Here is a 115,343-nt window from a genome sequence, read left to right on the forward strand (position 1 = left end):
TTTAGGGTTGCGAATTACAACCTTCCAAGCCTGTGTATGGTGCAAATACACAAGCTGGGAGGTTTTTTATTATGCTTAGAAAGAGGGAGCGAAGAGTACCAAGCGGGTAGCGTTTTAGCTTAGGAAGTGAATCACATTTTATCAAAGTTAATTTACTTGTTGAGATCACCACACAATAATATAATTGTGTGAAAAAAGGATGTGAGTAAGATGCCTGTAAATTCATTTGAAAATTATCCGATGAGCTGGGAGCCTACCATAGATAGAACACTGAAACCGCTATATCTAACGTTAGCTAATCAACTTGAAGAAGACATTATAACTGGTTCTTTACTTCCAGGAACAAAATTACCGCCGCAAAGAGAACTAGCGGATTTTTTGGATATCAATGTGAGCACTGTATCGAAGGCTATCAAAGTATGTGAATTGAAAGGTTTATTAAGTGCAACAGTAGGCAGTGGCACGTTCGTTTCCTTTGATGCATTATCCAATTCTTATTTGCTAAGCACCGACAAGCAAAATAATGTCATTGAAATGGGGGCAACCCTTCCTGAGTCTAATTCCTATGAGCCGCTGATGTTGCAACTTAAAAACATGGTGAATGAATCGGATTTTGCAAAATGGTTCTGTTTTAGTAGATCGGATGACGTGCTGTGGCAGAAGGACGCAGCATTAAGATTTATGAGTAGGGGCGGTTATCATGCGGATGCCGATAGCATCTTGTTTGCTAATGGTGGGCAAAACGCTATAACAGCAGTTCTAGCCAGCCTTTGCAAACATGGTGATAAAATTGGTACGAATCCACATACTTACCCTGGTATAAAAACGACAGCCGCTATGTTAGGCATTCAATTAGTACCAATCAAAAACAAAGACGGGGAAATGAGTGAAGAAGCTCTTACTTATGCTTGTAAAAATGAGAATTTAAAAGGTATATATCTTATACCGGATTACCATAATCCAACTACCGACAGAATGTCGCTTGATCGCAGGAAAGCTATTGCACAAGCAGCAAAAGAACATAATATTTTCATCATTGAGGATGCTACTTATCATCTATTGTGTAAGGAGTCTGTACAGGCAATTGCCACATTTGCCCCAGAACAAACAATTTATATAGCCAGCTTGTCAAAAACCGTTGCGCCGGGACTTAGAATTGCTTATGTTTCTGCTCCTGAACAATATAGAAAGTCGCTTTCCAACGCACTTTACAACTTGAATATTTCCGTTTCGCCGTTGTTAGCAGAACTTGCTGCCCGACTCATTGTTTCCAATAATCTCGATGCGATAATTGAAAACAACCGAAAAAACACAATGTATCGAAACCAATTAGTAAGTAAATTCTTATCAGACTATGTTTGTCATGGAGGTGGAACAGGTATTTTTCGCTGGTTACAGCTACCAAACAATATGACCGGAGCAGATTTTGAAGCTCTTGCCTTAGAGCATGGTGTCCAGGTATATGCTGCCGAGCGATTTACGGTTGGGAACAGCATTCCTGAAAAAGCAGTTCGTCTATCCATTTGTGCTCCAAAAACGGTTGAAGAATTAGAGAAAGGCTTAATGATATTACAACAACTTTTAAGATCACTTCAATAAATTGTTCGCCACACAATTATTTTATTGTGTGGTTTTTTGATGGGTGATAAGATAATACCAATCGATTTTTAGGAGAATAGACGATGCAAAAGCAATTTCTGGATAACGAAAAAATTTTAATCGGAGGTCATGCCGTAATTTGTATCGAAGGTACACTAAAATTATAGTGGACAATTAATTGAGACCATTAAACTAGTAACATGGGTGTACTATTTTTCATTATCAATTATCAAATTACTTTTAGGAGGATTTCTTTATGGATTTTTTTATAGTTGATGTATTCGCAGAACAAAAATACGAAGGCAATCAATTGGCTGTCTTTATTCCTGATAAACCTTTATCAACAGAAGAAATGCAAAAGATCGCAAGAGAGATGAATTTTAGCGAAACAACATTTATTTTATCCGATAGGCACAGCAATGGAGGGTACGATGTTCGGATATTTACTCCTGATATAGAAATCCCTTTTGCTGGTCATCCAACATTAGGAACAGCTTTTGTTATTCAAAAGCAATTAGAAAATAACGAAAGTAATCAAGTAATCTTAAACCTTCAAGTTGGACAAATACCGGTAAATTTCGAAGGTGAACAACTTATAATGAAGCAAAATCAACCCTCTTTTGGAAGGATTATCTCCGAGGTTGATAAAGTCGCTGACATTCTACAGATTTCGAAAGAGGATATTGATTCGCGCTTCCCCATTCAAATTGTTTCAACTGGGCTACCAGCTGTAATCGTTCCTCTTCGTTCGTTGGATGCTGTAAACCGTTGTAAAATTAACCATACTCATTTTCAAAATTTCATAAATGACGTGATAAAGGCTAATCTTCTTGTTTTTGCACATGAAGCCATTCATAAAGAAAATGATTTGAATGTAAGGGTATTTATGAATGATACGGGGTTTTTAGAAGACCCTGCTACTGGTAGTGCTAATGGGAATTTGGCGGGCTACATAATTTCACATAATTTATTTGAAAGCAATAATATTAATTATCGAGTTGAGCAGGGGTTTCAAATGGGGCGCCCATCCATATTAACTGTTCAAGCTAAACAGCTTTTAGATTCCATCCAAATCAAAGTAGGCGGTAAAGTTTTCTTAATTGCTAAAGGAGAATGGTATTGAAACTGGTCCCGTGCCATCCTTAGGTTTTTTGACTCTATCTGACATACATTTATTAAGAACACCGTCACGATCCAAGAATACTGCTTTATTCATGCATCCTCCTAATAATGCTGGCATCACCTTATATTAGTTTAAACCATCTGCTTCTTTTATTGGTGGTGGGAATTTTTAATAGCAGAAACTAGGCGCTCCTAACGGTTTTGTTCGTTAAGGGTGCTTTTTTTTCTATAAATGAGTTTGGATTTGCATTTGGAGCTAAACTTCTCTATAATATAGGAACAAATGTTCTTATTTAGAGGTGAAGTCATGGAAGCAAAGCATCTATCCCTCAAGCCCGTTGAGACTACATACATAAAGAAAACAGATACAAGACCGCGGCCCGAGAAAGACGAACAAGCTATGGAAGCGCTCATACGCACGCTCGCGGTTGCTATTTTTACGGAGAGGGAAACGATCATTACAGTATGGAGCGAGTATGAAGAACAGTCGTTTCGCGGCATTATAACCGAGCTCGACAAAGTACATAGAACGATCCGTATCGAGAATAACGAGGAGTACTCCTGGATTCCGTTGGAGGATGTGCTTGATATGGTGATTATTACGGATGATCTGGCACCGGCATTTCCCGATACGAATCGGGTTGCTGGCATGCGGAAGGAGTCGCTTTTTCCCTTATGAACGGAGTTCCGGTCATGCTTTGGAGCGTTGCAGAAAACAATACAAAATTTTTAGTTTTTGACTTCAAATTTCGAGCACCTTTTTAGAAAAGATCCTTTATAATCCAACGTAACAGATATAAATACTATTGAAATCCATCAGGAATAGGGAGATGCGGATGACCCATATCAATCATATTAATCTAGCCAATACGACGGGAAACGTGTATTGCTGCCTGCGCAATAAAATTGTGAGATTGAATGAATCTCAGATTACGGATTATTGCAGCGGCTGCAAGATGAATAGAGGAGCGGAGTCTGGGAAGAGCGTTCAATGCTACTGGAATGACGTACGGGATGTGACCGATCCTTATATTGTGGTTGACCCTCAATTGGAGTTTATTAGTATGCAAAATAGAAAGCTAATGATAGAGCTTCCTTGGGGTCATGCCGGAAATGCGCTAGCATAATGAATGATGCAGCATAGAAGAGGGCAGTCTTTCTGATAAGGAAAGACTGCTTTTTTTGTTTTTTAATTAATTTTTTTTATCAGGCCGAGGGCGGATAACCTGTGTATAACCTTGTCCACATTATTCACCCCATAAACATACAAAAAATTACACTTATTAACAGCGTACGCACAGGTTATGCACAAAAAGCTGTGGATAACAGAACGCTTGTTCTATTTTTCTGGACATGTTACTATAATTTTACTTTAAGCGAAGTTAGGTGATCTAAATGAGATTGATGAGCAATGAGATTTTAATCGATTCGTACTTCAAGGCTTTGAACCTCAAGTTGGAGCAGGAATTTGTCGAATTGTTGTTAGAAGAGATCAGACGTCGTCAGCTTAATTTGGAATACTATTATAGCGAAGCCAAGGTCAATTGACCTTGGCTCTTTTTTTGATAAATTCCGAAGCCGGCAAAGCATCTATTGGCGAAATCTGCCGATTCTTTTCAACTCTTGAAAGGCATCCTGGTTCAACAACACATCCCCTGCGGCGCAAGTATCATTCAACTGGTCTAGGGTTCTGCAGCCGGATATCGGGAGCACGGGAAAAGGGTGGGCAAGGAGATACCCTAGAGCCACTTGGCTCATAGACAGGTGCAGCCGTTCCGCTAGGGTCTCGACCGCTTTAAGCTTACGGAGATTGTCCTCGTTACACAGCTTCCATACTTTTCGGTTATCCGGGGTTGGCTCCTGCAGCTGATCCACCGTATAGCGGCCGCTGAAAAAGCCGTTCGCCTGCGCGTTATAAGGAATAACGGGCAGGCCTGTGCGCTCATAATAGGCAAGCTCTTTCTCATCCATCGAGACCATGGTGGGATCGTTGCCCTGCGGGTAGGACGCCAGGCTCCATTTGATTTGGCTGGCTGCGAAGCTCTGCAAGCCTTTGGCTTCGGCATACTGACGAGCGGCCTCAATGCGCTCCGACCTCCAGTTAGAGCAGCCGAAATACCGGATTTTCCCTTGGCTGACATACTCATTCAGCATGTCTATTATTTCTTCGACCGGCCGGCTCGGATCATCCCGGTGAAGCCAGTACAGATCGATATAATCGGTCTGCAAATTCAGCAGGCTTTGCTCCAGATCATGACGGATATCCTCCTCGGTCAAACGAGGGATATGCATAGTGTCCAGGTCAGGATGAGCGCCTTTGGTCGCCAGAATCACCTGACAGCGGCTGCCGCGCAGCTTCATCCATTGACCTATCGCCTTCTCGCTCCGGCTTCTTTCCCCGGGAACCCAGTCGCTGTATACCTTAGCCGTATCCAGAAAGCTGCCGCCATGGGAAAGGAAGCGGTCCATCAGGGCAAAGGATTCCTCAAGTGTAATCGATTCTCCAAAGCCGGACGTTCCCAAGCAAATGACGGAAGGAAACAATGCCGTTCCGGGTATCTGTCTAGTCTTCATAGGGATTGAGCCTCCAAATGGGAATGGTTATGTATAGGAAGATAATATCTACCCAAATTATAAGGAAACCGCTTCCGTAATGTAAGAGGTTACATGAACGTGGATTAGTATACGGAAGGTAAGGGGGGGATCCCTGGGCTCGACAAAGTTACTGCTGCCAGCCGAAACGGTTCCAGCAGAAAAAAAGACGCTTCTATATGTTGAAGTATCAACAACTTTTCATGCTGCTGCTGTGGCCGGGGGACAATTTGGCTTTCGGATCAATGTATACCTTCGCATTGTTAATAGCCGTCGGGGCTTCGCCAAAGCCTACGGCAATGAGCTTGAGCTTCCCGGGGTAGGTCGTAATGTCGCCGGCTGCGAAAATCCCCGGAATACTTGTTTCCATTCGGGAATCAACGACGATAGAGCCGTTATCGATGTCGAAGCCCCAGTCGGCAATCGGTCCGAGAGAGGAAATAAAGCCGAAGCTCACGATCACCGCATCCACATCCACGTCGAATGTTTCCCCAGATTTGCAATCCTTAAGCGTAGCCTTCGTGATAGAATCTTCGCCGTGAAGAGCTGAAATTTCTTTGGGCGTGAGCACCTCAACCCTGGAGTTCATCAAATTCTCCACGCTGTGCTCATGGGCGCGGAATCTGTCCCGGCGGTGAATCAAGGTTACTTTCTCTGCGATCGGCTCCAGCATGAGCGCCCAGTCGACGGCGGAATCGCCGCCTCCGCTGATGAGCACCTTCCGGCCGGCGAACCTGCTGAGGTCGTTGACGAAGTAGTGGAGGTTCTTCTTCTCATACCTCCCGGCTTCAGGCAGCTCTAGACGCCTTGGCTCGAAGGCGCCGACGCCTCCGGTAATAATGACGGTTTTGGAATGATGAACGCCTTTGTCGGTGGTTACTTCAAACAAGCGCTCGTCCTTCTTCTCTACCTTCAGCACTTTTTCCTCCAATAAAATATCGACGGGAAAATGCTTCATTTGCTGCTCCAGATTATGGACCAGCTCCATGGCGGTCACTTTAGGAAATCCGGCCACGTCGTAGATATGCTTTTCCGGGTACAGAGCGGCCAGCTGGCCGCCCAATTGAGGCATGCTTTCAATAATTTTGACCGATGCCTGGCGCATGCCGCCGTAGAATGCGGCAAACATACCGGCCGGACCGCCGCCAACGATGAGAATATCGACAACTTCATTTGGCATTGCTCGTTAACACCTCCGGGACTTGATCACCAAGGATGGAATGATAGATGAAAAAGACAACCGTTCCATCCATATCGGAAAAATACGGGTTGGCAAAAACGTAAGTTTGAGCATGTAAAACAAGCGGGTCAAAGGGGCAAACTCCTTGCACTGTCTCGATTTATTCCGGCGGGAGGAAGCAAAATAATACTTGCTATTTAGTCATATAAATTATATTATGTCATGAGAACTGATTATAAGCTGACTGCAAATAAAGAACAAAAATGTTTTTTATTTTTAAAGATTTCATTAAAATCGATGGGCTTGAATCCGATTTTTAAATAACTTTGTGTAATTTTTCACAAACGTTTTTGTACTATCATACAATATAGAAAATAACGTGATGGAAGGGATTAAACCATGAGTCGAATACCAAGAATAGTCATTTTGGGAGCGGGATACGGCGGCATTGTAACGGCTATTCGTTTACAGAAGGAATTGAACTACAACGAAGCGGATGTTACGCTGGTGAACAAACATGACTACCATTACATTACGACCCACCTGCATATGCCGGCGGCAGGAACGGATAACCCGGAAAACGCGCGGGTCAATATACTTAAGCTGATTGATGAGTTCAAAATCGATTTCGTCAAATCGACCGTCGTACAAATCCGACCGCATGATAAGAAGGTTATTTTGGAAGAAGGAACGCTGTCTTATGATTACCTGGTTATAGGTCTGGGCGGAGAGCCGGAGACATTCGGTATCCCGGGATTGAAAGAATATGCGCTTAGCATTCGCAGCATTAACAGCGTTCGTTTTATCCGTGAACATATCGAATACCAGTTTGCGAAGTTCAAGCGGGAGCCTTCCCGTACGGACTACTTGACCTTTGTAGTCGGCGGCGCAGGGTTTACCGGCATCGAATTCGTAGGCGAGCTCGCAGACCGTCTTCCGAAGCTCTGCAAGGAGTTCGACGTGGACCCGGCTCTGGTCAAAATTTATAACATTGAGGCAGCGCCTACCGCGCTTCCGGGGTTTGATCCCGAGCTGGTAGAATATGCGATGAATGTGCTTGAGAACAAGGGAGTAACCTTCAAAATTGCCACAGCCATCAAAGAATGTACGCCAGAGGGAGTTCTGCTTGCTACCGGCGAAGAGATCAAATCGGCGACCGTAGTATGGACAGGAGGCGTTCGCGGCAATCACATGCTTGAGGAAGCCGGCTTTGAGACAATGCGGGGACGCATTAAGGTCGATGACTATCTCCGTGCTCCGGGCTACGACCATATCTATGTTTTAGGAGACTGTTCGATTGTGATGAATCCGGAAGGACGTCCTTATCCTCCTACGGCGCAAATTTCCATGCAGCAAGCGGACGTTTGCGCGCATAATCTGGTGGCTTCCATCCGGGGCGAGCAGCTCAAAAACTTTGTCTACCAAAGCAAAGGAACGGTTGCATCGCTGGGACGCGGCGAGGCTATCGGTATTGTAGGCTCGCGCAAAATTAAAGGCGGTACGGCAGCAGTAATGAAAAAGATCGTTGATTTGCGCTACCTGTATATTATTGGCGGCATTCCATTAGTATTGAAGAAAGGTCGATTCTAACTCATGAGACATTGCAGCGTACAAGTACGCGGTTTGCTGACTCGGGAAGAGCTGGACCGTTACAATGCTCTCATGGAAGTCGGTCATTTTCTTGAAACCCAGAACCGTTACGATCTGGTCTATACCGTGCAAAAAGAAATCGATACGTTAATTCTTCCCGCTATCGAGCGTCTGAAGGAGAAATCCCGCCAGCGCGACCGGGATACGGAGGCTTACTTGGCAAGCAAGGCTGATGCAAGCCGGGATGCCCGATTCGAAGACGATGACGAAGATGAATAAATAGTTGTGCTGAATACCCTATGTTTCCGCTGATTTTGGCGGCGGCATAGGGTATTTTTATTGTGTTTACAGGAACGGTGGAGGTGAAAGGCTTCCTTCGAGGGGCCAGAAGAACAGGTAAAAACAGGATTGACACCAAAGGCATACTAGTGTACTATTTCGTTAGTACACTTTTGTGGATGATTTTACCTTTTTTAAAAGGAGGCTGCTCTTTGAAGGTTTGGTGGGTTTTGTTCAAAAAGGAATTGGCCTTCGGGGCAAAATGGTCCGGTCCATTATGGATTTATTTGCTGATCGTGCTGGTCCTTGGAGGGGCGTCCATTTTTTTGTCTTACCGGTTTCAGTCGGGCGCAATGAGCAGCTTATGGCTGATGATCATCTATCTTCATTTTTTTGCCCCGTCCTTATATATGCTCATGAGCTTGAAGAAGGAATGGGAGCTTAGACCTTTGTGGCTGCAGCTGCCCGTTCCGGGATGGAAGCTGCTTAGCGCCAAATATGCCGCAAGTTTACTGGAGTTTGCCATGGGGCTCTTGGTATCGGCCGGGATGTTCTGCTTTACCTATCGTTTGGAGGCTGGAGGGGAAAGCATCAGCGTCAGTCAGCCGTATCTGGCTGAAGCGTTCCATCGAATAACAGGGTTCTTGCAGGGGGCGCATCTTGCTGACCTACTGGAATTTCTCTCCAACGCCATTGGCCTGGCCATCCTACTGGTGTTGATCTATTTGACTGCGGCCTCCTTAACCAGCCAGTTCGGTCCATGGAGATGGCCAATAGCGATCGGTCTGATTGGAGCTGTAATCGGTATAGAGGGGTTATTCGAGCAAACCTCCGTATTCCGGTTCATATTTCAGACAGGGCAAATTACGGTAGAATATGACGCTTCCCTGGGGAGCTATATCTGGATGTGGATCCATTTTGGAATCGGCTTGTTCGTGTCCGTCTGGCTGCTGGACCGTAAAGTGGAGGTGTAGCGGTGGTCGAATCATTTTCCAATACGCATCCGATTTATTTGCAGCTGGTACACCGGATATGCAGGCAAATTGTTCGCCGGGAGGTATTACCGGGAGAGAAGATGCCTTCTGTTCGCGATCTCGCGGTGAAGTACGGCGTGAATCCGAATACGATGCAAAGAGTGAATATGGAGCTGGAGCGAATGGGTATAGTAGAGAGCCGAAGAGGCCAAGGAATGTATGTTACGGAGGATAGCTCGAGAATTGACTTGATTCGGGATCAGCTGATGGAGGAGCTCATCACCCGGTTTGCTGAAGAGATGAAGGAGCTGGGCTGTACGGAGCAGGAAATCGTATCCTGCGTCAAGAGCTTTTTGAAGGCTTCTGATAAGACGGAAGCTTCCGAATCGGCAGTTCAAACGACAAAGGCGGATAAGGAGGAGTAACGGGATGGAGCTGCGGCAAGACCCCATTGTGGTGTTCGAGCAAGTACGGAAGCATTTTTATGGAAGTCCGGCGATCCAGGATATCAGCTTTACGATTCCGAGAGGACAAATTGTCGGGATCATGGGGACCAATGGCAGCGGTAAATCAACAATTCTCCGGCTGATGACCGGATTGCAGAGGCCCAGTTCAGGGCGTGTGCTTCTAAACGGGTCGGAGGCTAAGAGATTAAGCGCTCGGCAAGTCGCCTTCCTGCCGGATCGCGATGTGTTCTATCCTATGCATACCGTGGAGAAGTCGCTGCGCTTTTATAACGAGCTTTTCCCGGATTTTCGGCTTGCCAGGGCATTCTCCATGATTGAGACATTCGAATTGGAGCTCGGCAAGAAGCTGGTTCATTTGTCCAAGGGCAGCCTTGCCCGTCTGAAAATGGTGCTGGCCCTCTCGCGCCAAGTTCCGCTTGTAGTGATGGATGAACCGCTGTCAGGGCTTGACCCTCTGATCCGGGAGTCCATTATTCGAAGTGTCATTGCTTCTATCGACATGGGGGAGCAGACGATAGTGATGACGACACATGAGGTGGAGGAAGTGGAGCCGCTGCTTGACAAGGCGATGCTCATTAAGGAGGGACGCTTGCTTGGATATGAGGATGTGGAGCACATTCGTCAGAACTATGGCGTCGGCCTTGTAGAATGGATGAGACATTCCGCATTTCAGGGGCTGGAGTCCAGCACCATGTAAGAATACTAGAGACATAATCAAAGACGGGAGTAGAGAGAGATGGGGAGAAAAGGTTGGGCGTGGACGATCCTAGGCGTGTTGTTCGCCGCATTCATTGTCATTATGATCATCAAAGCCGATTCCGCGTTTCCGGATACGGGATCGTCAGGGAAAAACAAATGGAATGAGGAGACTGTGCAGGGAAAGGGCAAGGAAAAGATTGTCCAGCTGACTGTCGATGGGGTCATTGCGGAGAAAAGCAGCGGGTTCTCGGGAGGTCTTAGCGCAGGCAGCTTCATCTCGCAGCTCGAGCAAATTCGCAAGGACGATAACGTGAAGGCGGTAGTCATCCGGGTTAATAGTCCGGGAGGCGAGGTCGTGGCTTCCGATGAGATTCATTCGAAGCTGGTCGAGCTTAAGAAGACCGGAAAGCCTATCATCGTCAGCATGGGCTCCATGGCGGCTTCAGGAGGATATTATATCTCGGTGCCGGCTGATTATATATTTGCCAATCCGGCTACGCTGACGGGCAGCCTGGGCGTTATTTTCTCCATACCGAATTATGAGAAGGCGGCGAACTGGCTCGGGTATAAGGAAAATACCGTCAAGAGCGGCGAATTTAAGGATATTGGTTCCCCTCTTCGCGAGATGACGCCGAAGGAAAAGGAAATATTCGAGAAGCTGGTCGATGAAAGCTATCAACGGTTCGTAACCGTCATCGAGCAGGGACGCAAGCTCCCGCGTGAGAAGGTGCTGGAGATCGCGGACGGGCGGGTTTACTCCGGGCAGCAGGCTAAAGCGCTCGGATTGATTGATGATTTCGGCACGCTGGAGGATGCCGTCGCCTATGCGGTCGACCGAACGGGTCTGACGGATCCCAAGATCGTACGCTATGTGAAAGAGCCATCCTTGTCGGAGCTGTTCGGAGGAGCGATGTTCAAGACTTCCTCTCCGGCAGCTCAAGTATTGAAGGAGATCCTGCCGGAAATTTCAGTTGGACCAAGGATGATGTACTTATTGGAAATGTGATGCTAGAAGGCTGTTGATCAAATGAAGGGGGAAAAGGGATGGAATCGCCGACCAATTCGGATTGGACTTGGAACGAAGGGAATAACGCAGCTGCACGGCCTTTGGAAGGGAGGCAATATGCAGGCTTTTGGATTCGCTTTGCAGCTGTTATCATCGACGGGATTGCACTGCAAATTGTATTCAGCATCCTGAACGTCATGTTAGGCTACAGCGCGATGGAGCCCCCGCGTGCCGTATCCGCGCTGGAATCTTTATTATCCTGCATCTATTATGTGGCCATGACAGTCGCTTGGGGGCAGACGCTGGGGAAAATGGCGGTAGGTATCGAGGTGGTCCGCGAGGACGGCCGGCCGAACGGCGTCGGCTGGATCATCCTAAGAGAGGTGATCGGCAAGTTCGTCTCCGGACTGATCCTGTGCATCGGGTTCATGATGGCAGGCTGGGACCGGGAGAAGCGTGCGCTGCACGATAGGATGGCAGGCACACGGGTCGTAAAGGCGGCCAAACGGTGAGATACACCATCGCTTGAGCCTCCGCAGAGTATAGAAAAACGGGCACCAGGAGCTAGCCTCCTGTGCCCGTTTTTCTCGTAACAATCATTATTCGGGGCTCCATGCTGCGAAACTGAATGGGGTGCGAAGTGCGCGGTCGCTCCTCCTTGAAGGCCTCGAGAGAGGTCTTCTTACAGCTTCAGCATAGCTTCCATTTTGGAACGGTCCAGCAAATTGCCGACATAGAAGTCGCCGAATTCGCCGAAGCGGGCGCTGGTTTCGTCAAAGCGCATTTCATGCACGATTTTCTTGAATTGCAGCGCGTCGTCGGCGAACAGGGTAACGCCCCATTCCCAATCGTCTAAGCCGATGGAGCCGGAGATGATTTGCTTGATTTTGCCAGCGTAATTGCGTCCGATCATTCCGTGGGCACGCATGAAGTTGCGGCGCTCCTCGGCGGACAGCATGTACCAGTTATCGTTGCCTTCACGGCGTTTGTCCATCGGATAGAAGCACACATGCTTTGCCTTAGGCAGGATAGGCTTCAGACGGGCCAAAATTTCCGGATCCTGCATCGGGTCTACGCCCGGCTTAGCCATGTAGCCGCCCAGCTCAACGATAGATACATAGGAATAGGTCGGTACCGTAACTTGAGCAAACAAGGATTTATTGAACTGCGTTTCCAGCTCGTTCAGCTCCTCCAGCGTTTCACGAAGGTGCATGAACATGAAATCGGCCTTTTGTCCGACGATGCTATAGAAGGCGGTGCTGCCGAGCTTCTGGTCTTCCGTGCTTTGATATTGTGCCAGCAGGCTGTACAATTCGTCCTCCGCACGGTTTCTCTCCTGGTTCGTCAAGCTTTTCCAGGCCGTCCAGTCAATGGCACGGAAATCGTGAAGCACGTACCAGCCTTCCAATGTGTTTACCAAATCGCTCATGGGGTTACACTCCTTTATATGGAAAATATTCGTTTACAACTTGTTTCATTGTATCGAAATCAAACCCAAAGGGCAAATGAATGCGGCCTTTTTGAGCAGATTGCGCGGGAAAAAAACGTTTCTCTCGTTCAAGAAGCGTTCACTTTACCGGACGAGCAAATTTATATAAAATAAACATAACTATATCTAATGTTTTCGATTAAAAGGAGTTGAACGGCTTGCTGCAGTTGATCATCGTAACGGTACTGTTGTTCGTGTTGTTTTTCGGACTCGGTTTCATATTGAACATGCTGATGAAGACAACCTGGTTCCCTATTTACGGATATATCGCTCTTGTTATCGGGCTTGTCATTTATTGGGGCTGGGAGACAGGGTCGCTTGCATCCAATCTGTCCGAATATTCCTTTGCAGATTACATTCCGGCCATCGGAGGCCTGATCGGGGCTATCATGAGCGGGTCGACCATCAAGTCGCTGCGTCAAAAAGGCTTCAAAATGTTCTAGCCCATTTCATCTTGGAAAGGAAGTGCTGCTGATGAACGGTCAGCTTCGCAAAGACGTGACTCCAGGCATCAAGGTTCAAATCGTTCAGAAGCAGGATCAGCGTACGGGTAAGCTCACACCGGGCATCGTGAAGGATATTTTGACGAATTCGCCAAGCCATCCTCACGGAATTAAGGTTCGCCTCACGGACGGGACCGTAGGCAGGGTGAAGGAAATTATAGCGGAGTAGGTTCAAGCGAAACATGGTGGCGGAGGCATTCCGTTTACCATGTTTTTTTCTTGGGCGCCCCTCTACCAGCTGTCGATTTCTGTGGTAAAATGGAGGTTAATACGTTAGACCAAAGATGGGATTGAGTACATGCGGATTACGAATTTGCTGCATTTTTCGGAATATCATCGTTATTATGTGATGCGCGATTTTTCATTAAGCAGTCTGGATCTGAAAATGCTGTCGACGATTTACCAGCCGATGATCGGTGCTTTTGCTATCAGTCTGTACCATACGCTGTTTCAGCAGCTGCCTGCGGATAAGGTCGGGTGCTCCTTGATGGAGCAGCAGCGCAAGCTGTTCCTCGCTTTGGAGCTGGAAGGCGGGGAAAGGGGACGCAAGTTTTTCATCGAGCAGACATCAAGGCTGGAGGCGATTGGACTGCTCAGAACGAACCGGAGGTTTGCGGAGTCATCGGACGATTATGTCTACGAATACACGCTGTATCCTCCGCTTTCGCCGAACGAGTTTTTCAAGAACCAGCATCTGACGCTGCTGCTGCGTGACAAGGTCGGCAAATATATGGTCTTCTCCTTAAGAGATGAGCTGGTGCTGCCCGAGCTCGATGAGCTTGCGCAGGCCAACTCGGAAAATTTGTCGGTTCCATTCTATGAGCTGTTCCGCTTGAATACCCAGGTCGTCGATTACGAGCTTGAGCAGGCATTATTCGAATCGGCCGCATCCAAGCCTGCGGAGAGGCCGGAGGTCGTGATCAAGGGCTTCCAATACTCGGATATTATTATGCATTTTCCAAGAGAGTCCGTTAACCGCGCTTATGTGGAACGGCTTAAGTATGAGCCTGAGCAAATGGCCAAAATTAATTTTGTCGCCAAGAAATACGGCTTGTACTTGACCGATATGTGCCGCTTGCTTGATGAGGAGGGCGTTTTTGAACCGGATGGTGAAATTGCGCTGGAGGTGCTCCAGCACAAGGCGAATGCCGTGTTCCGTCAGGACAAGAAGCGCAGCGAGGAACGGACGCGCTATATGGCGCGAGTTGAGCAGGGCAGGTCTACGGGGGCATCGGAGACAGCGGGAGCGGTTATCGAGTCTCAAGACAAGGCAGTGGAAATGGAGTATTATCTGGAGGTACCTGATATTTTCCAAGGGGAATGCAACCAGCATCAATATAACTACATTTTGCGCAATGAGCCTTATACGTTTCTTCTGGAAAAGATTTTTTCGAAGGGCACGGTACCGGACGGGCTGCTGGACACGCTGTCCAAAGTCGACTTGAACTATCGCCTGAGCGAAGAAGTCATCAATGTCCTTATTCATTATTTGTACGTGAACAAGCGTTCCTGGTCCAAGGCTTCCATAGAATTCAGCGTCACGGATATGCTGGCCAAGCAGGTCAGTACATACGAACAGGCCGTACAGTATATTCGTGAGCAGACGAAGTATAAGGATGCCAAGGCCTCGCGCGGGGGAAGCCGTGCTCCGGCTGCCGCAGGGAGTCAGCGCGGCGGTACGCGGGGCAAGCAGAAGCCGCAGCTTCCGGTTGTGGGAGACAAGCCGGTCGCTTCCAGAGAACGTACGGCTGAGGAGCGGGAAGCGATGCGCCGCAGAGCGCAGATGCTCGACGGCAAGCTATAAGACGGGGAAGGAGAGCTGCATGCCATGGAATCACTCGGTGAAGTGCTGAAGTCTTTGCCTAATCAGAAATACCGGCAGCAGGCGGAGCAGAGGATGAAGCAGATTATGGCCGATCCGCTGGTGCTCAAGCTGAGAGCCAAATATCCGATGCTTGACGATTATACGATGAAGATCAATATGAACCGGCTGTATCAATACGTGACCGAGCATACGACATGCTCCAACTGCCCCGGATTGGACAAATGTCCGAACGATTTTCAAGGGCATTATACGATGCTATCGGTAGAGGAGTCCGATAAAGGTCCGCGGCTGTATGACTACAAGGTGTCGTGCAAAAAGTTCGTCGCCCAGCAGACGCAGGAAGCGGTCCGCAGCCGGATCCGCAGCTTCTATGTGGATGAGCGGGCGCTGTCCCAGGGATATTCCTCTACCGAAATTTTCGATAAAGATCCGAACCGCGAGGAAGCGGTAGACCGGATCATCAGCTATATTCTGCAAACGAAGCAGGAGGGTCTTCAGAAGCAGGGTCTGTATCTCGCAGGCAGCTTCGGCACCGGCAAAACGTTTCTTATGTGCTACATGCTTCATGAGCTGGCTAAGAGCGGGTATACGGGTGCTATCGTCTACATGCCTGATTTTGCCGAGGATTTAAAGGCCATGTTCCAGGATCCGTTGAAGCTGAAGGAAACGATCGATGTGCTGAAGGAAACCGATCTGCTCGTGTTTGACGATATCGGCGCGGAGAATTTGAATCCGTGGCTGCGCGATCATGTGATGGGCTCCATTCTGAATTACCGGATGAACCGGAAGCCTACGTTCTTTACCTCTAACCATGATTTGGAGGCACTGGAGCAGCATTTCAGCTTCACGAGCAAGGATGGGGATGAGGAGTTCAAGGGAAGAAGAATCATGGATCGTATCCGTCCTTTTGTCGATGTCGTGCTGGTTAACGGATACAACAAGCGTGGCAGTTAATATCGAAATACGGGCAGGTCATGTCGGCGTAAGCTGCCGATTGGTTGTTCGGAGAAAATGAAGTCATGGATCAGATCTGTCGATCCTGCGCTAATATAAAAAAAGAAGCAGTTGCCCTAGAGCAGCTGCTTCTTTTTTTATAGTATAGAATTTTTATACCTGAATCAGCTTCGAGGCCAAGGCCCCACTTTGTGGGGTTATTTTATATTTGTCTACAACGGATTTGGGTTAGGCGGCGATTTGTAGGCATAACCGTTTATCGGTTGTCAAGGACGATTTCCGCGGTGAGTTGGATATGAGCTTTAAAGATCTCGACGGCAAGATCGCTGTCGCGGTTAAGAACGGCATCTGTTAACGCCTTATGTTCGGCGCGGCCATCACGAACGGACTGCTGCGGGACCGAACAATGCCGATAAAATTCGCTTAATTCCCAGAGGCGTCTGCAAATATCCAGAAGAACCGGATTTGGACATGCCGCGATGAGTTCGTAATGAAATTGACGGTGGAGATCAGACCATTCTTCGCTAACGGCAAGCTTTTGATTCACTTCCTTGTACTCTGGCGTTTGCGATAATTTGTGGTGAACGGCGATTACACCGGATTCCCATGTGAGATCGCCATGGGCGATAGACAGGCGTAATGCTGCGGATTCATTGATCAACCGCGCCTCTATGATGCTTTTCAGTTCTTCTTCTGACACCGTTTTCACTGAAAATCCATGATTCGGGTTTTGCAGGACGAGGCCTTGGGTCGCCAACCGGGTTAGTGCTTCTCGAACGACTGCAACCGAGACAGCGAAGCCCTTGGCTAATTCTGAAACGGTTAATGGAGAGCCCGGTTCATATTGTCCGGTCAGAATATCGGACTGCAGCTTCTTCGTGACATTTTCGCTTAAAGTGGACGAACCGTTTCTTTTGGCCATTAAGCCGACACCATCCTTCATGCACATCGAGATTATACACGTTTAAATAATTTACACCGAAATCTATAAAAAAACAAGAGTGAAATTCGATAATTAAATAATTAATCGATTTGTATTTACAGAATCGATTCTTGTGAATATAATCGAATTGTATTTAAAAAAAAGGAGGTAATTTTACAGTGAGTAACAACCCATTTGCCAAATTTCCGGAAGTCGCCGTTTTTCAGGTGACGAGCAACGACATTGCGGAGGGCCTTCCTTTATCGCCTCAGCAATATTCGGCGATGTCAGGAGTGGAGGGCGGACAAGATCTTTCGCCCCATTTGAAATGGTCGGGTGCGCCCGAAGGGACGAAGAGTTTTGCCGTCACCGCGTATGACCCGGACGCACCGACCGGATCGGGCCTCTGGCACTGGGCCGTCATCAACATCCCTGCCAGCGTCACCGAACTGCCAACCGGCGCAGGCGACGAGCAAGGCAGCGGCTTACCGCAAGGCGCCTTGCAGCTGCCGAACGATTTGCGGCTCGAACGGTTTATCGGTGCGGCGCCTCCAGCGGGACACGGTACCCATCGGTATTATTTTGTCGTTCATGCGCTGGATGTTGAGAATGTCGGCGTCGACTCTAACTCCACGCCGGCTCTCTTAGGATTCACCATGCAGAGCCATACGCTGGGAAGAGCCGTTCTCGTGGCAACAGGAGAAGTCAAGTAACCCAAGATATTGGGGTCATAGGAGACAATGACATGAATAAAAATTGGTTGTGGTATGCGTGCTTGTGTTGATGCCTACATACAGCAACGGAGCGGGAATCCCCAATGCTCCAAGCGAAACAACGTCAAGTACGGAGGAAGCAGTGAAACTGAACGATCCGATTCATCAAAGTGTGTGCCCCATGTGCCAGCAGCCAATTAAAATTTTGAAGCATACGATCATTTGCGGCTGTGGGAGCAAAATCAAAAACAAAATCAAAATCAATTTCAAATTACCCTGAAATAACCCGCCGGAACTTTGGAAGCATTTCTTTGCCGTTGCGGCAAAGAAATGCTTCCAGTTTCACAGCGTGATAAATTTGTCAATCAAAGGAAAAACAGAAGCGCTGCTTCAGCAGGGCTGTTTTGTCCTATAGAAAAGAGGCATTCCAATGCAAACCAATCATAGTATTCAAAAGAATGCAGGAGAGTTGTTACTTGGTATTCTTGTCTTTACGCTCATTATCTCCGTCATGAATGCAACCATGTTTAATGTTGCACTTCCGATTATCAATAATCAGTTTCAGCTCTCGCCGTCACAAGGGAGCTGGATCATTACGGGCTATATGATTGTATATGCAATTGGCTCGGTAACTTACGGAAAATTGACAGACAGATACAGCTTGAAGAATTTGCTGACATTTGGTCTGCTATTTTTTGCTATGGGGTCTGTTGTAGGTCTCGTCGCTACTCAATATTGGATGGTCATTGTGGGACGAATTGTGCAGGCAGCGGGTGCAGCGGTCATTCCAGCGGTTACAATGATCGTGCCAGTCCGTTACTTTTCACCTGAAAGGCGCGGTCGTGCACTGGGTACCGTCGCAATCGGATATGCACTAGGTTTGGCACTCGGTCCAATCATTGCCGGGGTGGTGAGCAGTACGTGGAACTGGCGGGTTTTATTTGTGATTTCGCTTTTATCGCTGTTTACGCTGCCGATGTATCGGAAATATTTAGAGGATGAAAAGGGAGTCGCCAGCAAAATGGATTTTATTGGCGGATCACTTTTGGCGGGCACAGTAGCCCTTCTACTACTGGCATTAACTCAAGAAAATATTTGGGTTGCTGCAGCGGGTGCTATTTCTTTCATTCTTTTCTTATTACGTATACACTTTGCCACAGCGCCGTTTATAGACCCGGCTATTTTTCGAAACAAACCGTTTTCATTCGGTCTGATTATTACTTTCGTCATGATCGGGATTAGCTTTGCTATTCCATTCGTCACACCTCAGCTGCTTTCTTCTGTAAACCATTTGTCACCGGTTTTCATTGGAATGGTTATGTTACCGTCAGCCATAATGGCAGCGATTTTGGGTCGGCGAGGCGGCAAGTTAGCTGATGAAAAGGGAAATCCGTTTCTTGTGTATACAGCAGCAGCACTTCTTATTATCGGTTTCGTTTGTTTGTCTTCCGTCGTAGGCATGTCGCCAGTCTTTATTGCGATCTTTCTCATTTTCGGTGTCCTTGGTCAATCGTTCATGCAAATTGCGATGTCGAACACCGTTTCACGAGCGCTGCCCAAAGAGCATATAGGAGTAGGAATGGGATTGTTCTCCATGATCACTTTTATTTCTTCGGCTGCATCTACCGCTGCCATCGGCAAGGTACTGGATTTCGGCACTTCGACCGTTCACTTCAATCCGATACCTCAAAACAGCACTACATTCGTATATAGCGACATTTTTCTGGTACTGGCTATTCTGGTCGTTATGATGGTTGCATTGTATTATGTACAATTTGGGCGTGCAGCTAAAATGGCTAAGGACAGAGTAATGGACAGCAAATCCTTTACTTAGTGACATTGGTGATATAAGGTTCGTCATTGATTTGCATTCGCCAGCCGTTCTTGCAAAATAAAAAAGCCTGCCCCGCTTGTGTCAGCTGGACAGACCTTTGATAACCTATTAGCGAGTCATAACCTGAACAACGGTTGCGACTACAGCAATCAGCAGAAGAACACCGAAGAATACGCCGAAGCCGATTGCAACGTCCAAAAAGTCGTTGGTTGGTTCTTCCATCACATGAAGTTCAGGATGCTTTGGATCGCTCATTATTGATTTCCTCCTTAAGAATTTCCGTAGGAAAGTCTTGTGCATAGTCCTAATTACGAATAGTATACCCAAATACGAAGATAATTGTAAAGCAGGGGAAAGTGACAATTATGCGACGTTTTTCAAAATGAGTACAGGGTAAAGCCGCTCATGGATGGCAACAGATGGACGAGTCGGGCGGCGGTTGAAAATAGGGGGTATTGTGGTATACTTTACTTGTTGACAACATTTTATTTTATCCGGTGGAAGGAGAAGACATACGATGGCTATCGTTAATGTTACGGACCAATCCTTCAAGAATGAAGTTGAAGGATCCGGTACGGTTCTTGTTGATTTCTGGGCGCCTTGGTGCGGACCTTGCAAAATGATCGCTCCTGTATTGGAAGAGCTTGATCAAGAATTGGGGGACAGCGTGAAAATCGCTAAAGTGAACGTGGATGACAATCCTGAGTCCGCATCCCGTTTTGGAGTTATGAGCATCCCTACATTGATCGTGTTCAAAGACGGACAACCGGTTGATAAAGTGGTAGGCTTCCAATCGAAGGACGCTTTGAAAAACGTTGTAACCCGCAATCAATAATGTTTTCTAACGAAAACTGTTAATGAGAAAAAGCTCTTTTTCTGCTATGCTGGAAAAGAGCTTTTTTTGTTGCATAAGACAATGCCAAGCAGGCTTCCACCGCATCCTTGGAGGATTGCTTATGCCTAAGAAAGAAGCAACGTCATGTTCATGGGATGGTTGTGAGAAAGGAGATAGGTCGCAATGACGATGCACGAGGAGGAACAGGAACGCAAGCGGCGAAATGAAGCGATCCGTAACAAGCTGGCTCTGCTGCCGGAGAAGCCAGGCTGTTACTTGATGAAGAATAAAGACGACAAGGTGATTTATGTCGGTAAGGCCAAGGTGCTGCGCAACCGGGTCCGCTCCTATTTTACGGGAAGCCACAGCGCCAAGACGCAGGCTCTGGTCAATGAGATCGCCGACTTTGAATATATAGTAACGGCCAGCAACGTAGAGGCATTAATACTTGAGTGTAACCTGATCAAGCAGTATTATCCCCGCTATAACGTGCTGCTTAAGGATGACAAGTCGTTCCCGTACATCAAGATAACGAATGAGAAGCATCCGCGGCTCGAGGTGACCCGCAAGGTGTATAAGGACAAGGGCAAATATTTCGGCCCTTACCCGAATGCCTTTGCTGCACAGCAGACGAAGAAGCTGTTAGACCGGCTGTATCCGCTCCGCAAATGCAAGACGCTGCCGGAGCGCGTCTGTCTGTATTACCATCTGGGGCAATGCGTTGCCCCGTGCGAGTACGAGGTCGCTCAGGAAGAATATGACCGGATGGTGCAGGAGATTACCCGGTTCTTGAACGGGGGGCACGATGAAATTAAGCAGGATTTGACCCGCAAAATGCATGAGGCGGCGGAGGAACTTAATTTCGAACGGGCCAAGGAGCTGCGCGATCATATTGTTCATATCGACGCGGTCATGGAGAAGCAGAAGATCACAACCCACGATATTGTGGACCGGGATGTATTCGGCTACGCGGTGGATAAGGGCTGGATGTGCGTCCAAATCCTGTACATGCGCCAAGGGAAGCTGATCGAGCGGCGCGCCTCGATGTTCCCGTATTACGGCGAGGAATACGAGGATTTCGTTTCCTTCGTCACGCAGTATTACAGTGATAACCCCGCCCTGCCGAGGGAGGTCTTCTTGCCTGCGGAGCCGGAGCAAGAGCAGGAAGCGGGCGCAGCGGTTGCCGAAGCTCCGGAATCCGCAAGCGAAGAGGAACCTGCGGGGCTCGCCGAAGAAATGAAGACTGACGTCAAGGAAGCGCTGGAGAGCTGGCTTAAGGTGAAGGTCCATATCCCGCGACGCGGCTTGAAAAAAAATATGGTTCATATGGCGTGCGATAACGCCCGCGTCGGGCTGGAGGAGAAATTCCGGCTTATTGAGAGAGACGAACAGCGTACGGTCAAAGCGGTGGAAAATTTGGGCGAATGGCTCGGTACCGGGATGATTCACCGTATCGAGGCCTTCGATAACTCCAACATCCAGGGCTCCGATCCCGTATCGGCCATGGTCGTGTTTACGGACGGCAAGCCGGACCGCAAGGAATACCGCAAATACAAGATTCGCACGGTGCAAGGGCCGGACGACTACGAAACGATGCGTGAGGTTATTCGCCGGAGATACGAACGGGTACTTAAAGAAAACCTGCCAATGCCGGATCTTATCGTCGTGGACGGCGGCAAAGGGCAGATTTCAGCGGCCGTCGATGTGCTTGAAAATGAGCTGGGACTCTATATCCCGGTCTGCGGCCTTGTTAAGGATGCCAAGCATAAAACGGCGGAGCTGATGACGGGAGATCCCCCTGAGGTCGTTCCGCTTCCCAGGGACAGCCAGGAATTTTATTTGCTCCAGCGGATTCAAGATGAGGTCCACCGCTTTGCGATCACCTTCCATCGGGAGACGCGCACGAAGTCGATGGTCGTATCGACTCTGGATTCCATTCCAGGCATCGGCGAGAAACGGCGCAAGGCGCTATTGAAGCACTTCGGCTCTCTTAAAAAAATAAAAGAAGCCGGCATTGAGGATTTCCGGCCTCTTGGAATCGGGGAAAAGCTGGCTTCGCAAATTTTGCGGTCGCTGAACGGCGAAACGGAAGAGACGCTTCAAGAAGATGAGAGCGGTGAAGAAAATCAGCAGGAAGCCAACGCCATCGAATAGGTTGGCGGAAGCTTCCAGCTTTTTGACATTATAACCGGGAGGAATCTAATGACTCGTACGGAGGGTCGGAGGGTTCCTCTTTGCTTTGGCATGGAGCCAAGCGACGGCCAGGCCCACCAGCCCGGGGAAGAGGATATAGAAGATGCCGGTGATGAGAAACGGCGTGCCCTTCAAGTCCAATAGCGACAAGCCCATCAGGATGCTGTCCATCGTTGCGTGAGCGAAGAGTACGGTCATCAAGCCGTATTTCAAAAAGGCATAGCCAAAAATGATTCCGATGATCGTTACCTCAATAAAACGCGTATAGACCGGGTAGATAGGGTACTGCGTATGACTGAGCGCCCAAATCATGCTCGGCAGCAGCACTGCGAGGAACCGGTTGCGTACGAGCTTCATGAAGAAGGCGATGCCGAACAGCCGGTAGATGGCTTCCTCGGATATCGCTGCCGCCCATGCCATCAGAGGAAAAGCTGCGGGCCATGACATGTTCAGGACGGAATCGGCGGGGTCGTTCACAGACCAGACATCAAAATATTCGCCCGCTATGAAAAATAACGTTTGCTGCACGGCCAGGATGAAAATGCAGAGCAAATACCCCCGAATCATTGAGCTGCGGATATCCCCCCCAAAGGATTCGTCCCTCCAAACAGGCCAGGTAATCCAGCCCTGCCTCTGCCACAGCTGACGTCCCGCCTGAAACGAAAAATAGACGCTGACAGCCATGATGGCAGTAACAATATTAATAAACCAAAGGTTAAACATAGCGCCCCAATCGGAAGGCCCATTGGAATGCATGGTCCGGAATGCCGGAAGCATGTTGAAATTGTTGAAGATATAGATGGCAACAAAAATGAAGGTTAAAAAGATCCCGCGCCGAAAGGTCCATTCTTTGCGGTATCGAATCATAAGGAATACAGCCGCAGCCGCCATGATGAGAGAAGCTCCGAGACTAATCCGGGTCATCAAGGAAGCATTGTCATTCTGCTGTTCCTTCCATTCGGCAAAGGACTCAGGTATGGAAAACGCCGTATGGAAGGCCGTGACCTTTCCGCCGTCTACCGACAAGCTTAACCTAAGCTTGGCTTCTCCTATTTGTTTGTCTTTACTTTCGAACAGGTAAGGCGTACCGCGACCGTTCGTTACAGGCGGTTCCGGCTCGGTTACCGGATGGCTTCTCGTGAAATCGGATAGCGTGTAGCCCTGGTCCTTCAATGCTTGCTCCGCTATCGCCAATGAGTCTCCCAATGAGGCAACAGTCTGCTTTTTGCTCGAGGGAGCGTAGTACGCGTTCCAGCCTATTATATTTAAGTTGGTAAAGTTAACCTCTACGTAATAGGTAGCAAGGTTCGAATTGTCGTTAATTTCCACCTCAAAATAATCGATAGGATAGGCGGCAAAGCGCTTGACATATTCATCGAGCAGCTCCGCTTTTTGCAGATAGCCGCTTCGATCGGAATGAGACTGAAACAAGGTGCCGGTACGATAATCGGCCGAGAGCCCGAAGCGCTCCTGAACGAACCGGACGGCCGCCTCTGCTGCCTGCTGCTTCGTAACCGTTGGGAGGGAGGCCTCCTGTACTTGCTCAACCGATTCATCCTGGAGCCAGGAAGAGATGGCGGCAATCGATACATACAAAATAATTCCAAAAAGTGCCAAAATGAGAAGAGGGAAGTCGGTTTGACGTTTTACCATGCCATGTCTCCTTACTTAGAATTAGAAGCTTACATTATGCTTATAAAATGGTGAGGATATGTCATTGTATTCATTAAACTTAGCACACATGCCCGGCCAAAATCCAATGAAATTCAGAGCAAGAAGGGGAAAATCGTTGAAAAGCGAAGCGCCGGCTCTATCAGCTTCATACTAAGTATTCTAATAATCCGAATATTACCCGTTTTCGAGTAAAAGCGACTTTGTGATTACAAGCAAAGCACATTATAATTCATATCAATTGAATAAAAAGCCGAATTTCTTTTTGAAAACGGGGGAACCATGAGTAATAAGGGGTGAATTCGATTCCATTTCGCGAGATGGAATTGATAGGGTACCTGTGCGTCCGAATCCGTCAGCTAACCTCGTAGGCTTTGTTGCAGGAACCTGTATAGGCATTGGGTTTCCAGTGTCTTTTTTATTGCCTGAAAACCGAAATTGAGGTGAACGATGAAGCCCGTAACCAAAAAAATTCAACTCACACCGCCGCAAATATTAGTTATCGGCTTTGCATTGATTATTCTTGCCGGAGCCATGCTCCTGTCCCTCCCGGTCGCCTCGGCTACAGGCAAGCCCTTGCGCTTTCTGGATGCGTTGTTTACCGCGACATCGGCCACCTGTGTGACAGGGCTCGTCGTTGTGGATACGGGAACGTTTTTTTCGAAATTCGGGCAAATTGTCATCATCTTGCTGATCCAGGTCGGCGGTCTGGGCTTTATGACGATGGCGACCCTGTTTGCTTTTGCGCTAAAAAAGCGAATTTCCTTGAAAGAACGGTTAATCCTGCAGGAAGCGATGAATCAGGGAAGCATGGAAGGGATCGTCAGGTTGATCCGCCGGGTCATTCGATACTCACTCACAATTGAACTCGCTGCGGCAGTGATTTTCTCGATTCGATGGTCGTTGGAGCTGGGACCGGCCAAAGGGATTTATTTTGGCTTCTGGCATGCGATCTCCTTCTTCAACAATGCCGGCTTTGACCTGTTCGGATCGGTCTATGGTCCGTTCACGAGTCTTACCTCATATGTCAATGACCCCGTCGTCAATATCGTTTCAATGGGGCTTATCATTCTGGGAGGTCTTGGGTTTGTAGTCATGTCGGACGTGATGGACTACAGGAACCACCGGCGGCTGTCGCTGCATTCCAAGGTGGTCTTGAGCGCGACAAGCTTGCTTATTCTTATTGGTGCACTCGTCATCTTTATATTTGAATTTACGAATGCCAAAACCTTAGGCTCACTGACGTGGGGAGGCAAGATCTGGGCAGCCTTCTTCCAATCGGTAACTCCGCGCACGGCGGGAGCCAATACGGTAGATTTGGGAAGCCTGCGCCAGGCGACGCAGTTTTTCATGATCATCCTGATGTTTATAGGCGCCTCTCCTGGCTCCACCGGGGGCGGGATCAAGACGACCACCTTCACGACGCTGATTGGCGCCATGATAGCTATGGTCCGGGGGAAGGAAGACATTGTCCTGTTTCATTACCGTTTGGGTAAGGACCGTATTTTGAAAGCTATTACGCTTACGATGATCGCCTTGTTTATGGTCATCTTCGTTGCGATGATTTTGTCCACGACGGAAAACCATCCATTCCTGATGATTTTGTTCGAGGTGACCTCCGCCTTCGGCACGGTTGGCTTGACGATGGGAATGACGACGGATTTGACCGATGTCGGCAAAATATTGATTTGCCTGATGATGTTTGCAGGCCGTCTCGGTCCTTTGACGCTGGCATATGCGCTTGGGCCAAAAACGGAAAAAGAATTATACAGATACCCGGAAGGGAAAATAACCATCGGATAGGGGAAAAGTTAAGACAATGAAACGTAGTCAGTATGCAGTGATTGGGCTGGGGAGATTCGGATCGAGTTTGGCCAGGGAGCTGGTGGATCTCGGATACGAGGTTTTGGGCATCGATAAGGATGAGGAAGCCGTAGAGGAGATGAGCGATGTCTTGACGCATGTCGTCGTCGCGGATTCTACGGATGAAGATGTGTTGAAGTCGCTAGGCATGCGTAATTTTGATTGTGCGGTCGTCTCCATCGGGGATGATATTCAGGCAAGCATTTTGACAGCGATCCTGCTCAAGGACCTTGGTGTCAAGATGGTGGTCACGAAGGCGCTCTCCGAGCTTCACGGGAAGGTGCTGAACAAGATCGGCGTTGACCGAGTGATCTTCCCGGAGAGGGATATGGGGATTCGCGTAGCGCATCAGCTGGTTTCACCGAACCTGCTCGATTATATCGAGCTGTCCAAAGATTATACCATCGCAGAGCTGTCGGTACCTAAGCGCTTATCCGGCCGGACGCTCAAGGAGCTGGACCCTCGAGCCAAATACGGGTGCAGTGTCGTCGCTATCAATAAGAAGCACGGCGTCATTATTGCTCCGACCGCTGTAGATACGCTGGATGAACAGGACATTATGGTCATCATAGGAACGAACGAGCAGATTGATTTGTTTGAGAGCGAAGTAATCCGTTAGCAAATAATCAGCCGTCACAAGAAATAGAGACGCTGCACATCTGGGACAATGGAGTGACAAAAGAGCATGGCCAACGACGTTTCGGAAATAGTCCATCATATCTTGCTATTATTGGTGCTCATTCTTGGTCTGGGGATGGTTTTCGGACGCTTGGCCGGCAAATTGAAGCTGCCTGATGTCGCTTTATTCCTGATCGCGGGCATGATTGTAGGGCAGGGACTGCACTGGGTCTCAGAGACCAGCAGCTCACTGACCAATCAATTCATCTTGACTATCGGCTCCGTGCTCATTTTGTTCGATGGAGGGCGTAACATCCGGCTGTCCGGCCTGAAGAAGGTATGGCTTTCCGTCGCGCTATTGAGCGTGCCGGGCGTGTTGATAACCTGCGGAGTCGTTGCTATGGCGGCTCATTGGCTGCTGGGCATTCCGCTTCTGTATGCCGTATTGCTCGGAGCCATCATTTCGTCCACGGACCCGGCTACGCTTATCCCCGTGTTCAAGCAGGTGACAATCCGTACGAAGGTCCGTGAGACCGTCGAGAGTGAATCGGCCTTCAACGATGCGACAGGCTCCATTCTCACCTTCACGGTGCTGGCTGTCGTTACTGGAAGCCATTCATTCTCTATTGCCGCGAGCATTAAGGAATTTGTGTTTACGGCTGCAGGCGGTATCCTGGTCGGGGGTGTCATTGGCATGGCGTTAGCCTTCGTGACGGCTCATTTGAAGCTGGGCTGGTTCCGCGATTATGCGACTATCGCTCTGGTTGTAACCGCTATAGGCTCCTACTGGATCGGGGATACGCTTCATGTCAGCGGATTTATGGCGACCTTTACGGCAGGACTTGTATGGGGGAATACGGATGTATTCAAGCTCGACATGAACGACAAGCTTCATGAAATGGGGCATTTTAGCGATAATATGACGGTCATTATGAGGATGCTGATCTTTATCCTGCTCGGCAGCCAGGTCAATTTCCAGGTGATCTGGGCCCACTTGTGGCCAAGTCTGGGCGTCATTGCCGTATTCATGCTGATTGCCAGACCCCTTGCGGTGCTGATCTGTACGCTGCCTGACCGGAGGGCTCAATGGAGCTGGAACGAAATCGTCTTTATGTTCTGGGTCCGCGAAACGGGCGTCATACCGGCGGCGTTGTCAGGCATGGTTGCAGGGCTTGGGGTGCAGCATGCCGACGTCATTGCTTCCGTGACCTTTCTTGCGGTTCTTCTGACTATATTGCTGCAGGCAGGGACGACCGCCTATGTCGCCAAAAGGCTCGGTATCGAGGAGAAAAAGGAGACGGCCGGGGACCGGCTGCAATCCAATCCTAAACCGGCTGTTTGAAAAACTCCTTGGCCTTCTCAATAAAGCGCTGCGCCGAAGGATGATGGACGACCTCTTCTGTAAACAACAGGGAGGTCGTTCTTGTCATTTGCTCCAAAGCGGGGATGAAACGCACGACCAGCTCATTATCCTTGACCAGATTGCTTCGCAGATACGATTCCGGCAGCAGCGTCGCTGTTTTGCAGGTGGAGACCAGGCGGATGATGGCCTCGAAGGAGTCGATCTCCATTTTGACGTCCGGCTGAATCGCGTAGCGATGGAACATTTCATCCATTAGGATGCGGTACCAGGTGCCCCGGGAGAATAAGATCATAGGCAGCTCATGCAGGTCGCCTATTTCAATAGAAGCTTTATCTACGAACGGATGCCCGAGCGGCAGGACCAGGCATAAATGATCGTCGAACAGCGGCACGCATTTGAGGCCCGGATGCTCGATTTTGGAAGCGACGAGACCGATGTCGACCTTCCTCTCCTTGACCATGGGAACGATCTCATGCGTTTTGCCGGTAACGGCTTTAATGTCGGTATTCGGGTAGTTCTTCGTATAGATGGTGATAAGGTCAGGCAAGGTAGACTGCAGTGTCGTCAGGCTTGCCCCTATAATGATGCTCGCGGGCTTGACGGTCGTCTTGAATTCCTCGATCGAGCGCATCAGCTTCCTTTCCAGATGACGCTGCTCAATGGCGTGCTCATAGACAATTTGGCCTGCACGGGTAATCTCAAGCCGCTTTCCTTTGCGGATAAAGAGGTCCACGCCCAGCTCCTCCTCAAGCCTCATGATTTTACGGGAAAGGGCGGGCTGAGAAATGTTGAGCACCTGAGATGCTTTATTCAAGCTTTCCAGCTCCACGACCTTAGCAAAAATATCGATATTTTCCAGCAAAATAGTCCCTTCTTTCAAATAAAATGTCCCTTTTGTGATTAAGCTCATTGTATATGTCAAAACTGAATAAGAGTTTATAAAAAATCGGCACTTCCATTATAAGCGATAATGGAGTACTATGGTGTGTGTCACGTATTGTTCACATTTTTTCGGCTGGACTGCATAAAAATTTGTCGATACATGGAAAATAGGCGTAGCGATTCATGTTGACGCTTGTTTCCTGCGGGAGTACAATGAAAAATGGTTTGTCAAGATGTGAACAACTACATACTTTTGAGGGGGGAATGGATTTCAATGTTTCGTAATTCGTATTTTTCACGCAAGCTGCATTCCTTGCTAGGTGTTATCCCGGTCGGCTTCTTCCTGATCGAGCACCTGCTGACGAACTACTCCGCGACCCATGGTCCGGCGAAGTTCATGGAACATGTGAATTGGCTGCATGAATTACCTTTAGTACTGCTTTTGGAAATTGTAGGGATATGGCTTCCGCTGTTGTACCATGCGGTGTACGGCTTGTACGTCGCTTACACGGCGAAAAACAACGTATCCAACTACGGTTACTTCCGTAACCAAATGTTTTTCTTGCAAAGGGTAACCGGTGTTATTACGTTCTTGTTCGTAGCGTTCCACTTTTTCCAAACACGCTTCCAAATCACATTAGGCTTGCCGCAAGAAGAAATCGGAATTCAAATGCATAACATCGCATCGAACTCTGTGTTTTTCGTACTGTACTGTATCGGGATTGTGTCCGCGGTATTCCACTTCAGCAACGGAATGTGGTCTTTCCTCGTTAGCTGGGGTATTACAATCGGCCCGCGTGCACAACGGGTATCCTCCGTTATCTGGATGGTAGTATTCGTAATTATGTCGATCTTGTTTATCATGTCTCTGAGCGCGTTTGTTAATCCGGAATTCCAAAGCGTGCCGCAGATGACTAAAGGTTAAGGAGGAGTGAACAACAATGGCTAATCAAAAAGTTATCGTAGTCGGTGGAGGTTTGGCCGGGTTAATGGCTACCATTAAAGCCGCAGAAGCCGGGGTTCACGTAAGCCTGTTCTCTTTGGTTCCTGTGAAACGTTCCCACTCGGTATGTGCGCAAGGCGGTATTAACGGAGCGGTGAATACAAAAGGTGAAGGCGACTCCACTTGGGAGCACTTTGACGATACCGTGTACGGCGGCGACTTCCTCGCGAACCAACCGCCTGTAAAAGCGATGTGTGACGCTGCGCCGGGCATCATTCACTTGATGGACCGTATGGGCGTTATGTTTAACCGTACGCCGGAGGGCTTGCTTGACTTCCGCCGTTTCGGGGGAACCCAGTATCACCGTACAGCGTTTGCCGGAGCAACCACTGGCCAGCAGCTGCTGTATGCATTGGATGAGCAAGTGCGTCGTTGGGAGACGGCGGGTCTTGTTACGAAGTACGAGCATTTCGAATTTCTCGGCGCAGTGCTTGACGACGACGGCGTATGCCGCGGCGTAGCTGCTCAGGATCTTCGCAGCATGGAAGTGCTGACGTTCGGAGCCGATGCTGTTATTCTGGCAACCGGCGGCCCTGGCATCATCTTTGGTAAAACGACGAACTCCGTCATTAACACGGGGACGGCTGCAAGTGCGGTTTATCAGCAAGGCGTTCACTATGCTAACGGTGAGTTTATCCAAATCCACCCAACGGCGATTCCTGGAGATGACAAGCTTCGCTTGATGTCCGAGTCGGCCCGCGGTGAAGGCGGACGGATCTGGACCTATAAAGACGGTAAGCCTTGGTACTTCCTTGAAGAAAAATACCCTGCTTACGGTAACCTGGTTCCTCGTGATATCGCGACACGTGAAATTTTCGCAGTCTGCGTAGACATGAAGCTGGGTATCAACGGCGAGAACATGGTTTACCTGGATCTCTCGCATAAGGATCCGCATGAGCTGGACGTTAAGCTGGGCGGTATTATCGAGATCTATGAGAAGTTCATGGGTGACGATCCTCGTAAAATCCCTATGAAAATTTTCCCTGCCGTTCACTATTCGATGGGCGGAATGTGGGTTGACTTTAACCAAATGACCAACATCCCTGGCTTGTTCGCCTGTGGTGAGTGCGAGTATCAATACCATGGCGCTAACCGTCTCGGTGCGAACTCGCTGTTGTCCGCTATCTACGGCGGTATGGTTACAGGCCCTAAAGCTATTGAGTATATCAAAGGCTTGAACAAGCATGTAGACGATATCTCCTCTTCCATCTTTGATCGTGAGAAGAAGAAGCATACCGATAAGTATGAAAGCCTGCTGAAAATGGAAGGCAAAGAAAATGCTTATGTGCTTCACAAAGAGCTTGGCGAATGGATGACCAACAATATGACGGTTGTTCGCTACAATAAGAAGCTGGAAGAGACCATTGCCAAAATCAATGAATTGAAGGAGCGTTACCGCAATATCAGCATGACGGATACGGCTCGCTGGAACAACCAAGGACTAGCGTTCACACGTCAGCTGTGGAACATGCTGGAGTTGTCCCACGCGATGACTTTGGGTGCTTTGCTGCGTAACGAAAGCCGCGGTGCACACTACAAACCGGAATTCCCTGAACGTAATGACGAGGAATTCCTGAAAACAACGAAAGCTACATGGACTCCGGACGGCCCGACTATCAGCTGGGAGGATGTAGACACATCGTTGATCAAGCCGCGTAAACGCGACTACTCGACTGACAAGAAGGGAGGACATTAATCATGGCAGAAACGAATACGACCAACAAAAAGGTTAAATTGATCGTTACCCGTCAAGATTCGCCAGAAAGCAAGCCTTATACCGAGGAGTTTGAAGTTCCGTACCGCCCTAACATGAACGTTATCAGCGCTTTGATGGAAGTGCAGCGGAACCCTGTTAATGCGAACGGCGGCAAAACGACGCCGGTATGCTGGGAATCCAACTGCTTGGAGGAAGTATGTGGAGCATGCTCCATGGTCATTAATGGCAAGCCGCGCCAAGCTTGTTCCGCGCTTATCGATAAGCTGGAGCAGCCGGTACGTATCGCGCCAATGAGTACTTTCCCTGTCGTTCGTGACTTGGTTATTAATCGTGAGCGCATGTTCTCCGCATTGAAACGCGTGAAAGCCTGGATTCCTATTGACGGCACGTACGATTTGGGTCCGGGACCGCGGATGGCGGAATCCAAGCGTCAATGGGCATACGAGCTGTCCAAATGCATGACCTGTGGCGTATGTCTGGAATCTTGCCCTAACGTGAACGAGAAAACAACGTTTATCGGTCCTGCAGCGATCTCTCAAGTTCGTCTGTTCAACGCTCACCCAACAGGTGAAATGAACGCGGCTGAGCGTCTTCAAGCCTTGATGGAAGACGGCGGTATCGAAGGCTGCGGTAACTCGCAAAACTGCGTCCGCTCCTGCCCTAAAGGTATTCCATTGACGACTTCGATTGCTGCAATGAACCTGGATACGACGAAGCAATTGTTCAAAAACTGGCTTGGTATGTAGTCTTATCGAATCATTCATCCAAAGTCCTCTTCACAAGCTCTGTGCTTGCAAGAGGGCTTTTTTCTTGGGGAAAAGGAGGGAGTCAAAAAAAGAATTGACGAGCAGGCGATAATGAAATAAAATTTATTTAAACGTTTTAATTGAAACGTTTAAATAACAATTAAAGGAAGTAAGGTATGAGCAAACACCGTTCCGTTACGATTGTAGACATAGCCGAGGCAGTCGGTGTCTCCATAGCCACTGTATCCAATGTATTGAACCGACGGAAGGTTCCCATGTCGGAGGAGACGATTCGCAAGGTGGAGAAAGCCGCTGAGGAGCTTGGGTACCGTCGCAATGTAATGGCGGCGAGCTTAAGCCGCAAGAAGTCCTATGAGCTTGGATTAATCGTTCCCGGCTTCATTGGGTATTACGGGGTTTTCGCAGAGGAAATGGAACGTACGGCGCACCGCTTCGGTTATCATATGTCGGTCTTTTCCGCAGGGGGCTATGACCCCGATATGGAGAAGCGTCACTTGGATGTGCTTTTGCAGCGCAGGGTAGACGGCTTGTTCTGCCACGGCCTTGCCATGTCGACGGAAACGACGCGGCAGATCGTGAGCGACGGTACGCCGCTCGTATTGTTCAACGGCTGGAATTGGCCGGAGGACATTGCGGTCGGTGCGGTCAATCTCGACTTCGCCGATGGCTGCAGGAAAGCGGTCAAGCATTTGGTGGAGCAGGGCTGCCGTTCGTTATTTTATCTGGAAAGGGCAAGAGCCCATGAGACGAACAAGCAGAGGCTGCTGGGCTTCCATGACGGAGTTAAGCAGTGGGCACCGGATATCCCCTCCTTTGTCCTTGATGGCGATACCCGCCCTTTACAGGAGCTTGTTCGTATGACGAAGGAAATGAGCGGAGGCAGGGGGCCCGTCGGTATTCTGGCATTCGATGATTTGGTGGCGCTTCGTTTCATGTCCGCCGTGCTCGAGGAGGGAATGAAGGTTCCGGAGGATTACAAAATACACGGGATCAACAACGATGTCATTTCTTCCTCCTGCTACCCGCAGCTGACGACCCTGGATATTCCCTACAGCCAGCAGGCTCAGCTGGCGATTCGCCTCATGCTTGCGGAGCTCGGGGAAGAAGAGAAGCTTGCTCGGGCATCGCAGCTGCCTCCGCTGCCGGCTCGTGAAGGGAATGAAATCCGAATTCCATTAACTCCTATGCTTCGAAAATCAACACAATAGTCCGAACTAGCGATGTACAGCAGCTTTTCCAATGATGATGAATATGAGGAGAGATCACGATGAGCATGTGGAAGCAAGCCATTGAAGACGCAGTACAAAAAACAAAAGCGAATATCGAGAAGTATAACGGTCAATTCCCTCATGTCAGCAAGGACGGTCATTACTTGCTCAATGACAATACGGACTGGACCGACGGATTCTGGTCGGGCATTTTGTGGCTCTGCTATGAATATTCCGGAGACCCGGTATTTAAAGAAGCGGCAGAGAAAACCGTTGCCAGCTTCCGCAAACGGATGGATGCCAAAAGCCATATCGATCATCACGATATCGGCTTCCTGTACTCTCTATCCTCGAAAGCGCAGTGGATTATTGAACGCGATGAAGCAGCCAAGCAGCTTACTCTCGAGGCAGCCGACTGGCTGATGACCCGGTGGAGAGAGAAGGGGCAGTATATTCAAGCCTGGGGACCCAAAGATGATCCGGAGAACGGCGGACGCATCATTATCGATTGCATGATGAATTTGCCGCTGCTGTATTGGGCTTATGAGCAGACCGGGGACGAGAAATATAAAGACGTAGCTATCAAGCATGCGGATAAATCCCGCAGGTTTTTAGTGCGCGGCGATGACTCCTCTTATCATACGTTTTACTTTAACCCGGAAAATGGCGAAGCGATTCGCGGCGGAACTCATCAAGGCTACCAGGACGGCTCGACATGGACGCGTGGACAAGCATGGGGAATCTACGGCTTTGCTTTGTCCTATCACTACACCAAGAACCCTCTGTACCTTGAAACCTCCAAAAGAATGGCGCGTTACTTCCTGGAAAGACTTCCGGAAGACGACGTGGTGTATTGGGACTTCAACGTTCCGGTACAAGAGGGAACATACCGGGACAGCTCCGCATCCGCCATTACGGCTGCCGGCTTGATTGAGCTCTTGTCTCATTTGGATGCGAACGATGCCGACCGCAAGTTCCTGGAGGAAGGATTGGAACGCTCCTTGAAAGGGCTTATTAAGGGGTATGCTACGATCGGTCAACCGGATGCCGAAGGGTTCCTGGAGCATGGATCGTACCATGTTCGCGGCGACAATGCGCCGGATGATTATATGATCTGGGGCGACTATTATTATCTGGAAGCTCTGGTTCGCCTGGAGAATGGAATCAAGGGATACTGGTACGAAAGATAAAAATAAGACGCTGCCATATCACCAATGCCTTTCATGGCTCGAGGTAAGAAATAGCACCCTCACCTGTGTAAGAAGACTCTTCTCACAGGTTGGAGGGTGCTTTTGCATATCGGAGGAATGCACTATACGGTAACAAGCTTGGATTGTTCTTCTTCCTGATGCCGTAAAAATTCTTTGCCGTATTCTCCGTGCGGGTGAATATGGGCATTCTCCATTTGAATGGTCGAATGCTCGATCCCGTATTTTTCTTTTAAAGTTTCGTTAATCGCCAATATAATGCAGAAGGGCTGCACTTTATTATTGATGAAGACGTGAGCGGTCAAGGAATAATGATCGAACGAAATAGCCCAGAAATGCATTTCATGCACATCCTCGACGCCTTCGACCTTTGCAATGTCGCTGCGGATTTCATCAAGGTTGAACCGTTCGGGAACGGATTCCATCAGAATCAGATACGATTCCTTGATAATTTTCCAGCCGCCGATAAAGATGATGCCGCCGATGACCATGCTGATCAAAGGGTCAAACCACTGCAAGCCGGTAAAATAAATCAGCGTGGCGGAGATGATAACGCCGACCGAGCTGAGTAAATCGCCGATAAAGTGCCACAGCGCGCTTTGAACGTTCAAATTCTCTTCTTCCTTCATGCTGCGGCTTAATACCAGGGTCAGGACCACGTTGACCACAAGTCCGATGGAAGAGATAATGAGCATAAGCTTAAAATCGATTGGCTCCGGATGCAGGAAACGGCGAACCCCTTCGACGAAAATTCCGACAGCGATAATAGCGAGTGCCAGTCCGTTCAAGAAGGATGCTATAATTTCAAAGCGTAAATAGCCGAAGGTAAACCGGGCGTTAGGAGGGCGAGTGGCCATATAAATGGCTACCATACTGAGCCCCAGCGCCAGAACGTCGGAAATCATATGGGCCGAATCGGATAAGAGAGCAAGCGAGTTGGACAAGATCCCCCCGATAATTTCTACAATCGTAAAAAACAAAGTCAACAGAAGGGTAACCCACAGCGTCTTCTTCGATTTGGATTGCTCTTTCACATGATGTAGATGATGATAATCGTACTCTTTCATCTATGTTCACCTGCCTTGATGGAATATTTGCTATGTTCGGATTATACGTCAAGTCCGGAATTTTGGCAAATACTTTAATTGAGAGCGTTTATCGTTGATTTGAGACCTATTATCAATGATTTGAGAAGTTTTTTCATCGTTTTGATAGCTTTTCTCATTTATAGATAACATATGATAGTAAGCGTTTTCTTATTTGTTACATAACTGAAATATTTCTGTTATCGTTTTAACATGTTTCTTGTGTAATATAATAACCAAGACCCCCTTTTTAATATAAACACTTCAAGACCTGGCCCCGTTGGCCGGGTCTCTTTTTTTGTACACCATTCCTAATCCGGGCAAAAGATAATCATTTGTTCAGCATCTCCGTTAAATCCCCCATTTCATGATAAATATTCCATATATGTAACCTAATGATTATTCGGGATGTAGTAGCATTTAGTTGGAAAGTGACGTTGGCATGAATGATGCGCCTAGGAGGTGAACGGGTGTCCGCTGAAAAAGTCCATCGAGGCGGAAGGACATGCTTGCAGCAACAGCAGGTAAGACAGCATCGCTCTGAAATCATTAATACTTTATGGGGGTAGAGGATGAAAGCTAAGCGATTATTAAGCGTAGTGTTAAGTGCTGCGATGGCTTTGAACGTATTGCAGTTAAGCTCCTTAGCGTTGATGAATCCTTCGTTTGCCGCGGACGGAGATTTTATAGCGACGACAATCGTCAACGATGATTACGAAACGGGCTCGGGAAGGGCGGATCTGGAAGCAGCGGGGTATACGATCAGCCCCAATCCAGGAACGGCTTCCAACGATGTAGGCATTCTCGGGGCCGGTGACATCGCTAATGGAACGGTTAATAACGATAAGACCGGGAAGCTGATGCATGTGCTGGATTCGGGCTCGGGAACGACTCGCTTCCTTCGGACGTTTCCATCGAAGGCGACCGGATTGGTGACGGTGGAATTCGACTGGCGTGCGGATAAGTCCGGAACGGATGCGACGAACTATCGGGTGATGAGAGTGGAAAACCAGGCCGGTCAAGCCCTGGTCGAGCTCCGCCTGAGCGATTCCGGGGTTAACGTATCTCAATACGTAAGCGGTTCCAATAAAAAGGTTGTTCCCAATTTTGAAAAGGACAAATGGTATCATTTCAAAATCGAAATAGATACGAATGCGCAAAAAGCGGAATCCTTCGTACGAACAAGCCCGACAGGCGCCTATACTTCCGCAGGACAATGGGGCTTTACGGAAGCGGCATCCCCCGCGGAAGCAGCGCAGCTGCAAGCCTATACGGCCGGCTCCCAAACGGCCAGCATGTATTATGACAATTTGCAGGTGTACACCAAAGTGGCAAAGCCTTCTGCTCCGACAGGAGTCACTGCGGCTGCCGGTAACGGTCTGGTCCAATTGACATGGACGGCGGTCAACGGGATGACCTACACGGTCAAGCGGTCTAATATGACCGGCGGACCTTATACGGAGATTGCCGCCGGTTTAAGCGCTGCGTCTTTCGAGGACAAGGGGCTTACTAACGGCACAACTTACTATTATGTTGTTACCGCTGCAATGAATGGGCTCGAAAGCAGCCTTTCGAACGAAGCTTCAGCCACTCCGCAAGCTCCGCAAATCCCTTCTGCGCCAGCCGGTCTGACTGCGGCATCTGGGAACGGGGAAGTGAGCTTGACCTGGACTCCTGTCTCCGGGGCGGAAAGCTACATTATCAAATATGCTGAGATAAGCGGAGGCCCTTATACCGAGATAGCGGGAATCGAGACGAATGCCTATATTGTCAAAGGATTGACGAACAACAAGCCTTATTATTTTGTCGCAGCCGCCGTAAATGAAGCGGGACAAAGCGGCAATTCGACAGAAGCGACGGCCATTCCGGTGCAATCGCCTCCGCCGTCGGCTCCAGCTGGATTAAAAGCGACAGCGGGCCAAGGCCAAGTGGCCTTATCCTGGAATCCGGTCAGCGGCGCTCAGAGCTACAATGTGAAACGCAGTACGGATGGGCTGAACTACGAGACGGTCGCTTCGGCCATTCCATCGACCAGCTACGTGAACACGGGTCTGACGAACCATACGACCTACTATTTCACCGTGACGGCTGTAAACAGCAATGGGGAAAGCGTACCGTCTGCAGCGGTAACCGCAACGCCGGTTGAGGCGCCGCCTGTGGAACAGTATAATCTAACGGGCTTTGCAAACGGGAATCCAGGCGGAGGCAGCATTCCGGAGACGGATGCCAAATACATCAAAGTGTACAACGCTCTTGATTTCGCTAAAGCCATTAACCGTAAGAACGGATACAAAGTCGTCGAGATTATGAACGATCTGGACCTGGGCTGGAACGAGATTCCGGCGGAAGCCAAGACGGCGGCAGGCTCCCTATTCGTTGCTAATATCGCACCGAAGACGCATCCGGTTCTTCTGGAGACCGGTGTCAGCAAAATCTATATCGATACCGTCAATAACATGACGATCTTCTCGGCTAACGGGGCCAAAATCAAGCATGCCGGCTTCACGGTCAAGCACAGCTCCAATCTGATCTTCCGCAACCTGGAATTCGATGAGCTGTGGGAGTGGGATGAGCTTTCCAAGGGCGATTACGATAAGAACGATTGGGATTTCATGACGGTAGAGGACGACTCCAAGGTATGGATCGACCACTGCACCTTCAACAAATCCTATGACGGCGGCATCGACGTCAAGCAGGGCTCGTCTGGCGTAACGATTTCCTGGTCACTGTTTAGAGGCGATGACCGAAGCGAGAACAGCTGGGTTACCCGGCAAATCAACTATCTGGAGCAGAACCCGTCAAATTATGCGATGTACAAATTTTTACGGGATCAAGGGCTGAGCACCGATGATATTATCGCCGTATCGGCCGGCCAAAAGAAGCAGCATCTGGTAGGCGCGACGGAATTTGATTCCAAGAACCCCAACCTCCAGGTAACCTTGCACCATAACTATTACAAAGATATGCAGGATCGGATGCCTCGTCTTAGAGGCGGTAATGTACACGCTTACAATATCGTAATGGACAGTGCAGGCAACTGGGAGGCCAAAAAACGGATTTCCGATGCCCAGGCGGCCGCAATTTCATCCAAAGGATATCATTTCGGCATCACTAGTAATGGGGCTATTTCTACGGAAGGAGGAGCTGTACTCGTTGAGAATTCCCATATTATCGACGTGTTCTATCCGATCCGAAACAACCAGGTGGATGCCGCGAAGACGCAGTATACCGGCAAAATTTTAGCGAAAAATACGATCTATTCAATGGACGGCAAAGTATTCCAAGGTGACAGCAATACAATGGACAGTCCGTTAGCTCCGGTACCGGCCCCTCCGCTGGAGTTTGCATGGAGCGGGATGACGGAGCTTCCTTACAGCTATACCGCAGACGATCCGTCCACTCTGATCTCCCGTCTGACAGGGCCGGAGGGAGCGGGTGCGGGCCAGCTGCATTGGGCTAAGGAAAATTGGCTGTTTACCTCGGGTTATTCAACCGGTGGGGGAAGCGTGGAGGTCCCTGCCGCGGTAGAAGGCGTCAAAGCAGCTGCGACGAAAAACGGTCAAATTGCGCTCCAATGGAACGCCGCCAGCGGCGCGACCAGCTATCATATCAAGCGCAGCACGGTGAACGGAAGCGGTTATCAGACCGTTGCTACAACGACTGGGCTCAGTTATACGGATACGTCGGTAACGGTCGGAACGACCTATTACTACGTGATTACCGCTGTCAATGCAGCGGGAGAAGGGGCCGGCTCCGTTCAAGTGAGTGCAACGCCGGCCATTGTGGTGGATCCACCGGTAGTACCGGCGGCTCCAACGGGCTTCACCGCAAGTGCAGGCGATTCGAAGGTACAGCTGTCGTGGGGGGCGGTCTCGGGGGCAGACTCCTACCGTGTTAAGCGCAGCACGAGTGCAGCCGGTCCTTTCAGTGAGCTGGCTTCCAATATAGTTGCTGCCACTCACACGGATACCGCTGTGATGAACGGAACGACCTATTATTATGTGGTCACAGCTCTTAATGCAGCGGGCGAAAGCGCAAGCTCGGCTGTCGTAAGTGCTACTCCGGCACAAGTAACGACACCTAATCCGGTAGAAGGCGACATTATCGTGTCTCCAGACGGTTTGGATTCCAATGCGGGAACGATGGCAAGTCCGATGTCGTTAACGGCAGCTTTGACAAAAATCGGCGCAGGAAAAACGATCTACATGCGCGGCGGCACTTACAGCTACTCCTCACCTGTGACTATCGAGCGCAATAACAGCGGTACTGCGGATGCCCGGAAAAAGCTGGCTGCCTACGGCTCGGAGAAGCCGGTCATGGACTTCTCGGCAGAAGCGTTTGACTCTACGATGAGAGGCCTGCAAATCTTCGGCAGCTACTGGTTTGTGTATGGGCTGGAGGTGAAAGGCGCGGGTGACAACGGAATCTTTATCGGGGGCAATTATAACCGTATCGAGAACGTAGAGACGCATCATAACAAAGATACCGGCTTACAAATCAGCCGTTACAGCTCCACTGCCTCCCGGGAAGAGTGGCCGAGCTACAACGAAATCATCAATGTGTATTCCCACGATAATTTTGATCCGGATAATGGGGAGGATGCGGACGGCTTTGCCGCCAAGCTTACGATCGGTCCGGGCAACATGTTCGACGGCTGCATCGCCGCCTATAATACCGATGACGGCTGGGATCTGTATACGAAGACGGATACGGGAGCTACCTATCCGGTTATTATCCGCAACAGCATTTCCCATCATAATGGTCAAACGTCGGAAGGGAACACGACCACGAACAGCGACGGCAACGGCTTCAAGCTCGGAGGCGAGAAGATTAAAGTAGATCACATCGTACAAAATAGCATCGCCTTCCAGAACAAAAAGCACGGATTTACGTATAACAGCAATCCCGGGTCTATCCAAATGACCAACAACACTTCATGGGCCAATGGGGAATCCAACTTTGCCTTTGATTCGGGAACGCATATTTTTACGAATAACCTGTCGTACCAGGGGACGGCGAGTGATAAAACGTCCGGAACGGATATGGACAGCTCGAACGTATGGTGGAAGAACAAGAAAAGCACTAATGCCAAAGGGCTAGCTGCAAGCAACGACGATTTCGTCAGCCTGACCCCGGCAATTGCACGTAATGCGGACGGTTCCCCTAACGTAGGGAGCTTCCTGAAGCTGGCGGCGAACAGTGATATGAGAGGGGCCGGTACGCCTAAGGGAACGGACATCGGTGCCAACGGCAATACTTCTGCGCCGTCTCAAGTACCTGCTGCTCCAACCGGCTTGACGGCTGCAGCAGGAAACAAGCAAATCGTCTTAAGCTGGAATGCGGTGAACGGTGCGGTCAGCTACTCAGTCAAGCGAAGCCAGTCGAGCAGCGGCAGCTACTCCACTATTGCCGATTCGCTGGCCGGAACCTCCTATACGGATTCGAATGTAGAGAACGGGACCACATACTACTATATCATTACGGCTAGCAACGAGGCCGGTGAGAGCGGTCCTTCGAACCAAGCGGCTGCTGCCCCAAGCTCATTATCTCTGCCGATAGCGAAGCTGAGCGGTTCCGGGCAAGTCGATTACGGCAAGCCGCTTGCGGTTCAATTCGAGCTGGCTAATATGGGTGCATCGAATGCTATATTTGCCCAGGATATTACATTGCAATACGATGCGGCTGTTCTTGAGTTCGTGTCAGCAGAATCCCTCGTTGACGGACTGTATGTCATGGAGAAGAAGAACACGCCTGGAGAGCTTCGCCTGATTGCGGTTAGCATGGGGCAAGCCGGTGCGGTTGCCGCAGACTGCCCTGTCATTCAATTGAATTGGAAGGCCAAGACTTTAAGTCAGCCTGCATCTACGGTGATATCGACCAAGTCCGTCCAATTGGCAGATAAGAACGGAGGCGTTGTACAGCCAAGCGGAGCATCGATCAGCATCCAGGTGGGCGGGGTAGACGCAGCCGCTCTGCAGAAGGCTATTGAGCACGCGGAAGCGGTATATGCCTCCGCATTGGAAGGCATGCATGCAGGGCATTACCCGGCGGGGGACAAGGCGGAGCTGAAAGCCGCTATCGACAAAGCCAGGACCACGCTGAGTAACCCGGAAGCAGCACAGCAGCAGCTTGATAGCGCAGCCAGCGAGCTGTACGCTGCGGTTGCGGCGTTTGAAGCGAAGAAATACGCCCCGGTTGATGGCGATCTCAATGACGACTTGCTCGTCACTATCGCAGATTTAGGCATGATTGCATCGTACTACGGATTCACGAACTCCACTCCAAATTGGGAGCAAGTCAAGCCTATGGACTTCAATCATGATGGAATCATTAATATTACGGATCTCGTTCATATTGCGAATTTGATCGAATAGGAGCTGGGACGGAAAGGGGAAGGGCGCGAATCTAGTCCGAACCAATAGGATGGGTCATGCGCCTTCCCCTGATTTTCAGAAAGAAAGGATGGGCTCGGTGAAGAGACTGCAGCGCTGCTTGATTTTTCTTATGATGCTTGTATGGGTGTGGCCGATCCTGCCGCAAGGGATCCGTGCGGAGACCCCTCCTGTGTTTTCGCTGGAGGCAAGCACAAGCACGACGGAACTGGACCGCGAATTTACAGTGACGTTAAAAGGAAGCGGCCAAAAGGATCTGTACGGATATGAGGCTATCATTGAATATGATGCGTCCAAACTGAATTTTATTGAGCAAAAGAATGGGATGAACGGCAGCGGCTTTTCCATGGGGCCGATTCACAAGGACAATGTATTGACCTTCGCTTATACAAAGGTAGGCAAGGGAGTGGCTGGTGAAAGCGGAGATGTCACCCTTAGCCGCCTGACCTTCAAGACGAAGGCTGCCGGAACGGCTTCGGTCAAGCTGGTGAAAGTAACCACTGTGTCCTCCAAAGAGACGGAAAGCATCTGGACCGGCGCAAGCTCAGTGTCTGTTGTCATCGGAGGGGACGGAGGCAATCCTTCGAATCCCGGAACGGGGGGCAGACGCGGAGGAGGTTCAGTGGCTGTCGCGCAGCCTCAAATGCAAAGCGATGGAGACGGAGTCCGCATTGTGGTAAACCCCATGTCCCAGACGGTCAAAGCGGACGGAAAGTCCGTCGCTGTCGCTGCTTTAACCGACGAGATCTTGGCTAATGCTGTAGAAGCGTTAAAAGCGAATCCTGCAGCCATGAATACTATCCATATTGACGCCAGCAATCCGTTGACAGCGGTTCGAGTTGACATTCCAGGAACGGCCTTAGCGGAGCTTATTCATCAAACCGGCGGCGTCATCCTATCCATTCAATACAATGAAGCAAGGTATGATTTGCCAGTAAGGGCTTTGAAGCTGGACCAATGGGTGGCTTCGCTTCAAGCGGAGCTGAAGGATGTGAAGGTCAGCATTCTTATCGAGAAAATAAGCGGAGCGGCCGGACAGCCATTTTCCGTTAAAGCCGGAGAGAACGATCTTAAGCTTGTAACCGAAGTGTATGACTTTACTATTACGGCGGAGAGCGGCGGCAAGACAATCACGGCAGAAGATTTCGGCGATACGTATGTATCCCGCCTTATCGAGGTCGCTTCCCCGGTGAATTATGGGAAAACAACAGGCGTATGGTTCGACCCGTCCACCGGGGAGCTGAAGTTTGTTCCCACCTTCTTTCATACCGACGGCAGCCATACGACTGCAACGATCAAAAGGCCCGGGAACAGCATGTATGCGCTGGTCGAGCACAGCAGAGCCTTTGCAGATCTGAGCGGCCATTGGGCACGGCAGGACATAGAGATGCTCGCGTCCAAGCTGGTCGTATCGGGACGGACGGATCAGGCTTTCGTGCCTGAGGAGCGCATTACGAGAGCGGAGTTCGCTGCACTTCTGGTACGCGGTCTCGGGTTGTCCGAGAGGGAAGTCTCCTCCTTCCATGACGTTACCTCCAAGGATTGGTTTGCAGGGTCGGTAGGAGCGGCGAATAAAGCGGGGCTTGTCGACGGAATCGCGGGCGATAGATTTGCTCCCAATGACCATATCACCCGTGAGCAAATGGCTGCGATGATGAGCCGTGCCTTGAAGCTGGCAGGCAAAGCAACCCAAGCGGATCTCAAGTCACTGGAGATGTTTCATGATGAGGCTGCTATCAGCAGCTGGGCTCGTGAAGCGGCGGCTCTGTCCGTGACGGCAGGATTTATGAATGGGCAATCCCCGTCTTCATTTGCTCCGAATGCTGCTGCCACCCGTGCAGAGGCGACCGTCGTACTGAAACGGATGCTCCAATATATCGAATTTATCAATTAGAGTGAAGTTTGTCGCCCGTATTCGGCCGAAGCGGGCGGCAGACGGCACATTGCCGGCAGGGGGAATGGAATGGTATGAAGGGCCTATTCAACAAGAGGCTGCTTAGATTAATCGTTTCCTTTTTATGGATGCTGCAGCTTGGCGCTTTAGCGGTTGTGCCGATGGCGTTCGCCAATACGCTGCCTATCGATTGGTCGGCTTCTACAATGAATGGAAGCGTTAGCCCCACATCGACTGCATATGTCAGTCAAGAAAGCGTAACTTATGGCCAGGGAATCTTCGATATGGCAGCCCGAAGAGGGAAAATGCAAAGCACAGTGTCGGGAGGCGATACGGTATATTTTGTTTATACGCCTGTGGAGGGGGACTTTACCATAACCGCTCGGGTCGTATCGGTCGGGATTGAGCCAGGTTCCTCGGCCATGAATGCGGAAAACCGTGCGATGCTGATGGTTAAAGACGGGGTGTCCAACGACTCGAATTCATTCTCGGTCATTTATAAGCCGACGACATTGTCTCCGGCCGTTACCGGCACTGTGACTTCCTATAAGCGTTTCGGCTCCTCGTCGGGTGCTGGCTCCAGCGTGAGCGGTTCTTTTAACACGCCGATCTATTTGAAGCTGGAGAAGTCGGGCAACGTTTATAAAGGCTCTTATTCTTCAGATGGCTTGAACTACACTACGTATTACTCGCAGACCGATACAGCCAATACGATGAACTCCACATCCCTTTATGTTGGCTTGGCGGTAACGGCAGCGACGGTTCAATTCGACAATGTGTCGATTATCAAAACCTCATCGAGCGCTTTGAACGCTCCTGTGAACTTATTGGCGCAGCCGGGAGACGGAAAGGTTGAATTATCCTGGGATACGGTAACTGGAGCAACTTATTATAATGTGAAGCGGGCGAGCCAATCGGGAGGACCTTATACTACAGTCTCTGGCAATGTGTATGCTTCTTCCTACACGGATGCAGGTGTCGTTAACGGTATTAACTATCATTATGTCGTCACCGCAGCGAATGAGAAAGCCGAAAGTCTTCCTTCCGTTGAGGTAACCGCTAAGCCTGCGGCGGCAGCTATTCCTGTAAGCTCGATTACCGTGAGATCAACGAACGGTGAAGCAACGATTACGGCGCCTGGCGGAACCCTGCAAATGCAGGCGGTTGTTTTGCCCAATAACGCTGCAAACCGTTCGGTCTCTTGGAGCGTCTATGAATCGGATGGAATAACCATCACAGATAGAGCGACGATCAGCAGCACAGGCTTGCTGCAAGGCATGATCAACGGAAAGGTGAAGGTCATCGCCAAAGCCTTGGATGGTTCTCATGTGCAAGGAAGTGCCGTGGTGACTATCGCTATCGCGGGGGCAGACACAACTTTGCTGCAAAATACAGTAGAGGCTGCGCAGACCTTATACAATGCGGCAGAGGAAGGCTCGAACCCGGGACAGTATCCGATAGGAGCTAAAGAGGCGCTGCTTTTGGAGATCAACAGGGCAAAGTCTGTAGTAGCGAATGCTCTAGCCACACAAGAGCAAATGAATGAGGCTGTCGATAGGCTGAATAAAGCGATTCAGACATTCCGAGCAACGGTTATACAATTCCATGCTGGAGATGTAGATGGCAACGGTATCGTCAATGTCGGTGACCTGGGTATCGTCGGAGGAGCGTATGAAAGGAGCTCAAGCAGTCCCGGCTGGGAGGCTGTCCAACATGCGGATGTCAATCAGGATGGGAACATTGACCTTGATGATATTATCTATCTAGTCCATATTATTCCATGAAAGGACTAAAACGAGGAAGGGCTTTGGGGCCCTTCTTTTTTTCGATTTAATTATAACGTTACATCTAGGTTTCGATTAATTGCAGTGTTGTTTGATTGCTCTGGTTATCGTTAGTGAATATTTTGGAAGACCGCAGGACTGCACCCTCAGGGGTAAAAGTCGCGTCAGGATCCCCTTGAATCCATAGGGATATATCCAGGTATTGCACCACTTTTCCATCATGAACAAAGACAAGAAGACTGCTGCTCTCGTCGGATAAACGCAATGTATTTTTTGTCCACTCGTACCCGAGGCGTTCGTTAATTTGGGTATGCGTGGTATAGGGGCCGAACAGATACAGCTTATCCCATACAAAATCGGTCAATTCTCGTACATATAACGGAGCGGTCTCACCATTGCTTTGAGCGGTAAGAGAGTATGCACGGAATTGTTCCTCGAGTGTTTTGTGCTGATTAAGATCGACAGCATTCATCTGCTGGTCAAATAGTTTGATTAATGACAAAGTGGCAGGAACTGCCAAAATGATAGAGAGAAAGATCCACAGCGGTTTATGCCAATGCCTAATCTCAAGTAGATGAGTAAGCATATAGGTGATGAGCAGGCCAACGACAAAAGGAAGCAGGCAAATCGTGAGGTTCATCGGGCCAAACCCATTCTCATTAATATCTAAAACCGTATTTACAATCCCATATCCGAAAAAGTAAATGACAGTTAGTCCAATCCATGCAATCCCAATGATTAACTTCCTCACGTGCATAATCGCTTAACCTCGACTTTTGAATGTAATAATATATAACTATTATACTTGAAGGGAGGATATTTTTGCCAAAGGTTCTGGTAAAATGGAATAAATAGCATTAATAATGGGAGCTTGATCCTATGGGAATCAATGAAGCAGGAGGCTGCAATGTTACTGAAGGATACAGATCAACTGGATGATCTAAAGTATTTTTTAATCAACTGGTACGGAAGATACGACAGCTCCTGCGGTGTACCGGCGGACGAAATTCCACCATATCTGCCAAAGGCGTTACATGAACTATATGCATTTGCAGGACGCTGGAAAAAGGGGTCGGACGATCACCTCGAGAACTCTCCGGAGATTTTTCAACAGCAGGATTGTCTTTACTCGGTGGAGCGTCTAAAGAAGGACCAGGATAAGGTTACCTTTCTTGAGGAGAATCAAGCCAACTGGACTTGCCAAGTGGAAGCAGGTCAGAAAAATTCGCCTGTCTACTGTGACGAGTGCTTGCTTTGGGATGATAATGCCGAGGGGCATATCATTGTAAATGACTCTTTATATCATTTTCTGAAAAGCTTTTGTTTACAGGAGGTTGTTTTTGGCTGCAAACATCTTTATACGATAGAAGGAAAAATAGATAATATACAAATGTTGTTTAATAAACCTATTGAAGATGTGTGGCTTAATGGGTACTATATTAGCCCGAAAGAAGAGGGACCTACCCATGCATTTTACCGGTGTGGGGACGTGCTGGTCATGGAGCGCTATGGTGACCTTTGGTTATCTAACAATGATTTGCATGCACACTTGAATGGTGATATCTTGTCCTCCATCAAACTGAGGAAGATTGAAACTGTTTGAAATAATCTAAGAGTCATAACAGATCTAGATTAAACCGTGCTATTGATTTTGAAATAAGCGGTTTTTTGACGCCCTAATTTTACGGAAAAGGAAATAGTAGATAGGTATGAATCTAAAAGCAAGGTACAGTTTGCTTTTGGCGGTATTGATAGTAAGTGTTATGACGATTTTGTTTCTACCGATGTTGTCAAACAGTATCTTGGATTCTAAGAATTCCGCCGCCTCTATATCCGACAGTTCAGGAGCAGAAATTTCAACAGATCCTCTATCATCCGAGATGATTCATATAACCGGGCCGATCACGTTGTCCAGAAATGATCTATTTGACCTTACAAATAAAAAAGAATATTTGAATGTTATACAAACAGACGGAGAGTATTTCGAAGATTGGACCCCGGGCCCATTCATGGGTCGTACTTGGCGGGGGAATTTTCAAATTCAGCTTTCCAATGAGCAGGGTGAGGTGAAGAGTTCCGTTAATTTGAACAGCTTTTTCGATGGTGATGTGGTTTTTAACTCATTTTTTAATTTGGAATTTGACGATTATAACGGGGACGGGAATTTGGATTTTACGATCGGGCAATATGCATCGAGTAATGGAAACGTGTTTAAACTGTGTACGCTAAGCAATTCAGGAGACATTAAAGAGCTGCAGGTCAAAGATCATAACGGAATTTTCATAAGTGATAAGATGCGTTACTCCACGAAGCTCTCGAAAACAAGCGCGGATGGGTTTTCTGTCGAGTTTTATGACAACAGTATCGGGAACATCGTCCAAAAAACGTTTGCATGGAAAGAAACTGAATTCGTTTCTACAACTCCAAAATGATGCAGCAGTCAGTCCGCTGCGACACGCCTTTTTCCCCCAACTTGCTGCAGGCGCCTTAGAGGAGCAATGTTTGTAACAGACTCTTCTAAGGCTGCTGAAGCCGCTGGCTAGGCCGATGATAATAACTAATCGAAGCCAATTACTCCACCTTCGCACCATAAGATCTTAAAAACGCGATGGCCTGTCCCGCATCCATGCGGACTCCCTTGACATCGAACGACTTGAAATTCACTCCGTCCAGTACAGCCCCTCTTAAATCCGCCCCTTGCAGACGTACCTTGGCCAGTTGGGCTCTAGATAGATCGGCCTCCCGAAGATCGCATTTTTCCAGATTGCTCTCGTACAAATCGGCTTCCACCAGCCGTATGCCTCGAAGGGATTGCTTGCTTAAATTGCAATGCTTCAGATTCGTATAGGACCAATCCCCACCAAGGATTGTAATGCCATCCAGATTGCATTCGGAGAAGTCCGACCCGACCATCTTGCATTCTTCGAACTTGGCAACGAACAAGGAAGCTCCTTTGAACCGGCAGTTGGTAAAAGCGGAGCCTATATGTACCGAGGCATTAAGCAGGGAGCCGGTGAAATCGCAATCCGTAAATTGGCACCCGTAGCTCCACATTTCCTCCAATTGTGAGCTTCTAAATCGGCAGTGATCAAACGTACAGCTGCGGAGCTCGCCTTCCCGCAAATCTTTGTAGCTAAAGTCTACTTCCTTATAATGCTGGTCTATGTAGGAATACATCTTTTGTCCCCCGTTGGCACAGATTCTTCGTTCCTTATTCTGTTTGAATCCTGATCCTAACCTTTATTATGAATCCTTCATCATAAATTCCGCAAGTGTGAAGGAGCGGGCGGTGCCCTTTTCCATGCGTTAGGGCTTCCGAAGGAGGACAATAAGGCGGTTTATGCATATTTTGTACTATAGAGATATGCTGCTCATGCAGCTTGAGAGGAGAAGATACGCTATGGCCAAAGGTTTCGATTGCGCTACACCGCTGACGGACAGTACAGCCGCGGCCTTTAAAAAGGACGGTTATGTATTTGTGGCTCGCTATCTGGTTCCAAGCAGCTGGAAGGCATTATCGGTAAAAGAGGTTCAATCGATTTGCAACGCCGGACTGCAGATCGTTTCCGTATTTGAGACGACGGCGGATCGGGCACTTGGAGGGAGAAGCGCGGGCTTGAAGGATGGCGCTATTGCATTGGATCTGGCAGCGCAGATGGGCCAGCCGCCTGGAAGTACGATTTATTTTGCCGTAGATTTTGATGCAACGCCAGCCCAGATGTCAACGGTGATTGCCTATATTAAAGGGGCAAGCGAGGCTACACCGGGGTATAATACGGGGGTTTACGGGTCCTATGCTGTCGTCGAGGCGGTCTATGCCGCGGGAGCCTGTTCGCGCTTTTGGCAAACCTACGCCTGGAGCGGGGGAAAAAAATCATCTGTCGCCAACATTTATCAATATTTGAACGATATCGTCGTGAACGGAATTGGAATCGACTTGAACGAATCCTATGGACAAGAAGGCTGGTGGAGTACGATACCGGCTGATTATATGCTGAATCCTGAGGACGCCAATAAGCTGATTGGCTTCATGAAGGCGGGGTACGAGGCAGCCAACGATGCGGCGGGGAAGGAGGACTTCCACCGGCTGGCAAATGAATTACGCAAAGCGTCGGGGCAACCGGAACAGTGACGTTCAAATGTGCAAATAAAACCGTCCAGGCAGTTGGGAAGCCTAGTATTGGCAAATAGCAGTCTCCATAGGTTTCTCAGCAACCAGTTCATAAATTGTATAAATAAAAAAATCCCCGCGGTGCGAGGACTGCCGGGAAACGTCTGGATTACAGCGGGGGCTTCCGGAAACGGGCGCTTCCTTCGGTCCGCAATTGCTTTTTTGCCACAAACATCATAACCGTAACGGAAAACAGAATCAGGAAGCAGCTTTCAATAAAAGAAATATGGCCGTCGTTCGCCCATAATAAGGTCAAAAATAATAAGATCCACATGTTGACATAAATATACTCGTATAGCAATCTTGGCATAAAAATCCACCCTCTTTTCCTAGATTACTCCATTATCTGCTGACGAGTGGGTATAGTTTGTTCATCTTAATTTTATAGGAAACCGTCGTAAAATAAAAGTTTGAGTCATTATTTGTCATTCGTTGTCTAAATGCACCCGTCGGAAACTTGATCACTTTATACTATGAAGCGATTTCACAGATGGGAACTGCCATCTATACGGGAGTCTGTACGGAAATCTCTTACGGGTTTACAGAAGCATATCCGGGTGTTACGATGAACTTTGTAAAGAAATGATTAACAAGGTCATCAACTGCGGAGGCTATTATGGTAACTTGGAAACGAAATTTATGGCTCCTGTGGGTAGGATGCTTTATTACGTCAGCAAGCTTTTCGATGGTCGTTCCTTTTTTGCCGCTGTTTTTGCTGCATATCGGCGTTAGCCAGCATATTGAATTATGGTCGGGGCTGTTATTCAGCTCCGCCTTTTTTGCAGGGGCGATTTCGGCACCCTATTGGGGTGCTCTTGGGGATAAATATGGGCGGAAGCCTATGATTATTCGCGCGGGCTTTGTCCTTTTTGTCATATACATCCTGACATCTCTGGTGACAAGCCCTTATCAGCTGCTGATTCTGCGGTTGCTGCAAGGGCTGCTGAGCGGTTTTATTCCCGGCTCTATCGCTCTCGTCGGTACCAATACGCCGGAGAAGCATGTAGGCTATGCGCTCTCCCTGATGTCGACGTCTACCGCTACCGGAAGCATTATGGGTCCGCTGCTTGGCGGGATCATTTCCAAAATTTTTGACAGCAGGGTCGCTTTTGCAAGTGCAGGGGTCTTCGTTTTGCTGAGCACGCTGCTTGTTTTGTTCTGGGTAACGGAGGAGAAATTCGTTCCAAGCAAGGACCGAACCTCTATATTGTCCTCCATGAAGCTCGCGGCTAGCAACCGGCCGTTCGTAACCGTGCTGCTTCTGACACTGCTTACGCAATTCTCGGTTATGACTATTGAACCGGTGTTGCCGCTGTACATCGTGCAGATCGGCGGATCGGCCAAAGACGCATCGCTCCTTGCGGGAATCGTATTCTCTCTTGTAGGGATCGCAAGCATCCTGTTTGCTCCGCGCTGGGGCAAGCTGGCGGATAAAATCGGCTTTCATAAAATTTTGATTATCGGCTTGGTTGTCGGAGGACTCGGGAATTTGGCGCAGCTATTGTTTCACGGCGTTTGGGGCTTCTCCATCGTGCGGTTTATATATGGAGCCTTCTTCTGTGCGGTGTTCCCGGCTTTGAACGGACTGGTGGTCCGGTCCACACCGGCGGATTTCCGCGGTAGAGCCTTTGGTCTTAACCAGACGGCGAATCAGCTCGGAGGCATGCTGGGACCGCTGGTCGGCGGTGCCATAAGCGGTGTATTCTCGATTCACAGTGTCTTCTGGGTGACGGGAATATTGCTATTGTGCTCCGGTGCTCTGGCTTACATGTCGGTGAATCACAAGCCTTCCGCTCAGCAGGGGTAGTATAAGATTGAGAGTTGAATATTGTCAAATGGACCGTTCGGATATCCGGACGGTTCTTTTTATTCGTAGGACTTAATCCTCAACTTTGTCACTATTTAAATGAAGTCGGCGTTTAAAACAAGGATGGAGTCCCTCGTAATACATTCGCCATGTTCAAGAAGATGAAGCTGTGCGAGAATGAAGTTAAAGATCATGGTGCAAGTTGTTTGGAAATGTTTACTTTATACGAGGAGTGAGTAACAAAATGGCATATCAAACGATAAATGGAGTACGGGTATGGGGGAATCCAGAGGCTGGAGCTTTGGTGCAGGCCCAAACATGTGCCGAACATGGAAATGTTGTTCAAGCGCTGTTGATGGCGGATCATCATAAAGGCTACAGTCAGCCTATCGGAGGCGTCATTGCTTATGACGGTCAAATATCGCCTTCCGGCGTCGGTTATGATATCGGCTGCGGTAACAAAGCGGTCAGAACGAATCTGATGGCTGCCGATATTCGTCCTCGGCTGAAATCGCTGATGGATGAGATTGCACGGAAAATATCTTTTGGCATGGGACGATTCAACAACGAAAGAGTCGATCACGAGCTGTTCGATGATCCGGATTGGTCCGTGTATTCCGCGGTTGGGCGTCAGGTGCATGATAAGCTGAAGGCATTAGCACGGGAACAGCTGGGGACGGTCGGCAGCGGGAATCATTACGTCGATTTGTTCGAGGATACGGTGACAGGCCAACTGTGGATCGGCAATCATTTTGGCAGCCGGGGCTTCGGACATAAAACAGCCAGCGGCTTTATGAATCTGTCGGCAGGGCGTGAATTTCTTGGCAAGGCACCTGGAGAATCGATGGATCAACCTCCAATCCTGCTTGATATGAATAGCGAGCTGGGCGATATGTACTACCGTGCCATGAAGCTGGCAGGGCGGTATGCATATGCCGGGCGGGATTATATGATCCATCAACTATTATCTATTGTGGGGGCCGAGGCGGAATTTGAGGTCCACAATCATCATAATTTTGCTTGGAAAGAACAGCATGAGGGGAAAGATACGATCGTCGTACGTAAAGGAGCAACGCCATCGGCTCCAGGACAGCTTGGGTTTATCGGGGGAAGCATGGGAGACATCTCTGTCATTGTTCGCGGCAAAGACACGCAGGAGAACAAGGAGTCTTTTTACAGCACAGTTCACGGAGCGGGAAGAATTATGAGCCGTACGCAAGCCGCAGGCAAAATGAATTGGAAAACGAAATGCCGGACCGGGGGGCAAATTTCTGCTGCACAGATGCAGGAAGCTGTAAAGAGCTTTGGTGTCGAGCTGCGCGGCGCAGGGACAGATGAAAGTCCATTCGTGTATCGAAAGCTGCAGGATGTGCTGGATGCGCATTCGGAAACGATTGACGTACTGCATGTGCTGAAGCCGATCGGCGTTTGCATGGCGGGAGCCGATGAATTCGACCCGTACAAGGATTGATTGGTAGTATATAATGTGCTCGGTGATCTATTGCTCCTCCAATATCCCTTTAAACGGAGAAAAGACGAATTTAAGAAAGGTAGAAGGACCTGGCGTATGGGGCAGGTCCAGCATGGAGAGTAGCCATCCGATGAGGAGCAGCAACAGGAACATGAGCCGGTCTTTTTTCGGCTTTGTCTTTACCCGGCGCCACTCGAGTCCTAAAATGAACAATATGGCAATCGTTACGGTCCAAAACAAACTCCATCTCATTTTTCCTTCACCTCTTCTAGGGGTAAACCACCCGGCGCATTGAGATTTCCGGTTCTGGTAATATTGGTGTTCACTTCAATGTTAACTTTTAGCTTAGGGAATATTTCATCCCAGCGGTCTTTCGACGCCTCCCATTGTTTGGGATATTTCCGGTGAAATTCTCTGGCAAAATGAAATACATCCGTTTTTAGACGATGCTGTACTTCATCCAATGCTCGTTGGATGCGCTTTGTAACGTCTTTTTGATATGCCAGATTCATTTGGTCTAATAATTCCGGATCCATCGGATTCAAAACGGTACCGTTCTGAATGATATCCCCTTCGGTGATAACCTTGATCGTCATGCTCCATTGCTTGCCTTGAATATTCGGAATTAACTTAACGCTGGCCCGAATCGGCTTAAGGGATACATTGCCGCTGTCCTCTTTCCCTGTCCGGCCAGCTCCTTTCATCTTGAAGGTTACCGTGTACTCGCGAATTTCATTATTTATCCATAACACACCTCTTGTTAAATCCTCCGAAATAGTGCCAATCATTCTATCCTTTTTGAAGACGGCGGTTCCGAAAATATAAGGAATCGTTTGGTACGGATCCGCCGATTTCGTTGTTGGAAGAATGTAGAGCAGAGGCAGAGCGGCCGCCTTGGATTCCCCCTTCAGCATGATACTTAGCTGCTCCATTGTGACCTGCATGCCTATTTTAAGGTCGCTCAGCTTCCGAATCGCTTCAGCCGACGAACGTTCTATCGGAGGGAACAATTCGAGCGCATCCCCAGCCTTTCCTTTGCTTACAAACATCAGGCCTCTTTCCCTCGGCTGCGGGTGCCGTAACAGAAAATCCAATTGCTCTTGGATCCCGGATTTCGCCAAATCCTCCCCGAAAATAAATACTTTGCATTGTCCCCAAAATTGTTTTCGGGGAATCACCCGTTGAAGCTTGGACAACGCGTCGGCAGTATCGATCCCTTCAGCCCTGCGAATGGTTGTCCGTTTCATTGCCCCGCCTCCTACGCCTCCACCCCCACCTCCTGACGCAATACCCCCGCTCTGGTTTTGAGGAATGACGATTTGTACCGATACTAGAACGTTGTTGTTCTTGCCCTTATCGAGGGCAAATGCGGTAATCAGCCCCAGGTCGTTCAGCTCCGTCCGGTCCCAGCAGCCTTCAAGCAGCAAAATCAAGGGCAAAGCGCAAATAAGTTTCTTGAATGGTTTCACGGGCCCGAGCCTCCTTTACCGGCCGCGATCTTATTGCGGATCGTGGCGACAATAAGCAAAACCAAAGGGATAAGCACAAACATAGTGATAAGATAAAATGGGATAAGGACCCTTAAGAAATAGGCGAGTCCGGAAAAGTTGGGAATATCCCAAAAGCCAAAAATGATAGAAAGGATGCCAATAGGAAAAATAACGGTCCGATAATCCGTCAATTTAAAAGTGAATGTGAAGGAAAGGGCGGCCGAATAGAAAAATAAACTAAGTTTAACGAAATTTCCGACTATCCACATAGCGAGAAGCAGCACTTCTAAATTCTCGAAAATTTCGCCAATCCGAATGTAACGGAAAACGATCAGTATGGGATAAACTTTGTCACCAATGTCGATCCCGAGAATAAATAAAGAGATCAGATTAACATAAGTCATGCTTACGATGATACAAATCAGTGTGAGCAGGGCCATTTTCTTTCCTTTGTCAGGGTTGCTCAGAATAGGGAGAAAAAACGTCATCATAAAAAATTCGCTCAGCCAAGCTTGCGGAGTGGCAGATCCTTTGAGGACGGGAACAAAGCCACGGCTCAGGACAGGAAATAGGTTCCTGGGGTCCAGATCCGGGATCAGCAGCAGTAGAAAAAATAAAGGAATGATGAAGATCGGCGTGAAAATCACAGCGCACCTCGCTATCATTTCCGCTCCTCCACGTGCGGCAAAAGCGGCAAGGAGCACGATGGAGGAAAGTACCAATAAAATCGGAGTTTTAATTAGAAAGTTGCCGGTAACAAATTCGGCGTACTCTCTGCTGACGACGCCCACGAAGTGTGCAAAAACAAGAAAGTAAATCACACCGATGATTTTTCCGGGAATGCTGCCGATGATCTTGACGCTGTATTCAACCACGGTTTGCTTGGGATAAAGCTCATGCAGGCGTATGGACAAATAGATCGAAAATAAGCCGGTAACCGTTGAGAGGATAACCGCTAGCCAAAGATCATTCTGTGCATAGATTGCCGTTATGACCGGCAACGAAATAAAACCGGTAGCCAGTATACCTGGGTACATGATAAGGGCTAGCTGAAGGGCTGAAATTTTCCCTTGCTCCATCTTGAGATTCACCACGCTTTGTATTGATGATGTCGAAAAACAAGGTAATGAGCCCGATAGAAATCAGGCTCAGTAAGACTGTGGCGAGCAATAAGCTCTAAATTAGACAGCATTATTTTTCATCCTCGCGCTCAGGACCCGGTTTTTGATGGGGAGCCTGACGGTACTGATCGTACATTCCCGCAAAGTGAGGACGTTCATTTAGCATCCACCGAGGTGCTCGGATAAGGACATCCTTTAGCTGGTTCAAATTAGGATTCGAAACTCCGGATAAGTAAGGAACACCGAAAGAGCGCAGGCTGCATAGATGGAGGACGATGGCAATAACCCCCATCATAATGCCCAGCAGGCCCAGCGTCCCGGCAAGAAATATTAGCGGAAATCGCAGCAGCCTGATAGTGATCCCCATAATGTAACGAGGAACCATGAAGGACGAGATGCCTGTAATCGCAACGACGATAACCATCGGTGCGGAAACAAGCCCCGCTTGAACCGCGGATTGCCCGATAACCAGGGCTCCTACGATGCTGATAGCGGCACCGATTTGTTTGGGCAGCCTTATACCTGCCTCGCGAAGTGCTTCAAAAGTAATTTCCATCAGCAATGCTTCAATAAGAGCAGGGAAAGGAACCGCTTCCCGCGAGCTGGCCATACTGATCAGGAGGGAGCCGGGCACCATCTCTTGATGGAATGTAAGCACCGCCACATAAAGTGACGGAAACAAAAGGGAGATCAGAGTAAAGGAGTAACGCAGCCAGCGGGTGGCGGTTCCAATCCAGAATCGCTGGTAATAATCCTCAGCCGCCTGTAATAATGAAAAAAGAGTGACAGGAGCGACCAAAACAAATGGAGTTCCCTCCACCAGGATAGCTGCTCGTCCTTCCAGCAGGCATCCGCACACCACATCTGGGCGTTCGGTGCTTAGCAGCTGAGGGAAAGGGGAGTAGGGGTTATCCTCGATCATTTCCTCGATATATCCGCTCTCCAGGACTCCATCGATCTGGATCCGATTCAGCCGAGTTTTGATTTCCTCCACCAGCGTCATGTCTACAAGCCCGGCAACATAAGCAATAACAACATTTGTTTGGGTGTAATTCCCTATTTTCATGGCTTCCATTTTAAGCTGCGGACTTTTAATAATTCGTCGTAATTGGGATGTGCTTGTTCGCAGCGTTTCGGTAAAACCTTCGCGGGGGCCGCGGATGAGCGATTCTGCTGCAGGCTCTTCAATGCTGCGCTTCTCCCACTTGGATAGACCCAGTGCCAGACCGCTTACTTCGTGGTCGAACAGCAGAACGGGATAGCCGCCGGAAAGATATTCGATGCACTCTGGAATGGTGCTGAATTCGTTCACCTGCGAAACGCTTATTTTTCGTTCTACAAACGGCTTGATGCCTGTGCCGTCCCCTGTTGTGTCGTTCATCAGCGGAGCAATCACATAGTCCTCCAAGCCTTGGGAGTCGGTCAGCCCGTCAATATAAACTAACATTGCTTTTGTTCGGCCAGCGATTAAAAAAGAACGATAAATCACATCAGAGCAGTTGGCATAAATCGTGCGAAGCGTCTGATCATTTTGCTGCAAATGTAAAGACAGCTTTTGCTCCCCGGAATGACCTGCAGCATTCGGAATAAGACTGGCCGGCTTTATCCGATTCTTGGATGATTTAAATAATGTAAACAGTCTATTGAGCAAACGCTGGCCCCTCATATGGGATAAAGCCCCTTTGTAAAGATCATTTTCTATATTTTGGTTCGTGCTTCCATTTATTATGCAAATAGTTGGCATGATTATCTCATCGTGCAGCTTTCTCAACGACTTGGGATACGTGCGGCAAAGCCTCCTGCGGGAGGCCGGGGGACGCTTCATTGGACTAATCGGGCCGGGGAATCAGGAGATCGAAGCCGTATGCGGTCCGCTGCTGCAGCAAAGATTCAAGATCATCTTAAGCTTGCACCTGCGGGAGCAAATCGGTATTGTGAAGGTAGAGGAGGGGATACGGCCTATGCAGGAGCCTAGGAAAACATACAATACATCGGTGGAAGTGACACTGGAAGTGATGGGGGGCAAATGGAAGCCGGTGATTTTGTTCCATCTGACATTTGGAGAAAAGCGTAACGGCGAGCTCATGAGCTTAATGCCTGCTATTACCCAAAAGGTTCTGACAGAGCAATTGCGCGAGCTGGAGAAGGATGGAGTCATTGAACGGATCTCCTATAACCAGGTGCCTCCCAAAGTCGAATATAAATTGACAGAGTATGGCTGGACCTTGAAAGATATCCTTCATTCCATGTGCCGGTGGGGGGATGTACACCTGGAACGGGTCTATGGGGACAATAGCTCGATTCTGACTGCCGCTCCAAGCTCAGGAGAGATGGAATAATTATGAGCAGAACCGGTGACTGGACTCCAGTACCGGTTTTTTTATAAGAAGTTGTGTCATGGGATTACTTTGCGGCGGCGCAATTCGTCAAAGATATTTATGAACATAGACTCCGTATCGATGAATTCGTGGAAGCCGAAACGGCGCGCCTTTGTGCCGTCAGCAAAGAAATCATAGTCCCAGGAAAACACGAAATCGCCGAATCGCCAAGAAGAAACATCCTGATAACGGTTGTTCATCAATCCGTGCTTCTCGATCATGGAATTCCACAACGGTTCTTTATCCGCCATTACAACCTCAAGTGACATCTGCAGGGGAGGCGCTGTCTCCATACCGAAATAGGCGGCGATCTTCGGCCACATCTCATTCCATCGGAACAAATCCCCGTTAGTAATGTTGAACGCTTGATTCGCGCAGCGCTCATCGGTAGCTGCCCAGACGGTAGCTCGGGCTAAAAGCCCGGCATCGGTCATCTCGAGCAGGCTGTTGTAGGCTCCGGGCTTTCCGGGAAAACGCAATGGCAGCCCCAGCTCCTTGGACATGGAAGCATAAACCGCTATGACCATAGCTAAATTCATGGGATTGCCAAGAGCAAATCCGCTCACAACGGACGGCCGCATTGCCGACCAAGTCCATTTGCGTCCGAGCTGACGTTTCTCGAGAAATTGCTGCTGATCCACGTTAAATTCAGGAGGCATATGGTAAGCATCGGTCTCCCGGGCAGGCGTTTTGAAAGGACCCAGGTGAGCGCCATATACCTTGTAGCCCTGCATGAGGCTTATATGCTGCAGGCCAGGAGCTATCGGCTCAATCGCATTGACGACATTAACGAGCATAGCCAGGTTAGGCGCTACCAGCTCTGCCCAGGTCGGGCGGTCCTGATAAGCAGCATAAAAGATATGGGTAACTTGGGACAGTTCACTTAGTTTATCAAGAGTATCTGCTTCATCGAGCAGATCGACAGCCACATATCGAACCTTTCCCGAGGATTCACCTCCGCGTCTCGATAAACCGATGATGTCCCAGTCCGGGAGCTCCGTCAAATGGTCGATCAGATTTCTGCCTATGACGCCATTGGCGCCGACAACAAGTGCGGTTTTATGCTGCGCATTATGATTATAATCCATCATTAATATTCCCCTCTCCATTTGGATTACATTGTCATTGTGCACCATAAAGAATCGGGTGAAAAGTACGCACTTTGAAGTCATATAGGTACTTTGAGGTTACGTTAGACAAGAACGGTCCGTTGCAAGGTTTCAACTTGTACTGTCTAATATTACGGAGAAGTTTTCTCTCTAGAGAAAAAGCAAAAAAATAAAAATCTAGTGAACCATTTCTAATTAGGGAGCCAATACATCGTGTATACAATTTCAGGGGGCCTCCAATGAATGAACAAAACTTAGAACACTGGTTAGACCGATTGATGACCGGAGATGAAGAAGCTCTGGAAGTGATCTATGGTATGACCCGAAAAAAGGTCTATGGAACGGTCGCCATGCTTGTTCGCAATAAACAGGATGTCAACGATATTGTCAATGAGATCTACTATCAGCTGTGGCGGGCGTTACCTAGCTATGATCGCAGGCGCCCATTTCTTTTCTGGTTGAATGGCATAGTGATCCGGCAAGTGAACCATTGGCGAAGACAAATTTGGAGAAGATTCCGGTTGATAGAGAAGCATTCCCGTCTAGGTGAAGAGCCGCAAGTGGAACTGCCTGGCGAAGCCTTAATCGAAAGCGAATTCCAAAGAGAGCTGCAGGGGACGATCAATCAACTGCCTTACAAGCTTAGGATCGTGGTGATTTACCGCTTTTACTACGACTATACTTATGAGCAAATTGCAGAGCTGCTGCAGATTCCGACAGGCACAGCCAAATCAAGAGTCCATCTGGCCTTGAAGCAATTACGGAAACGGTTCGATACGGAACTGGACGGGGAGGAATATCAACATGTCTTTTTCAAAAAAAATTGAGCAGGCGTTAGAACGACAAATCGAAGAAACGGTGGTTCCCGATGAAGTCGATGGGCGTGTCAGACAATCGTTTAGGGAGTTTCACCGTAAAAAGGAGACAAAGAAAATGAAGAAAAAATGGATAGCATTCAGCATTGCGGCAGCCATTTTGATACCAACCAGCGTATTTGCTTCGTTGGGCGGAACCTCTTATTTTTTCAACAGTGAAGCCAATATGAACGGTCTTGTCGATGATGAAGTAAAACGTGCTGTATCTAGTGGATTATCCATTACTATGAACCAAAAAATAACCGATCAAGGCATCACGGTTCATTTTAAAGAAATGGTGGTCAAGGATAAAAAAATTCTCGTTCATTACAGCATTACAAAGGCGGATGGAAGTCTGGTTCCCTATGAATTTGATACCAAAGGACGGAATGTCCTTAATGATGGGAAGAAAAATGGAATTCAAGTTGAAAATCCAACCTACCAGGAGCCCGGAGTCGAAGGCTTTAGCGTACTGAGCTTCATCGGCACGAGCAAACCGGATAGACTGCCTTTTTACTTAACGGATACTCAAGGGAAGGAACTGGATGTGGGTATCGCGGAAAAGGACCGGCCGGAAGGTGTGCTTGCCTTCGTCACAAGCGGTTCGAAGCTGCCTCCCTTCATGTATCTGAATGTGAGCATTGATCGAATCGGGACGACAAAGGGAAGCTGGAAGGGACAATTTCCGATTGATCAAAGTAACATGACTGAGGCAAAATGAGTCTTCTATAACATAAAAATGAAGAAGCCCTGACAGCGATTCTCTCTGCTTGCAGAAGAGGGAGGTCGACGGTCAGGGCTTTGTACTGCGGCTTCGGCTGTTAAAATTGCCGCGCCTGAAAATTATTGATATTTCCGGTAAGCGGAATGCATGGTAGGACCGACAAAGGAGTTGATCGGGAAGCCATGCTGGATTGCACTCATAATGAATGCTTTGGCTGTGGAGACGGCTTGCTTCACGTCGCTGCCTTTGGCGAGCTCAGCGGTAATTGCCGCGGAATAAGTGCATCCTGCTCCATGGGTATAGGTCGTTGCAATTTTTTCGGACTCGTACAGCTCGAATGTTTTTCCATCATACAGCAGATCGACAGCCGTCGGGTGATCGAGCTTCGCTCCGCCTTTGATGAGAACGTATTTGGCGCCGGAATCGTGGATGATTTGTGCGGCTTCCTTCATATCGTCCAATGTTTTGATAGGAGCACGGTTCGCCAGCTGTGCGGCCTCGAACAGGTTCGGTGTGACCACATCCGCAACCGGAACCAGCAGCTCACGCAGCGCAACGGTAGTTTCAGGATGAAGCGCTTCGTCATTTCCTTTGCAGACCATAACCGGGTCGATGACGATGCGGCTTAAGCCTTGCTTCTTGATGGTGTCGGTAACCAGCTCGATAATCTCTACAGAACCGAGCATGCCGGTTTTCAGCGCGTCGACGCCGATGCCGCCGAGCACGGTTTGAAGCTGCGCTTCAATCGTAGGCAGCGCTACCGGATGAACGCCGTGGTGCCAGTTGTTGGCCGGGTCCATCGTTACGATCGTCGTCAGTACGGTCATGCCGTACACGTCTCTTTCCTGGAAGGTCTTCAAATCGGCTTGAATCCCAGCGCCCCCGCTTGTATCCGAACCGGCAATCGTTAAAGCTTTGTTCATACTCATACTGCTTCTCTCCTTAGTTCTGTCTCAACATGAAAATGGTTGCAAGCGCTCCTCGGAGGCTCGCTTTATAATTGCTTGGTAATCTTTATCCTATCACTTTACGCGGAATTTTCAATGGAAAAAAGCGAATATTCATTTTATTGGATTCATCCTCAATGTTTCCTCTACCCTGATTCCTGAGGTAAAACCGGAAAAAGCGGCGATAGGCTAAGCCCGATTCATTCGTTATGATAGCGGAGAAAGGATGGGAGCAGGCCGGACCTGGATTTCTAAAGCCAAGCCGTACCGTTCTATAAAGAACCGAAAACAGGAGAGGGGAATTTGAAATGTCATCAGGTAAAAAAATCAAGTTTGCCATTATCGGGGCAGGAGTCATCGCACCGCTGCATGCCAGAGCGATTCAGCAGCATCCGGAGGCGGAGCTGGTCGCCGTTGTGGATAGTGTACCGGGCAAAGCGCAGCAGTTGGCAGAAGAATACGGTATTCCTCACGTATATGAACAGATCGGGCAGCTGCTGAAGCAGTGCGAGGTCGATGTCGTCTGCATCTGCCTGCCTAGCGGCATGCACAGCGCAGCGGCGATTGCGGCAGCCGAGGCCGGAAAGCACGTTCTATGCGAGAAGCCGCTCGACATTACACTCAAGTCCATGGACGCGATGATTGCCGCATGCCGCAGCCATAACGTCAAGCTGGCTACGGTGTTTCAGAAGAGAACGACAGAGCTGGCGCTGATGACGCGCCGGGCCGTTCAGGAAGGCAAGCTGGGCAAGCTTGTACTGGGCGACGCCTATTTGAAATATTACCGGAGCCCGGAATATTACCGGAGCGCCGACTGGCGCGGGACTTGGGAGGTAGACGGCGGAGGGGCGCTGATGAACCAGGGGGTTCACGGCGTGGACATTATCCGGTGGATCATGGGAGATGTAGATAGCGTATTCGCTTATGCGGCCCCGCTGGTTCGGGATATCGAGGTCGAGGATACGGCGGTTGCGGTCGTGAAGTATAAGAACGGCGCATTCGGCGTCATTCAGGGAGCGACCTCGGTCAACCCGGGTCAAGAGCCACGGTTTGAAATTCATGGCGAGCACGGCTCGATCATTTATGCGGACAGCGGCATTAAGCTGTGGAAGACAGTGGACGGGGAAGAGCCCCCGGTTTCTCTTTCCGAACGCAATGCCGAGGGCAGCGATAATCCGTTGGCGATTTCCGGGGACGGCCATTATATACTGATCGATGATCTGATCCATGCGATCCGTGAAGACCGGGAGCCGTTAATTTCCGGGGAAGAAGCGCGCAAATCGGTGGAGCTGATCCTGGCGATCTATGAATCGGCGAGGACGGGCAAGGAAGTTAAGCTTTGAGTGAGGGTCTGGCCAAAGGGGAGAGGTTGGTAGGGCAACCTTGGACACGAATAATACTAGAAAAAAATGGGAGAGGGGCTTCTATGAATACTGCAAAAACACTAAACATCGGAATGATCGGATTGGATACGAGTCATGCGCCTGCCTTTGCAGAGCTGCTTAACGATCCGAAGCATCCGTATCATATTCCCGGAGCTCAAGTAACTGTCGCTTATCCAGGGGGATCCCCGGATTTCGAGCTGAGCTATTCCCGCGTGGAGGGGTTCACGGCCAAGCTGCGGGACAGCTTGGGCGTCGAGATCGTTGAGACGATCGAGGAGGTCGCCGAGCGCTGCGACGCCATCCTGCTTCTATCGGTGGACGGGCGCGTCCATCTCGAGCAGCTAAAGAAAACGGCAGCGTTTAACAAGCCGGTGTTCATCGACAAGCCGTTTGCCGTAAGCAGTGCGGATGCGGAAGCCATGGCCCGGATTGTGGAAGAGCGGGGCATTCCACTGATGAGCTGCTCGTCCGTCCGTTACGCTCAGGGGCTGAGCGAAGCGATCGCAGACGAAGAGAAGGGCCGCATCATCGGGGTTGATTGCTACGGCCCAATGGAGCTGCAGCCGACGCAGCCGGGACTGTTCTGGTACGGTATCCATACAGTCGATATGCTGTATGCGGCGATGGGGCGAGGCTGTAAAGAGGTTACAGCGTTCATGAATGAAGATTATGATGAAGTCGTCGGCGTATGGGAAGACGGCAGAATAGGCACGATCCGCGGCAACCGCAAAGGCAACCGGACGTTCGGGGCGCTCGTCCATCGGGAGCAAGCGAGCCGGTTCGTCGATGTGTATGCACATCCGAAGCCTTATTATGCGAGCATGCTGGAGGCGGTACTGGAGATGTTCCGTACGGGATCGGTTCCTATCGACATGAAGGAAACACTGGAGGTCATCCGTTTCATTGAGGCGGCCAACGAGAGCAGGAGAACGGGCAGCGCCGTGCAGCTGTGAAGAGCTGCAGATAGCCAAACTATGCAGAAGGAGCTGAACCGATATGGAATTTCCGTTTCAGTTAGGCATTATTACCGATGAAGTGTCGCAGCAGATCGAAGACGCTATCGCTTTGGCCAAGGAGTTCGGCCTTACGGCGCTGGAGCTTCGCTCCGTAGACGGCGTGCAGCTTCATCAGCTTATACAGCAGCGGCTGGAAGAGCTGCACAGCATCATCCGGGCAGCGGGGCTGCATGTATGTGCACTCTCCACTCCCGTATTCAAATGCGATCTCGATAATCCCGAAGAGATATCGCAAAGCAGAGCGATACTGGTCCGGGATTTGGAGATTGCGCAGCTGTTCGGAGCGCAAAAGCTCCGGGGCTTCAGCTTCTGGGCGAAGGAACCTTTCGATACGGCGTTCCCGGCGATAGTCCGGGAGCTTGGAAGCATTGTGCCGCTGCTGGAGCAAGCGGGCGTCACCTTCATGCTGGAATTCGACCCGGCAGTCTACGCGTCCAACGGGGCCAAAGTAGCCCGCCTGGTGGAGGCCGTGGGCTCTCCCTACATCAAGGCGCTGTATGATCCCGGCAATGACCTGTGGGATCCGGACGGCGAAATTCCGTATCCTGACGGTTATCATCTGCTCAAGGGCCATCTAGGCCACATTCATCTGAAGGACGCCGTTCGGAATGGAGATAAGATTGAGGGGGTTGCCATCGGCACGGGGCAGGTCGACTATAGAGGGCTGTTTACCCGGCTGCTGGAGGACGGATATGACGGCTATATGATGGTAGAGACTCATTACCGATTGCAGTCCGAGTTAACGGAGGAGCAGCTGAAGCGTCCTTCCGGCTACGCCTTCTCCGAGGGAGGGGAAGAAGCGTCCAGACAATGCCTGGAGCATTTGTTCAGGCTGCTTAAGGAAGTGCTTTCGGAGAGGTCGAGCAGCCTCACCTATAGAGGAGGAGATCGCGTATGAACAGCTTGCAGCTGCCAGAAAGCAGCTTTACTGTCGATCAGTTGAAGGTGGAGGTGTACCGGAATCGCGGCGAGCTTGGGGAAGCTGCCGCCGCCGCAGCGGCCGAAGCGATACGCGCAAGGCTGCGCGGCCAGCCGAGTGTCCGCATCGTGTTTGCAGCCGCACCGTCGCAGAACGAGTTTCTGGACCGGCTTTCCAAGGAACCGGAGATCGATTGGAGCCGGGTGACGGCGTTTCATATGGATGAATACATGGGACTTCCTTCCGGCGCTCCCGAACGCTTCTCTCACTATTTGAAGCAGCGCTTCTTCAGCAAGGTTGGCTTGGGACAAGTTCATTATATCGACGGGAGCAAGGGAGCCGAGGAGGAGTGTGTTCGCTATTCGGCTCTGCTGAAGGAGGCACCGATCGATCTTGTATGTCTCGGGATCGGCGAGAACGGGCATATCGCCTTTAACGATCCGCCGGTGGCGGACTTCGAGGATCCGCTCACCGTCAAATGCGTGGAGCTGGACGAAGCATGCAGACAGCAGCAGGTGCATGACGGCTGCTTCCCCGATCTGGCATCCGTTCCGACCCATGCGCTGACCATGACGATCCCGGCCTTGCTCGCCGGAGCGCAGCTGTTCTGCATGGTCCCCGGTCCAACCAAGCGGGCGGCCGTACGGGCAGCGCTGACCGGGCCGATCTCAACGGCTTGCCCGGCATCTATTCTTCGCAGGCATCCAAGCTGCGTCCTGTATGTCGACAGCGACTCGTATGGAGGGTAAGCCGATGACGAAGCGGATAGAACGCCTGGAAGGTATTCATTACCGGACGGGAGAGCGAATCGCAGTAGAGATAAGCGAAGGCCGGATTACGGCGGTTACGCCAGCCGGAGCTGGCGGCGAAATGTCTCAGGAGCTCCCGTGGATCGCCCCGGGGCTCGTTGATTTGCAGGTCAACGGCTGGACCGGCTTCGACCTGAACACGCTGCCGCTGTCGGTGGAGACGGTCGCCCGGTTGACCGAAGCGCTGTGGCAGGTCGGGGTCACGGCGTATTACCCGACCCTCATTACGAACAGCGACGAAGCGATTGCGTCGTCGCTGCGCACGATTGCCTCAGCCTGCAGCGGCAGCGCCAGGCTGAACGCATCCATCCCGGGCCTGCATCTCGAAGGCCCGTTCATCTCGCCGCAGGACGGCTCCCGCGGCGCGCACGACCAGCGCTTCGTCAAAGCCCCGGATTGGGCTTTGTTCGAGCGCTGGCAGGATGCGGCAGCCGGCCGCATCAAGATCATTACCCTGTCGCCGGAATGGGACGGCGCCGCGGATTTCATCGCCCGCTGCGTGGACAGCGGCGTGAAGGTGTCGATCGGGCATACGTCGGCGACGCCCGAGCAGATCCGCGATGCGGCGGCAGCGGGAGCGAGCCTGTCGACGCATCTGGGCAACGGCGCCCATCCGATGCTGCCGCGCCACCCGAACTATCTGTGGGAGCAGCTGGCCGACGACCGGCTGTGGGGCTGTGTTATCGCGGACGGCTTCCATCTGCCTTCCTCCGTGCTGAAGGTGGCGCTTAGAGCGAAGGGCGCCAAGCTGCTGATGGTCAGCGACGCCGTAGCTTTGGGCGGGATGGCGCCGGGAGAGTACGAGACGCATATCGGAGGCAGGGTGACGCTGACTCCGGAGGGGCGGCTGCATCTGACCGGGGAGCCGAAGCTGCTGGCCGGCTCGGTTTTGCCGCTGACGGCGGGGATTCAGCATATGCAGGCTGAAGGCCTATGCAGCTTCGCCGAGGCTTGGGAGCTGGCCTCGCTCAGGCCCTCGGCCTGCATGGGGCTCCCAACGGAGGAGGGCCTTGCAGTCGGCGCTCCAGGCAATGTAGTCTTGTTCAGCCGCAGCGATGACGGGATTCGAATCGAGCGAACCTATCAATATGGCGAGCTGGTCTACGAATGCACACACAGTTCCGGCGATTATGCTGCCTCTGCTGTTGAAAGCAGCTGAGACAATCGCATGTTTATAAGCATGAAGAAATCCAGTTAAAGCGAAACTCCGTATCCCATCCAGCTGTTCCGGCTGTATGGGATACGGAGTTTTTAAATCGATCGCTCCATTTTCTGTACCATTCCTCGGCTTATTCCACCGATAAACGCGAAGCATATTTCTTGCGGTATTCCCCCGGCGTAATCCCCGAATACCGTTTAAACATACGAATGAAGGAATTGGCATTCTGATAACCGACATGGGCGGCGACATCCTGGATCTTGAGCTCCAGATTATCCAGCAGCAGCTTCGCCCTCTGGATGCGGAGATCGTTCAAATAATCGCTGAAGTTCATTCCAGTCTTTTCCTTGAAGTAGGTCGACAAATAACCTGACGTAATGTTCAGCTTATCCGCCATGAAGTCGAGAGTGATATCCTCATGCAAATGGGCGTCCAGGTAGTCGATAACGAAGCGGGTGATCGGGTCTTGATCCTCCGTATGCTCACGGATCAGCTGCACGACCGGATGCAGCAGCGCCTCGAACCATTGCTGGAACTGCTCCGTACTGTAAAATCCGCTCAGCGCATGGAGGGAAGGCTTCATCAGGCTGCCGCTGCCGGACTGGCTATGAAGATTCAGCTTTTGCAGCGTCTTATCCGTCTGCAGCGAGATTTCCTTGGCGAACTGCCAATACGTTTCCGCAGAGGAACCGCGCCGGACGAGCTGGTCCAAATGCTTGGCGATCCATTCGTCAACAGCCGCTGCTTTGCCGCTCATCAGCCTTGTATGAAGCTCCTCCTCCATCAGCACGGTGAAGGGATAGGCTTCGGGAGCGGGCTGCAAGCCGCGGATCACTTGAGTTTCGTTCAGCAGCTTCCGCTGCCTGATCGCCTGCGTCATTTCCTCATAGGCGGCCGTAAAGGCTGAGGCCGCGGGGTACAGCGGGCTGACGGCAATCGTGACCAAATACAGATCGTGCTCGATATCGAACATGTTCTTCAAATATTCGATCGGCTTATTCACGCCGTCCGGTCCGGTATCCGCCGTAAAAATAAGCGACAGCACCAGATTGCGCTCCATCTGAAACGTCACCGATTCCTCGTACGATCTAAGCAGCACGCTGTCGATGAATTCGCGAATGTAATAGGTCCCTTTTTCCCGGTCGATGCTCAGCTCCGTATATTTCTCCTTAAAATGAATTTCAAACAGAACCATCATGAACGGCATACCGGTATCGGCCATTTCCCGAAGCTCCGACAGGTTCATATGGATGTTCTTAAGCTTGTTGGTCAGCGCGTATTTACGGAGAAGCGACGATTTTTGAGCTAAATCCTGTGTCATGCTTTGATTGGTCTGCATCATTTGATGAACCTTATGGCTGATCAGATCGAATTCGCGAATCGGTCCATGCTTCGGCTGCTGTTCGCCGGTATCCCATGCCTGCATGGAATCAATGATTTTACGCAACGGTGTTTGCAGGCTTCTGCTGAACAGGATGGAAGCGACGATGCTGATAAGAGCAACAGCTACCAGCAGCGTGATGAGGATCGTATTCAGCCGGATCAGCTGCAGGGAAATCGATTCGTTCGGCACCATGCTAACATAGGTGAAGCCGGTTTCCTGCCCTTTTCGGAAGAAGTAATAGTAATTTCCCTTCACGAAAGGATGCCCGGAAGCGTTAAACGCTGATAAAGGCTCGGTCTGCATATTCGGAGTTGAGGTATAAATAGGGCGTCCGTCCGGGTCCAGGATGTAGAAATGCTGATCGGACGAAATATTATGGGTTTGAAACAGCTTCTGCGCATCAAGCATCACGATCAAGTACATATCGTTGTACGGGAGCGGCTTTAGCAGCATCGGGAGCAGGAGTCCTTTGCCCGTCTCAATCCCGGCCGAGGTTTCGGTAAACCGGGAAGCGGGGAGCACACGTAAGCCTATCCGTTCGTCGAATTGCCGATTCCAGAACGCGAGTGGATAATCGGGACTGCGGTAAAATTTGCCGAACATGTCCTCGGCCCTGCTGGTGCCGTCTTTTTCCACGACATAGGCGTCGTTCTTAAAATAAATGATCACGTTTTCAAATTGCAGGAACGGGTTGGCGTAGAGCGTCTTCAGCTCAGCCTTGATATCCTCGATGCTGGCGTAGCCGTTATTCTCCTTGACCTTCCTTAAGATGTTCAAATTCGTGATCCAACGGTCGTTCTGATTTAAGCCGAGCACCATATTTTTCGATAAGCGAAAATGATTCTCGTACCCTTCCACCGTATGGTTAATGCTCAGCTCGTTGTATTTCACGATCTCGTCGTGAATTTTATTTTTCAAATAAACGGAAGTGACGAAATTAAAGGCTACGAGAAGAACGATGACGGCCAGAAAGCCGGTCAATAGTTTGCTAAAGAGGGATTTCGGTTTGATCGATCGGGGAACAAATTCGGCCATCCTGCTTCCTACCCTTCGTCGCTGTAGTCACCTTATATATTAATGTAGTCTTCAGGTGCGAGTACCTCTATCATACGTTGTTTTTTCGGTTCTGAACAATATACACTTTTTCCACTTCATGCACAGGGCTCCATCTTATCAATAAAAAGCGGATCGGTTCAAGAACATGCAGATATCCATGCCGCCTGAGATTCGATTATGATAGCCCTACAAGCAGGATAGACTGCCAACGACGAAATGCCTAGGGGGTGTATGAATGCAGGCGGCGTCCTTATCCAAAACATGGCGCAAAAGCAAATATCTCTGGCTGCTGTTCCTGCCGTGTCTCGTGTATTTTATTGTGTTCCGGTATGTCCCGATGTTCGGGCTGGTCATTACGTTCAAAAACTATAATACGTTTAAGGGCATAATGGCGAGCGAATGGGTCGGGCTCAAGTATTACCGGATGTTTCTGGAAAACCCGGATTTTTTCCTGCTGATGCGCAATACGTTCCTGCTCGGGGCATACAAGCTGCTGTTCAGCTTTCCGGCTCCGATTGTGCTGGCGCTGCTGCTTAACGAAGTACGAACCGTGCTGTTCAAAAAATTCGTACAAACGGTCAGCTATTTGCCGCATTTCATCTCGAATGTGATCGTGGCGAGCATGGTGATTATGTTCCTGTCGCCTACCGGCGGACTGATCAATCAGATCATTAAATCTCTCGGCTTTCAACCGGTCAATTTTATGATGGAGCCCGGCATGTTCCGCACAGTGTACGTGCTGTCGGAGATTTGGCAGCATATCGGCTGGGAGACGATCATTTATTTGGCGGCGCTGACCGCCGTCGATCCTCAGCTCTATGAGGCGGCCGGCATTGACGGAGCGAACCGCTGGCGCAAGCTGTGGCATGTGACCATTCCGGGCATTGCCCCGGCGATCGTGATTGTGTTTATTCTGAATGTGGGCAAGGTGCTCGAGATCGGGTTCGAGAAGGTGTTCCTTATGTACAATCCGGCTACCTACAGCACGGCGGACATTATCAGTACGTACGTGTACCGGGTAGGGCTGGAGCAGGGCAATTTCAGCTACGCGGCGGCGATTGATCTGTTCATGGGGATCATCAGTCTGATTTTCATTTGGGCAGCCAACACCATTAGCCGCAAGGTGGGAGAAACGAGTCTGTGGTAAAGGAGGGAGTGAGATGAGAGAGAAAATCGGCTTGTTTACGATCGTCAACACGATCCTTTTGCTGGGCGTTATCGCGGTCACGCTGTATCCGTTCGTGTACATGCTGGCGGTTTCCCTGAGTCAGGACGTCTATGTTATGAAAGGGGAAGTGACGCTTTGGCCAAAAGGGTTTAATCTGAAGATGTATAAGCTTGTGTTCGATGATCCGAAAATATGGCTGGCTTATAAAAATACGATTGTCTACGTCGTCCTCGGGACGCTGATCTCGGTTGTCGTCACCTCTATGGGAGCCTATGCATTATCGCGCAAAGATATGGGGTATCATACGTTTTTTACTCTGTTTGTCGTGTTCACGATGTTTTTCAGCGGAGGGATGATCCCGACGTTCCTCGTTGTCCGTTCGCTCGGGCTGATGGATACGGTGTGGGGGATGGTGCTGCCGGGAGCGGTGAACACCTGGAACCTGATTTTGATGCGGACGTTCTTCAGCGGCATCCCGAAGGAGCTGGAGGATTCCGGACGTGTCGACGGCTTGACCGATATCGGCATCTTCTTTCGTATCGTCATTCCGCTGTCGCAGGCGGTGTTCGCCACGATCGCTTTATTCTATGCCGTCGCCATGTGGAACAACTTCATGCTTCCGCTCTTGTACCTGCGCAATCCGGATTTGTTCCCGCTGCAGGTGCTGCTGCGCAATTTGGTGCTGGCTGGCAGCGTCAGCTCCGGTGCGGTGACCGGTATTGGCGGAGATAATATGGTCGTCGAGGATTCTTTAAAGTTCGCCACGATCATGGTCTCGACGCTGCCGATATTGCTTGTATATCCGTTCGTGCAAAAATATTTCGTCAAAGGCGCGATGATCGGCGCCGTTAAAGGCTAGTCCGGTTTTGCTCAAAACCTATATGAAGGAGAGGGTCTTCATGAACAAAATGGCATCGCTATCGCTCGCTTCCGTCATGGCGCTATCGGTCGTGGCAGGATGCAGCGGGAATGAGGGGAAGGAAGCAGGAGGAGGTACCGCGCCGAACGCACCGGCCGGAACGCCGGCCAAGAAGACGTTCACGGCGCTGCTCGATAATAACGCGACATTCCCGTACAGCAAGGATTGGCCGATCTGGAAATGGCTCGAGGAGAAGACGGGGGTTACGCTGCAGGTGCAGACGCCATCCGGCAAGCTGAACGATACGCTCAATTTGACCATTGCGTCGAATAATTTGCCTGATCTGATGAGCATGCCGAGCCGCAGCGATTCCGACCGGTTCGGCCAGCAGGGCGCTCTGGTCAATATTCTCGATTACCTCGGCCAAATGCCTAATCTGAAGAAGTGGATGGAGAAATATCCTGATGAAGCGAAGGCGATGATCTCGGCGGACGGCAAAATGTATATGTTTCCGAATCAAGGCTTTGGGGAAACGAACCGGATGATCTGGCTGTACCGCGAAGACATTTTCAAGAAGAATGGCCTGACGCCGCCCAAAACCTATGAAGAGCTGTACCAGACGATGAAAAAGCTGAAGCAGGCGTACCCGGACAGCTACCCGCTGTCGCTGCGCTTCGGGCAAATTCCTGATGAGATGTACACCAATCTGACGACTAATTTCGGAACCGGCGCGGATGCGTATTACGATTTTGATAAGAAGGAATGGCGGTACGGCCCGATTGAAGACAATTACAAGGCAATGGTAGAGATGTGGCACCGGTTCTATGCCGAAGGCCTCATTCCTCCCGATTTCCTGTCCATTCAGACGAAGCAGTGGCAGGACACGATGTCGACCGACAAGTCGTTCATAACGATTGATTATATCAGCCGGGTCGATTTCTTCAACAATGCGATGAAGAAGGATCGTCCCGAATACAACATGCAGTTCATGGCTCCTCCGGCGGGCCTGAATGGCGGGAAGCAGCTCAATCCGTACTTCCATTATTTGGACGGCGGCTTGACGGTGGCTTCTACTTCCAAAAACATCAAGGATGTCATGACCTTTATGGATTTCTTCTATACCGAGGAAGGGCGCACGCTGGCGAGCTGGGGTAAAGAAGGAGAAACCTATGTCATGGAGAACGGACAAAAGAAATTCAAGCCCGAGTTCACTGATGTGACGGAAATGCGCAAGAAGACCGGCCTGCAATCGAGCAGAGGCACCTATACATGGATCGATTACAACGCGCATCTGTCGCTGTTTTCCAAGGATTTGCAAAATGCCTACAAGGAAGCGGCCAAATATGATCCTCCGGCGATGCAGCCTAGACCGTCCTTTACGGAGAAGGAGAACGAGGTGCTGTCCGTCACCGGTCAGGCCCTGAAAAAGCATCGGGAGGAAAACTTCGCCAAGTTCGTGCTGGGAACCCGGAGTATGAGCGAGTGGAGCAAGTATGTAGAGGAAATGAACAATTTGGGCGTGCAGAAGCTGGTCGATACTTACAAGGCCGCCTACAAGCGGGTGGAGAGCACTCAGCTGAAGCCGTAGGAAGACGATCGGAAGCTGGAAATCTATTGGAATTGGAGTGCAGTAAGACAGAGAGCCGATAAGACAAAATGAGCATGTTCGGCAAGCGGAGTCGATGGAGTGTTGGAGCCATAACGAAACGGATAGAGAGCTATAGATGATAGAGAGCTGTAGAGAAGAGAAGCCTTATACAAGAAGCAGAGTGGCGGTTTTTCATGTTATCAGGAGGACCGTCCTCCCGCCATAGGAGGCTAATTAGATGCTAAGCAGAATAAGCGCCTGGAGGCGCTTCGTTATCACCGCATGTCTGTCGTTACTGGTTGTAGGTTCCTTCATGGTCGTCCCGCCTCCTGCCGCCTTGGCCGCTTCGGCGGTTACGATCGATCCTCCGGCAACTGGCGGCAAGCTCACATGGCCGAAAATGGTGCTGACCGGCACCTACACCGGCTTGTACGACATTAAGCTCAGCATCAATGGCGAGTCTCAAGTCAGCGTCACGATGGAGGATGCCGACTCCGATGATGCCGGGACATGGCGTTATGAGCTGGATACACGGGACTACAACGGTGTCGTCCGGCTGCGCGCCAGCGGGTCGGATGTGCAGACGCGTTATGGCGTTTGGAGCTCGCCGCTGGAGCTGCAGGCAGATTCCTCCCGGGGAGCGGCCCCGCAGGTCGTGATTGTGAGCCCGCAGGAGGGAACTTCACTCAGTGGAACGGTACCGGTTACAGTTGCAGCGTATGGGGATATGCCGGTGGTAAGCGTTCAGGTACGCGTAAACGGCGGGTCCTGGCAGTACGCGATCCGTCATGGTAAGCAGTTTGTGTACTCCTGGAATACTAAGGGGCTCGGGGACGTCACGAGCAGCATTGAGGCAAAAGCAACGGATGCGAAAGGCCGTACCGGCTATAGCGCCACTATTTATGCGACGGTGGGGCGAGGGGCGCATGAGCAGGTGACGGTGAAGCCGCAGGACCGGGCGATGTGGATCTGGGAGCCTGAGGCTTACCGGCTGCTGCTTAACCCGGGCTCCAGAACGGTACTGGACGCTTTTGCCAAGGATACGGCGACCTTCGGCTCGGATCCGGTGACGACGCTGTATTTGGCCGTCGGCCCGATGGCGGATATGGATATCTTGGCGGATGATCCCGGCAAGCTGAGAAGCTTCATTGCTTGGGCTCATAGCCGGGGATATCAAGTGTACGCCTGTATCTCCGGAGGTACGACGCCCCCGTATATGGGCGCTTATGCGATCTATCACGACAAAGCGGTGCGGGAAATGGAACGGGTGCTGAATTATAATCTCGCTTCCTCCCGCAATGAACGGTTTGACGGGGTGAATGCCGACATCGAGCCGTATATTTCACCGGACTTCAAAGACCAGTACCCTTCCTTGCAGCTTCAATATTTGGATATGCTGCAAAAAATGATCGACCGCCGCAACGCGTCCGGCTTGAATCTCCCCTTCGGACCGGCAATTCCGAAATGGTTCGACTCGTCGGCGCAGGCGCAGAGCATCACCTGGAACGGAAGCACCAAGTGGCTGTCGCAGCATGTGCAGGACATGAGCGACTACATATCGATCATGGATTATCGCGATACGGCGGACGGTTCGGCAGGGGTCATTGCCGGAGCGCAGGGCGAGATCGATTATGCGGATGCGATCGGCAAGCCGCATTCGGTAGTCATCGGGGTGGAGACCCTAGATATTGCGAACAGCGGTGACCCGGAGACGATTACGTTCCGCGAAGAAGGGCGTACCGTTATGGAGACGGAGCTGGATAAGGTATATGCCGTTTATAACAGCCGAGCTTCCTTCGGCGGGATCGCGATGCATCATTACGATTCGCTCCGCTTCCTGCCGTCCCACTGGGGGCCGGGCAGCGTGACCTGGCAGCCGCCTGCAGATACGGAGGCGCCATCCATCGTTCGCGGACTGCCGAAGGCCGAAGCGGCGGATTATCAGAAGGTGGGGCTTTCGTACGGCATGGCCGGCGATAATACGGATATCGACCGCTATATCATCTACCGCGGGACGACGCCGTGGTTTACACCAGGCCCTGATCAAGTGGCGGGAGAGTCCCGCTCGCTTACTTTCCGTGATATCGGCCTGCTGCCGGATACCGTCTATTATTACAAGGTAGCAGCACGTGATGTGCAGGGGAACATCGGCCCGGCCTCGTTGCCGGCAATCGTCAAGACCAAGACGACAAACCTGAAGCCGATGGTGCTCCAAGGGATGAGCATTGTCATGAAAGGCTCCGCCGCCGCGGTGACAATGCAAGTGGTGGATAAGAATACCGGGCAGCCGCTGGCGAATGCCTTGGTTGAGGGACGGTTCCAGTATGCTGGCGGCAAGTACACTGGCGGCCGGACAGACGCGAACGGGAGGATCACCCTCACCTCGGAGACGATCCCATCAGGCAGACAGGTCGGCTTCGAGCCGCGGCGGGTGACATCCCCCGGCTATTACTGGGCTCAGGCTTATGATGAGCCGCATACCGCAAGCCTATATCCGCTTCAGTAATTCCACCGAAAGCCCGGGAAACCGGGTTTTCCTTTTTTCAAGGAACCGGCAGGTCCTAAAAAATTTTGTTGGTACAAGCTAGGGAATCAGGAATGAAATGATGGAAAGGAGAGATACTAAAAAACAAAAATGAAGGGAGATAGGTCATCCATGAAGTTTATTATAAAGCTGATTCTTAACGGGATCATTGTGGTACCGGCATTGCTATGGTTTTCCAGGGCAACCTTGATGCAGGCGCTTATGACGGCTGTCATTCTCTGCATCCTGGCTTATGTCATCGGCGACCAATGGATCCTAAGAGCTAGTAATAACACCGTTGCGACCATATCGGACGCCATCTTGTCTATAGCCATTTTGTGGATAGCGGATGTTATGATGAAATGGAATTTAAGCTGGGTGAATATCATAGCCATCAGCCTGGTTTTGGGAGTGGTTGAGGCGCTTCTGCATCGCTTTGTGATGAAACCGGATCAAAGAGCCGCCGCTTAGAACGGATACTTCAATCGTCCAGCTATACAATGAGCCGTCTTTCCTATTAAGGATAGAGGGCTTTTTCGTTATTGATTCATTTTGACAAAACGATTCAATAGGTAATAGGTACTAGAAATGCAAGAAGAAAATTTTGTCTTTTTTAGGGCGAAAAAACCTAACATTTGTAAAATTATTGTCGATTTATGTACACAATAGCTAGATTTGATCGGAAAATTCATTTAGAATTGAGACATATGTTTGTAAAATTATACAATTTTGCAGTTCAATGAAGCAGTTTAATAGGAAGAAAGGAATATTGACAATGCAAGACTTAAAATCCGCCTACTCGTTTTCGCATGTATATCAGCCTATTGTCTATATGACCAATAGAGAGGTACTGGGATTCGAAGCGCTAATTCGCAGCAACAAAGGTAATCCCGAGCAGCTATTTGAGAAAGCGCGTCAAGACGATAAGCTATTCGAGCTGGATACGCAATCGGTTTTGGGTGCGGTAGAGCAGTGCAACCAAATGATATCCAACACCAGGAAGAGCCAGCTTTTCGTTAATATATATCCGTCCACTCTGCTGCACCAGAATTTTACTTCCTTTCTCGATGCGCTTATTCAACTGCGTACGAACCATACACTGGACATCGTTTTTGAAATCAATGAAGCGATAGAAGAGTTTGATACATGGAAGGAGCTGCTCGATCAAAATATTTTGAGGCTCCTTCAAAAAAAGGCGATACTCATTGCTTTCGACGATGTCGGGGAAGGGGCTATCTCTTTAAAGCAATTGGTGGATTTTGAGCCGGACTATATCAAGCTATCCAAATATTTTACTAACGGATTAGAGCATTCGAGAGGCAAACAGAAAGTCATCAAAATGCTGGCCGATTTTTGCGGCGAAACGTCCAAATTGATTGTAGAAGGCATTGAGAATGAGCGGCAATTTGAAATTCTTGAACAGCTTGGGGTAGTTTACGGCCAAGGGTATTTGTTCGCCAAGCCGCAGCCTTTGGAGCAACTGATGTTCGCCAAATCCATTTAATGAAAAAGGGAGTTTACCATGAGCAATAAATTGAATTACTCTCGCAGAGCAAGCTTATCCATGAAATTAACCGAATTTGAAGTGCCTCCCATGCAGGATTTATTAATTATAGGCAGAGGAGCTCCCATAGGACCCGAGGCGGTAAGAAGAATGGCGGAAGCCTTGTCGCCGGAGCAATTCTCCATACTCAAAGTCGATCACCCCAAGGTGGAAGCGGTTTTATTGAGAAAGTCGCTGATGGAGATGCTGGATAAGCAGCAGCTGCTGGAAATTATCCTCGGCGAAGCCGATCGGTTAATCAATGAATCTATGGTATTGAAGGCGGAGTTGAACATTACCATATCTATACAACGGGAGGTTGAGCTTCGGTGAAGGTGGGGCAGATCATGTCGGAAAAGGTATGCTGTATCTCTTCCGGCAAAAGTGTCAGATACGCTGCAAACCTGATGAATGAGCAAAAGATAGGCTCGCTGGTCGTCGTAGATGAAGAGGAAGTGGTAGGCATTATCACCTCTCGCGATATACGTACGGCGCATCCGAATCGGCTTGTCGCCGATGCCATGACCTATAATCCGCTGGTCATTTCCGAGACAGCCTTTATCGGCAATGCCTTGTATGCGATGGAGCAGCATCATGTGGAGCGGCTGATTGTGAAGGACGGCAACGAGATGAAGGGGATCATTACCCGGGAGAGACTGCGCAGCACCATCGGAAGCTACATCGATCAATCAACGCATTTGTACCGTTCCAAGTACATCGAGTATATCTACGATTATTTGACAAATGAAGAGACGCCCTTTCACCTGCTGTTTATCGATTTGAACGATTTCGGCAGCGTGAATAAAAAATTCGGGCATGCCGTAGGCGACGACCTGCTGATCCAGTTTTCCGTTCTGCTGAAGGAAGCGGCGCACGAGCAGGATTATGTCTGCCGTTACGGCGGAGATGAGTTCGTTATTATTACAACAAGGGAGTATCCGGAGGTTCAGGAGCTTGTGGACCGTTTGTCCGAGCCTATGCTCGTTGATTCTCTGGATTCGTTCAGCATTTCGGCGTCGATCGGAGTTCTGAGCGGGTATGATGATAACGGGAAGGCGCTGTCCTACCGGGAATGTCTTAGCAGGGCAAGCTTACAATCAACGGAGAAAAAGCAAAAATGACCATGACCTATAATCAAACAGTATCGGAGACTCGCTGATCTCATCGTTATGAGGGATATGGCGGGTCTCTTTGGTCTGCTTGGACAAGCATCCAGACAAAATGACAACAGCAACTTCCGACGAAATGCCATTTTCGGGCACTCCATGGGAAAGGTATGATGGGTGAAAAACAAGCGGAGGAGATAGCAAGGATGAAAAAGCCGAACATTTTGCTCATTACCAGCGACCAGCAGCATTGGAATACGATTGGGGCGCACAATCCGGAAATTCAGACCCCGAATCTGGATCGTCTTGCATCGGAGGGGACTCTGTTCACTAGAGCTTATTGCCCTAATCCTACATGTACGCCTACCCGTTCCTCGATCCTGACCGGCATGTATCCGAGTCAGCATGGAGCATGGACATTAGGAACCAAGCTGATGGAGGACCGGCATACCGTGGGAGAGGATTTCCTGGCCCATGGATACCGGACGGCGCTGATCGGAAAAGCGCATTTCCAGCCGCTTAAGGAGACGGAGCAGTACCGTTCATTGGAATCGTACCCTATCTTGCAGGATCTGGACTACTGGAGGGAGTATAAGGGTCCCTTTTATGGATTCGATCATGTAGAGCTTGCCCGCAATCATACGAATGAAGCGCACGTAGGCCAGCATTACGCCTTGTGGATGGAGGAACAGGGCTGCACGGAATGGCGCGATTATTTCCTGGCCCCAACCGGCCGTATGGATCCATCGATTACGCATACATGGCCGATTCCCGAGCAATACCATTATGATAAGTGGATAGCCGACAGAACGAACGCCCTGCTGGAGCAGTATAAGGAGAAGGAGGAGAGCTTCTTCGTGTGGGCAAGCTTCTTCGATCCGCACCCGGATTATTTGGTGCCCGAGCCGTGGGACAAGATGTATGATCCTGACCGTTTGACGCTGCCGCAGGTCACTCCCGGGGAGCATGACAACAATCCCCCGCATTTCAAGCTGACGCAGGATAGCGACCCGGATTTCTCTGCCTGGCAGGAATCGGAATTCACGATCCATGGCTATCACTCGCACCAGCGGTTCGATGAGCAGGAGCAGCGCCGGAATATGGCGACGTATTACGGGATGATCTCGTTAATGGACAAGTATATCGGGCGTATTCTGGATAAGCTGGACGAGCTCGGCCTCTCGGATGATACGATTGTCGTTTTCACGACGGACCATGGGCATATGTTCGGACATCACGGCATGCATTTCAAGGGCGGCTTTCATTACGAGGATCTGATCAAGCTGCCGTTCATCGTTCGCTATCCCGGCAAGGTCCCGGCAGGCTGCACATCGCAGGCTATGCAGTCGCTGATCGATCTGGCGCCGACCTTCCTTACGCTTTGCGGCATTCCGGTGCCTCGCGCGATGACGGGGGTCGATCAAAGCCCCGTCTGGCTCGGCAAGCAGTCGGCCGTTCGTGATCACGTGCTCTGCGAGTTTCATCATGAGCCGACTACGATTCATCAAAAAACGCTGGTGACGGAGCGCTACAAAATCACAATCTATTATAACCAGACCTACGGCGAGTTGTTTGATTTGGAAAATGACCCCGGGGAGCTTCACAATCGTTGGGATGATCCTCATTTTGCAGCGCTCAAGAGCGAGCTGCTGCTCCGGTATGCCTGGGCTGAGCTTGGCAAGGAATCGCTTCCCATGCCCCGCATTGCCAACGCTTAAACAGGAGGCGGAGGCGTTTCCCGCGGGCTATTCCTGTAGGAGCTCGGGGAGGCTCCGTAATAGTTTTTGAAGGCTCGCGTAAAGGAATACAGGTCCGGGTAGCCTAAAGTAAACGCAATTTCCGTGACCGCTAAGGACGTGCAGCGCAGCAGCTGAGAGGCCTTGTCCATTCGCAGCTTCTGCAAATACTGCATGGGAGCAGCTCCGGTTTTTCGATGGAATTGGGTGGAAAAGTAGGTCCGGTTGACGCCTGCGAAGCGTGCAAGCTCTTCGATCTTCAACGGCTCGGTATAATGAAGCTGCAAATACTCGATGCTCTTGTCGAGCCAATCGGGATCTGTCTCGGTTGCCGGCGTGGTCTGAAGCTGCGTGAGCCTGTCGAAGAGCCTGTACAGCTCGCTGAGCTCTGCAAGCTCTTTGGAGGGGGATTGCGCCTGCAGGCCGATGATTCGATGCAGAATGCTTTTGATCCTGGCATCGACAGCTTTTTTCAGATATGGCGAGGCTTTGGTAAGGCCGATCCGCTGCACTGCTTCGGGCACCTGTTCGCCATCCAGAGCGAGCCATACCATTCGCAGCGGCTTCGTAAGCGTTCGTCTGCTGTACAGGTACGGCGTATAGGGAAACAGACAGAAGAGGTCGCCCTTGTTCAGCGAAGCCTGCTTGCCTGCGTATTCCAGAGTAAGCTCACCCTCCAGAATGAAATGCAGGCTGTGGCATTCGATAATTTTGGGTCCTATACGATAGGTGGGCTTGGCTTCGTTTCGTCCCGCCCGGACGATCCGCATCCCGCCTTTTTGCAGCAGGGGAGAGGGAAGCTTCAGCCAGAGATCGGCGAATTCATTAGCGTATTCCTGCATCGTTGAGCCCCCGTTCGCGGTCTTTGGAATAAGCATACTACCAGACAAAATGACAATCAATCTTTATCTTGACGTCCGACTTTGCCCGGGCGTTTTTTTTCGTGTAAGGCAGGTCATACGGGTCCGCAGGAGCGCATAGATTAGGATCAAAGTCAGCCTTTGTTAATTATTTTAACTAATGAAGGGGGTGAACCTAACCATTGTTCGGTCGGGGACAGACGGGGAATACCAAGCTGGTCAAACAGCTCAATCGGGAAGGCATCCTTCATCAGCTAAAAGAAAAAGCGCCGTTATCGAGAGCGGATTTGGCCAAATTGACAGAATTGAGCCGGCCGTGCGTTTCTGCTTTAGTGGATGAGATGATTCGCGAAGGACTGATTCATGAGGTTGGGGTCGGGCAGTCCAGCGGAGGGCGTAAGCCGATTTTGCTGGAATTTAACTCCCAAGCCTTCGGTGTGGTGGGAGCTGTGTTCGAAGGCAGTACCATTCAGCTGGCGATAGCGGATTTAAAGGGCGAGGTGCAATACCATTACAAAACGAGGTTTCTCCAGCCGCTGGACGGGGAGATAGCGATTCAAGGCGTAGAACGGGGGCTTGCGGTGCTGCTGGAGCAGAGCGGCTTTGATAAAAGCAGGCTGCTCGGAATCGGCTTAGGCCTGCCGGGTATTACCCAGCGAAGAGACGGAACGGTCAGCTATGCGCCCAGCACCGGATGGATGGGCCTTCCGGTTCAGAAGGAAATCGAGGCGCGGCTCGGCCTTCCGGTCTTTATCGATAATGACGTGAATCTGATGACCTTGGGGGAGTTTTATAAGGGAGCGGGCGTAGGCTGCCCCAACCTGGTGTTCATGTACGTGGGCACGGGAATCGGCGCAGGCATTATGATCGACGGGCAAAGCTATCGCGGCGCCATGGAGGCAAGCGGTGAAATCGGCTATATGATGATCGGGCCTATCGGCAAGCGCGGACGCGGAGAGTTCGGGGTCTTCGAGAACAACTATTCGGAGCCCGCCATTCGGAGAAAGGCCCGTTCCATTCTTCCGGAAGCGGACGATCGTTCCAGGAGCATCATGAGGCAGCTCATCGAGCACGTCCGTCAAGGAAATACTGCGGCCGGAGAGCTTCTTGACGACGTTTACCGGCATTGGGCTTACGGAATTGCCAATATTGCGAGCGTGATGGACCCGCAGCTTCTTATATTGAGCGGGGAGATGGTCCATATCGGGGAAGACGGGGTCCAGGCGATGCTGCAGCAGCTTTCGGAGTGGGTGCCCTTTGTCCCTCGAATCAAGATGGCGTCGCTTGGCGATCAGGCGGGAATTATCGGAGCCGTTCATTGCGCTTTGGAAGCCTTTTCATCGCGGTTGAAGCAATAAGGCCAGCAGGAAAAGCGTTATGGAAAACTCTAGTCGAGTGCGTCAGGTTGTTGAGAAACCTTGTTTTGCAAGAACTATCTAAAGGGAGATGGGGTATGCCACGGAGGAGTTACGTCCTCCTTTGAAACCCGTGAAAATTCCGCTAACTATAATCAAAATCATGGGTTTCAATAGAGGCTGGAGGGGCGTACCCCATAGGAGTATATTTGCAATAGCTCTAGCATTATATAGGTTTCTCAACAGACTTTGTTTACGAAGCAAGTTTTTCCTTCAGAAAAACTCTAAGAAAATGCTTACGAAGCAAGTTTTTCCTTCAGAAAAACTCTAAGAGAATGCTTACGAAGTAAGTTTTTCCTTCAGAAAAACTCTAAGGAGGAGTTATCGCATGAAACAATGGTTGGGTAAAAGGGGCTCATGGTTAACCAGTCTGGCTCTCAGCATCGTCATGCTGGGAACGACAGCTTGCAGCGGAGGGGCAGCGCCGACGGCCACGCAGAAGCCTGCGGCGGAAGCGCCGAAGACATCGGAAACCCCGAAGCCAAGCGCAACGCCTAAGCCGCCCGAAAAGCAGAAGCTCGTCATTTATACCGCCAGAGATAAAAATGTCGTCGACGAAATTATCCCTAAATTCAAGGAGAAAAATCCGAATATCGATGTTGAAGTTCTTACCATGGGGGCCCAGCAAATATTGGAGCGGGCCCGTGCGGAAAAAGCGAATGCCCAGGCGGACTTTTGGTGGGGCGGCACGCAATCCGCATTGATGACCGCAGCGAATGAAGGCTTGCTGGAAAGCTTCAAGCCGAGCTTTGCGGATAAGGTGCCGGCGCTGTACAAGGATGCCCAGGATCGCTGGTATGGGGAAATGCTGCTGCCGGAGGTGATCATGTACAACTCCAAGGCGTTGAAAAAAGAAGATGCGCCTAAGGATTGGGACGATCTGCTCGATGCCAAATACAAAGGAAAGATCATCATTCGCGGCGTGCTGGCCTCCGGAACGATGAGAACGATCTATTCAGCCATGATCTACCGGCAGGATGCCGCCGATCCGAAGAAGGGCTACGACTGGCTGAAAAAGCTCGACGCCAATACGAAGGAGTATGCTCAAGATCCTACGAACCTATATTTGAAGCTGGCGCGTGAAGAAGGCACCTTGTCGCTGTGGAATTTGCAGGACATTATGATTCAAAAGGAGCTTCAGAAGCAGCCCTTCGATTTCATCTATCCGGCGAGCGGGGCTCCGATTCTTGTCGATGGCGTCGGCATCGTCAAAGGCGCCAAAAATATGGACGCCGCCAAGAAGTTCTACGAATTCCTCTTTGACTCCAAGCTGCGCGTAGAGCTGGCTGAAAAGCTGTTCCAAATTCCGACTCGCACAGATATCAGCAAAGACACCCTTCCCGCTTGGCTGAAAGGGGTAGAGCTGAAGCCGCTGAATCTGGATTGGGCGGTTATGGCGAACAAGGAGATGGATTGGATGCAGTATTGGGATGAGAACATCAAGGGCAAAGGAGCCAAATAAGACACACGTTGTGTTAGAAATTCGAAGTAAGGAGAGGGTCACGCTTGCCGGCGGGGGGTCAGGCTCACACGCCCCGCCGCAGGCGGATCGCAATAACGTTTATGCTTCAGGCACGCTTACGGCTCCGCCTGATCCATAAGGGAGGGGAACCCCGCTTTGATAGATGTCACACTGGATCATGTCAGCAAGCAATTCGGCCATGTCACTGGCGCCCAGGATATCCACGTTCACATTCAACCGGGGGAATTTTTCACATTCCTTGGTCCGAGCGGATGCGGCAAGACGACGACGCTCCGAATGATAGCCGGTTTTTATTATCCGAGCTCAGGCCGCATCCTTTTTGGCCAGCATAATGTAACGAATCTTCCACCGAACAAACGAAATACCGGGATGGTATTTCAAAATTATGCTTTGTTTCCGCATATGACGGTATTCGAAAATATCGCATTCGGACTTCAGGTCCGCAAGGTGCCGAAGGCTGAGCTGGTGCAGCGCGTGGAACGGGCACAGCGGATGGTGCATTTGGAGGGATACGGGCGGCGTCGCATAGACCAATTGTCAGGCGGTCAGCAGCAGCGTGTTGCATTGGCCAGAGCGCTGGCGATCGAGCCGCAGATCCTGCTGCTGGATGAACCATTATCCAATCTGGACGCAAAGCTTCGGGAGGAGACACGCCTGGAAATTAAACGGCTCCAGCTGGAGCTCGGGATCACGACGATCTACGTGACTCACGATCAGGCGGAGGCCATGGCGATGTCGGATCGGATTATGGTGATGCAGGGCGGTGTTGTCCAGCAGATCGGCAGTCCGGAGGAAATATATAACCGGCCTGTGAACCGGTTTGTCGCTTCCTTCATCGGCGAATCGAATCTATGGGAAGGGACGGTGGAACGAATAGAAGGCGAGGAGGCTTTCGTACGGTTCGGACCGGATCTGGTGCTTAGCGGCTTCGTGCATAACGCTTCGCCAGCCTGCAAGCTGGCTATCGGGTCCACGGTTACCGTGTCGATACGTCCTGAATCGGTAACGGAGGCGCAGCTGTCGGAGTCCAATGAAGCCAATGTGGTTCGGGGGACTGTAACCATCTCTGAATTCACCGGGGTCAGCGTCAACTATTTAACGCAAGTGGGGAACGCCTCCCTCAAAGCGATGTTTGTCAACACGGGGCATCGGGTTCGTCAGCGTGGAGAAGAGATAGCCCTTCACATCCCGCCATCCGGCATCTATTTCTTAGGTTAGTTAGGGGGACGATAGATGAATAAAGACAGAACCTTCGAACCGCCGTCCGTCCCGAACATGCGGCCGTGGACCGCCGTAACGTCCTCACGCTACTTCGTTTATGTGCTCGTAGCTCCATTATTTCTCATTTTGCTCGCCTATGTCGTTTATCCGTTGTTCCAGACCTTCGTCCAAAGCATTGAAGTCAAGGACCAGTTCTCTTTGAAAAACTACGCCAAATTTTTCAGCCTGGAGCATACCTCCAATCTGGAGGCTCTCTGGACCAGTATTTACATCTCGGTGTTAAGCGTGATTACTTGTGCGATCGTGGGAGTGGCCATGGCTTTCCTGCTGGAGCGCTATGAGTTTCCGGGGCGGAAAATACTTACCGTGCTGGCTATGGTTCCTATGGCGCTGCCTCCTTTGGTGGGTGTGCTGTCCTTTACCTTTTTGTACGGGGAGAGCGGAATTATTCCCCGATCGTTGAAGCTGCTGCTTCAAATGGATCATGTTCCCTTTTCGTTAAAAGGCGTGTGGGGAGTGTTGATGGTCCATACCTTTACGATGTACACCTACTTCTATATGACCGCATCGGCGGCGATCAAAGGGCTGGACCCGTCACTGGAGGAAGCGGCCTCGAGCCTCGGGGCAGGGCGGCTGTACGTGTGGCGGCGCGTCATCCTTCCGATGCTGACTCCGGCTATGGTCGCTTCATCTCTGCTTGTCTTTATGATCTCGATGGCTTCCTATACGGCACCGCTTATCTTTGGCATAGAGCGGACGATGACCATGCAGATTTATTTATCCCGAACGAACGGGAATCTGGATATGGCTGCCGCCCAGTCCACGATTTTAACGATCGTGTCCATCCTGTTCCTTATGATCATGCGCTGGTACCAAAATTTACGTAATTACCAAAACATGAGCAAAGGCGTCAGCGTGCATCGGACGGAGGTAAAGAGCGCCGCAGGCAAATATGCCGCCATGGTGCTGTCGTTTATCGGCGTCGTGATTTTGCTGCTGCCGATTCTGGTTCTGGTGCTGATCTCCTTCTCCAAAGACGCTACCTGGACGACGCAAATATTACCGCCCGAATATACGGTCAATCATTATGTCAAGCTGTTTACGGACAGCAAAACATGGCGGCCCATCGGCAACAGCTTCAAGATGAGCTTCATCGCCACCATAGGCAATGTCATCTTCGGGGTGGCGGCGGCATACGCCATGGTTCGTATGAAATTCCGGGGCAAGACGCTGCTCGACGTGCTTATTATGCTGCCTTGGGCATTGCCCGGCACGGTCGTAGGGGTGAACTTGATCGCCGCCTTCAGCGAGCCCACCGTGTTCAGCTTCAACCAGGTGCTTATCGGCAGCTTCTGGATTCTCCCTTTGGCTTATTTTGTCCGGCATTTGCCTTTGGTGTTCCGGTCGACCTCGGCAACTTTAATGCAAATGGATGGCTCAGTGGAGGAGGCGGCACGCAACCTCGGCGCTTCCTGGTGGTACAGCTTCCGCCGAGTGGTGTTTCCGATGGCTCTGAGCGGGGTACTGGTGGGGACGCTGCTTGCTTTTGTCCAGGGGATAGGGGAATTCGTGTCCTCCATTCTGCTCTTTACGACCAGAACGGCTCCGATTTCGGTCGAAATCTTCCAGCGGATGTATTCGTTCGAATTCGGTACCGCCTGCGCGTACGGGGTCCTGCAAATTTTATTGATTGTGATCGTGCTGTTCATCTCAAGAAAAATCTCGGGCGACACGACGACCACCGCCGTATAGCCGTTTGACAGTCCAACGCATGTTCCAAGGTATGCCGCCTGCCTTCAGCAAAAGATCACGGATGCGCTTTACTTCTAAAGAGCTTGCTATGTTCGGTCATTTCGTGGGGAAATCCCACGTGACATATACAGCGGGAACCTGGCCATTTCCTGCGGTAAGAACAGTTAAAGACAAAAGGAGGAGTTAGCTTGAAACGTGGGAAGTCAACATCGAAATGGTTGGCGACGATAACGAGCGTTGCCGTAGCGGGAGGACTGCTGTTTCCGGCAGCCGCACAGCCGGCTCACGCGGATCGTGGTGCAGTGGATCTATGGAAATCGATCAAGCCGTTAACGACCATCGCAAGCGCTATGAACACGGGGGCGCATCCTGATGACGAGCACAGTGCAACGCTGGCTTACTTATCCCTCGGTCAGGGAGTGAATACGTTCAGCATTATCGCCAACCGTGGCGAAGGCGGACAGAATGAGATAGGCAGCGAGCTCGGTAACGCCTTGGGCATTATACGGACCCGTGAGCTGCAGGAGGCGTCCAAGGTAACGAATATCACCCTCAGCATGCTGAGCGAGGACATCAACGATCCGATCTTTGATTTCGGATTCTCGAAGAGTCCGGACGAGACCCTGCAAAAGTGGGGAGAGTCGGTCGCCTACGAACGGCTGATCCGCAAAATTCGTGAGGACCGTCCGGATGTCGTCTATCCGTCCTTCCTGAACGAGGATTCCACCCATGGGCATCATAGAGCGATCAACGTCATTACCGTCAAGGCGTTCAAGGATGCGGCGGATCCTGCTGTATTCCCCGAGCATTTGCAGAAGGGGCTTCAGCCTTGGCAGGTGAAGAAGCTTTATGTACCCGGCACGGCAAAGGATTATAACGTGGTGGTCCCTGTAGGCGATTATAACGAAATTTACGGCGCCTCGTATTTGCAGCTGGGAGAAGAATCCCGGTTTATGCACAAGAGCCAGGGAATGGGACGCATTTATGATGAGGGGCCGATCAGTCCCGATCTGTTCGGCAATTATTACAAGCTTCAATCGTCTACGGTGAAGACGAAGGATAAAGAATCCGGATTTTTCGACGGAATCGCTTATACGTTCGAGGATCTGGCCAAGGAAGTAGATGCCAAAGGAAAAGATCAAAAAGTCGTCAAGGATCTGCGCGCGCTGCAAAAAGATTCGGAGCAGGTCATTGCCGCCTATCCGAAATTTGCGGCGGTCACTAAAGAAGTGCATGCGATGAAAGCGGATCTGCAGACCGCCATTGCCGATGTGAACGCTTCTGAGCTCGATAAAGCGACGAAGACGGATTTGATGTACCGCCTGAAGGTGAAGGACGAACAGCTGAATAAAGCCAGTATGGAAGCGGCCTCTGTAGTGGCCAAGGTGAAGCCGGCAGCCAGTGAGCTCGTGGCAGGGCAAACGACCAAGGTAACCGTAACGGCCTTTAACGGCGGCAATGTCGAGCTGAAGAACATCAAGCTCGGTCTCCGTGTGCCGGAAGGCTGGACCGCCAAGGCGGCAGGTGCGGCGAGCTTCGACCGGCTTGGCAATAACCAGACCGTATCCGCCACGTACGATGTAACCGTTCCAGCCAATGCGCCCAATTTCAAGCCGTATGCTCCATCGGTGCTGAACGCCGATGTAGAATACCAGGCTTATGATACGGTGACGAAGCTGAAGGTGGCTCCACAAAGCACAGTTGCCGTTCTGCCGCCGTATTCCATGTCGCTGAGCCCAAGCGCAACGGTGCTGAATACGCTGAAAACGGAGGAAGCGATTCCTGTCAAAGTGACGGTTCGCAATTACACTCCAGGGGCATCGAAAGCATCGATTTCGTTAAAAGTGCCTGAGGGCTGGACAGTCGAGCCTGCGGCAGAAGAGCTGAGCTTTGCCGCCAAAGGAGAGACGAAATCCGTAGCCTTCTCGGTGAAAGGATCGTCCACGGTTGAACCGGGCAGCTATACCGTATCGGCGGTTGCCCAGAACGGAAGCGTTGTGAGCACAGAGGGCGCCCAGGTAATTGAATACCCGCATATCGGCAAAACGTACATGGTCCAGCCTGCGGAGCTCAAAATTGAAGTGTTTGACCTCGCCGTGCCGGAAAACCTGAAGGTCGGTTACGTATCCAGCGGTTTTGATAATATTGATCAGTACTTAAGCCAGCTTGGCGTTCATGTAGAAAAGCTGGAGGCCAAAGACATTCAATCCGGGGATTTGTCGAAATATGACACGATTGTGCTTGGCATTCGCGCCTATGCCTTCCGTCCCGAGCTGATCCCGAGCAATCAACGGCTGCTCAGCTATGTGCAGAACGGAGGCAACCTGGTCGTCCAATACCATAAACCGGAGGATAAATGGACGCCGGATCTTGCCCCGTACCCTATCAAGATAGGCTCGCCGTTAATTCAATGGCGGGTAACCGACGAGAGCTCCAAGGTGACGATGCTGGCGCCGGATCATCCGATGTTTACCTATCCGAATCAAATTACCGACGCGGACTGGGATCATTGGGTGCAGGACCGTTCGGCGTATAACCCGTCCGAATGGGGCAAAGAGTACACCGAGCTGATATCCAACGGGGATCCCGGCGAGAAGGAATTTACGGGCACCTTCCTGACAGCGCCTTACGGCAAAGGAATTTATACGTACAGCTCCATCGTATGGTACCGTGAAATTCCAAGCCTGGTGCCAGGGTCTATCCGGATGTTCGTCAATATGATCAGCCAAAAGCAATAAAGGGTTATGCAGCCGGAGGACGCTTGAGCTTATTCAGCGTTCTCCGGAAGCTTCATTATCTTCGATACGGGAGTTGAAGATCTATGCAAGCTATCCATGTTCATGGACGGGATATCGACCGCGTTAAGGAAAGGGTGCGATTCGCTGTGCTCCCTCTGGGGTCGGTAGAATATCATGGTCCTCATGCTCCGCTCGGTACGGATATCGTTCTGGCCAACGGCTTTGCCGAACGGATTGACCCTGCTCTTGAGCCTCTGCTCTATCCTGTCGTTCCCTATACGGCCTGTCCCGGCAAAACCAGTGAATATCCTGCAACGATATCGATTCGGCCCTCCGTATTCATAGACTATGTCATGGATATCGTCGATGGGATTTGCAGGCTGGGCATCCGCAATATTGTGCTGCTGAATGCTCATGACGCCAATATGGGGCCGTCTCGTACGGTTGCGGAGGCCATGACCGGCAAATACAGAGACGCCCGGTTTCTTCTTATCAACTGGTGGCAGATGGTAACGCAAGAGAGCGCCGAGCAGCAAGGCATATTTCAAGGAACGCCGGGACGAGGTCACGGGGGCCCCTATGAAATGTCCGCCGTCAAAGCGTTTCAACCGGATTTGGTTCATGTGCAGGAAGAGGATCTGTCATTAAAGGCGCCGAAGCCTTTATCATCTCTGCCTTACGTGCTGGTAGAGGGTACCCCCGAGGGATGGGACGGCTACACGGGAGATATTCGGCAAATTTCGTTGGAAGCGGGCCAATGGATTGTAGAGGAAGCGGCCAGTAACATGAATGAGCTGATTCAAAGCTGGCTGGGTGCCACAAAAGGGAGAAGAGGAGAGGGTGAGCGGCATGAGGACACGTGAGGAATGGTTTCATCAGGAAGGAGCCTCGTTTCCCGGCAGGACCTATGCGGAGGTTGTTCTGGAGCCGGCCTTCAATGAGGCGAAGAAGCAGCTGCTCGATCCGATGATGGCGATCAACAAGGCGCATCTCATTATGCTGAGGGAGAGGCAGCTTCTTACGGAGGAGCAAGCCAAAAGGATTGCGAGAGCCATCCATGACTTGGACCTGGAGGCGTTAAGAAGCTCCGTCTACACGGGGCGCTTCGAGGATTTGTTTTTTCAAGTGGAGCACCAGCTTCTTGAGCATGCAGGCGACATTGCGGGCAATCTTCATTTGGCAAGAAGCCGCAACGATATGGGCATCGCCATGTACCGCATGGTGCTAAGAGAGAAGCTGACGGGTACGCTAGGCTCTGCCCTTCGCTTGATGGAGCAGCTGCTTGCCTTTGCAGAGGAGCATAAGGACACGGTCATGATCGGCTATACGCATACGCAGCAGGCTCAACCAACTACAATGGCCCATTACATCATGGCTGTCGTGGATTCGTTGACACGGGATATCCGCAGGCTGACTTCCGCCTATGCCAATTGTAACCGCAGCAGCATGGGGGCGGCGGCCTTAACGACTTCAGGCTTTGCGATCAGCCGTGAGAGGATGAGGGAGCTGCTTGGCTTCGACGAGCTGATCGACAATTCCTATGATGCGATAGGCGGGGCGGATTATTTGGGGGAAGCGGCAGCTGCAGTTCAGCTGGCGGCGATTGATTTGGGACGAGTCGTTCAAGATCTGCTGCTATGGTGCACTCAGGAGTTCGCCGTTTTGAAGGTAGGGGCTCCATATGTCCAGATCAGTTCGATTATGCCGCAGAAGAGAAATCCGGTATCGCTTGAGCATATGCGGGCTCTGCTGTCCAGCTGCGCAGGGAATGCGGCGTCCGTGCTGACCATGATCCATAATACGCCGTTCGGGGATATCGTCGATACGGAGGATGATATGCAGCCTTACATGTGGAAAAGCCTCGAGGTTCTCGACAACGTGTACCGGCTGCTGGCCGCTGTCATCGGAACGATGGATGTCAATAAGGAAGTGCTGCGGAAGCGGACGGAAGGAAGCTTCGCCACAGTGACCGAGCTGGCCGATACGCTCGTAAGAACGGACGGCTTGACTTTCCGTACTGCGCATCACATCGTTAGCGGGGTCGTTCATAAAGCGTTGGCCGCTGACCTGGCCGCTAACGAGATTACGCTGGCTATGGTCAACGAAGTGGCTCTCGGGATCATAGGGCGAGAGGTTTCGCTGGATGAGCCGATGCTGCGTCAAGCCCTGGATCCCGTTCATTTTGTGGCCATCCGCGATTTGCCGGGGGGGCCGAATCCGTCCGAAATCCAACGGATGATCGGGCTTCGCAGGCAGCAGCATGCCGCTCTGAGCCAGCGGGTCCAAGCGTATGAAAGCACGCACCGGCGGGCTTATCAATACCTGGATGAAACGACGCGCAGCTGGAGCGTGACCTGATGGCTCGCCTGCATATTCCATTGCTGGCGGTCGACGGTGGCGGAACCAAATGTCTGGCTATCCTGATGGACTCTGAGGGGAGGCTGCTTGGGCAGGGCCGGGCGGGCTCCTGCAATTATCAAGGGGCGGGAAGAGAGGCTGCCGTTAGAGAACTAAGGGCAGGAGTTCAAGCGGCGATCTCCGATTGGGCGCAGCAATGCGGCATCCAAGATCAGCCTCTTGAGCTGGATATCGAATACGCTGTTATGGGCATTGCGGGATTGGACACGGCATATGATAGAAGCATCATCCAGGAGCTGGTACAGCTTGCTCTTCAGCCCCTGCCAGTTCAGATCCGGAAGCTGGTTATCGAAAATGACGGCTTCGCCGCGTTAACGGGCGCGACCGGGGGGCAGCCGGGTATTCTGGCTATTGCCGGAACGGGATCGATAATTTTTGGGATAAATGAGGAGGGAACGACGGCCAGGGCCGGCGGTTGGGGACACCGGGTCGGGGATGAGGGCAGCGGATATTGGATAGGTAAGCAGGCCATTATAGCTGCTTTAAGAGCTTACGACGGGAGGGGGGAGGTTACGGAATTAGGCCGGCTGATCGTGGCCTATTTAGGCTTGAGTGATGAGGAAGAGCTCTTCAACTGGACTTATGGCCCAGATTATGCGGTCGAGAGGGTGGGGGAGCTATCCCGGCTGGTCAGCCAGGCTGCGTCCTCGGGAGATCAAACGGCCAAGCATATTTTGACGAGGGCTGCAGATGAGCTGTTCCGTGGCATCCGGGCCGTTGTAGAACGGCTCGCGATGCAGCACAAGCCGTTCCGGCTTATTTTGCAGGGCGGCGTATTGCAAAATGACAGCCTTATACGTCAATTGCTGATTCACAAATGCGAACAGTGGGCTCCTTACGCCCGGCCGGACCATGCACGGGGAGAACCGATTCACGGGGTTACGACAATGGCCTTATCCTTGTTGCGTTCGGCAGCTCGTAAGGAGGCGAAGGATTAATGTCAATATGATGCGGGAGATGAAGCGCGATGTTGAAACGATGGTTATTCGTCTTTGCCCATCCTGACGACGAATCATTTGCAGCCGGAGGAACCATTGCCAAGGCTCGCCATTTCGGCTATGAGGTTTCATTGATTTGTGCCACCTCGGGCTGCAAGGGGAAATCCGGCGCTTTTCAGTTCACCTGCCGGGAAGAGCTAGCCAAGCATCGGGAAGAGGAGCTGAAGAAGGCATGCTCCCTTCTTGGCGTCAATCAGCTTATTCTTTATCGTCATAAAGACGGCTTCTTGATGGAATTGGATGCCGGTCTGCTGGCGAATCAAATCCGCGATACCTTATTGGAGCTAAAGCCGCAGGTCGTCATTACGTTTCCTCCGGACGGCGTTACGGGACACCCCGATCATATTGCCATATCTAGAGCGACGGAGAAAGCCGTTAAGCTGGCGGAGGCTCATTATCCGCCGGATGCCTATCCGCAGTTATATTATAATTCGATTCCTCATTACTACGATTATTGCAAGGACTCCGGCCCTAAGGACCGGTGCTGCATTACGAGTAAGGTGGATATAAGTCCTTACCGGACTGTCAAGGGACAGGCGCTGCAGGCCTATCAAAGCCAGATATATTCCGTGAATCGGGCTTACCCTGGCGTTATGCAGGGAGACTACAGCGTCATAGGCAACTTCGAATATTACACATTGGCGCGGGCCAATGGTCAGACTATAGAGCCGTCAACGGCAAAGGATTTGGAGCATATTCCGACGCTGGAATTCGGGTAGGTACCGTGAAGTGATGTATGCTCCTAGGAAGAAAACAGGGAAGCATCTCCCGCAGTCCATGGAGATGCTTCCCTGTCGAGCTGTCGAGGAACCTTATCATACAGAAAAATGCGAAAGGTTATAGGTGGGGTATCTCCTGGAGGAGCGATAGCGTTCGCCTTTGTTCTCGGGAAAACACCGCTATATAGCGAATATAATCACATTTCCTGAGAACAACAGCGACCGGAAGGGGATACCCCACTGGGTACCAAAGCGATTTTTCAGATTTTCAGGATTCTCGACAACCTTACAGGGAAGCATCTCCCGTAGTCCATGGAGAAGCTTCCCTGTGTTTGATTTACTTTCCTTTCAGCTTTACTTCTATCGTAGCAGGTGTAGATTCCTCGTAAAACCGATTGACGGCGGTGACGCTGAAACGATGTTTTTTACCGTTAGGCAGGCCTGTGACTTTATAGGAGGTGCCCTGGATCGGCTGCTTGGTCAGCTTCTTGCCGTCCTGATATACGTGATAGCCCAGAATATCAGGTTGAGGATTGGCTGTCCAATGCAGGATGGCTTCACGATGTCCCTTCTCGGCTTCCAAGCCGGCAGGCGGGACCGGAAGCGGGTGGCGGTTAATCGTCAGAGTATAAGCCCCGGTCGTATGGCCGTCCGCTGCGGTGACACGGATGGTGAACACATTCGCCCCCTCGGTCAGGCTGACGGAACCGGTCTGATACACAGCTCCCGTGACGGAATAAGTAACATCCGTCACGGTACCGTTACGCTGAACGGAAATCCCGCTGAGCCTGGATTTGCCGCTGATGAGCGAGGTCTGCAGGCGAACCGCGCCGACGGAGTGAGCGACCTCCTTCGTATAGCTCAGCTTCTGCGAATCGAAATCTGCAATCGGTTCATTATCCACAGACAAGCTGCCTAATAAGGCGACGTTTTCAGGGACGACCCTGATGACGAAGGAAGCTGTTTTCCCGTTATAGACGGCGCTAATGACCGCTTCTCCTGAACGCACCGCGAGGAGGTTACCGGAAGCGTCGACCGTCACCACGGAGGGATCGCTGCTGGCAAGAGAGGATTTCGTTGTGACGTCGAATGTGCCCTTCTCTCCCAGATAATGCTGTACCTTCAAAGAGCCGGCTTGCTGCTCAATCAAAGGAACGGCAGGCCCCTCAATGGCAATCCGGTCGTAATGCTCCCATGCCTTCAAATCGACGATCTGTATCCGGTCCAGCGGATAATTGATCTCAGGCCGATAGATGTTGGCTCCGGATTCGTAAACAATGTACAGCTTGTTGTCATGAACGAAATTGCCTTCTGCAGAAGGCGGCATATCCAGGGAATCCTCCAGGTTCAATCCATCCAAGAACCATACGGGTACCGTTGTGTTTTCGATGTTTACCGTCGTGTGAGGAGGTTCGTTGATGGAAGCCTTGTACTTGAGAATATTGCTCTTCGGGTTTCCGTTAGTCTGACTGAGCATCACTTGATCGTCAGTGACGGTTACTCCCTGAATCCGATCCGTGACGGAATAAATATAGTTCGGAATGACCAAGCCGTCGCTTGTCAGTTTGCTGTTAGCAGGGAGCAGATCCGTTGCCTCATCGAGCTTGTAGCCTACCACCCAAGCATTGTATACCTTGTTATCACGCGCCGTCATTTTCTGTATCGGCGTTGTCAAATAGTTCGGGGAGCTGTAGTAATCGCCCACCCACAAGATTCCGTTCGAATAGGATGCGAAGGAGGCTCTCGTATTCGTCTTGAAGCTGTCGATGAAGGACAGGTTCGCATTGTCCGGACAATCGATCACATCCTGCAAGGATAAGCGGAGCATCTCTTTGCCGTAGGCGATCCATACGTTTTGATTACTGACGGCAACGCCGCCGGCATGTCCGGAGAAGGGCTGGCCGTTTTTGTACAGGTGAATCGTTTTGACGAGCGATCCGGTCTTGAGATCGACCAGCGTCAGGGTGCTGGCTCTTCGGTCATCGCGGTAGCTGGAAAGGATGGCCCAGTTCTTTTCCGGTATATAATGCATGCCTTGAGGAACAAGGCCCTGCAGCAATCCCGGAACAATTGGTCCCGGCTCACTGACGTCAAGGAAACGTTGATAAGCCGACGTATCCCCGACAATCGGCGCTCCGGTCTCCTCCTGCGTCAAAGGCTGATGCGGGAGTGTAACGGAGACCGGCTGGGACTTGTCCGATTCATTAGCGGAGGAATCTACGGCCGATACCTGGAGCTTGTATTCGAATCCGCCTGACAGTGAGCCCAGATCGGCCGAATAGGTCGTAGAGGAAACCGTAGTCACGTATGCGCCGTTTTTATACACCTTGTACGAGGCGACATCGGGCTCGGTATTCGGAGACCAGCTGAGCTGCACCGAGGCTATGCCGTTAATGGCGGCTGCCGTACCGGTCGGAGCAGCCGGAGGAATGGAATCGATGATTTCCGGTCTTGGCGTGCTTTTGACCGCTTCTGAAAGAATCGACATCTGCGTGTCGGTTACGGCAACGACGGAAAACCGGTTTTCCGTAAAATTGGTCAGCCCGGTCACCGTATAGGAGGCGTCCTGAACAACGGTATCTTCAAGCACGCCGTTCACAGCCACTTGATAGCCAATGACATTCGGATCCTCACTGGCCGTCCAGTAGAGCTGCACCGAACGGTCGCCGGGAATGGCGAACAGGCCCTTCGGCGGAACTGGAGCCGACGTATCCGGTGCTTGCCCGGCGATGATACGTCCCGGAGTCGGCGTCTGCTGGTTGGCTGTTTTGCGCATGACGATGGTGCCATCTGTCGGATAGCTGTAAATGACGCTTTTGTTAAGGACCACGTCATCGTTGGCCCCGGTGCCGTCGCTGTAGGATACGCTGCTCAGCTTAAAGCCCTCTTTATCGGCCAAAATAAGGGTACGGGAGCCGCTGTTGGACAGCCCTTGTCCGGATATCGGATAAAACTGGTCCGGCCGGATGTTCGATCCGTAATTGGCATTGAAGGCTTCGACGCTTCCGGACAGCCCGGGCGATTGAACCCACAGTACCATCGCATCATGAGGCTGAATGGTCATCTCTTTATCCAAATTCCATATGGAAGTGGTATTATATATAATTTTGTAGCCCTGAAGAGGAATAGGTGCGCTGCTGTTATTGTACAGCTCAATATACTCATAGCCGTCAACGGAGGTGCCTGAGGAGTTGGTTGCGTTGGTCGTATCCTGCACCAGCTCCGTAATGGTTAACGGAGGGATGAAGAGCTTGTCCGCCGCCGCAGCCGAAGAAGGGCCGACTAGTGCTCCAAGCGGAGCCGCAAGGATCGATAGCGCCAATGCGATGCTGCTCAGCTTTCGTGTTTGTGCATTCATTAGAACTCTCCTTAGAATGGAATAAATATGATTCCTATTTCATCTTGCGCAGCACAAAAAAGACGATGTCACCCCCCATACAATTTATCTCCTTCTTGTCGAAAGAAGGGAAAAGTTGCAGGATCAGGGTTTTCTCATCGTCTCCACCCGTATTCCTATTTGTTCGTGTTTCGTCCACAGTATAGCATAAGCGCATAGCGCAAGTACATATACCATAGGGCATATTGCATGCGTCTTAACAATAGATTTAGAAAGGCATGGTCACCGCAAAGAATTATCAAGACGCTGGTTAAAACAAGGAGCTTCCTAAAACAGGATGTTCCACAGGATGGTCCCTAACACCAGCATCACCAAGCCGAAAATAACAAGTCCCTTCCCTACACTGCTTTTTTCCGGATCATCATGCAATGCATAGAAGCCACCTACTATGAGACCGACAATCGGAATGAAGAAAGTGGCAATGAACAATAAAATGATGGCTGCGCTATGATCCGAAGCAGGTGCGGAATAGCTGCGGTTAGAATAACGGCTGTCGGATGGATTGGAAATCGCCACTTGCCCGCAATATTTGCATTGCAGCGCTCCCGGGTCCAGTCTCTCTTTGCAGCCGGAACAAATCTTTGCTTTTGGAGGCGCAGCCTGTTTCTCATTCATGGGAGTGCCGAAAACCTTGGCGTTATGAAGAGGATGACTGCAGCCGGAGCATACGGAAGCGTTCTCCGGATTTTCCTCCTTACAATTCTCACAGACCTTGTATGCCATAAATACACATCCGCTCCGTCCTAAAGTTTTGTTATATTTTACCACAAATATCTAATTTGAGCAGAGGCATCTGCATAGTTGTGAAAGCATGACACAGCTTCCTGAGCCGGGCTCGGCTTGACATTTAAAAACGTTGTCACTACAATTTGTAGTGAGAGGTGTGGCAATTGAAAATTCATCATTTTAAGACGAATGAAAGCGGCTTAAACCGTTTCTTCGGAACCCTCGAAGCGAAGATTATGGAAATTTTGTGGGAGGGACCGGAGAAAGCCATCAAGGAAGTGCAGCAAAGGCTGGAGCAGGAGAAGGCAGTGAACTTCAATACCGTGATGACAGTGATGAACCGTCTGGTGGAGAAAGGGATATTGCAGAAGCGGATGGAGGGCCGTTCGTTCTTGTACCGTCCGGTTTTGACCAAGGAGCAGTTCATCGATACGCAGTCCAAGGAGCTTACTCATGAGCTTATCGAGGAATTCGGGCCGCTCGTCGTCAATCACATGCTGGATGCATTGGACGAAGCCGATCCGGTGTTGATGGAGAAGTTGGAACAAAAAATAAAGCAGCTGAAAAAGGAAACGTAATCCATGCGGGACAATCGGTGGGAGAATCGATCCAGGTTGATTTTTATATCAGGGATGCTGGTAGCGGGCGTGGTGCTTGTCCAGATGGGCATGTACATCATGCATACGCTGGCCGGCTGGGAAATCAGATATAACGTTCTACAGCTATGCCATACGATGATGAAATCTTTAGGCATTCAATGGGTGGGCTATATTCTGAATGCGATCGTTGTATATACGTTTGCGATGTCCATTTGGCTAGCGGCCAAGCAGCTGCATTTGTCCAGAATGTTCAACAAGAGGTTACTCTTTCGCCGTCATGAGCTGCTTACAGGAGAAATCAGCCGGAGATACCGCCGGACGGGCTCGGAAGAGCAGCCTATTATCGTCATCGAGCATGCGGCTCCATTAGCATTTGCCGTAGGCTTCTTCAAGCCTAAAATTGTCTTATCAACCGGACTGATGGATTTGCTGGATGCCGAAGAGCTGGAAGCCGTTGTCCACCATGAGATGTTTCACCGCAAGCACGGGGACCCGTTGAAAACCTTCCTGATGTCGCTCGTTGCCTCCGTCATGTGGTATATTCCGATCCTCAAATCGTTTCATCACAATTACAAGATCGTGAGGGAGGTACTGGCGGACAATTATGCGATTGAGCAAACCGGCAGCTCTGTCCATCTGGGCAGTGCTCTGCTGAAGCTGCTCAAAGGAAAGGCGCCGGCTCCGATGCCGGTCTCGCATGTTTCGTTCAGCGATACGTCGATTAATTTGCGGATTCGGCAGCTGCTGGAGCCGCAGACGGATGTGCCTTTGAATTGGCCGTTTACCCCCGCAATGATTTCCCTGCAGGTGCTGTTTGCTCTATGCTCGATGTTTGTCCTGGTCATGCATTAAATGGCGTGACTTCTACCGTCTGCGCTACCGGGTTTACAGCTTTGGGAGTGCCTATCGTTGTAAGACAGCTTGTCCTTTTATTCAAGGGGATTCGGGGTGGCCGTACGGCGTTTTCCCGAATTCCACACTACGGTTTGTAGTATTCGTGATTATGCAGCAAGTGGAAACCTTTAGGCTGTAAGCAGCCTATGACTACGGAAGGAAAGAAGAGATCTCATTGAAGCAAACTACGAAGAAATCCGTTTATAAAGAGCAGCGCAAGCAGGAGAAAATCCAAGAGAAAAAACGGATGCGCATGATCATGTGGATCACAGCGATTTGTGTCATTGCTGTTATAGCCATTATTATTGTTGCTCTGCCCAAGCCGGCTCCGGTACAAATGCCTTATGAGACGATGCCGACGCTCGGCAATCCTGATGCGCCTGTCAAAATCGTCGAGCTGGGGGATTATAAGTGCCCATCCTGCCAAGTGTTTAGCCAGAAGGTGGAGCCTCTGCTCAAAAAAGATTTTATCGATACGGGGATCGCATCGCTTCATTTTATGAACTATACGATCATCAGCCCGGATGCCGATTCCATGACGTCCGCCATGGCCGGGCAGGCGATTTTCCATCAGAATAATGACGCCTATTGGAAATATTACGACGCGATCTATAAGAATCAGGGCGATGAGAAAAAAATCTGGGCGACGGCTGATTTCATAACGAATCTGGCCCGCCAGGAAAAGCTTCCGATCGATTATGATAAGCTTAAGCAGGATATCGAGAACAAGACGTACAAGAAGGAAGTCGACGCGCATAACGCCTTTGCCCGCAGCAATCAAGTGTACAGCACGCCGACGTTATTCATCAACGGCAAGAAGTTCGAGGACCCGTTTGACTATAATAAACTGAAAGCCGCTATTGAAAAGGCTCAAAAGGGTGAATAAGACTCGTTATGCGATCCTTCTTTAGACAATACGGACTGTATATGGCGTGGGCCGTTTCTTTGGTCGCTGTGGGCGGCAGCCTTTTTTTCAGCGAGGTGATGCGCTTTGAGCCCTGCAAGCTGTGCTGGTTCCAGCGTATCTTCATGTACCCGCTCGTCATCCTGCTCGGGATGGCCTGCTACAAGAACGACCGCAAGCTGATTGCTTATATCCTGCCGATGAGCATCATCGGAGGCATGATCTCGCTGTATCATTATTCCGAGCAAAAAATACCGGGACTTGCCAAGCTGCTTCCCTGTACGGTCGGCGTACCGTGCAACGAGGATTATATCAATTGGCTCGGCTTCATCACGATTCCTTTTCTGGCGCTGATCGCTTTCATCATGATCACTTGCTTTTTGCTGCTGGGCAGGGAAGACCGTCAGGAAGCTGAAGAGTTGGAGTAGATAAAAAGGAGACCGCCTCGGCGGTCTTTTGTCTGTTGAAAAAACCATAGAGCTTGAACTAATGCTAATATACTCCGGTGGGGTATGCCTCTCCAGCCAGGCTTCCGAAGCTGGCTTTGCTTCGCAAAGCCCCCATTACACTTAGGTAATAAATGGAATATACAAAAGATCGTTCTCCTCATTTGACCTGTCGATCCAGGTGGAGAGCGATCTTTTTCATGTTCTGTACGGCTGCCGTCATCAATGCTTGCTCAGTCACATTTTGCAGCCCCCGTAAACGGCAATAGCGAAACCCATGGAGCTGTTTTGCATCCGCGAAGCTTCGCTCAATCGTTTCTTTTCTCTTCTTGTACAGATATTTACCTGACTTACTCAAACGATTCTCGCGCACCCATTCCTTACTTGCTTCCCACACATGTCGTGTGATGATCTTTTTATGGTTCCGGGAACGAGTGCATTGGGAGAGGAAAGGATAGTTTTTACAAACCTCCGGATTCGACGCGTAATGTCTGTAGCCTTCCCGATTCGTTGTTTTGTAAGTAAGCTGCTGACCGTTTGGACACGTATACGAATTCGTTTCTGTGTTGTAATGAAATTTCCATTTGGGAAACAAACCCTGTGTTGGGTGAAAACGACGATGCGCAATAACCGCAAAGATTTTTCTATCATGAAGGCTTTTACAGATAGGGTTGGTTAAATAACCTGAGTCTAAGGCAACAGCTTCAACTTGAAACCCGAAGCGATTAACTTGTCGGTCGAGTCGTTCTACATAGGGCAAAGAATCATGAACATTGCCGGGGGTGACAGGTCGGAGAGGAGGTATTGATAATATTCATGTAGTTCAGCAACAAAACTTAGCATTAGAACGTCACTTTTATTATGGGAGGAAGTTGTCAAATGTTCAAATCGCTAAAAAAACTATCAAAAATAGCCACTACATCTGCACTTGTTTTAGCTCTAACAGCAATTTCTGCAATTAATGTTAATGCATATGAATACTGGGGACCTTCTTCTAATAGATACAAGATTTCAACTGGCGTATCTTCAGGCTCTTACATGAACAATGCAGTTGATAGTTACAACCATAATGGGACAATATATACTTTCGGTACTGCTTTTAATGGGGCATTCAATGAGTGGAATAATCTTACTGAATCCAACATACTAAATGGCAGTGGGACTACCAAGGTAAGAACAGAAGGACAAAACTATGGAGATTTGGACTTGTGGGGTTGGGCCGAAATGTATGTTGGTGGTATGAATGGTACTAGGGTTTCAGGTTTTCGTGGCGAGACTGGTCCTTCGAAAAGTTGGGATTTTGCTTGGGTGTACCTAAATGCATTTGATATTAACGAGTCCTCTCTTTCTTATAATCAATATCGAGGAACAGCTATTCATGAAGTAGGACATGCGTTAGGCTTAGCACATGAAAGAGATGGAACACCATCGGTTATGAATGATATTTCTTATATTAACAACGGGTGGCTAGTTCCACAAACAGATGACATTAACGGAATTAATAATCTATACTAGGCAAGGAGGATACTAAATGAAAAAAATAATATTTCTTCTTATTTTTGTTTTGGCTACACTTACGGCTTGCATGAAAGAAGAACCTAAAGTAAATTATGGCAATGCATCTTTACAGACACATTATCAAGCACTTGAAGAAATAGCTTATGACGCTCAATTAATCGTTGAGGTGGAGTTGACTGGAGAATCCAAAAACATTAGATATAAAGAGGCCGATTTTAATGTCATTGAAGCCCAAGTTAAGAAGGTTATAAAAGGTGACGAACAATTAAATTCCAAAATGATTAATGTTCTTGAGGTGGCGGCTTTTAGTTTAAATGACCACAAAAAAAATATACTGTTTCTTAAAAAGTATGATGGACCTGTAACAGATAATGCTTATTTTGTTGCAGGAGTTTACCAGGGGAAACTAAATCTGGGTAGTAATAATAAAATAGTCTACGATGCAGATAAATACGGTGGCGTGAAGACATACCAGTCTGATTTAGAAGGTTTAGATGCAAAATCCGTAGAAGAAAAAGTAGCAGAAGCTGTTAAAAATGCAAGACCACCGAAAAAATTGAACAGTGATGAAAATCAACTAAAAAAGAATGAAGAAGAATCCCGCAAGTTACTTGAACAAGATAAAAAGCTTGAAAAAGTACAGCCTGAACAGAAATAGTTTAGAGTTGTAGAAGCAATAATTTATTCAATATAGAAAGTTCGTAGATCGTTAATTTTCATAGAGACCCTTCACATTGAGGGGTCTCTTTTTCGTCATACCTAAGACCGCTTCGGCGGTCTCTTTTTTGATTTATAAGGTAGGGGATAAGGCATGATTGCTTCGGCCAGTCCATATATTGGTACTGTACGAGCATGCATCCTTTATCAAAGGTGGAATGAATGATGAGCGTAACTTCACCTACGGCCGTCCGTCAGGTTGTGTTGAATATATCGGGAATGACGTGCGCGGCTTGTGCCGTACGCATCGAGAAGGTGATTGGCAGGATGGAGGGAGTAGAGCAAATTCAAGTGAATTTGGCTCTGCACCGGGCCTCCATGTCCTTTGTGCCGGGCAAAATCACGCTTCGTCACGTCGAGGACAAGATCAAGCAGCTTGGCTATTCAGCCCGGGAGCACCATGCGACGGAGGAGAACCGAGGCCGTACCGATCCCTTCGAGACCGTTCGAACGGGGACGATTCTGCTTATTTCTTTTGTGTTCATGGTGCCTTTTCTATGGGCCATGGCAGGCCATCATACTTTAACGTCCTCCCTTTGGGTGCCCGAGCTGCTCCTGAATCCATGGTTTCAGCTGGCGTTGGCCACTCCGGTCCAATTCGGGATCGGGCTGCCATTTTATATACGGGCCTTTCAAGCGATCAGGAACGGCGGAGCCAATATGGACGTGCTCATCGTGATGGGGACGTCGGCGGCCTATTTTTACAGCCATTACTTGATGTTTCACCCCGCCTCGGGCCATGCTGCGGGCTCTGCCCACCACGGCTCCCTATATTTTGACGCGAGCGTAATGATTATGACGATCGTCTGGTTCGGCAAATGGCTGGAAGCCTTGTCCAAACGCCGCACGTTAAGAAGCCTGCACCAGCTTCATCAGCTTCGGCCCGAGACGGCACAGGTGCTGCGGGACAACAAAGAGCAGCGGGTTTCGCTGGAGAATGTGACTGCGGGGGAGATCATCGTCGTCCGTCCGGGAGAAAAGATCCCGGTGGACGGGATCATTCTGGAGGGCCATGCATCAATCAATGAGTCGATGATCAGCGGCGAAAGCATCCCGGTCGACAAGAAGGCAGGAGAACGTGTCATCAGCGGAACGCTGAATCTTAACGGGATGCTGAAAATCCAGGCAACCGGGGTGGGCAGCGAGACAACGCTCGCCAAAATGATTCAGCTGATGGAGGAAGCCCAGAACTCCAAAGCGCCGATTCAGCGGATGGCGGATACCATCTCCGGCGTATTTGTTCCGATTATTATCGGTCTGGCTGCGTTGACGTTTGCCGCATGGTACTTCGTCTTTGAGCCGGGAGCAACAGGAGGTGCGCTGGAGAAAGCCATTGCTGTACTGCTCATTGCATGCCCCTGCGCGTTAGGCTTGGCAACGCCGACCTCCATCCTGGTTGGCTCGGGAAGAGCTGCTCAGCTGGGCATCTTGTTCAAGGAGGGTAAACATTTGGAGATGCTGCCGGACACGCAAGTGATCCTGCTGGACAAAACCGGGACCATTACGATGGGGAAGCCCCATGTCTATGATATGATGGCGGTGAGAAGGTCCGGCGATTCCCTGCTGCACCTGTTAGCCGGCGCGGAGCAGCATTCCGAGCATCCATTGGCCCGGGCCATCGTAGAGGCCTATATGGACCGGCGAGAGCATGGATCAGGCAGGGAATCTCTTCCGGTATGCGAAGCCTTCCAGGCCTCGGCGGGAAGCGGGATTCGCGCCGTTGTGGAAGGGAAGACCGTCATTGCCGGCAATCGGCACTGGCTTCAGGAGCACGGGATCGCGCCCATCCCGCAGTCGACCCGAATAGAGCGCTGGGAGCAGCAGGGAAGCAACGTCGTATACGCGGCAATAGACGGGGAATGGGCAGGGGCTGTTGCTTTGCGCGATCAAATCAAGCCTTCTTCACGCCCGGCCATCCAGCAGCTGCAGGCTATGGGGGCAAGCGTAATTATGGTGACCGGGGACCATCCGCAGACGGCAAGGTCCATTGCCAAGAAGGTGGGCATTCGCGAGGTGTATTCGGAGATGCTACCGGAGCATAAAGCGGCACTGGTCGATGAGCTGAAGCGGCAGGGGAAAAAGGTAGCTATGGTCGGCGACGGTATCAACGATGCCCCTGCCCTTGCGGCGGCAGACACCGGGGTTGCCGTCTCCAGGGGTACGGATATTGCCAAGGCGGCGGCCGATATCGTGCTGCTTAAGGGGGATTTGAAAGGCATGGTCCGCGCCATCGGAATCAGCCGCCGAACGATGCAGGTCATCCGCCAAAATCTTGTTTTCTCGCTGTTCTATAATGCATTGGCGATCCCTTTCGCTGTGACGGGGTATTTGGCGCCATGGGTCGCCTGCACCGCAATGGCCTTCAGCTCGGTGACAGTCATTTGCAATGCGCTGCGTCTGCAGAAGGCTTGATATCGAACGTTAATCCGACCGTGATTTCCTATCCCGATCCGCCACATGACTGCAAGCTTCAAACAGTCACCTTGGAGGGTAATTATGGACCTAAAACAAGCAAGCTCGTCTGCAAAAGCAGTCGGGGCTTGCTTGTTTTTATTTTCCGCTATAGATCTCGGAGGTACCGGTATGTGGCACGGATAGCTTTGCAGGGAAATTCATACAAAAAATATCAAAAAAGTTTCAGTACGATGTTGTATACTAAAAAAGAATCCGCAGGCCTATTGATTTTTCACGGGTCATAGAATTGTATAGAACTAGAAGTAGAAAAATGAGGAAACTTGTCGATTTTTATAGAGAAGGGGAAATAGGATGGAACATGTTCATGGATCGTTCGATACATCGCTAGTTGTTTTTTCGTATGTTGTTGCTGTTGTTGCTTCTTACACCGTTCTTGATTTGGCAGGGAGGATCAGCAAATCCGATGGGATGAACCGATGGCTGTGGCTTTCTTTTGGCGCCTTTGCCATGGGAATGGGGATCTGGTCGATGCATTTTGTAGGCATGCTGGCATTTTCCCTGCCTGTTCAGGTTTCTTATAATCTGATCACCGTTATATTGTCAGTCGTGGTGGCTATTATTGCCTCCTTCGTCGCCTTGCATGTAGTAAGCCGCGAGCAGTTATCATGGCGCCAATTGCTTGGCGGCGGGGTCTTGCTTGCCACCGGGATATCCTCGATGCACTACATTGGAATGGCCGCTATGCTGATTGATATTACTTATAACCTATTTTACTTTATTCTTTCCATTGTAATAGCCCTAATTGCGTCGGTAGCGGCGCTGTGGCTGTCGTTTTATTTCCGCAGAGACGCGGAAGGCAGTGTGGCATGGAAAAAGCTGGGGAGCGGGCTGATTATGGGTGCTGCGATTGTGGGCATGCATTATACGGGTATGATGGCGGCCGATTTTCACCTGGGACCTAAGTCCATGTCAACCTCGGGCATCAAGCTGGATCAGGACTGGCTCGGTTACTTCATTTCGGCAGGAACTTTATTTACGCTGGGGTTATCTCTGCTCGGGATTTACATATCGAACAAGATCTCACATAAGGATTCGGAAATTCAAGAGAAAACCAATGAAATCTATTTGATGAATCAGGAGCTGCGGCAGCTAAACGAAAATTTGGAGGAATTGGTGAGAGAACGTACGGCACAGCTTGAACAAGCTCATGACGAGGCGATCAAAGCCAATATGATCAAAAGCCAATTCCTGGCCAATATGAGCCATGAGCTTAGAACACCGCTCAATGCGATTATCGGGTACAGCGAGATGCTGGTGGAAGAAGCTGAGGAGCTTAATGAGCCGACCTTCGTAGAGGATCTGGGGAAAATCAGAAATGCGGGTAAGCATCTGCTGTCGTTGATTAATGACATATTGGATATTTCCAAAATTGAAGCGGGCAAAATGGAGATTCACATAGAGACATTCGAAGTGTCCGGTCTGATACGGGATGTGATCACCACAGTCAAACCGCTCATAGATAAAAACGGAAATACCTTGGAGCTGCATTTGCAAGAAGGTGTGATGACAACGGACGTCACCAAGCTGAGACATATCCTGATTAATCTGCTCAGCAACGCAAGCAAATTTACCAAAAACGGAACGGTTACCTTAGAGGTGAATCATGAACAGCGAAGCCATATGGCAGGATACAGCTTTCGCGTCAAGGACACAGGCATCGGAATGACGTCTGAGCAAGTCGAGAAGCTGTTCCAGCCCTTCATGCAAGCGGATTCCTCTACCACTCGCAAGTATGGGGGAACGGGTCTCGGGCTGGCAATTAGCAGCAGCTTCTGCGAAATGTTAGGCGGATCCATGGAGGTCGAAAGCGAAATGGGAGCGGGGAGCACCTTTACCTGCTGGCTTCCGATATCCAAGAGTGACGACGAGCCGGGTTTGGAGGAGCTTGCTAACGACCAGAGCCGCAAGGAAAATGACAACGGTGTCAGCATCCTGCTCATTGACGACGAGACGTTTAACCATCAATTGATGAAGCGCTATCTTGCTAATGAAGGATGGAAGCTGGCGTTTGCTACCAACGGGCAGGAAGGGCTTCAATTAGCCAGGAAGCTACGCCCCAAAGTGATCTGTCTGGATATTCTTATGCCGAGCATGGATGGGTGGAGTGTTCTGTCAGCTATAAAGAGCGATCCCGAGCTGCAAAACATTCCTATAGTGATCTGGTCGATGACCAATGACCAACAGCTCGGATATGCATTGGGCGCATCCGAGTTTCTGACGAAGCCGATTCAGCGTGAGCGGCTGATTCATGTCATGGATCGGTATATTTCCAACCGCAACGAACACAAGGTGCTGGTCATTGAGGACGATGAAGCGACAAGCGATTTGCTGACGCGGCTGCTGGAGAAGGAAGGATATGTAGTGAACCAGGCTCGAAACGGCCGGCTTGCCTTGGAATTAATGGAGAGAGCAGAGCCGGCGCTTATCCTGCTTGATCTTATGATGCCGGAGATGGACGGATTTCAGTTCCTTGAAGAACTTCGCAAGAGGGAAGCCTGGAGCAAGCTGCCGGTTGTGGTTGTGACAGCCAAATCAATCACGGCGGAAGACAGACTGAAGCTCAATGGCTTTGTAAAAAATGTTGTCCAAAAAGGTTCATTCGACCATAAATCACTGTTGGCGGATATTCGCCGGTTTGTTGAGGAGCAGAACGCGCAGGGACATTCATAATGAGAGAGGCGAACGACATGAACACAATTCTCCTTGTGGAAGATAACGAAATGAATCGGGACATGCTTTCTCGGAGGCTTGCCCGCAGGGGGTTTGAGGTAATCACAGCAGAGGACGGGAAGCAAGGCGTTGACACGGCCATTCAGGAGCGCCCTGATTTAATCTTAATGGATTTGAGTTTACCCGTAATGGATGGCTGGGAGGCAACCCGTCTGCTCAAAAGCAAGGAGGAAACGAAGAATATCCCGGTCATAGCCTTGACCGCTCATGCGATGGCGGGAGATGAAGCAGAGGCTTATCGGGCGGGATGCGATGATTTTGATACCAAGCCGGTCGTTTTGGAACGATTGCTTGAGAAAATAAATGCGGCATTGAATCGATAAGCGAAAGGTGAATAACGATGGACGAGATCAAGCTGGGCAAAATTTTAATCGTGGATGATCAAGAGTATAACGTCAGCCTTCTGGAACGTATTCTGGGGCGAGCGGGATTCCAAAATGTGTACAGCACCATGAATTCTCTGGAGGTTGAACGATTGCTCACGGAAGTGGATCCGGACATTATTCTGCTTGACCTGCACATGCCGGAAATGGACGGGCTTCAGGCGCTGAAGCTCATTCGCGGTCATTCTGGGCCGGATAACTATTTGCCTGTCTTGATGCTTACTGCCGATTTAACCTCCGAGGCCAAGCAGCAGGGACTGCAGGCGGGGGTTAATGATTTTTTGACAAAGCCCTTTTACAGGACGGAAGTGATACTTCGTATTACAAATTTGCTCCGCACCCGGCATCTTCACAATCAGCTGCAAAATCAGAACAGTGTATTGGAAGAAAAAGTACGGGAACGAACGAAAGAACTGCAGCTGGCCCAAATGGAAATATTGCAGCTTCTCGGACGTGCGGCGGAATACCGGGACGATATAACAGGTCAGCATACGCAGCGGGTAGGCTGGTTATCGGGATTAATTGCAGAACGACTGGGATTGCCGGGCCACGAAGTTGACATGATCCGGTCGGCGGCACCGCTTCATGATATTGGTAAAATCGGCATCCCGGACGATATATTGCTGAAGCCGGGGCGGTTTGAGCCCCATGAGTTCGAGCGTATGAAGTCTCATACGTCGATCGGTTCCAATATTCTGGAGGGAAGCTCCTTTGCTCTTCTGAAGCTGGCCAGACTCATAGCCGAGTCACACCATGAAAAATGGGATGGTACCGGATATCCCCAAGGGCTGAAGGGTGAAGCAATTCCTCTCTCGGCACGGATTGTGGCACTCGCTGATTTTTATGATGCGTTAACCCATGCCCGTCTTTATAAGAGGGCTTGGACACAAGAAGAAACGCTTGCTGAAATCAAGGCTCAACGCGGAAAACATTTTGATCCGCAGATCGTGGATGTGTTTATTCAACTGCTTCAGGAAATAAAACCCTAAGCCATCATACATAATGTCCATACAGAACAGGTCCCGCTAGCTATTGCGTCATTGCCGGGGCCTTTTCTTTATTCAGCAGCTGTTCTCCAAAGGATAGGCAGCGATTAGTCCGAGCTTACCGGCTACCCCCGGAAAAGCCCAGTCGCCTGCGAAGGTGTGTAGCATCAGAAATTTACAGATTTCGACAGGGCGACGGAGGTTTGTTCATGAATCTATCCAACTGCCGCGGCTGCGGCAAGCTTCATCTGCAAAGCGTGAACGTGCTTTGCAGCAATTGCTTTAAGCTCCATCTTGAACAAACTCATCAGGTGAAAAGGTTCCTTCAAGCCAACCCGCACGCTTCCGCTATGGATTTGGCTAGAGAAATGGGGTTATCCTTAAAGCAAGTTTATGAACTCGTGGGCCGGTAATCTCTTATTTTGGGAGATGCCGGTTTTTTTATTGTTATTAAATTTTTTGCATGTGCGGTACATGTTCCCTTATCCAAGCGTCTATAATGGAGATCGTAAGGATATCCCGAAGGAATGGTGAGGAAGGTTTGAGAATCGTTTGGAAATCAGGCGCTTTTCTGCTGCTGATCTGGCTTGTCTTTATGCTTGCCTACCAAGGATATATAGCAAAACTTCAACATGACTTAAAGAGGAATACAGGGGCCTTCCTGCAAGAAATCCAATCGCAGAACTATACTAAAGCCGCGGAGTTGCATAGAGGTTCGATTGATCTTGCATCAATTCGGAAGCTGGATGAAATGGATGGCTTTCGACTTCTGTCCTTCGACCGGGTAACGGCAGCTTATGATGACGGTTGTGTATGTACGGGGAAAGCGGAGCTGACGTTCGCTGTGAAGGGGGTGCCTCTTCAGGTATCCGCCATTGTGACCTCAGGAATGGACTATATGCCGGGTCAAATCTGCGCAATCACTCCCCCTGACATAAAGCGCGGATCGATTCCTGAGTTATCGCAATGGAACCTTGCCGCTTGCGGCAGTGACGGCTTTTAGGGCTAGTTCATTTAGATAGAGCTCATCTAAAAAATAGGTATAATCAAGAGCGGCTTTTTGGCAGTCCGGGACATGAGGTGTCCCCTTGGGCTGTTTTTTTATTTGTTAAACGTAAAAAATACTATTTACAATTGGGCGAGCTTCGTTTATGATAATCGTTATTATTAGTAATTATTACGAATATTGACGATTGCTTTGAAAGGAGTGTGGGTAGGGAATGGAGCTGACCAGTATGAAGCAGGTTGTCTTCGGTTACTCGGAATTTCCTTGTCTGGACGACGTGAATCTTGAGATAACCTCGGGCGAGTTCGTAGCGGTGATTGGCCCTAACGGAGCGGCGAAAACAACCCTGCTGAAGCTGATGCTCGGCCTAATAAAGCCATGGAGCGGTCAAGTGGAAAGAAGCGGAGTCGGCCCCCAGGGAGGAAAATTGGTTGTAGGCTACGTCCCTCAGCAGATGGCCTCGTTTAACAGCGGCTTTCCAAGCAAGGTAATCGAATGGGTACGGTCGGGCAGATGGAGCCGTAAGCGCTGGTATGAACGGTTGAATGAAAGGGATCATTTCATTGTGGAGCGGGCCTTGAAGCAGGTAGGGATGTGGAATCGGAGGCATGCGAGAATCGGCGAGCTGTCAGGCGGTCAAAAGCAGCGTATGGGGGTGGCAAGGGCACTCGCGCAGGAGCCGGATCTGTTCATTCTGGATGAACCGACAACCGGTATGGATGTGGAGAGCCGGCATGCTTTTTATGAGCTGATGCATTCGCAGGTGAAGGAATCCGGCAGATCCGTCGTTATGGTAACTCACGGCCTGGAGGAAGTGCTGCCCAGAATCGATCGCGTTATCGAATTGAAGCGCAAGGAGGGAGGGGATTGGAAATGCTGCACTACGAGTTCATGCAGCGGGCATTTTTGGCCGGGGGGATAGTGTCCGTTCTGGCTTCAGTGCTCGGCGTTTACTTGATGCTTAGGCGGCAGGCTCTGATGGCGGATACCCTGTCTCATGTATCCCTGGCAGGCGTTGCCATAGGAGGGCTGCTGCATTGGAATCCCGTAATAACAGGATTCGCCGCTGCGGTGATCGGTGCCTGCAGTGTGGAGTACGTCCGCAGATCGTTCCGGGCTTTCAGCGAAATTTCTATTGCGATCATCATGATAGGCGGATTAGGCTTCGCCGTAGTTGCCATGAATATGAATCAAAGCCTAAGCAAGAGCATGAATGCTTATTTGTTCGGTTCAATTCTGGCTGTGAACCCCGTCGAGCTGTGGCTGATGCTGGGAGTGGCGGCGGCTGGAGGGCTGTATTTCTTCTTGCTGCGGAGATCTTTGTACGTGCTTGCTTTCGACGAAGAAACCGCAGAGACAAGCGGAGTACGCGTAAGGCTGATTTCCTTTTCCTTCAGTGTGGTCACCGGGATGGCGGTGGCTGTTGCGATGCCAATAGTCGGTGTGCTGCTGGTGTCATCGCTAGTTATACTGCCGGCCGCCTTGGCTATCCGTATTGCGCCGGGGTTTACAGCTGCAATCCTGCTGTCTGTTCTTATCGGGGTTACGGGAGTTTGCACGGGGCTTACGGCATCCTACCGGTTCAGTACGCCGCCGGGCGGGACGATTGCACTTGCGCTGCTGTTGTTTCTCATAATCGGCCTGCTGTTGAAAAGAGGCTGGCTGTACATAGGGAAGCTTCGCAATAAAAAGCGGCCGCACAGTGTGCAGCAGGAGCCTGTGGAGGAAGGACTCATGGTTTCTCAGGGAACGCAGTGAGCGCGGACACTATCGGAGCTTTAAGGAATAAATAGCTTCAAAGCGGGCTTGTGCTCTAGGAATCTATCAATCATAAATAACGGAGGATGAAGATGAAATCATTGTTTTCTACTAAATTGCTAAGTTTGGTGCTAGTAACCGGAATGGTCACGGCAGGCTGCAGCGCTGCCGACCAGGCTGCCTCTTCTAAACCGGACTCGAAGCCGAATGCAGAATCGGGCACCGGGAAGGATATACCCGTCCAGCAGGCGAAGCTGAAGGTTGTAACAAGCTTTTATCCGCTGTATGAGTTTGCCCGCCAAGTGGCCGGTGATAAAGCGGAGGTCGTGAATTTGGTACCCGGCGGTATGGAGCCTCATGATTGGGAACCGACGGCTCAGGATATGAAGCTGATTCAGGATGCAGGTGTGTTCGTGTATAATGGCGCAGGCATGGAAAGCTGGGCTGATAAGGTGCTGGGCAGCATCAATAAAGACAAGACGGCGGTCGTCGAAGCCAGTAAACAGATGGAGCTGCTGGAAGGGACGGAGCATGATGAAGAGGAACATGATCATGATCATGACCATGACCCTGGCAAGGAAACCGGCGACACGCAAGACGGCTATCACGATCACGATCACGGTCCGGCAGATCCGCATGTATGGCTCGATCCTGTTCTGGCCCAGCAAGAGGTTCAGTCGATCCAGGCGGCATTGGAGCAGGCTGATCCTGCCAATAAAGAGGTCTATAAGAAAAATGCCGCTGCGTACATTGCCAAGCTGAAGGAGCTGGATCAGTCGTTCAAGGATGGGCTGGCCTCTGTTAAACGCAAGGAATTCGTTACGCAGCATGCCGCGTTCGGATACTTGGCCAAGCGATACGGCTTGACGCAAGTCCCTATTGCAGGCTTGTCCCCGGAGCAGGAGCCGTCACCCGGCCAGATGGGGGAGATCATCCGGTTCGCCAAGGAAAAGCAGGTGAAGACGATATTCTTCGAAACGCTCGTGAATCCGAAGGTAGCCGAGACGGTAGCCAGGGAGCTTGGAGCCAAAACGGCGGTATTGAATCCGATCGAGGGCCTGACCGAAGAGGATAAAGCCAAGCAGCTGGATTATATTGGCATTATGCTCAACAATCTGGCGGCTCTTAAGGCTGCCTTAAACGAGTAGAAGCGTGAACATGAAAAGATCGATGGTCTCTCCTCCCCAAAAGTAGGGGGGAACCACCGATCTTTTTGATTTGTTCAAACTTCTGCGGGTGTGCCGTTCTCCGCCTCTATACCATCAAGGTGTCCTGCACGGAGCCGCCGGGAGGAACAAGCCGCTCCATGCCGTTCATATAAGGCCGGAGAGCCGGAGGAATCCAGATCGATCCGTCCTCCTGCTGATGATTCTCCAGCAGCGGAATCAGAATCCGCGGCGACGCCACTGCCGTGTTGTTCAGAGTGAAGCAGTATCGGGCCTTTCCTTGCGCATCGCGGTAGCGGATATTCGAGCGGCGCGCCTGGAAATCCAGCAGGCTCGAGGAAGAATGCGTCTCGCCGTAGCTGTCCCGGCTTGGCATCCAGCTCTCGATGTCATACTGCTTGTAGGTCTTCTGCGACATATCCCCCGTGCAGACGGCCATTACCCGATAAGGCAGACGCAGCAGCTGCAGCAGCTCCTCCGCGTTGCCGGTAATTTCCTGCAGCAGCTCCTCCGATCGTTCGGGGCTGGCTTCACAGAGGATGACCTGCTCGACCTTGGAAAATTGATGGACCCGGTACAAGCCGTGAACGTCCTTGCCTGCGGAGCCGACCTCGCTTCGGAAGCAGGTTGAGGCCGCGGCCAGCTTGATCGGCCGGGTCACATCCACCACTTCATTGCTGTAGTAGGTGACAAGGGGCACTTCGGAAGTGCCGACCAGCCACTTCTCTTCATCCGGAACCGCATAAACCTGATCCTCCCCGAGTGGGAAGAACCCGGTATTTGTCAAAGCCTCCGCACGTACCATAAGAGGCACCTCCAGCAGCTGGAAGCCTTTGTGAACTAGGAGATCCAGGGCAAGCTGTTGTACCGCCCGATGCAGCAGCACGCCTGCACCCTTCAAGTAATAGTTGCGGCGTCCGGCTGTTTTCACACCCCTGGGAATATCAATCATATCGTGGAGCTCGCCGAGCGCTACATGATCCCGAGGCGTAAAACCAAATCGGGCAGGAAAGCCGACGCGCCGAATTTCCACATTATCCGCATCGGAACGTCCAACAGGAGTATCCGGCGAAACTATATTGGGTACACGGAGCAGGAGCCTCTTATACGCCTGCTCTGCAGCTGCAAGCTCCGTCTCCAGCTGCGCCAGTGTCTCATTCATTTCTTTCACCTGCTGTTTCTTGCGTCCGGCTTCCTCCGCTTGGCCTGATTGCATGAGCAGGCTGATTTCCTGCGACAGCTTGTTTCTCGACTGCCTCAGCGGCTCCACCTGATGCAGCAGCCGCCGCTTGTTCTCATCGTGCTGCAGCAGCTCCTTAATGGAAACCTCCATCCCTTTTTGGTCTGCTGCGGCTTGCAGCCGCTCTCCGTTTTCTCGTATCCATTTGATGTCCAGCATAGTACCTCGCTCCTTTTGTGGAAAAATACAAAAAGCGCCCTCATCCGTATGGGACGAGGAGCGCTTTGCTCGCGGTGCCA

Annotated in this window: 99 protein-coding genes, 1 pseudogene and 1 riboswitch; of the genes and pseudogenes, 77 read left to right on the forward strand and 23 right to left on the reverse strand. The window is 50.4% G+C overall.

The window, feature by feature from the left end; all coding sequences use genetic code 11:
* The first annotated feature begins 210 nt into the window (after positions 1–210).
* From B1728_RS08000 to sda, 5 genes are all read left to right on the forward strand, one after another.
* Entirely contained in the window at positions 211–1,599 is a 1,389-nt protein-coding gene (locus tag B1728_RS08000; RefSeq protein ID WP_079909684.1) for an aminotransferase-like domain-containing protein, read from the forward strand.
* A gap of 256 nt (positions 1,600–1,855) precedes the next feature.
* Positions 1,856–2,722, forward strand: a complete 867-nt coding sequence (locus B1728_RS08005; protein WP_079909685.1) for a PhzF family phenazine biosynthesis protein — start codon at positions 1,856–1,858, stop codon at positions 2,720–2,722.
* A gap of 306 nt (positions 2,723–3,028) precedes the next feature.
* The gene (locus B1728_RS08010) at positions 3,029–3,400 is read left to right on the forward strand and encodes a YolD-like family protein (protein WP_179135938.1); all 372 of its coding nucleotides are present in this window, start codon (positions 3,029–3,031) and stop codon (positions 3,398–3,400) included.
* A gap of 157 nt (positions 3,401–3,557) precedes the next feature.
* Entirely contained in the window at positions 3,558–3,848 is a 291-nt protein-coding gene (locus B1728_RS08015; protein WP_079909687.1) for a hypothetical protein, read from the forward strand.
* 268 nt (positions 3,849–4,116) lie between these two features.
* Positions 4,117–4,269 carry a sporulation histidine kinase inhibitor Sda gene (gene sda, locus B1728_RS08020; RefSeq protein ID WP_079909688.1) on the forward strand — a complete coding sequence of 51 codons (153 nt, stop codon included), beginning with the start codon at positions 4,117–4,119 and terminating at the stop codon, positions 4,267–4,269.
* A 42-nt stretch (positions 4,270–4,311) separates the two neighbouring features.
* Here the strand turns inward: sda and B1728_RS08025 are convergent, their stop codons facing one another.
* Both B1728_RS08025 and B1728_RS08030 read right to left on the reverse strand, forming a co-directional pair.
* Positions 4,312–5,295 carry an aldo/keto reductase gene (locus tag B1728_RS08025; RefSeq protein WP_079909689.1) on the reverse strand — a complete coding sequence of 328 codons (984 nt, stop codon included), beginning with the start codon at positions 5,293–5,295 and terminating at the stop codon, positions 4,312–4,314.
* 208 nt (positions 5,296–5,503) lie between these two features.
* Positions 5,504–6,493 carry an NAD(P)/FAD-dependent oxidoreductase gene (locus B1728_RS08030; RefSeq protein WP_079909690.1) on the reverse strand — a complete coding sequence of 330 codons (990 nt, stop codon included), beginning with the start codon at positions 6,491–6,493 and terminating at the stop codon, positions 5,504–5,506.
* 399 nt (positions 6,494–6,892) lie between these two features.
* Here B1728_RS08030 and B1728_RS08035 point away from each other — a divergent pair, with 399 nt between their 5' ends.
* The 7 genes from B1728_RS08035 (at position 6,893) to B1728_RS08065 (ending at position 12,020) form a co-directional block, all read left to right on the forward strand.
* Positions 6,893–8,083 (forward strand): NAD(P)/FAD-dependent oxidoreductase, encoded by a 1,191-nt coding sequence (locus B1728_RS08035; RefSeq protein WP_079909691.1) that lies wholly within the window; start codon positions 6,893–6,895, stop codon positions 8,081–8,083.
* A gap of 3 nt (positions 8,084–8,086) precedes the next feature.
* Positions 8,087–8,362, forward strand: a complete 276-nt coding sequence (locus tag B1728_RS08040; RefSeq protein WP_079909692.1) for a hypothetical protein — start codon at positions 8,087–8,089, stop codon at positions 8,360–8,362.
* A 212-nt stretch (positions 8,363–8,574) separates the two neighbouring features.
* Positions 8,575–9,336, forward strand: coding sequence for a hypothetical protein (locus B1728_RS08045; RefSeq protein ID WP_079909693.1), 762 nt, complete (start codon positions 8,575–8,577; stop codon positions 9,334–9,336).
* Positions 9,337–9,338: 2 nt separating this feature from the next.
* Entirely contained in the window at positions 9,339–9,761 is a 423-nt protein-coding gene (locus B1728_RS08050) for a GntR family transcriptional regulator (RefSeq protein ID WP_079909694.1), read from the forward strand.
* A gap of 4 nt (positions 9,762–9,765) precedes the next feature.
* Positions 9,766–10,500, forward strand: coding sequence for an ATP-binding cassette domain-containing protein (locus B1728_RS08055; protein WP_079909695.1), 735 nt, complete (start codon positions 9,766–9,768; stop codon positions 10,498–10,500).
* 39 nt (positions 10,501–10,539) lie between these two features.
* Positions 10,540–11,508 (forward strand): signal peptide peptidase SppA, encoded by a 969-nt coding sequence (gene sppA, locus B1728_RS08060; protein WP_079909696.1) that lies wholly within the window; start codon positions 10,540–10,542, stop codon positions 11,506–11,508.
* 38 nt (positions 11,509–11,546) lie between these two features.
* Entirely contained in the window at positions 11,547–12,020 is a 474-nt protein-coding gene (locus B1728_RS08065) for an RDD family protein (protein ID WP_079909697.1), read from the forward strand.
* Between the two features lie 170 nt (positions 12,021–12,190).
* Here B1728_RS08065 and hemQ read toward each other — a convergent pair whose 3' ends face one another.
* Positions 12,191–12,937 carry a hydrogen peroxide-dependent heme synthase gene (gene hemQ, locus B1728_RS08070; RefSeq protein ID WP_079909698.1) on the reverse strand — a complete coding sequence of 249 codons (747 nt, stop codon included), beginning with the start codon at positions 12,935–12,937 and terminating at the stop codon, positions 12,191–12,193.
* Positions 12,938–13,155: 218 nt separating this feature from the next.
* Here hemQ and B1728_RS08075 point away from each other — a divergent pair, with 218 nt between their 5' ends.
* The 4 genes from B1728_RS08075 (at position 13,156) to dnaI (ending at position 16,279) form a co-directional block, all read left to right on the forward strand.
* On the forward strand, positions 13,156–13,440 hold the full coding sequence (locus B1728_RS08075; protein WP_079909699.1) for a YuiB family protein: 285 nt from the start codon (positions 13,156–13,158) through the stop codon (positions 13,438–13,440).
* Positions 13,441–13,471: 31 nt separating this feature from the next.
* Positions 13,472–13,669 carry a YwbE family protein gene (locus B1728_RS08080; protein WP_079909700.1) on the forward strand — a complete coding sequence of 66 codons (198 nt, stop codon included), beginning with the start codon at positions 13,472–13,474 and terminating at the stop codon, positions 13,667–13,669.
* A gap of 129 nt (positions 13,670–13,798) precedes the next feature.
* Positions 13,799–15,304, forward strand: a complete 1,506-nt coding sequence (locus B1728_RS08085; protein WP_079909701.1) for a replication initiation and membrane attachment family protein — start codon at positions 13,799–13,801, stop codon at positions 15,302–15,304.
* 24 nt (positions 15,305–15,328) lie between these two features.
* Complete coding sequence (dnaI, locus tag B1728_RS08090) at positions 15,329–16,279, forward strand: primosomal protein DnaI (RefSeq protein WP_079909702.1); 951 nt, start codon at positions 15,329–15,331, stop codon at positions 16,277–16,279.
* 256 nt (positions 16,280–16,535) lie between these two features.
* Here the strand turns inward: dnaI and B1728_RS08095 are convergent, their stop codons facing one another.
* On the reverse strand, positions 16,536–17,201 hold the full coding sequence (locus tag B1728_RS08095; protein ID WP_079909703.1) for a GntR family transcriptional regulator: 666 nt from the start codon (positions 17,199–17,201) through the stop codon (positions 16,536–16,538).
* 179 nt (positions 17,202–17,380) lie between these two features.
* On the opposite strand from B1728_RS08095, the gene B1728_RS08100 reads away from it, so the two are divergent.
* Both B1728_RS08100 and B1728_RS08110 read left to right on the forward strand, forming a co-directional pair.
* The gene (locus B1728_RS08100) at positions 17,381–17,914 is read left to right on the forward strand and encodes a YbhB/YbcL family Raf kinase inhibitor-like protein (RefSeq protein ID WP_079909704.1); all 534 of its coding nucleotides are present in this window, start codon (positions 17,381–17,383) and stop codon (positions 17,912–17,914) included.
* A gap of 430 nt (positions 17,915–18,344) precedes the next feature.
* Positions 18,345–19,748, forward strand: a complete 1,404-nt coding sequence (locus B1728_RS08110) for an MFS transporter (protein WP_079909706.1) — start codon at positions 18,345–18,347, stop codon at positions 19,746–19,748.
* 108 nt (positions 19,749–19,856) lie between these two features.
* On the opposite strand, the gene B1728_RS35730 is transcribed toward B1728_RS08110, so the two are convergent.
* On the reverse strand, positions 19,857–20,003 hold the full coding sequence (locus B1728_RS35730) for a YqzM family protein (protein ID WP_144027805.1): 147 nt from the start codon (positions 20,001–20,003) through the stop codon (positions 19,857–19,859).
* A 262-nt stretch (positions 20,004–20,265) separates the two neighbouring features.
* Here B1728_RS35730 and trxA point away from each other — a divergent pair, with 262 nt between their 5' ends.
* Positions 20,266–20,583, forward strand: a complete 318-nt coding sequence (gene trxA, locus B1728_RS08115) for a thioredoxin (protein ID WP_079909707.1) — start codon at positions 20,266–20,268, stop codon at positions 20,581–20,583.
* Between the two features lie 183 nt (positions 20,584–20,766).
* Positions 20,767–22,737 (forward strand): excinuclease ABC subunit UvrC, encoded by a 1,971-nt coding sequence (gene uvrC / locus B1728_RS08120; RefSeq protein ID WP_079909708.1) that lies wholly within the window; start codon positions 20,767–20,769, stop codon positions 22,735–22,737.
* A 45-nt stretch (positions 22,738–22,782) separates the two neighbouring features.
* Here uvrC and B1728_RS08125 read toward each other — a convergent pair whose 3' ends face one another.
* Positions 22,783–24,429 (reverse strand): CPBP family intramembrane glutamic endopeptidase, encoded by a 1,647-nt coding sequence (locus B1728_RS08125; RefSeq protein ID WP_079909709.1) that lies wholly within the window; start codon positions 24,427–24,429, stop codon positions 22,783–22,785.
* Between the two features lie 259 nt (positions 24,430–24,688).
* Positions 24,689–24,836: riboswitch (cyclic di-AMP (ydaO/yuaA leader) on the forward strand.
* A gap of 61 nt (positions 24,837–24,897) precedes the next feature.
* Between B1728_RS08125 and B1728_RS08130 the strand changes: the two genes are divergently transcribed.
* The 3 genes from B1728_RS08130 (at position 24,898) to B1728_RS08140 (ending at position 28,270) form a co-directional block, all read left to right on the forward strand.
* Positions 24,898–26,250, forward strand: a complete 1,353-nt coding sequence (locus tag B1728_RS08130) for a TrkH family potassium uptake protein (RefSeq protein ID WP_079909710.1) — start codon at positions 24,898–24,900, stop codon at positions 26,248–26,250.
* Positions 26,251–26,266: 16 nt separating this feature from the next.
* A complete protein-coding gene (locus B1728_RS08135) occupies positions 26,267–26,929 on the forward strand; it encodes a potassium channel family protein (RefSeq protein ID WP_079909711.1) in 663 nt (220 codons plus the stop codon).
* Positions 26,930–26,995: 66 nt separating this feature from the next.
* Positions 26,996–28,270: a cation:proton antiporter gene (locus B1728_RS08140; RefSeq protein WP_079909712.1), complete on the forward strand. Its 1,275-nt coding sequence runs from the start codon at positions 26,996–26,998 to the stop codon at positions 28,268–28,270.
* Here B1728_RS08140 and B1728_RS08145 read toward each other — a convergent pair.
* A complete protein-coding gene (locus tag B1728_RS08145; RefSeq protein ID WP_079910143.1) occupies positions 28,254–29,150 on the reverse strand; it encodes a LysR family transcriptional regulator in 897 nt (298 codons plus the stop codon). The two genes, B1728_RS08140 and B1728_RS08145, sit on opposite strands and share 17 nt — an antisense overlap.
* A gap of 297 nt (positions 29,151–29,447) precedes the next feature.
* Here B1728_RS08145 and B1728_RS08150 point away from each other — a divergent pair, with 297 nt between their 5' ends.
* From B1728_RS08150 to B1728_RS08170, 5 genes are all read left to right on the forward strand, one after another.
* Positions 29,448–30,098, forward strand: a complete 651-nt coding sequence (locus B1728_RS08150; protein ID WP_079909713.1) for a succinate dehydrogenase cytochrome b558 subunit — start codon at positions 29,448–29,450, stop codon at positions 30,096–30,098.
* A gap of 16 nt (positions 30,099–30,114) precedes the next feature.
* Positions 30,115–31,872, forward strand: coding sequence for a succinate dehydrogenase flavoprotein subunit (gene sdhA, locus B1728_RS08155; protein WP_079909714.1), 1,758 nt, complete (start codon positions 30,115–30,117; stop codon positions 31,870–31,872).
* A gap of 2 nt (positions 31,873–31,874) precedes the next feature.
* Complete coding sequence (gene sdhB / locus B1728_RS08160) at positions 31,875–32,639, forward strand: succinate dehydrogenase iron-sulfur subunit (RefSeq protein ID WP_079909715.1); 765 nt, start codon at positions 31,875–31,877, stop codon at positions 32,637–32,639.
* Positions 32,640–32,815: 176 nt separating this feature from the next.
* Positions 32,816–33,868, forward strand: coding sequence for a LacI family DNA-binding transcriptional regulator (locus B1728_RS08165; protein ID WP_079909716.1), 1,053 nt, complete (start codon positions 32,816–32,818; stop codon positions 33,866–33,868).
* Between the two features lie 59 nt (positions 33,869–33,927).
* Positions 33,928–35,058 carry a glycoside hydrolase family 88 protein gene (locus B1728_RS08170; RefSeq protein ID WP_079909717.1) on the forward strand — a complete coding sequence of 377 codons (1,131 nt, stop codon included), beginning with the start codon at positions 33,928–33,930 and terminating at the stop codon, positions 35,056–35,058.
* A gap of 122 nt (positions 35,059–35,180) precedes the next feature.
* On the opposite strand, the gene B1728_RS08175 is transcribed toward B1728_RS08170, so the two are convergent.
* On the reverse strand, positions 35,181–36,143 hold the full coding sequence (locus B1728_RS08175; protein ID WP_079909718.1) for a cation diffusion facilitator family transporter: 963 nt from the start codon (positions 36,141–36,143) through the stop codon (positions 35,181–35,183).
* Between the two features lie 590 nt (positions 36,144–36,733).
* On the opposite strand from B1728_RS08175, the gene B1728_RS36740 reads away from it, so the two are divergent.
* From B1728_RS36740 to B1728_RS08195, 3 genes are all read left to right on the forward strand, one after another.
* Positions 36,734–42,535: a fibronectin type III domain-containing protein gene (locus B1728_RS36740; RefSeq protein WP_256865284.1), complete on the forward strand. Its 5,802-nt coding sequence runs from the start codon at positions 36,734–36,736 to the stop codon at positions 42,533–42,535.
* A 97-nt stretch (positions 42,536–42,632) separates the two neighbouring features.
* A complete protein-coding gene (locus B1728_RS08190; RefSeq protein WP_179135939.1) occupies positions 42,633–44,447 on the forward strand; it encodes an S-layer homology domain-containing protein in 1,815 nt (604 codons plus the stop codon).
* A gap of 74 nt (positions 44,448–44,521) precedes the next feature.
* A complete protein-coding gene (locus tag B1728_RS08195) occupies positions 44,522–46,231 on the forward strand; it encodes an Ig-like domain-containing protein (protein ID WP_079909720.1) in 1,710 nt (569 codons plus the stop codon).
* A gap of 64 nt (positions 46,232–46,295) precedes the next feature.
* Here B1728_RS08195 and B1728_RS08200 read toward each other — a convergent pair whose 3' ends face one another.
* Positions 46,296–46,982, reverse strand: a complete 687-nt coding sequence (locus B1728_RS08200; protein ID WP_144027806.1) for a hypothetical protein — start codon at positions 46,980–46,982, stop codon at positions 46,296–46,298.
* 156 nt (positions 46,983–47,138) lie between these two features.
* On the opposite strand from B1728_RS08200, the gene B1728_RS08205 reads away from it, so the two are divergent.
* Together B1728_RS08205 and B1728_RS08210 are read left to right on the forward strand one after the other, a co-directional pair.
* Entirely contained in the window at positions 47,139–47,834 is a 696-nt protein-coding gene (locus B1728_RS08205) for a hypothetical protein (RefSeq protein WP_079909722.1), read from the forward strand.
* A 106-nt stretch (positions 47,835–47,940) separates the two neighbouring features.
* A complete protein-coding gene (locus tag B1728_RS08210; protein WP_144027807.1) occupies positions 47,941–48,663 on the forward strand; it encodes a hypothetical protein in 723 nt (240 codons plus the stop codon).
* Between the two features lie 139 nt (positions 48,664–48,802).
* Here the strand turns inward: B1728_RS08210 and B1728_RS08215 are convergent, their stop codons facing one another.
* Complete coding sequence (locus B1728_RS08215) at positions 48,803–49,408, reverse strand: pentapeptide repeat-containing protein (RefSeq protein ID WP_079909724.1); 606 nt, start codon at positions 49,406–49,408, stop codon at positions 48,803–48,805.
* A 223-nt stretch (positions 49,409–49,631) separates the two neighbouring features.
* Here B1728_RS08215 and B1728_RS08220 point away from each other — a divergent pair, with 223 nt between their 5' ends.
* A complete protein-coding gene (locus tag B1728_RS08220; protein WP_079910144.1) occupies positions 49,632–50,363 on the forward strand; it encodes a DUF1906 domain-containing protein in 732 nt (243 codons plus the stop codon).
* A 148-nt stretch (positions 50,364–50,511) separates the two neighbouring features.
* On the opposite strand, the gene B1728_RS08225 is transcribed toward B1728_RS08220, so the two are convergent.
* Positions 50,512–50,712, reverse strand: coding sequence for a hypothetical protein (locus tag B1728_RS08225; protein WP_079909725.1), 201 nt, complete (start codon positions 50,710–50,712; stop codon positions 50,512–50,514).
* Positions 50,713–51,018: 306 nt separating this feature from the next.
* Here B1728_RS08225 and B1728_RS08230 point away from each other — a divergent pair, with 306 nt between their 5' ends.
* Positions 51,019–52,209 (forward strand): MFS transporter, encoded by a 1,191-nt coding sequence (locus B1728_RS08230; protein WP_079909726.1) that lies wholly within the window; start codon positions 51,019–51,021, stop codon positions 52,207–52,209.
* A gap of 244 nt (positions 52,210–52,453) precedes the next feature.
* Complete coding sequence (locus B1728_RS08235) at positions 52,454–53,680, forward strand: RtcB family protein (RefSeq protein WP_079909727.1); 1,227 nt, start codon at positions 52,454–52,456, stop codon at positions 53,678–53,680.
* Positions 53,681–53,707: 27 nt separating this feature from the next.
* On the opposite strand, the gene B1728_RS08240 is transcribed toward B1728_RS08235, so the two are convergent.
* The 4 genes from B1728_RS08240 to B1728_RS08255 all read right to left on the reverse strand — a co-directional run bounded on the left by B1728_RS08240 (position 53,708) and on the right by B1728_RS08255 (position 57,957).
* Positions 53,708–53,932: a hypothetical protein gene (locus tag B1728_RS08240; RefSeq protein WP_079909728.1), complete on the reverse strand. Its 225-nt coding sequence runs from the start codon at positions 53,930–53,932 to the stop codon at positions 53,708–53,710.
* On the reverse strand, positions 53,929–55,149 hold the full coding sequence (locus B1728_RS08245; RefSeq protein ID WP_079909729.1) for a Ger(x)C family spore germination protein: 1,221 nt from the start codon (positions 55,147–55,149) through the stop codon (positions 53,929–53,931). Before B1728_RS08245 ends, B1728_RS08240 begins: the two co-directional genes overlap by 4 nt.
* Positions 55,146–56,249, reverse strand: a complete 1,104-nt coding sequence (locus B1728_RS08250) for a GerAB/ArcD/ProY family transporter (RefSeq protein WP_079909730.1) — start codon at positions 56,247–56,249, stop codon at positions 55,146–55,148. Before B1728_RS08250 ends, B1728_RS08245 begins: the two co-directional genes overlap by 4 nt.
* A gap of 112 nt (positions 56,250–56,361) precedes the next feature.
* Positions 56,362–57,957: a spore germination protein gene (locus tag B1728_RS08255; protein ID WP_079909731.1), complete on the reverse strand. Its 1,596-nt coding sequence runs from the start codon at positions 57,955–57,957 to the stop codon at positions 56,362–56,364.
* Between the two features lie 295 nt (positions 57,958–58,252).
* Between B1728_RS08255 and B1728_RS08260 the strand changes: the two genes are divergently transcribed.
* Entirely contained in the window at positions 58,253–58,630 is a 378-nt protein-coding gene (locus tag B1728_RS08260) for a winged helix-turn-helix transcriptional regulator (protein ID WP_079910145.1), read from the forward strand.
* Positions 58,631–58,686: 56 nt separating this feature from the next.
* Here the strand turns inward: B1728_RS08260 and B1728_RS08265 are convergent, their stop codons facing one another.
* Positions 58,687–59,757, reverse strand: a complete 1,071-nt coding sequence (locus B1728_RS08265) for an SDR family oxidoreductase (protein WP_079910146.1) — start codon at positions 59,755–59,757, stop codon at positions 58,687–58,689.
* Positions 59,758–60,017: 260 nt separating this feature from the next.
* On the opposite strand from B1728_RS08265, the gene B1728_RS08270 reads away from it, so the two are divergent.
* Together B1728_RS08270 and B1728_RS08275 are read left to right on the forward strand one after the other, a co-directional pair.
* Complete coding sequence (locus B1728_RS08270; RefSeq protein ID WP_079909732.1) at positions 60,018–60,605, forward strand: sigma-70 family RNA polymerase sigma factor; 588 nt, start codon at positions 60,018–60,020, stop codon at positions 60,603–60,605.
* Positions 60,583–61,353, forward strand: coding sequence for a DUF4179 domain-containing protein (locus tag B1728_RS08275; RefSeq protein WP_079909733.1), 771 nt, complete (start codon positions 60,583–60,585; stop codon positions 61,351–61,353). Before B1728_RS08270 ends, B1728_RS08275 begins: the two co-directional genes overlap by 23 nt.
* 122 nt (positions 61,354–61,475) lie before the next feature.
* Here B1728_RS08275 and pdxK read toward each other — a convergent pair whose 3' ends face one another.
* On the reverse strand, positions 61,476–62,285 hold the full coding sequence (gene pdxK, locus B1728_RS08280) for a pyridoxine/pyridoxal/pyridoxamine kinase (protein WP_079909734.1): 810 nt from the start codon (positions 62,283–62,285) through the stop codon (positions 61,476–61,478).
* A gap of 326 nt (positions 62,286–62,611) precedes the next feature.
* Between pdxK and B1728_RS08285 the strand changes: the two genes are divergently transcribed.
* From B1728_RS08285 to B1728_RS08305, 5 genes are all read left to right on the forward strand, one after another.
* Positions 62,612–63,646: a Gfo/Idh/MocA family protein gene (locus tag B1728_RS08285; protein WP_079909735.1), complete on the forward strand. Its 1,035-nt coding sequence runs from the start codon at positions 62,612–62,614 to the stop codon at positions 63,644–63,646.
* 83 nt (positions 63,647–63,729) lie between these two features.
* The gene (locus tag B1728_RS08290) at positions 63,730–64,641 is read left to right on the forward strand and encodes a Gfo/Idh/MocA family protein (protein ID WP_079909736.1); all 912 of its coding nucleotides are present in this window, start codon (positions 63,730–63,732) and stop codon (positions 64,639–64,641) included.
* Positions 64,642–64,684: 43 nt separating this feature from the next.
* Positions 64,685–65,602, forward strand: a complete 918-nt coding sequence (locus tag B1728_RS08295) for a sugar phosphate isomerase/epimerase family protein (RefSeq protein ID WP_079909737.1) — start codon at positions 64,685–64,687, stop codon at positions 65,600–65,602.
* Positions 65,599–66,372: a glucosamine-6-phosphate deaminase gene (locus B1728_RS08300; RefSeq protein ID WP_079909738.1), complete on the forward strand. Its 774-nt coding sequence runs from the start codon at positions 65,599–65,601 to the stop codon at positions 66,370–66,372. Before B1728_RS08295 ends, B1728_RS08300 begins: the two co-directional genes overlap by 4 nt.
* Positions 66,373–66,376: 4 nt before the next feature.
* The gene (locus tag B1728_RS08305; RefSeq protein ID WP_079909739.1) at positions 66,377–67,591 is read left to right on the forward strand and encodes an N-acetylglucosamine-6-phosphate deacetylase; all 1,215 of its coding nucleotides are present in this window, start codon (positions 66,377–66,379) and stop codon (positions 67,589–67,591) included.
* Between the two features lie 130 nt (positions 67,592–67,721).
* Here B1728_RS08305 and B1728_RS08310 read toward each other — a convergent pair whose 3' ends face one another.
* Entirely contained in the window at positions 67,722–70,010 is a 2,289-nt protein-coding gene (locus B1728_RS08310; RefSeq protein ID WP_079909740.1) for a helix-turn-helix domain-containing protein, read from the reverse strand.
* Positions 70,011–70,266: 256 nt separating this feature from the next.
* Between B1728_RS08310 and B1728_RS08315 the strand changes: the two genes are divergently transcribed.
* The 9 genes from B1728_RS08315 to B1728_RS08355 all read left to right on the forward strand — a co-directional run bounded on the left by B1728_RS08315 (position 70,267) and on the right by B1728_RS08355 (position 80,537).
* Positions 70,267–71,178: an ABC transporter permease gene (locus B1728_RS08315; RefSeq protein WP_079909741.1), complete on the forward strand. Its 912-nt coding sequence runs from the start codon at positions 70,267–70,269 to the stop codon at positions 71,176–71,178.
* Positions 71,179–71,191: 13 nt separating this feature from the next.
* Positions 71,192–72,058 (forward strand): carbohydrate ABC transporter permease, encoded by an 867-nt coding sequence (locus B1728_RS08320; RefSeq protein WP_079909742.1) that lies wholly within the window; start codon positions 71,192–71,194, stop codon positions 72,056–72,058.
* Positions 72,059–72,098: 40 nt separating this feature from the next.
* Positions 72,099–73,646, forward strand: coding sequence for an extracellular solute-binding protein (locus B1728_RS08325; protein WP_079909743.1), 1,548 nt, complete (start codon positions 72,099–72,101; stop codon positions 73,644–73,646).
* 238 nt (positions 73,647–73,884) lie between these two features.
* Positions 73,885–76,152 (forward strand): Ig-like domain-containing protein, encoded by a 2,268-nt coding sequence (locus B1728_RS08330; protein WP_079909744.1) that lies wholly within the window; start codon positions 73,885–73,887, stop codon positions 76,150–76,152.
* A 150-nt stretch (positions 76,153–76,302) separates the two neighbouring features.
* On the forward strand, positions 76,303–76,641 hold the full coding sequence (locus B1728_RS08335) for a DUF2512 family protein (RefSeq protein WP_179135940.1): 339 nt from the start codon (positions 76,303–76,305) through the stop codon (positions 76,639–76,641).
* 304 nt (positions 76,642–76,945) lie between these two features.
* Positions 76,946–77,674: an EAL domain-containing protein gene (locus B1728_RS08340; protein WP_256865318.1), complete on the forward strand. Its 729-nt coding sequence runs from the start codon at positions 76,946–76,948 to the stop codon at positions 77,672–77,674.
* Positions 77,675–77,692: 18 nt separating this feature from the next.
* Positions 77,693–78,046 carry a hypothetical protein gene (locus B1728_RS08345; RefSeq protein WP_079909747.1) on the forward strand — a complete coding sequence of 118 codons (354 nt, stop codon included), beginning with the start codon at positions 77,693–77,695 and terminating at the stop codon, positions 78,044–78,046.
* A 14-nt stretch (positions 78,047–78,060) separates the two neighbouring features.
* Positions 78,061–78,834 carry a GGDEF domain-containing protein gene (locus tag B1728_RS08350; RefSeq protein ID WP_144027808.1) on the forward strand — a complete coding sequence of 258 codons (774 nt, stop codon included), beginning with the start codon at positions 78,061–78,063 and terminating at the stop codon, positions 78,832–78,834.
* Between the two features lie 191 nt (positions 78,835–79,025).
* Positions 79,026–80,537, forward strand: coding sequence for a sulfatase family protein (locus tag B1728_RS08355; RefSeq protein WP_079909749.1), 1,512 nt, complete (start codon positions 79,026–79,028; stop codon positions 80,535–80,537).
* Here the strand turns inward: B1728_RS08355 and B1728_RS08360 are convergent.
* Complete coding sequence (locus B1728_RS08360) at positions 80,534–81,397, reverse strand: AraC family transcriptional regulator (RefSeq protein ID WP_179135942.1); 864 nt, start codon at positions 81,395–81,397, stop codon at positions 80,534–80,536. The two genes, B1728_RS08355 and B1728_RS08360, sit on opposite strands and share 4 nt — an antisense overlap.
* A gap of 200 nt (positions 81,398–81,597) precedes the next feature.
* Between B1728_RS08360 and B1728_RS08365 the strand changes: the two genes are divergently transcribed.
* The 9 genes from B1728_RS08365 (at position 81,598) to B1728_RS08410 (ending at position 94,159) form a co-directional block, all read left to right on the forward strand.
* Positions 81,598–82,773: an ROK family transcriptional regulator gene (locus B1728_RS08365; RefSeq protein WP_079909751.1), complete on the forward strand. Its 1,176-nt coding sequence runs from the start codon at positions 81,598–81,600 to the stop codon at positions 82,771–82,773.
* A gap of 385 nt (positions 82,774–83,158) precedes the next feature.
* Positions 83,159–84,292, forward strand: a complete 1,134-nt coding sequence (locus B1728_RS08375) for an extracellular solute-binding protein (RefSeq protein ID WP_256865285.1) — start codon at positions 83,159–83,161, stop codon at positions 84,290–84,292.
* A 156-nt stretch (positions 84,293–84,448) separates the two neighbouring features.
* Positions 84,449–85,531: an ABC transporter ATP-binding protein gene (locus B1728_RS08380; RefSeq protein WP_079909753.1), complete on the forward strand. Its 1,083-nt coding sequence runs from the start codon at positions 84,449–84,451 to the stop codon at positions 85,529–85,531.
* Between the two features lie 57 nt (positions 85,532–85,588).
* Positions 85,589–87,286 (forward strand): ABC transporter permease, encoded by a 1,698-nt coding sequence (locus B1728_RS08385; RefSeq protein WP_179135973.1) that lies wholly within the window; start codon positions 85,589–85,591, stop codon positions 87,284–87,286.
* A 188-nt stretch (positions 87,287–87,474) separates the two neighbouring features.
* A complete protein-coding gene (locus B1728_RS08390) occupies positions 87,475–90,024 on the forward strand; it encodes an NEW3 domain-containing protein (protein WP_079909755.1) in 2,550 nt (849 codons plus the stop codon).
* An 83-nt stretch (positions 90,025–90,107) separates the two neighbouring features.
* Positions 90,108–90,887 carry a creatininase family protein gene (locus tag B1728_RS08395; protein WP_079909756.1) on the forward strand — a complete coding sequence of 260 codons (780 nt, stop codon included), beginning with the start codon at positions 90,108–90,110 and terminating at the stop codon, positions 90,885–90,887.
* Complete coding sequence (gene argH, locus B1728_RS08400) at positions 90,874–92,382, forward strand: argininosuccinate lyase (RefSeq protein WP_079909757.1); 1,509 nt, start codon at positions 90,874–90,876, stop codon at positions 92,380–92,382. The genes B1728_RS08395 and argH overlap by 14 nt, the downstream gene beginning before the upstream one ends.
* Positions 92,382–93,380 carry an N-acetylglucosamine kinase gene (locus B1728_RS08405; RefSeq protein WP_079909758.1) on the forward strand — a complete coding sequence of 333 codons (999 nt, stop codon included), beginning with the start codon at positions 92,382–92,384 and terminating at the stop codon, positions 93,378–93,380. Before argH ends, B1728_RS08405 begins: the two co-directional genes overlap by 1 nt.
* 29 nt (positions 93,381–93,409) lie before the next feature.
* Positions 93,410–94,159: a PIG-L deacetylase family protein gene (locus B1728_RS08410; protein ID WP_079909759.1), complete on the forward strand. Its 750-nt coding sequence runs from the start codon at positions 93,410–93,412 to the stop codon at positions 94,157–94,159.
* A gap of 337 nt (positions 94,160–94,496) precedes the next feature.
* Here B1728_RS08410 and B1728_RS08415 read toward each other — a convergent pair whose 3' ends face one another.
* Both B1728_RS08415 and B1728_RS08420 read right to left on the reverse strand, forming a co-directional pair.
* The gene (locus tag B1728_RS08415; protein ID WP_079909760.1) at positions 94,497–97,517 is read right to left on the reverse strand and encodes a fibronectin type III domain-containing protein; all 3,021 of its coding nucleotides are present in this window, start codon (positions 97,515–97,517) and stop codon (positions 94,497–94,499) included.
* A 306-nt stretch (positions 97,518–97,823) separates the two neighbouring features.
* Complete coding sequence (locus B1728_RS08420; RefSeq protein ID WP_079909761.1) at positions 97,824–98,279, reverse strand: double zinc ribbon domain-containing protein; 456 nt, start codon at positions 98,277–98,279, stop codon at positions 97,824–97,826.
* 167 nt (positions 98,280–98,446) lie between these two features.
* Here B1728_RS08420 and B1728_RS08425 point away from each other — a divergent pair, with 167 nt between their 5' ends.
* The 4 genes from B1728_RS08425 to B1728_RS08440 all read left to right on the forward strand — a co-directional run bounded on the left by B1728_RS08425 (position 98,447) and on the right by B1728_RS08440 (position 101,107).
* Entirely contained in the window at positions 98,447–98,860 is a 414-nt protein-coding gene (locus B1728_RS08425) for a BlaI/MecI/CopY family transcriptional regulator (protein ID WP_079909762.1), read from the forward strand.
* Between the two features lie 36 nt (positions 98,861–98,896).
* Entirely contained in the window at positions 98,897–99,733 is an 837-nt protein-coding gene (locus B1728_RS08430; protein ID WP_256865286.1) for a M56 family metallopeptidase, read from the forward strand.
* Between the two features lie 217 nt (positions 99,734–99,950).
* Positions 99,951–100,661: a DsbA family protein gene (locus B1728_RS08435; protein ID WP_256865287.1), complete on the forward strand. Its 711-nt coding sequence runs from the start codon at positions 99,951–99,953 to the stop codon at positions 100,659–100,661.
* Between the two features lie 8 nt (positions 100,662–100,669).
* A complete protein-coding gene (locus B1728_RS08440) occupies positions 100,670–101,107 on the forward strand; it encodes a disulfide oxidoreductase (RefSeq protein ID WP_079909764.1) in 438 nt (145 codons plus the stop codon).
* A 178-nt stretch (positions 101,108–101,285) separates the two neighbouring features.
* On the opposite strand, the pseudogene B1728_RS08445 reads toward B1728_RS08440, so the two are convergent.
* Positions 101,286–101,912: pseudogene (locus tag B1728_RS08445) on the reverse strand (transposase); the annotation flags it as partial.
* 92 nt (positions 101,913–102,004) lie between these two features.
* Between B1728_RS08445 and B1728_RS08450 the strand changes: the two are divergent.
* The 11 genes from B1728_RS08450 (at position 102,005) to B1728_RS08500 (ending at position 113,846) form a co-directional block, all read left to right on the forward strand.
* Positions 102,005–102,640, forward strand: coding sequence for a matrixin family metalloprotease (locus B1728_RS08450; protein ID WP_179135943.1), 636 nt, complete (start codon positions 102,005–102,007; stop codon positions 102,638–102,640).
* A gap of 16 nt (positions 102,641–102,656) precedes the next feature.
* A complete protein-coding gene (locus B1728_RS08455) occupies positions 102,657–103,301 on the forward strand; it encodes a hypothetical protein (RefSeq protein WP_079909766.1) in 645 nt (214 codons plus the stop codon).
* A gap of 224 nt (positions 103,302–103,525) precedes the next feature.
* Positions 103,526–105,772 carry a heavy metal translocating P-type ATPase gene (locus B1728_RS08460; protein WP_144027827.1) on the forward strand — a complete coding sequence of 749 codons (2,247 nt, stop codon included), beginning with the start codon at positions 103,526–103,528 and terminating at the stop codon, positions 105,770–105,772.
* A 354-nt stretch (positions 105,773–106,126) separates the two neighbouring features.
* On the forward strand, positions 106,127–108,505 hold the full coding sequence (locus B1728_RS08465; protein ID WP_079909768.1) for a response regulator: 2,379 nt from the start codon (positions 106,127–106,129) through the stop codon (positions 108,503–108,505).
* A gap of 17 nt (positions 108,506–108,522) precedes the next feature.
* Entirely contained in the window at positions 108,523–108,888 is a 366-nt protein-coding gene (locus tag B1728_RS08470; protein ID WP_079910149.1) for a response regulator, read from the forward strand.
* A gap of 17 nt (positions 108,889–108,905) precedes the next feature.
* Positions 108,906–109,937 carry an HD domain-containing phosphohydrolase gene (locus B1728_RS08475; protein WP_079909769.1) on the forward strand — a complete coding sequence of 344 codons (1,032 nt, stop codon included), beginning with the start codon at positions 108,906–108,908 and terminating at the stop codon, positions 109,935–109,937.
* A gap of 206 nt (positions 109,938–110,143) precedes the next feature.
* Complete coding sequence (locus B1728_RS08480) at positions 110,144–110,347, forward strand: hypothetical protein (RefSeq protein ID WP_079909770.1); 204 nt, start codon at positions 110,144–110,146, stop codon at positions 110,345–110,347.
* Between the two features lie 128 nt (positions 110,348–110,475).
* Positions 110,476–110,937: a hypothetical protein gene (locus tag B1728_RS08485; protein WP_079909771.1), complete on the forward strand. Its 462-nt coding sequence runs from the start codon at positions 110,476–110,478 to the stop codon at positions 110,935–110,937.
* Between the two features lie 217 nt (positions 110,938–111,154).
* Positions 111,155–111,862: a metal ABC transporter ATP-binding protein gene (locus tag B1728_RS08490; protein WP_079909772.1), complete on the forward strand. Its 708-nt coding sequence runs from the start codon at positions 111,155–111,157 to the stop codon at positions 111,860–111,862.
* Positions 111,808–112,698 (forward strand): metal ABC transporter permease, encoded by an 891-nt coding sequence (locus B1728_RS08495; RefSeq protein ID WP_079909773.1) that lies wholly within the window; start codon positions 111,808–111,810, stop codon positions 112,696–112,698. The genes B1728_RS08490 and B1728_RS08495 overlap by 55 nt, the downstream gene beginning before the upstream one ends.
* 92 nt (positions 112,699–112,790) lie before the next feature.
* A complete protein-coding gene (locus tag B1728_RS08500; protein ID WP_079909774.1) occupies positions 112,791–113,846 on the forward strand; it encodes a metal ABC transporter substrate-binding protein in 1,056 nt (351 codons plus the stop codon).
* Positions 113,847–113,952: 106 nt separating this feature from the next.
* Here B1728_RS08500 and serS read toward each other — a convergent pair whose 3' ends face one another.
* A complete protein-coding gene (gene serS / locus B1728_RS08505; RefSeq protein WP_079909775.1) occupies positions 113,953–115,263 on the reverse strand; it encodes a serine--tRNA ligase in 1,311 nt (436 codons plus the stop codon).
* Positions 115,264–115,343 lie beyond the last annotated feature (80 nt).

The sequence above is a fragment of the Paenibacillus sp. 32352 genome (assembly GCF_002042965.1).
GTDB lineage: Bacteria > Bacillota > Bacilli > Paenibacillales > NBRC-103111 > Paenibacillus_S > Paenibacillus_S vulneris.

Coding starts and splice junctions, on each gene's coding strand:
- B1728_RS08170 (WP_079909717.1), top strand. CDS start 33,928: ATGAGCATGTGGAAGCAAGCCATTGAAGACGCAGTACAAAAAACAAAA.
- B1728_RS08010 (WP_179135938.1), top strand. CDS start 3,029: ATGGAAGCAAAGCATCTATCCCTCAAGCCCGTTGAGACTACATACATA.
- B1728_RS08490 (WP_079909772.1), top strand. CDS start 111,155: ATGGAGCTGACCAGTATGAAGCAGGTTGTCTTCGGTTACTCGGAATTT.
- uvrC (WP_079909708.1), top strand. CDS start 20,767: ATGACGATGCACGAGGAGGAACAGGAACGCAAGCGGCGAAATGAAGCG.
- B1728_RS08175 (WP_079909718.1), bottom strand. CDS start 36,143: ATGAAAGAGTACGATTATCATCATCTACATCATGTGAAAGAGCAATCC.
- B1728_RS08360 (WP_179135942.1), bottom strand. CDS start 81,397: ATGCAGGAATACGCTAATGAATTCGCCGATCTCTGGCTGAAGCTTCCC.
- B1728_RS08465 (WP_079909768.1), top strand. CDS start 106,127: ATGGAACATGTTCATGGATCGTTCGATACATCGCTAGTTGTTTTTTCG.
- B1728_RS08475 (WP_079909769.1), top strand. CDS start 108,906: ATGGACGAGATCAAGCTGGGCAAAATTTTAATCGTGGATGATCAAGAG.
- B1728_RS08030 (WP_079909690.1), bottom strand. CDS start 6,493: ATGCCAAATGAAGTTGTCGATATTCTCATCGTTGGCGGCGGTCCGGCC.
- B1728_RS08095 (WP_079909703.1), bottom strand. CDS start 17,201: ATGGCCAAAAGAAACGGTTCGTCCACTTTAAGCGAAAATGTCACGAAG.
- B1728_RS08000 (WP_079909684.1), top strand. CDS start 211: ATGCCTGTAAATTCATTTGAAAATTATCCGATGAGCTGGGAGCCTACC.
- B1728_RS08320 (WP_079909742.1), top strand. CDS start 71,192: ATGAGAGAGAAAATCGGCTTGTTTACGATCGTCAACACGATCCTTTTG.
- B1728_RS08055 (WP_079909695.1), top strand. CDS start 9,766: ATGGAGCTGCGGCAAGACCCCATTGTGGTGTTCGAGCAAGTACGGAAG.
- B1728_RS08110 (WP_079909706.1), top strand. CDS start 18,345: ATGCAAACCAATCATAGTATTCAAAAGAATGCAGGAGAGTTGTTACTT.
- B1728_RS08260 (WP_079910145.1), top strand. CDS start 58,253: ATGCAGGAGCCTAGGAAAACATACAATACATCGGTGGAAGTGACACTG.
- B1728_RS08130 (WP_079909710.1), top strand. CDS start 24,898: ATGAAGCCCGTAACCAAAAAAATTCAACTCACACCGCCGCAAATATTA.
- B1728_RS08005 (WP_079909685.1), top strand. CDS start 1,856: ATGGATTTTTTTATAGTTGATGTATTCGCAGAACAAAAATACGAAGGC.
- B1728_RS08265 (WP_079910146.1), bottom strand. CDS start 59,757: ATGGATTATAATCATAATGCGCAGCATAAAACCGCACTTGTTGTCGGC.
- B1728_RS08285 (WP_079909735.1), top strand. CDS start 62,612: ATGTCATCAGGTAAAAAAATCAAGTTTGCCATTATCGGGGCAGGAGTC.
- B1728_RS08165 (WP_079909716.1), top strand. CDS start 32,816: ATGAGCAAACACCGTTCCGTTACGATTGTAGACATAGCCGAGGCAGTC.
- B1728_RS08205 (WP_079909722.1), top strand. CDS start 47,139: ATGTTACTGAAGGATACAGATCAACTGGATGATCTAAAGTATTTTTTA.
- sda (WP_079909688.1), top strand. CDS start 4,117: ATGAGATTGATGAGCAATGAGATTTTAATCGATTCGTACTTCAAGGCT.
- hemQ (WP_079909698.1), bottom strand. CDS start 12,937: ATGAGCGATTTGGTAAACACATTGGAAGGCTGGTACGTGCTTCACGAT.
- B1728_RS08080 (WP_079909700.1), top strand. CDS start 13,472: ATGAACGGTCAGCTTCGCAAAGACGTGACTCCAGGCATCAAGGTTCAA.
- B1728_RS08275 (WP_079909733.1), top strand. CDS start 60,583: ATGTCTTTTTCAAAAAAAATTGAGCAGGCGTTAGAACGACAAATCGAA.
- B1728_RS36740 (WP_256865284.1), top strand. CDS start 36,734: ATGAAAGCTAAGCGATTATTAAGCGTAGTGTTAAGTGCTGCGATGGCT.
- dnaI (WP_079909702.1), top strand. CDS start 15,329: ATGGAATCACTCGGTGAAGTGCTGAAGTCTTTGCCTAATCAGAAATAC.
- B1728_RS08410 (WP_079909759.1), top strand. CDS start 93,410: ATGTTGAAACGATGGTTATTCGTCTTTGCCCATCCTGACGACGAATCA.
- sdhA (WP_079909714.1), top strand. CDS start 30,115: ATGGCTAATCAAAAAGTTATCGTAGTCGGTGGAGGTTTGGCCGGGTTA.
- B1728_RS08375 (WP_256865285.1), top strand. CDS start 83,159: ATGAAACAATGGTTGGGTAAAAGGGGCTCATGGTTAACCAGTCTGGCT.
- B1728_RS08135 (WP_079909711.1), top strand. CDS start 26,267: ATGAAACGTAGTCAGTATGCAGTGATTGGGCTGGGGAGATTCGGATCG.
- B1728_RS35730 (WP_144027805.1), bottom strand. CDS start 20,003: ATGAGCGATCCAAAGCATCCTGAACTTCATGTGATGGAAGAACCAACC.
- B1728_RS08460 (WP_144027827.1), top strand. CDS start 103,526: ATGAGCGTAACTTCACCTACGGCCGTCCGTCAGGTTGTGTTGAATATA.
- B1728_RS08455 (WP_079909766.1), top strand. CDS start 102,657: ATGAAAAAAATAATATTTCTTCTTATTTTTGTTTTGGCTACACTTACG.
- B1728_RS08330 (WP_079909744.1), top strand. CDS start 73,885: ATGCTAAGCAGAATAAGCGCCTGGAGGCGCTTCGTTATCACCGCATGT.
- B1728_RS08195 (WP_079909720.1), top strand. CDS start 44,522: ATGAAGGGCCTATTCAACAAGAGGCTGCTTAGATTAATCGTTTCCTTT.
- B1728_RS08350 (WP_144027808.1), top strand. CDS start 78,061: ATGTCGGAAAAGGTATGCTGTATCTCTTCCGGCAAAAGTGTCAGATAC.
- B1728_RS08065 (WP_079909697.1), top strand. CDS start 11,547: ATGGAATCGCCGACCAATTCGGATTGGACTTGGAACGAAGGGAATAAC.
- B1728_RS08040 (WP_079909692.1), top strand. CDS start 8,087: ATGAGACATTGCAGCGTACAAGTACGCGGTTTGCTGACTCGGGAAGAG.
- B1728_RS08025 (WP_079909689.1), bottom strand. CDS start 5,295: ATGAAGACTAGACAGATACCCGGAACGGCATTGTTTCCTTCCGTCATT.
- B1728_RS08345 (WP_079909747.1), top strand. CDS start 77,693: ATGAGCAATAAATTGAATTACTCTCGCAGAGCAAGCTTATCCATGAAA.
- B1728_RS08235 (WP_079909727.1), top strand. CDS start 52,454: ATGGCATATCAAACGATAAATGGAGTACGGGTATGGGGGAATCCAGAG.
- B1728_RS08270 (WP_079909732.1), top strand. CDS start 60,018: ATGAATGAACAAAACTTAGAACACTGGTTAGACCGATTGATGACCGGA.
- B1728_RS08085 (WP_079909701.1), top strand. CDS start 13,799: ATGCGGATTACGAATTTGCTGCATTTTTCGGAATATCATCGTTATTAT.
- B1728_RS08125 (WP_079909709.1), bottom strand. CDS start 24,429: ATGGTAAAACGTCAAACCGACTTCCCTCTTCTCATTTTGGCACTTTTT.
- B1728_RS08150 (WP_079909713.1), top strand. CDS start 29,448: ATGTTTCGTAATTCGTATTTTTCACGCAAGCTGCATTCCTTGCTAGGT.
- B1728_RS08335 (WP_179135940.1), top strand. CDS start 76,303: ATGAAGTTTATTATAAAGCTGATTCTTAACGGGATCATTGTGGTACCG.
- trxA (WP_079909707.1), top strand. CDS start 20,266: ATGGCTATCGTTAATGTTACGGACCAATCCTTCAAGAATGAAGTTGAA.
- B1728_RS08295 (WP_079909737.1), top strand. CDS start 64,685: ATGGAATTTCCGTTTCAGTTAGGCATTATTACCGATGAAGTGTCGCAG.
- B1728_RS08250 (WP_079909730.1), bottom strand. CDS start 56,249: ATGGAGCAAGGGAAAATTTCAGCCCTTCAGCTAGCCCTTATCATGTAC.
- B1728_RS08470 (WP_079910149.1), top strand. CDS start 108,523: ATGAACACAATTCTCCTTGTGGAAGATAACGAAATGAATCGGGACATG.
- B1728_RS08240 (WP_079909728.1), bottom strand. CDS start 53,932: ATGAGATGGAGTTTGTTTTGGACCGTAACGATTGCCATATTGTTCATT.
- pdxK (WP_079909734.1), bottom strand. CDS start 62,285: ATGAGTATGAACAAAGCTTTAACGATTGCCGGTTCGGATACAAGCGGG.
- argH (WP_079909757.1), top strand. CDS start 90,874: ATGAGGACACGTGAGGAATGGTTTCATCAGGAAGGAGCCTCGTTTCCC.
- B1728_RS08420 (WP_079909761.1), bottom strand. CDS start 98,279: ATGGCATACAAGGTCTGTGAGAATTGTAAGGAGGAAAATCCGGAGAAC.
- B1728_RS08140 (WP_079909712.1), top strand. CDS start 26,996: ATGGCCAACGACGTTTCGGAAATAGTCCATCATATCTTGCTATTATTG.
- serS (WP_079909775.1), bottom strand. CDS start 115,263: ATGCTGGACATCAAATGGATACGAGAAAACGGAGAGCGGCTGCAAGCC.
- B1728_RS08385 (WP_179135973.1), top strand. CDS start 85,589: ATGCGGCCGTGGACCGCCGTAACGTCCTCACGCTACTTCGTTTATGTG.
- B1728_RS08450 (WP_179135943.1), top strand. CDS start 102,005: ATGTTCAAATCGCTAAAAAAACTATCAAAAATAGCCACTACATCTGCA.
- B1728_RS08340 (WP_256865318.1), top strand. CDS start 76,946: ATGCAAGACTTAAAATCCGCCTACTCGTTTTCGCATGTATATCAGCCT.
- B1728_RS08300 (WP_079909738.1), top strand. CDS start 65,599: ATGAACAGCTTGCAGCTGCCAGAAAGCAGCTTTACTGTCGATCAGTTG.
- B1728_RS08440 (WP_079909764.1), top strand. CDS start 100,670: ATGCGATCCTTCTTTAGACAATACGGACTGTATATGGCGTGGGCCGTT.
- B1728_RS08415 (WP_079909760.1), bottom strand. CDS start 97,517: ATGAATGCACAAACACGAAAGCTGAGCAGCATCGCATTGGCGCTATCG.
- B1728_RS08015 (WP_079909687.1), top strand. CDS start 3,558: ATGACCCATATCAATCATATTAATCTAGCCAATACGACGGGAAACGTG.
- B1728_RS08325 (WP_079909743.1), top strand. CDS start 72,099: ATGAACAAAATGGCATCGCTATCGCTCGCTTCCGTCATGGCGCTATCG.
- B1728_RS08290 (WP_079909736.1), top strand. CDS start 63,730: ATGAATACTGCAAAAACACTAAACATCGGAATGATCGGATTGGATACG.
- B1728_RS08500 (WP_079909774.1), top strand. CDS start 112,791: ATGAAATCATTGTTTTCTACTAAATTGCTAAGTTTGGTGCTAGTAACC.
- sppA (WP_079909696.1), top strand. CDS start 10,540: ATGGGGAGAAAAGGTTGGGCGTGGACGATCCTAGGCGTGTTGTTCGCC.
- sdhB (WP_079909715.1), top strand. CDS start 31,875: ATGGCAGAAACGAATACGACCAACAAAAAGGTTAAATTGATCGTTACC.
- B1728_RS08310 (WP_079909740.1), bottom strand. CDS start 70,010: ATGGCCGAATTTGTTCCCCGATCGATCAAACCGAAATCCCTCTTTAGC.
- B1728_RS08225 (WP_079909725.1), bottom strand. CDS start 50,712: ATGCCAAGATTGCTATACGAGTATATTTATGTCAACATGTGGATCTTA.
- B1728_RS08220 (WP_079910144.1), top strand. CDS start 49,632: ATGGCCAAAGGTTTCGATTGCGCTACACCGCTGACGGACAGTACAGCC.
- B1728_RS08215 (WP_079909724.1), bottom strand. CDS start 49,408: ATGTATTCCTACATAGACCAGCATTATAAGGAAGTAGACTTTAGCTAC.
- B1728_RS08480 (WP_079909770.1), top strand. CDS start 110,144: ATGAATCTATCCAACTGCCGCGGCTGCGGCAAGCTTCATCTGCAAAGC.
- B1728_RS08305 (WP_079909739.1), top strand. CDS start 66,377: ATGACGAAGCGGATAGAACGCCTGGAAGGTATTCATTACCGGACGGGA.
- B1728_RS08210 (WP_144027807.1), top strand. CDS start 47,941: ATGAATCTAAAAGCAAGGTACAGTTTGCTTTTGGCGGTATTGATAGTA.
- B1728_RS08355 (WP_079909749.1), top strand. CDS start 79,026: ATGAAAAAGCCGAACATTTTGCTCATTACCAGCGACCAGCAGCATTGG.
- B1728_RS08035 (WP_079909691.1), top strand. CDS start 6,893: ATGAGTCGAATACCAAGAATAGTCATTTTGGGAGCGGGATACGGCGGC.
- B1728_RS08315 (WP_079909741.1), top strand. CDS start 70,267: ATGCAGGCGGCGTCCTTATCCAAAACATGGCGCAAAAGCAAATATCTC.
- B1728_RS08405 (WP_079909758.1), top strand. CDS start 92,382: ATGGCTCGCCTGCATATTCCATTGCTGGCGGTCGACGGTGGCGGAACC.
- B1728_RS08255 (WP_079909731.1), bottom strand. CDS start 57,957: ATGAGGGGCCAGCGTTTGCTCAATAGACTGTTTACATTATTTAAATCA.
- B1728_RS08230 (WP_079909726.1), top strand. CDS start 51,019: ATGGTAACTTGGAAACGAAATTTATGGCTCCTGTGGGTAGGATGCTTT.
- B1728_RS08395 (WP_079909756.1), top strand. CDS start 90,108: ATGCAAGCTATCCATGTTCATGGACGGGATATCGACCGCGTTAAGGAA.